Origin of the sequence: Halegenticoccus tardaugens, from assembly GCF_004116405.1 — an archaeon.
Lineage (GTDB): Archaea > Halobacteriota > Halobacteria > Halobacteriales > Haloferacaceae > Halegenticoccus > Halegenticoccus tardaugens.
In genome coordinates this window covers 493925-605749 of record NZ_SDIC01000004.1, presented here as the reverse complement: position 1 = coordinate 605749, position 111825 = coordinate 493925, and the positions used below count along the sequence as shown (strand labels likewise).

Here is a 111825-nt window from a genome sequence, read left to right as displayed (position 1 = left end):
GACGGTCTGCGCCGTCTCGATGACCGGGCCGAAGCCCGGAAGGAGCACGAGCGTGCCGATTGCGGCGACCATGATTCCGGTGTAGAGGCCGATCGGACGGCTCGTGAGTTCGAACGACCCGGTCGGCTCCTCGATCCACATCGCCTTGACGACGCGGGAGTAGTAGAACAGCGACAGGGCGCTGTTGACCGCGCCGATCGCGGCGAGCCACCAGAAGCCGGCCTCGATCGCGCTGAAGAACAGGAAGTACTTCGAGAAGAACCCGCCGAACGGCGGCAGCCCCGCGAGGCTGAACATGAACAGCGACATGGCGACGCAGGCCATCGGCGCCTGCCGCCCGAGGCCGTTGTAGTCCTCGAAGGTGCGGCCGACGCCCCAGTGTTCGACGAGCGCGATGAAGAGGAACGCGCCCGTGTTCATGAAGCCGTAGACGAGCAGGTGGGCCATGCTCGCGCCGAGCACGTTCCCGTTCTGCGCGCCGCCGGCCGAGAGCGCCGCGAGGCCGATGAGCGCGTAGCCCGCGTGGCCGATGCTGGAGTACGCGAGCATCCGCTTTACGTTCTCCTGCGTCGCGGCGGCGAAGTTGCCGAGCGTCATCGTCGCGACCGCGAGCACCTGGAAGGCGATCACCCAGTCGACCCCGATGTCGACGGCGGTCGCGATGGGGAACGCCTCCACGAACACGCGGAAGGCGACCGCGAATCCGGCGGCCTTCGAGGCCGACGAGAGGAACGCGGACACCGGCGCTGGCGCGCCCTCGTACGCCTCCGGGGCCCAGAAGTGGAAGGGGACGGAGGCGGTCTTGAAGGCGAAGCCGCCGGCGATCATCAGCACGCCGACGCCGGCGACGCCGAAGAGGCTCCCGTCGAGGTTCGAGAGGCCCTGCGCGACGTCGGAGAGCAGCAGCGACCCGGTCGCGGCGTAGACGAGGCTGATGCCGAAGACGAACACCGACGACGAGAGCGCGCCGATGAGGAAGTACTTCAGGCCCGCCTCGACGCTGCCGCGGTTCTTCTTCAGGTACGCGACGAGCGCGTACGACGGCAGCGAGGCGAGTTCGAGGCTGATGAAGGCCGTCGCGAGGCTGTTCGCGCTCGCCATGAGGCTCATCCCGGTCGCGGCGAGAAGCACCAGCGCGTAGAACTCCGCCTGGTCGGAGCGGCCGCGCAGGTAGTCGTAGCTCGCGACGAACACCATCGCCGCGACGCTCGTGAAGATGGCCGTGAAGAACAGGCTCATCCCGTCGACGACGAGCGCGTCGCCGTAGAGCGTTATCTCGCCGTTGACCTGCCCGGTGCCGGCGGCGAGGAACCACCCCGCCGCGCCGAGCGCGGCGAGCGTGCCGAGGACGGAGACGCCCGCGAGGAGGGCGCTGTCCGTCGAGTCCGGGTCGACGCTGTCGATGACGAACACGACGAGCGCCGTGAGCGCGAGCAGGATCGCGGGTCCGAGCGCCGCCCACTGCGGGAGCTGCGTCTGCAGCAACATCAGAGCCCACCCCCGTTAAGCATCGGGTCGACCGCGTCCGTGATCATCCCGAAGAACACCTCCGGGGCGACGCCGAGCGCGATGATGCAGAGGAGCAACACCGCGAGCGGCAGCGTGTCGTGCACCGGCGCGGCCGTGATCTCGTAGTCCGTCTCCAGCCGGAACGGGCCGAACAGCGTCCGCTGCATCGCGAAGAGGAAGTACCCCGCCACGATGACGATGCCGAACATCGCGGCCGCCGTGAAGACGGGCGCGGACGGGAGCACCGCCGACTCGAACGAGCCGACGAAGATGAAGAACTCCGCGGCGAAGCCGGCCATGAGCGGCAGGCCCATGTAGCCGAACGCGCCGGCGACGAGGATCCCCGACGTGATCGGCATCCGGTCGGCGAGACCGGACATGTCGCCGACCATCCGGGTGTGGGTGGCGTTGTAGATGACGCCGACCGTCATGAACAGCAGCCCCGAGATGAGGCCGTGGGCGACCATCTGGAACGTCGCGCCGCCGACGCCGTACTCGGTGTAGGCGACGAGGCCGAGGATGACGTACCCCATCGACGACACCGAGGAGTACGCCACGATGCGCTTGAGGTCCTGCTGGGCCAGCGCGAGGAACGCGCCGTAGATGACGCTGAGCACGGCGACGGCCGCGATGGGGACCGCGTACGCGCTCGCCACGTCCGGCAGCATCGTGAAGTTAAAGCGCAGCAGGGCGTACGTCCCCATCTTCAGGAGGACGCCCGCCAGCATCACGGACACCGGCGTCGGCGCTTCGACGTGGGCGTCCGGCAGCCACGTGTGGACCGGGACGACCGGCACCTTCACGCCGAAGCCGAAGAACATCGCGGCGAACGCGAGCGTCGCGAGCGCCGACGGGCCGAGCGCGCCGAAGCCGGCGAGCTGGCCGCCCCGGAGCGCCTGTGCGATCTCCGGCAGGCTGAACGACGTCACCGAGTTGCCGAGTCCGAAGACGAGCGCCACGAAGCCGATGAACATCACGAGCGACGCGACGTTCGTGTACACGAAGAACTTGATCGCGGCGTACTTCCGGCGCGGGCCGCCCCAGACGCCGATGAGGAAGTACATCGGGACGAGCACGGCCTCCCAGAAGACGAACCAGACGAAGAAGTCGAGCGCGGTGAACACGCCGAGGAGGTTCGCCTCCATGAACAGCATGAGGCCGTAGAACTGCGAGGCGCGCTCCGTGATCGGCGTCCACGCGCTGACGATCGAAAGCGACGTGAGCACCGTCGTCAGCACGATGAGCGGCATGCTGATCCCGTCGACGCCGACCTGCCACGACAGCGTGTAGCCGGCGACGCTGAGCCACTCCATCGTCGTCGCGAACGCGAGGTCGCCGCCCAGGAGGGCGTTACCGGTCGCGTCGAACTGTGACCACATGTAGAGGCTCCCGACGACCGGGAGCAGGCTGAGCGCGAAGGCGAACTGCCCGGCCCGCTCGTCCGGAGCGAGGAACGTCACCAGCGCGGCGACGAACGTGAACGCGATGAGTGCTTCGATGATCATAGGAACCAGCCTCCCATCAGGCCGATACCGAGGAGCAGCGCGACCAGTCCGAGCGTGAGCAGCGCCGCGTAGTTACTCACGACGCCGGTCTGGATCCGCCGGACGCGGTCGCCCGAGAAGAGGCTCACGCCCGACATCCCGTTGACCACGCCGTCGACGACGCCCTGATCGAACTTGTCCGCGCCGCGGGCGACGTTCTGCGCGGCCGTCTCCGCGAGCCACACCTGGTATTCGTCCTGATAGTAGTTGTTGAACAGCAGCGTCTTGGCGCTCCCGAGCCGGTCCGTGTGTTCGACCGGCGAGGGGACGTTGTACAGCTTGTACGCGAGCCCGGAGCCGGCGAGCGCCAGCCCGAGCGAGAGCGCGCCCGAGATGAGCACCGTCGTCGCCTCTGAGCCGACGTAGCCCGTCTCGTAGCCCGCGAACTGGCCGGTGAGCTCGACGTAGTGCTCGTTGGTGAGGCCGGAGACGCCGAGGTCGAGCCAGTCGTGCAGGAACTCGATGTGGAGCCCCGTCAGCTTCGCGACCGGCACCATGTTGACGAAGCCGGCCACCACGGCGAGGACGCCGAGGACCGCGAGCGGCCCCTTCACGTTCCAGTGGACGCCGTGCGGGTCGCGCGCGGTGTCCGTCCGCGGCTCGCCGTGGAACGTGAGGAACACCATCCGGAAGGTGTAGAAGCCGGTGAAGAAGACGGCGACGAGGCCCATCGCCCACGCGCCGAGGAGCAGCGGGTTCCCGCCGAGGCCGTGGGCGAGCGCCTCGTAGAGCACCTCGTCCTTCGACCAGAAGCCCGAGAAGGGGAAGATGCCCGCGAGCGCGAGCGAGCCCGCGAGGAACGTCCAGTAGGTCACGGGCATCCGATCCTTCAGGCCGCCCATGTCCCACATGTTCTCGTTGTGGTGCATCGCGATGATGACCGACCCGGCTCCGAGGAACAGGAGCGCCTTGAAGAACGCGTGGGTCATCAGGTGGAAGGTCGCGGCGATGTATCCGCCCGATCCCAGCGCGAGCATCATGTACCCGTACTGGGAGATGGTGGAGTACGCCAGCACCTGCTTGATCTCGCGCTTTACGACGCCCATCGTCGCCGCGAACAGCGCGGTGAAACCGCCGACGAACGCGATGATCGCGAGGGTCGTCGGCGTCAGCGCGTAGAAGCCGTACATCCGGGCGACGAGATAGACGCCGGCCGCGACCATCGTCGCCGCGTGGATGAGCGCCGAGACGGGCGTCGGACCCTCCATGGCGTCCGGCAGCCACGTGTGCAGCGGGAACTGCGCGGACTTGCCGACCACGCCGCCCAGCACGAGCAGCCCGACGATCGTGAACCACGTCGCCGCGTCGAAGCCGAACGTGTTCACGCTCGCGCCCTCGCCCGCGAGCACGGCCTCCGCGATCGCGGGGAACGATCCCTCGCCCGCGAACGCGGCGGTTCCGAAGGTGGCGAACACCGCCACCACGCCGACGAGGAAGAAGTAGTCACCGAAGCGGGTGACGAGGAACGCCTTCTTCGCCGCGCTCGGCGGGGCCTCCTCGCGGAACCAGAAGCCGATGAGCAGCCACGAGCAGAGGCCGACCAGCTCGAAGAACATGAACGCCATGAGCAGGTTGTCGGCGACGACGAACCCGAGCATGGAGGCGGTGAAGAGGCCGAGACCCGCGTAGTAGCGCGGGAGTCCCGTCTCGCCCTCGTCGTTCATGTACCCGAGGCTGAAGACGTGCACGAGGAACGAGATGAGCGTCACGATGACGAGCATCATCGCCGCGAGCGGGTCGATGAGCAGCCCGAACGTCAGTTCGAACGAGTCACCCGTGCCCGCCGCCCACGTGTAGATCGTTTGGTTGTACGTCCCGCCGCCCGCGACCGCCAGGGCGGCCCACAGCGAGAGCAGAAGCGATCCGCCGGTCGCCGCGATGCCCGCGAGCGCGCCGCCCTTGGGCATGTTCCGTCCCGCGCCGAGCGCGATCAGGAACGACAGGAACGGCAGGAGAACGATCGCCGGTGTGAAGTCGAATGCGCCTGCCATAGTTACCACCTCATCGTCGTCGCCTTGGCGACGTCCGTGTCCTTGAAGTTACGATACAGCACGAGGATGATGCCGATCCCGATCGCGACCTCGGCCGCAGCGAGCGCCATCGTAAAGAGCGCGAACGTCTGGCCGGTGACGTTGCCCCACTGCAGCGAGAAGGCGATGAAGTTGATGTTCGCCGCGTTCAGCATCAGCTCCACCGACATCAGAAACAGGAGCGCGTTGCGCCGCGTCAGGATGCCGAACAGGCCGATGCAGAACACCGCCGCCGCGAGCAGCAGGTACCACTGCGCCGGCACCATCACTCGTCACCTCCCGTCCAGTTCGACGGCGACTCCTCGTCGGAGCCCGAACGTCCGTCGCCCCGCTCCGCGCCCGATCCCTTCAACAGGTCGCGACCCCCGTCGGTCAGCGCGGTGACGACGCTTCCGTCCTCCTCGCGCTTCGCGAGGAAGACGGCGGCGTCGATCGCCGCGTCGAGGACGATGGCGATGATGATGAACGCCGCGAGGAAGCCCTCCGACCCGATGCTCCCGAAGTCGGTCAGGTCGAACATCGCGTAGCCGATGCTCGCGGTGACGTTGGCGTTCGGTCCGAAGCCCTCCGGCGACGGGAACGACGCGCCGGCGAACGCGAGCGCCATCACGAAAAAGAGCGCGACGGCCGCCAGACCGGGCACGAGATGCGAGCCGAGCTTCAGCCGCGGTTTGCTTGTCATGTGCTACTCACCTCCGGGTTCGTACGCGTGAGCATCACGGCGAACGTGATGAGGATGAGAACCCCGCCGACGTAGACGAGGATCTGCATCGCTGCGACGAACTCCGCCTGCAGCATCACGTAGTGCACCGCGACGCTCAACAGCGCGCCCCCGAGCAGGAGTGCGGAATGCCAGACGTCCCGCACGAGGACGACGCCGAGGCTGCAGCCCAACGTAACGAGGGCGAACAGCGCGAACGCGATGGTCTCATAAACCATTGTTTGTTTCTCCTTGAGGTATCCCTTTGAAGATTTCGAGATGGGGCCATCCGCCCCCTCTCGCGTCTCCTCCTTCCGCGTCTGCACGTTCCGTCTCACCGCCTTCCGCATCTCCGCCTTCCACGGCACCGCCGTCCGCGTCATCGCGTCCGCGCCGCCCGTCCCCGGGGGAGCCCCGAACGGTCGCGCGGTGGCGGCCGCGGCGAGGGCGACCCCGAGCGATCGTGCGGCGGCCGCCGCAACGTGAGTTTCGAGCGCTCATGCGCCCGACGCCTCCGCGACGAACAGGCCGGCGTCCTTCGTCACGTCCAACGCGCCGTCGGCCGAGATCGCACCCTCGGCCGCCGCCGCGACGTCGCAGAGCGCGCCGTCGTCGATCTCCGAACGCGACGACGCGTACTCGACGAGGGGGTCGACCCGCGTGACCCGGAGCGTCTCCCGGCGGCGGTGGGTCGACACCGAGTCGAACCGCCGTTCGAGGCGCGACGCGCCGTTCTCCAGCGTGAACCGCCCGGGTGCGTCGAGGGGGGCCTCGACGAACGGCGAGAGGAAGTCGTGAAGCTCCCGGGAGTCCGCCTCGCCGCGGGTCGAGGCGTAGAGCCTCCCGCCGGGGCGCAGCACGCGGTCGATCTCGGCCAGCGCGGCGTCGACGTCCGGGACGTGATAGAGCACGTGGTTCGCGACCACCGCGTCGAACGAGTCGTCGGCGAACGGCGGCCGCTCCGCGTCGGCGACGCCGAAGCCGAACCCGGCGGCGTCGCGGAGCGCCTCCCGCGCCGCGTCGAGCATCGGCGGCGAAAAGTCCGTCAGCACGCACTCCCAGCCGGCGGGGATCCGATCCCGGTTCGCCGCCCAGAGGTGGCCCGGGCCGCACCCGAGTTCAAGCACGCGGGCGCTCCGCGGGAGGTCGAACCGGTCGAACACCCACTCGTACCACCCCGTCTCCCGGGTTCCGAACGACTCTCGGAGCCGGAGTCTGGCGTTCAGCTTCGCCGGGTCGTCGTACTCGACGGTCCGGAGGAGCCAGCGACCGAACGTCGCGGCGGCTTCGGGGTCGACCGTCGGACCGGCGGCGTGTTCGTGCTCGGACATGAGTTGGTGGTCGTCGTCAGCGCCCGACCGCGGCCGATTCGAGCGGCGGTTCGCGCCGTCGGACGCGGGTCGCGGGCGTCGCTGTCACTGGTAGTCGACCTCTCCTTCCCCCTCGCCGATCCACGCGCCGCGGTCGGGGTTCCGGGAGTTGAGCGGGTCGATGTCCTTGTACCACGGGACGTTCTTCAGCTGCTCTTTGTTGTACACGAACTCGTTTTTCGTGTCGGCGGTGAACTCGAAGTTCTGCGTGAGCAAGATCGCGTCCACCGGGCAGACCTCCTCGCACAGCCGGCAGTAGATGCACTGGCCGATGTGGAGGTTGTACTGCTCGCCGTTGCGCTTGTCGTCCATCACGATCTGGATCGTGTCGTTCGGACAGACGTTCTCGCACTGGCGGCACCAGATGCAGCGCTCCTGGCTGAACTTGTGGACCCCGCGGAACCGCGGGCTCACCTCGGGCGCGACGTCCGGGTACTCCACCGTGAACGTCTGCCCGTCCAGCGCGTGCTTCATCGTCGTTGCCATCGATTTGAGTACTCCGATCATGCTGCGATCACTCCCACGATGATGGCCGTGAGAACCAGGTTGGCGAAGGAGAGCACGAGCATGCCCTTCCAGCCGATCTCGATGAGCTGGTCGATCCGGAACCGCGGAACGGCCGAGCGCGCCCACTGGGTGAACAGGAAGACCGCCCAGATCTTGATGACGAACCAGACGAAGCCCGGCAGCACCGGCCCCGCCGGGCCGCCGAGGAACAGCGTCGCGATGAGCGCCCCGCCGAGGAAGATGTGCAGGAACTCCCCGAGGTAGAACAGGACGAAGTAGACGCTGGAGTACTCGGTCTGGTATCCGGCGACGATCTCGGTCGGCGCCTCCGGGATGTCGAACGGGTTGCGGCCGATCTCGGCCAGGTTCGCGAGGACGAACAGCGCGAACGCGAACGGGTTGACGAACGCGAACCACGAGGGGATCGTCACGCCCGCGATCGAAAAGAGCGGTTCGGCCTGCGCGGCGACGATCTCGCTCATCTGCAGCGTGCCGGTGAAGATGACGACCGACGCCGCGGTCACGATGAGCGGGATTTCGTAGGCGATGTTCTGTGCGACCGCGCGCAGGCCGCCGAGGAGCGAGTACTTGTTGTTCGACGCGTAGCCGCCCATCACGAGGCTGAGCGACGCGATCGACGCGACCGCGAACGCGAAGACGAGCCCGGTCTCGGGATCGGCCAGCTGGATGCCGTTGCCCATCGGGATGACCGCGAAGCCGAGCAGCGCCGACGCCGGCAGGATGATCGGCGCGAGGTCCCACGCGGGCCGGTCGACGCCGTCGGGGACGATCAGCTCCTTCGAGAGCAGTCGGACGGCGTCGGCCACGATGATGAGCAGGCCGAACGGCCCCACGCGGTTGACCGCGATCCGGTCCGTGAACGCGGCGGTGATCTTCCGCTTGGCCCACGGGCCAGCGACCGCGGTCATCGTCAGCATGATGTTGCCGACGATGAACGCCGCGATGAGCGCGGCGACGATCTCGCCGAGGATGCCGAAGCCGCCCAGTCCGAGCAGGTCGACGAGCGTGTCGGGCAAGAGTTGCACCTGCGCCCCGTTCCCGGCCTGCAGCGGAACCATCACCGATCGACCTCCCCGAGGACGATGTCGAGGCTGCCGAGGCTCGCGATCATGTCCGGTACGTACTCGCCGTTGGACATCTCCGGCAGCGTCTGGAGGTTGGAGAAGCACGGGCTGCGGATCTTAAAGCGCGCGGGCTTGTCGGTGCCGTCGGCGCGGATGTAGATCCCGAGTTCGCCCTTCGCTCCCTCGACGGCGCGGTAGATCTCCGTGTCGTCCTCTGGCCGGAGCGTCCGGGGGACGTTCGACTGGATGGTCCGGTCCTCTTCGGGCCAGTCTTCGAGCAGGTCGACGCACTGCTCGATGATCTTCGCCGACTCCTCGACCTCGCGCATGCGCACGAGCAGGCGCGAGAAGTTGTCGCAGCCGTCCTCGACGCACACGTCCCAGTCGAGTTCGGGATAGTAGCCGTAGGGGTCGTCGCGCCGGAGGTCGTAGTCGATTCCGGACCCGCGCGCGACGGGGCCCGTCGCGCCGTAGCTCTTCGCGACGTCCGGCGGGAGCACGCCCGTGTCGATGGTGCGCGCCTGGAGGATCTCGTTGCCCGTGATGAGGTCGTGGTACTCCTCGAGCGCCTCGGGCAACTCCTCGACGAAGTCACGGATCTTCTCGAAGAACTCCTCGCGCGGTTCGGGCAGGTCCCAGACGACGCCGCCGAGCCGGAAGTAGTTGAACATCATCCGCTGGCCCGTGAGATCTTCGAGGAGGTTCTGGACCTTCTCGCGGTCGCGGATGGAGTACATGAAGATCGCGGTGAAGTCGCCGTACACGTCCAGCGCGAACGTCCCGACCGCCAGCATGTGCGAGGCGATCCGGCACAGCTCCGCGCTCATCGTCCGGATGATCTGCGCGTACTCGGGGACGTCGAGGTCAGCGAGGTCCTCGGTGGCGCGCGCGTACGCCCACTCGTTGAGAAGCCCCGCCGAGATGTAGTCCCAGCGGTCCGGGTAGGGCATGATCTGGTAGCGGTAGGTGCCCTGCTGGGCCATCTGCTCCTCGCAGCGGTGCAGGTAGCCGACGTCGGATTCGACGTCCGCCACCTGCTCGCCGTCGAGGGTGCACTTGAGGTGGAGCACGCCGTGGGTGGCGGGGTGGTGCGGCCCGATGTTGATGTACATCGTCTCCGCGTCGTTCTCGTCTGCGTGGTCCTCCTGCAGCGGGTTGGCGTGCTCGCGCAGGGGGACGATCTGGGGTCGATCCTGATCGTAGTCGAGCGCGAGGGGGTGGCCCTGCCAGGTTTCGGGCAGGAGGATGCGCCGGAGGTCGGGATGGCCCTCGTACTCGATGCCCACCAGGTCGTACGCTTCGCGTTCGTGCCAGTCAGCCGTCCGGTAGACCGGTTCGGCCGATTGGCTCACCGGATTTTCCTTGTCGGTGGGGACGACGACGCTCACTTCCTGGGTGGGGTCGTCGAACTTCTTGAGGTGGTAGATCGACTCGTAGCGATCCTCGTACTCCTGGGCGGTCAAACAGGAGAGGTGGTCGAAGCCGGCCTCGTCGCGCAGCGCGAACAGCGCGTCCTGCACGGAGTCGGGTCCGACGACGAAGCCCGGCGCGTTCACGTGCTCCTCGCGACCGATCGCGACGTCGCCGAGGAGGTCGGCGAGTTCGTCGCCGAGGGAGCGCTCTACCGCCTGGGCGTTCCCCTCCGGGTTCTCCAGGCTCATGGGGAATCAGCCCAGTTGTAGCGCATGACGAGGTCGTCCTCGTCGATCTCTTCCGCGAGCTGGTCGACGATCTCGTCCCGGGAGAGGTCGCCGAACTGCTCCAGCTCGTACGGTTTGACGACCACCGGGGCGCTCTCGCCGTTGGCGATCCGCTCCTGGAGCTTGGCGACGCCGTAGACGAGCGCCTCCGGACGCGGGGGGCAGCCGGGGATGTGGATGTCGACCGGGATGACCTCCTCGGCCCCCTTGATCACGTTGTATCCCTCCTGGAACGGGCCGCCGGAGATGGTGCACGAGCCCATACCGACGACGAACTTCGGCTCGGGCATCTGGTCGTAGACGCGCTTCATCCGCGGGGCGAACTTCGAGACGATCGTCCCCGGGACGATGATCACGTCCGCCTGCCGCGGCGAGGCGCGCGGCACGCCCGCACCGAAGCGGTCGAGGTCGTGTTTGACCGCGTAGGTGTGCATCATCTCGATGCTGCAGCAGGCGATCCCGAACTGCAGCATGAACATCGACGATCCCCGGACCCAGTTCATGAACTTGTCGAACTTGGTGAGGATGAAGGGCGACGACCCGAACGCCTCCCGGAGCTTCGAGTTGAAGCGGTCGTCGGTCACGCCCCCGCCCTCGCCGAGCATGCGGGCGTCGCGCGTCGCTGTCTGTACCTGTGAGTCGTCGGTGACGAATGGCTGGTCGCTACTCATGTTTCTCTCTCCGTCTTCCGGCGGGATGCGCGCGGGCTTTTGACCCACTCGACCGCGCCGTTGCGCCACGCCCAGACGAGACCGACGACGAGGACGCCGATGAAGACGAGCATCGGTGCCAACACCTGCGCGAGCGAGGCACCCTGCTCCAGCGCGGAGCGATAGATGACCGTCCACGGGAAGATGAGGACGGTTTCGATGTCGAAAACGACGAACAACAGCGCAACCATGTAGTACTGGATGTTAAACTGGATGCGCGCCGTTCCCGTCGGTATCTCGCCGCTCTCGTAGGTGGCGCTTTTTCCTTGTTCCGGCACGCTCGGCCGAAGAATCGCAGACGCCGCCATCATCCCGAGCGGGATGCCGACGCCGACGACGGCCAATGCGCCGATAGCTATCCATGGATTCATACCCTGGTCTCCGTAACGTGCGGCGCTTGGAAGCGCTCCCCTATAAGCGTTGATTCTTGCATTCACGGGCGAAAACGGCGCTCTCTCGCGATTTTCGGCTAATCTCCCGTGTCCCTTCGGTAACGTCTCGTTGCCGGGGGATCCCGGTCCGCGCCGTCCTCACTCCGATCCGCGTCGGAACCCGTCGAGGCCGAGGTCGTGGAGGTCCTTCGAAACCCGCCCGACGTCCGCCTTCAGGTCCTCGTGGTACGCGAGCAGCCGATCCGTCAGTTCGTCGTGTCGGCGGGCGAGGATCTGCGCAGCGGACAACGCCGCGTTGAACGACTTTCCGGCGTCGACCGCGACGATCGGCGCGCCCGTCGGCATGCCGATGACGGAGTCGACCGACTTCTCCTGAACCGGGACGCCGATGACGGGGAGCGGGTAGGCGATCGAGGCGGTCATGTTCGGCAGGTCCGCCGACTTCCCGCCCGCCCCGGCGACGATCACGTCCAGCCCCCGGTCGGCCGCCGTCTCGCCGTAGGCGTACAGCAGCTCCGGCGTCCGGTGGGCCGAGACGACGTAGCTCTCGTAGGTAAAACGCGCCGACGGCGGGTTCTCGAAGTCGGTCTGCTCGTCGAAGCCGAGCGCGTCGAGCGCCTCGTACGCCCCCGCCATCACGTCGAGGTCCGAGTCCGATCCCATGACGATGCCCACCTCGGGCGTCGTCTCGGGATCGCGCCGCTGCGCCGCTTCCGCCTCCAGCCGGTCGATGAGGTCGTCGATCTCCTCGGTCATGCGTCGTCCCCCGCTCCGCCGGCCGCGAACGTCAATCCGTCGCGCAGTCGGCGCACCCGCCGGAGGAGCGCGTCGCGGGCGTCGTCCGCGCTACCTTCGCCGTCCCCTCCGTCGGTCGCGACGCCCGTCACGTGGCCCATCTTCCGCAGCGGCCGCACCTCGCGCTTTCCGTACCAGTGCAGGCTCGCGCCGTCGGCTTCGAGCACGCGTTCCGCGCCCCGGAGGCTGGCCGCCGTCGGCTCGTCCACGTCGCCGAGCACGTTCGCGCTGACGGTCGGACTCCTGAGCGTCGTCGCCCCGAGCGGCCACCCGAGGACGGCCCGGACGTGCTGTTCGAACTGCGAGGTGAGCGCCCCCTCGATGCTCCAGTGGCCCGAGTTGTGCGGCCGCGGGGCGATCTCGTTGACGAGGATCTCCCCGTCCCCGGTTTCGAAGAGTTCGATCCCGTAGACGCCGCGCCCGTCGAGCAGGTCGAGCACGTCCCGCGCGACCGCCTCCGCGCGCTCCGCGACCGCCCGCGTCGTCCGCGCGGGAACGACCGTCTCCCGGAGGATCTCCGCCTCGTGGACGTTCTCGCCGACGGGGAACGTCCGGACCTCGTCGCGTCCCTTCACGCCGATGACGGAGAGCTCGCGCTCGAAGTCGACGAACGCCTCCGCCATCGCGTCGGCGTCGGTCGCGGTCCCGTCCGGGCTCACGTCGGTCAGGGCGTCCTCGACCTCGGACACGGACCGCACCGGCACGTTCCCGCGGCCGTCGTAGCCGCCGGTCCGGGCCTTCAGCATCACCGCGCCGAACTCGTCGAGGGCGTCGCGGAGGTCGGCCGCGTCGTCGACGCGGCGGAGCGGCGGGACGGGAACCCCGGCGTCGGCGAGCGCCCGCTTCTGGACGAGCTTGTCCTGTATCGTCCGGAGCGCGTCCGGCGACGGCTGCACCGGAACGCCCGCGTCGGCGCTCGCCGCCTCCAGCAGATCCGGGTCGGCCAGTTCGATCTCGAACGTCAGCACGTCGGCGCGGTCGGCCAGCTCGCGGACGGCCGCCGGGTCGTCGAAGCCGCCCTCGACCTGCGACCGGGCGACCGGCGACGCCGGGCAGTCCGGCGTCGGATCGAGCGCGACGACCTCGACGCCGAGCGGGGCGGCCGCTTCTGCGAGCATCCGACCGAGCTGGCCGCCGCCGACCACGCCGAGCGTGGGTCCTGGGACGCTGACTGTCACGGTCCGTCGGTACTGGACGTACCTGCATAAAAGTTGCCAACCTGATCGGAAAAGTGTACACGTGCGTGCGGTTTCGATCCGCCATCGGCCGTCACGAGAGGGTCGCCCTCGACGACCGTCGGAGATCACCCGCCCTCGAACCGCCGCCGGTCGTCCCCGCGATCGGTGCTCGGCGCCGATTCGTCGACGAACACCACGATCCGCTCGTCCCAGAGCTTGAAGTCGTGTTCGAAGGCCGCGTAGCCGTCGAGGTGCGGTTCGAGTTCGGACCGATCCCACTCGTAGGCGACGACGACGGGCGGGGCGTCGGCCGCGACCTCGGCCGGGTCGGATCCCGGCGGGGTGCTCGTCACCAACGCGTCGCACTTTTCGAGGTACCACGGGAGGGGGAGCCGGCTGTGCCAGTCCGGTCCGCCGGGCGGCGGCGAGTCGACGCTCGACTCGTTTTCGACGTAGAACAGGTCCTCCTCGGTGCCGGAAGGGTTCTCCGTGCCGTAGAAGAGTACGTCCGTCCCCCGGTTGTCGGCGGAGACGTCGCAGACGGCGCGCAGCGTGGGCTTCAGGTCGTTGCCGGGTTGGGCCCACTGGAGGACCTCCTCCTCCTCGACGGAGGCGCTGTCCACGTAGGCGGCGTTCGCGCCGACGACGCCCACGGCGGCGGCGAAGATGACGATCGCGGCCAACCCCGTTCCCATCGCGTCCTCGACGGTGAAGGCGGCCGTCGCCGTCCGGTAGACGTACGCCGCGCCGACGGCGGCCGGGATCGCGAGCGGGACGATCACGTGCACCGCGGCCCACGGGGCGGCGATGTCCGTCGCAACCGGGTAGCCGACGACGCTCGCGAATCCCCAGTAGCCGGCGAACGCCACGAGGTCGCGCGATCCGTCCGGCGTCGCGTAGCCGTCGACGACGAACCCGAGAGCCGCGAACACGACGAGGACGCCGGAGCCGTAGACGGCGGTCTCCGCGAGGTCGAAAAAGTACGGCAGGTAGTCGTGCGACTGGTGGCCGCCGGCCGCCCACAGGGCGTAGAACTCGTTCCACGCCCCGACGGTGGCCGCGTCGACGACGGCCGGCCACAGCCCGGGATCGGCGACCGCCTCCCAGAGGTCCGGGCGGGGAGCGTAGAAGAAGACGATCACGACGAAAAAGGCGGTCGTGGCGAGCGCGGCGTGGCCGACGGCGCGGAGGACGCCGGTGCGTAGATCGCCGCTCCAGCGGCAGAGCCCCCGCTTGCCGTCGCGGTAGTACCCGCGAAGCGTCTCGTCCGGCCGTCGCCCGTCCTGGGCCGCGCGAAACAGCCGGTGATCGAGGAGCAGCGCCGCCGCACCGAGGTAACAGAGCACGTAGAGGAGGGCGTTCTCTTTGGTAGTGAACCCGAGCGCGAGGGACGCGCCCGCGAACGGGAGGTACCACGGGTTGCGCGCGTCGACGGCGCGGACGAACAGCCCGAGCGCGACGAACGAGAAGGCGGCGACGAGCACGTCGTTTCGCATGAAGCGCGAGTAGTAGACGAGCAGCGGATCGGCGGCGAGAAAGAGCGCGAGCGCGACGACTTCTGCGTCCCGGAGTCGCTCGCGGAACAGCCACGCAGAAAGCGGGAGGAGTCCGCCGACGACCGCGACGACGAGCCGCGCCGAGAAGTCGCTCGGGGGCAAGACGGCGAAGACGTAGTCGTTGACGATCGGCAGAAACGGCCCGTGGATGATCGGGCGGTAGTAGAACTCGCCCGTCTCGTGGTAGCGGAGGATCCAGTACCCGACGCGCCCCTCGTCCCAGTGCATGATCCGCGAGCCGAGCCCGACGATTCGGGCGAGGAGGGCGACGCCGACCACCGCGAGGAGCGTCCGGTCGATGGACCGCGGGAGGGGACCGTTCCCGTCGTCCGTACTCATGGACACGTCTCGCGCGTCATGGGATACAACTCTTGTGTTCGCGCGCGGGACGACTCGCGGATCGTGCGTCGCGACTCCTGCGATTCCGGAAGAGATCCGCCGCCTACTCCTCGGGAAGTCGGCCGACGTCGTCGTCGACGAGGCTCGGGTGCGTCCGCTGGCGGTCTGGGTGCGGCTCCGAGAAGTACTCGCCCATCGCCGCCATCGATTCCCGCTCGCGGGCGCGCCGCTCGCGCTCGTCGATCTCCTCGCAGCCCGGCGGCACCTCGCGACCGCGATCGGTGAAGTACCCCTCCGGCGTCACCCAGTCGTTGTAAAACGGCGCGTCGGAGTCGTGGATCAGCGTGAGCGCGGTCTGCGCGCCGTGGCCTGCGGCGACGACGGCCTGGTGGTACCGCTCCGCGAGCCGACCTGCGACGTACAGCCCCTCGACGCTCGTCCGGCCGAGATCGTCCGAGCCGAGGTATCGCTTGCTCCCGGCGTCGCGGATCTCCACGTCGAGCCCGTCGAGGTAGTCGGCGTCGGACCACGAGGCCGCGACGACGCGGTCGGCGGCGACGGTCGTCGGTTCGCCGTCCGCCCCGTCCCCTTCGGTCCCGACGACGAACCCGTCGTCGGTCTTCCGGAGCGCGGTCACCCGCCTCGCGAGGAGGTCGCAGCCGTTTCGCGTCGCCTGCGCTTCGAGCATGTCGGCGAAGAGCCGGGCGTTGACGCCCGCGGGGAAGCCGGGGAAGTTCTCCAGGTGGGCGTTGCGTCGGAGGATCGACTCGCCGTCGTTGACGACGAGCGTGTCGAAGCCCGCCCGGGCGGTGAAGACGCCCGCGGTGAGCCCCGCGACCCCGCCCCCGACGATCACCACGTCGCGGCGGCCGTCGGCCGCGACCGCGGCGGCGCTCGTCTCTCGGGCGGTCGAGCCGGCGGCCGTCTCCGGACCGGCCGCCGAATCGGTCGGCGCGTCGGCCGTGTCGGTGTCCGGATCTGCGGGCGCGTCGGTCGCCTCCGCGCCGGCCGCCGAATCGGTCGCCTCAGCGTCGGTGTTCGCTGGCATGGGGTACCGTCGAGCGCGCGGGAAGTTCTACCTCGCGGTTCGCGGCCGCGATCGCGGTGGACGGCGTCGGCCCGGAACTCGCCCGCGATGGATCAGAACTCGCCCGTGACGATGTCCGCGACGCGCTCGCGGTCGAACAGCTCCTCGTCGCCGAACTCGTCCGGATACTGGTCCCGCGCCAGCAGTTCGGTCTGGAACAGGCTCGTGATCGGTCCCTGCTCCGCGTGTCCGCCCTTGAACACCCGGTCGTTTTTCACGGCGGTCAGTTCCGAGCCGAGGTCGTCGTTCTCCATCGGCCGGACGTATTCCTCCCGAAACTCCTCGTCCGAGTACGTCACGCCCCAGTGGATGAACAGCTGGTCGGGATCGTACTCGACGAGTAGTTCCCAGTCCGTCTCGCCGTTTTCGCCCGTGTTCGCGCCCTCGAACGCGTTTTTGATTCCGAGGTCGCGGTACTGCTTCATCTCGTAGCCCGCCTCGGTCGGGTCCATCACGTAGAACAGCCCCTTCGACGGGTCGGAACCGCCGTTCAGGAGCCCGATCGAGGGCCGCTCCTCCGCCGGCGGGAGCCGCGACTCAACCTCGGCCCGCATCTCGTCGTGGACCTCCTTCAGCGCCTCGTAGCGCTCCTCCTCCCGAAACACCTGCGCGACCTTCTCGAACGCCTCGTAGAGGGAGTAAAACTCGTACTTCTCGCCCCACGAGTCGTCGCGGGGGCGGCGGATGAAGTTGCCGAAGAAGGGGGCGACGTTCTCCGCGATCTCCTCTGCGTCCTTTTGTTCCCACTCGAAGTACACCCGCGGGAGGTTGGGGTCCATGAGGTGCAGGTCCGCGTCGATCTCGTAGAAGATCTCCTTGTCGACCTCCTCGCCGCCCCCGCGGATGTCCGTCACGCCTTCGTCGGCCGTCGGGAACGAGACGCCCGGTAGCTCGTCGTAGTACAGGTCGTTCAGCTCCTCCTGACTCCCGTACTCGATGTCCGTGCCGACGAGGCCGTCCGCCTTGCCGAGCGCGATCGCCATCTCCGCGTACGCCTCCTTGTACGTGACGTACCGCTCCGGCACCTCGTCGAACTCGACCTCGCCCATCGGCTCCATCGAGACGGTGTAGGGATCGCCCCCCGAGCCATCGTCGTTCGAGTCGTTCTCCGCCGAGGCACCGCCGTCGCCGAGGCAGCCGGAGAGTCCCGCGCCGAGAGCGAGGCCGGCACCGCCCGCGAGTACGCCGCGCCGCGTCGTCGTTCTGTCGTCGACCATGTTTTTAGGCTAGCCTAAAAGTATATAACAACTCCGGATCGTTGATTCGCCGAAATCGCCGCGAAATCGAGCGCTCGTCGCTCGACGGGTTCGGCTCGCGAAGCCGAATACGACGGGCGAGCGAGAGGGTCACCTCCCCCCGGAACTACTCGTCGATCGCGCGGTGCGGGGAGATGTGCGGTCCCGTCGGGCTCTGCGAGTCGACGGTCGCGTCCACCCGGAACACGTCGCGAAGGAGTTCCTCGGTGACGACCCGCCGGGGCGGTCCCCAGTCGTACAGTTCGCCGTCTTTCATCGCGATCAGGTTGTCGGCGAACCGCGCGGCCTGTCCGATGTCGTGCAGCACGACCGCGACCGTCACGTCGCGTTCGTCCTTCAGCGTCCGGATGACCTCCATCACGCGGAGCTGGTGGTGCAGGTCGAGGTACGTCGTCGGCTCGTCGAGGAGCAGCACGTCGGTCTCCTGCGCCAGCACCATCGCGATCCACGCGAGCTGCTTTTGGCCGCCGCTCAGGTTCCCGACGTCGCTGTCGCGGAGGTGCGTCACGCCCGCGAGGGACAGGGCCGTCTCGACCGCCGCTGCGTCGTCCTCGGTCACGGACTCGAAGAAGCCGCGGTGGGGGTACCTGCCGTGGTAGACGAGGTCCTCGACGGTGAGGCTGCCGGGGGCTTCGTTCTCCTGCGACAGCAGCCCGAGCTTCCGGGCGAGCTGTTTCGTCCCGAGCGCGTGGACGTCCTCGCCGTCGAGGACGACGCTCCCGCGGTCCGGCGTGAGCTGGTTCGACATCGCCCGCAGGAGCGTGCTCTTGCCGGAGCCGTTCGGTCCGACGAGCGCCGTGACCTCCCCCGCCGGGATGACGACGTTCTCGCACTCGACGACCGGTTCGTCCGTGCTCGGGTACCCGATGGCGAGGTTCTCGCCGTACAGCTCGCACGCGGCCGCTCGCTCGCCGTCGGACGGCGACGCGGCACCGTCGCCGGCGTCCGGCGTCCGAGCGGCGTCGTCGGCTCGCTCGTCGATCACTTCGGTTTCGGTCATCGGATCGCCTCCGTTCCGTAGCGCGCGTGCTCGGTCGTCATTTTAGATCTCCCCCAGTTGTTCTTTCTTTCGCATCAGATACAGGAAGTACGGCCCACCGATGAGCCCCGTCACGATGCCGACGGGGAGTTGCGCCGGGCTGAGCGCCAGCCGCGCGCCGACGTCGGCCGCGACCAACAGCGCCGGTCCGGCGAACACGCAGCCGATCGTGAGGCGCTTGTAATCTCCCCCCACGAGGTTACGCACCATGTGCGGGACGATGAGGCCGACGAAGCTCACGATGCCGGCGACCGCGATGGCGGCGCTGGCTGCGAGGATTGCGATGCCCGACAGCGCGAAGCGAACCCGCTCGACCGGCATGCCCAACGACTTGGCCGTCTTCTCGCCGAGCAGTAGCACGTTCAGCTGCCGGGAGGCGACGAGCGCGAGCAGCATGGACGCGACCGTCCACGGAAACGCGGTCCGCACCTGCTCCCAGTCGGTGCCGGTCAGCGATCCGGTCGTCCACGAGATCGCGTTCTGAACGACGCTGATGTCGCTCGCCAGCATGTACAGCGCCGTCTGGAGCGACCCGAAGACCGTCGAGACGATGACGCCCGCGAGGACGAGCCGAACGGGACTGGTGCCGTTTTTCCACGCGATGGCGTAGACGATGAGAAAGGCGATCGCGCCGCCGAGGGCGGCGAAGAGCGGGAGGAAGGTCGACATCCCGCTGAACACGACGAGCGTGAGCAGGATGGCGAGCCCCGCGCCCGAACTGACACCGAGGATGTACGGGCTGGCGAGTTCGTTGCGCGTGACGGCTTGAAAGATCGCCCCGGAGACGGCGAGGTTCATACCGACGAGGATGCCGACGACGACCCGCGGGAGCCGGATGTTCCAGACGACGAGCGTATCTCGCGGAAGGTCGACGTCGGGAACCGCGATTCCCGCGAGCGCGAGCGCGTCCTCGCCGAGGAAGAAGCTCAAGAGCAGCCGGGGATTCGTCCACACGATCGGGTCGAACACCGCGCTCCACGCCTGCCCGATACTCATCGAGTACGTCCCGAAGCTCACCTGCACCAGCGTCGCCCCGAGGACGACGAGGCTGCTGCCCAGCGCGAGCGAGACGAGAGAGCCGTCGAGCCAAGCGAACCGCCTCCCGGAACGCGTTTCGACCGCCGCGCTCGTCCCCGCGTCGTTCGACACGGCTATCGTCCCCCCCGACGACAGCCGCGCGACCTCCGTCGCCGCCGTTCTGCGCCCATGAATTTTAGGTTCACCTAATTCCGCAAAAGGGCTTCGGTTCGAGAAGATCCGAGGAGGAGAAGGCCGGGGATCGTATCCTCGGCGGCGGGCGACCCCAGCGTCTCCCGTCGATCGTCAGTCCTGACCGGTGATAACGTTCGCGACCTCGTTCCGATCGAACAGTTCACCCTCGAACGCGTCCGGGAAGAGGTCCTTCGCGGTCCGTTCGAGGACGAAGAGGTGCTGAATCGGTCCCTGGTAGATCGGGCCGCCGCGGAACACCATGTCGTTTTGCACCGCCGCGAGCTCGCTCGCGACGTCGTGGTCCTTCATGAACGCGACGACCGTGTTCTGGAACTCCTCCGCGGTCTTGGTCTCGTGGCCGCGCACGAGGATCACGTCCGGGTCCACTTCGAGCATCGCTTCGTAGTCGATGGTTCCGCGGTCGGTGGTCGACAGCCCGCTGATTCCCGTCCCCGTGAGCGCGTCCTCGATGCCGAGGTCGTGGAGGTGCTTGTTGTCGGTCCCTTTGTCGGTCACCCGGTACGGCGAGAACTCTTCGGGTTGGTCGCCGTCTCCGTAGGTGAGCAGCGCGGCCGGCCGCTCGTCCGGAAGCTTCGACTGCACCTCCTCGACGTAGTCGTCGTGGATCGATTTGAACGCCTCGTAGCGTTCCTGCTGCTGGAACACCTGCGCGACCTTCTCGAACGCCTCGTACATCGAGTAGTACTCGTAGTCGTGCCAGTCGTCCGTCCGGCGGAAGATGGTGTTGCCGATGAACGGAGCGACGCCCTCGGCGATTTCGTCCACGTCCTCCTGTTCGAGTCCGAAAGACGACCCGTCGACGATCCAGTTCGGATCGATGACGTGGACGTCGGCGTCGATCTCGTAGAACAGCTCCTTGTCGATCTGGAAGCTGTCGTTGATCAGCTCCGTCATCGAGCCGAGGTCGACGTCGACGCCGTCGAGTTCGTCGAAGTAGTGGGTGTAAAAGCGGTCCTTTTCGCCGACCGCGGCCAATCCGTCGACCTGACCGAGCGCGATGCCCATCTCGCCGTAGCCGGTCTCGTAGGCGACCCACCGCTCCGGGACGCCGTCGAACTCGACCTCGCCGACGGGGACCATACTCACCGTGTACGACTCGCCGTCGGACGAGCCGTCGCCGTCCGACTGGTTCCCGTCGCCGTTCGATCCGCCGTTTCCGGAGTCGCCGAACGCGTCGGTGCAGCCCGCGAGCGCCGTCGTCAGTGCACCCGCGCCGACGCCGAGTAGTTCACGTCGTCGCATTACCTGTTTAGGTTCGCCTAAAACCCATAAATGCGTCGATTGCTCGGCGAGCCGACCATCCGGGCGTCGTCGGCCGCCCACAAACCTTAGACGGTGGACCCCGAACGGCCCCCGTGGACGAAATCGCCGTTTCGACCGTCGTCTATCTACCCCCCGACGAGGTGTACGACTTTCTCGTCGACTTCCCGCGCTATGCGAACTACTCGAAACACCTCGAAGAGGTCAGGAGCGACGGCGACGGTTCGTCGGGGACGCGGTACGCGCTGCGTTTCGCGTGGTGGAAGCTGACCTACACCGCCCACTCCGAGGTGACCGACCTCGACCCGCCGGCGCGGATCGACTGGCGGCTCGTGAAGGACATCCACGCGCACGGGCGTTGGCGGGTCGAACCGCTCGACGAATTTCCCGCCGACGCGCCCCCCGACGCCGACGCCGCGTGCCGCGTTCACTTCGAGATCGAGTTCGACGCCGACACCGCCCGCGACGGCGCGCTGGATCTGCCCCCGCTCGTCTCCTTCGACTGGGTGATCGGGAAGATCAAGCCGCTCGTCCTGAAGGAGGCGGAGCGCGTCGTCGAGCGCATCGTCGCCGACATCGAGGGGAGGGAACGCGACGTCGAGTTGACGGTGCGCAATCGGCCGACGAGCGTCTGAGCGCGCATCCGCGTTCGGCGATAGCCGAGTCGTCACGCCGTTGGCGCGTTGGTGGCGAACAGACGGCGCGCGGATCACTCGCGAGGGGGGTGCGCCGTGCGACCGCGAAACCCCCCGCGTCGACGGGTTAACGCACGGCGGAAAGTGGGCTCGTCATCGCGTATAAACCTCCGTCCGGATCGCTCCGGCGGGCGCGCTGGCGGCCGGTTCCCGGGGACGTGTCCGCGGCCGTTCTCGCGGGTACGCTCGCGGCCGATTCGCGGCCGTCGTCGAAGGGAAATAGTGATACAGCCGCCGCTCCGAGGCGGGGGTATGCACGGAGGATCCGCCGTCCAATGCGCGTGATAATCATCGGCGCGGGGCAGGTCGGCGAGAGCATCGCGGACGATCTCGACGGCGGTCACGAGGTGGTCGTCGTCGAGCGCAACTCGGACCGCGTCGAGGAGCTGACGTATTCGCTCGACGTGCTCGCGGTGGAGGGTGACGGGACCTCGCTTTCGACGCTCGAGGACGCCGGCGTCGACCGAGCCGACATGGTCATCGCCAGCACGGACGACGACGAGACGAACATCGTCGCCTGCTCGACGGCGAAGGCGGTGAGCGACGCGTTCACGATCGCCCGGATCAAGAACACCGAGTACCTCCGGACGTGGGAACGGTCCGAGAAGGCGTTCGGCATCGACTTCATGGTGTGTACGAACCTGCTCACCGCGGAGGCGATCGTCCGGGTCGTCGGTCTTCCCGCCGCGCGCGACGTGGACCCGTTCGCCGGCGGGCAGGTCCAGATGGCGGAGTTCGAGATCGCGGCGGAGAGCCCGGTCGCGGATCAGACCGTCCGGGAGGCCGACCGCTTCGACTCGCTGACGTTCGCCGCCGTACTCCGCGACGGCGAGGTCGAGATCCCCCGCGGCGAGACGGTGATCCGCCCCGGCGACCGCGTCGTCGTCATCGGCAGCCCCAACAGCGTTCAGGAGTTCGCGCGAACCGTCGCCCCCGAGGAGTCGCCCGGAACGGCCGAGGAGGTCGTCGTCGTCGGCGGGAGCGAGATCGGCTACCACGTCGCTCGACTGCTCGAAGAGCGCGACTTCCACCCGCGGCTCATCGAGCAGGACCACGATCGCGCCCGCGAACTCGCGGAGGAGCTGCCCGGCACCGTCGTCATGGAGAGCGACGCCACCGACATCGCCTTCCTCGAACGCGAGCACGTCGGCGAGGCGGATCTGCTCGTCTCGGCGCTCGACTCCGACGAGAAGAACCTCCTCGTCTCCCTCCTGGCCAGTCGCCTCGGCGTCGAGCGGACCGTCGCCGTCATCGACACGACGGCCTACGTCGAACTGTTCGAGGCGGTCGGCGTCAACGTCGGGATCAGCCCGCGCGAGGTGGTCGCGGAGGAGATCACGCGCTTTACCCACGCGGGCGGCGCGGAGAACGTCGCCCTGATCGAAAACGACCGGGCCGAGGTGCTCGAGATCGAAGTCGACGACGAGAGCGCCCTCGTCGGGCACCCGATCCGCGAATCCGTCGCGTCGCTGCCACAGGGGGTCGTCATCGGCGCGATCACGCGCGACCGCGACCTCATCACCCCCCGCGGTGACACGGTCGTCGAAGTCGGCGACCACGTCGTCGTGTTCGCCGACACGGCGGTCGCAGACGAGGTCGCCTCGGCGCTGTAGGTTCGGAGACCGTGCGACCGACGCCCGGTCGTCGGTTCAGTACATTAATACCGCCGACGGAAGACTCCCGGATGTGACGTTCCAGGAGCGTGTCGCCCCGTGAAGCTGCGCGTCGATTACAGAGCCAGCCTCAGTCTCGTCGGAACGGTCCTGAAGTACCTCGCCGTCCCCCTCCTCCTCCCCGTCGGCGTCGCGCTCGCGTACGGCGAGACGGTCGTCCCCTTTCTCGCGACGATGCTCGTCACGGTCGCCGTCGGCGTCGGGTTCGAACGGCTCCGCCCCGACCCCGACCTCGGCCCGCGCGAGGGCTTTCTGATGGTCGGCCTCACGTGGCTCGCGGTGGCCGCCGTCGGCGCTCTCCCGTACCTCGTCGCCGCCCACGGCGTGCCGTTCGCGACGGAGCCGATCGCCCCGACCTCGACGCTCGGAAACCCCGTCAACGCCGTCTTCGAGAGCACGAGCGGTTTCACCACCACCGGGGCGACGGTCCTCGGCGAGATCAGCGTCGAGAAGCACGGCTACGCGATCATGATCTGGCGACAGCTCACCCAGTGGCTCGGGGGGATGGGCATCGTCGTCCTCGCGGTCGCTATCCTCCCGGAACTGTCGGTCGGGGGCGCACAGCTCATGGACGCCGAGGCGCCGGGCCCCGGCATCGAGAAGCTCACGCCGCGGATCGCGGAGACCGCGCGGGCGCTCTGGGTCGCCTACCTCGGGTTCACCGCGCTCGAGATCCTGCTCCTGTACGGGCTGTTCGTCGCCGGCGTCGACGCGAACATGACGCTCTACAACGCCGTGGCGCACGGGCTGACGACGATGCCGACCGGCGGGTTCTCGCCGGAGGCGCGCAGCATCGAGGCGTTCTCGGCGGCGGCCCAGTGGATCATCGTTCCCTTCATGATCGTCGCCGGGACGAACTTCGCGCTCATCTGGCGCGGGCTCACCGGCGACCCGAAGCGGCTGACGGACGACTCCGAGTTCCGGTTCTACCTCGGCGCGCTCGCCGCGCTCACCGCCGTCGTCGCCCTCTTGCTGTTTACGGGCGCCGGATTCGTGACCGCCGCGCCGGCGGGTCGGACGTTCGACGCGGCGTACCTCGCGGACGCCCGGAGCGCCATCGTCACGGAGGTCGAGCCGTCCCTCCGGCACGCGACCTTTCAGGTGGTCTCGATCATGACGACGACCGGATACGCCAGCCTCGATTTCGACGCGTGGAGCCCACCCGCGCAGTACGTCCTGCTCTTCGCCATGTTCATCGGCGGCTCCGCCGGATCGACCGGCGGGGCGATCAAGGTGGTCCGCTGGTACGTGATCCTGAAATCGATCCGCCGGGAGCTGTACACGACCGCACACCCCAAAGCCGTCCGGCCGGTCCGGCTCGGCGGCCGCGCGCTCGACGAGCGCGCGATCCGCGGGATCTACGTCTTCACGGTCCTGTACCTCGTGCTGTTTTTCGTCTCGACGGGGCTGCTGTTCTTCGATTCGGGGCGCATCGGCTACGAGATCTCCGTGCTGGAGTCGATGAGCGCCGTCGCGGCTACGCTCGGCAACGTCGGCCCCGGGTTCGGCGTCGTCGGCCCGATGGGTAGCTACATCGAATTTTCGAGCACCGGCAAGCTGTTCATGGTCGTCCTGATGTGGGTCGGACGGCTGGAGATCCTGCCGATACTGGTGCTTCTCACGCCCGAGTACTGGCGGCGGTGAGAGACCCCATCTCACGGTTCCAGCCCGTACAGCGCGGAGCGGAGGAACACGAGCACGGGGATGATCTCCAGTCGGCCAATCCACATGTTCAACACGAGCATCGCCTCGGCGAGCGGGTTCATCGTCGGCCCGGTGATCCCCGTGGAGAGGCCGACGTTCCCCTGCGCGCTCGCGACCTCGAAGAGGGCGTCCGCGTACCCGAACTCCGCGCCGGCGACGTTGACGAGGATCACGCTGGTGGCGACGAGCACGAGTACCCAGAGGAGGGTCACGATGGCCGCCTCGCTGAACTCGCGTTCCATCTCCCCGCGATCGAGCACCCGGCCGTCGATCTTCGCGGTCACGACCGCGCTCGCCGGGAGGAACACCCGGGAGAACTGCCACTTGATGCCGCGTCCGATGGTGTACCCGCGGATGATCTTGATGCCGCCGACGGTGCTCCCCGCCGCGCCGCCGAGCACCATCGCGCCCGAGACGATGAGCTTCCCGCCCGCGCTCCAGTCGCCGACGGGCGAGGACTGAAAGCCGGTGCAGGTGAGCGCGCTGACGAACTGGAAGACGGAGTCGCGGATCGCGTCCGCCTGCGCGACGGTGAAGAGCCCGAGCGACGGCAGCCCCAGCCAGTCCGCCGTGCCGGTGAACGCCGCCCGGGTGGACGAGAGCGCGGCGACGTTCTGGACCGACAGGAGGAGGACGCCGACGCCGAAGAGGACGAACAGCCAGCGCGTCTGGAGGTCGGTGACGAGCGGCCGGAGGTCCCGGTCGCGGAGGATCACGTAGTGGATCGGAAAGGCGATGGCGCCCAGCGTCATGATCGGCAGGAGCACCGTCTCGATGAGCGGCGAATCGTAGGTCTCGATCGAGTTGTCCGTGACGCTGAACCCGCCGGTCGAGAGCCCCGTCATCGCGTGGTTGAGCGCCTGCCAGCCCGCCTCCCAGAGGGGCAGCTGCGACCCGTAATCGCTCGTCCTGATCGCGGCGAAGAGCGCGAGCACCGAGGCGATCGTGTAGAGGACGAAGATCTTCCAGACGGTGCGGACGGTCGAGACGACGCTCGGGTGGATCTTCTCCTCGCGCGCCTCGCCCCGGTAGAGCGCGTAGCTCCCGCTTCCGGGGCGGGCGAGGATCGAGACGGTGAGGACGATCACCCCGACGCCGCCGACCCACTGGATGAGAGAGCGCCACCACTGGATCGTCCGCGGGAGCGACGGTTCGTGGATCGCCATCGTCAGCCCGCTTCCGGTCCACCCGCTCATGCTCTCGAAGAAGGCGTGCAGCGGGCTCCGAAAGTACGCGAGGCTCGACCGCGTCGTCCCGGCACCCACCGCGATCGGTTCGTACGCCGCGCCCGCGGGGACGTAGGTGTCCATCACGCCAACCGGCGTGAAGTACGCCGTCAGGACGAACGGGATCGCCCCGAAGACGGCGGTCGAGAACCATCCCGCCGCGGCGATGATCATCCCGTGTTTCGCCCCGGGATTCGGAGCCGCCTCGAAGGCGCGTCGCGCGCCGAAGCCGATCGCGGCCGTCGCGCCGCCGGAGAGCAGGAACGCGAGCGCCGCGTACCACTCGCCGAACGCGGCGGCGACCCCGACGGTGACTGTCATGAGCGTCGCCTGCATCACGAGCAGCGACCCGACGTCCCGCGCGATCGTGGCGAGGTCCGCGGGCACGCCCGCGACGGTCCGACGGCGCGATCTGCGTTGCGGCATGTCAGCCCGATTCCTGCGTCTGGCTGTGGTCCTCGAAGTGCCCGAAGACGTCCGTCACCGCCGGGGTCGCCCCCTCCTCGGAGTAGACGGTGAGGAGGTCGCCCGCGTGGATCTCGGTGTTGCCGCGCGGCATGATCGGGTCCGTCTCTCCCTCCCGCTCGACGGCGACGATCAGGATCCGATCGCCGAACAGATCCTCGTTCGCGGCCTCCTGGATCGTCATCCCGACGATCGGCGCGTCGTCGCCGACGCGGATCTCGAACACCTCGGCGTGCTCGCCGATCCGCATGTAGTCGACGATGGAGGGGCGCTTCACCGCGCGGTAGAGGTACTCCGCGATGAGCCGCTGGGGGTTCTCCATCGTGTTCACCCCGATGCGCTTGAACAGCCCCATGTGCTCGGGGTTGTGCACCACGGTGACGATGTCGGGGACGTCAAGTTCCCTTCCGAGGAGACAGACCATGATGTTCGTCGCGTCCTGATCGGTCGTCGAGATGAGCGCGTCGGCGCGCTCCGCGCCGGCGTCGACGAGCGTGTCCTTCACCGTCGCGTCGTCGTTGAGGACGAGGCAGTCGTAGTCCGCGGCCGCCCGTTCCGCCTTGCGCTCGTCGCGCTCGATGACGACGACCTCGTTTCCGCCGGCGGTCGCGATCTCGATCAGCGGACCGCCGATGTTGCCCGCGCCGACGATGACGATGTACATCTCCAGCCGATGTGCGACCGGTGGGATTCAAAACCTTTTCACTTCGTTCTCGCCCGCGCGGTCCCCGTCCGACTACTCGACCGCGCTCGCCGCCCTGACGATCTCGCGCTCGCCGAACGCCGGTCCGATGAGCTGGAGGCCGACCGGAAGGCCGTCGGCCTCGCCCGCCGGAACGGAGATCGCTGGGAGGTTCGCGAGGTTCACCGGGACGGTGTTCGCGTCGATGAGGTACAGCTGCAGGGGATCCGCGAGGCTCTCGCCGAGCTTCGGCGGGAGGACGGGCATCGTCGGCGACGCGAGCACGTCCGCCTCCGACAGCGCCCGGTCGAAGTCCCGCGCGATCCACGCCCGGGCGTCCTGCGCCTTCTTGTAGTACTTGTCGTGATACCCCGCCGAGAGCGCGTACGTGCCGAGCAGGATCCGCCGTTTCACCTCGGGGCCGAAGCCCTTCTCTCGCACCCGCGCGAACGCGTCGTTCCAGTTGCCCCCCCGGCCCGCGTCCGGCGAACCCTCGCCGCTCGCGTCGTTCGCGGAAACGCCGTACCGGACGCCGTCGTAGCGCGCGAGGTTCGAGGACGCCTCGGACATCGCGATGACGTAGTACGCCTGCACCGCGTGTTCGAGCGATTCGAGGCTCACCTCGGTGATCGTCGCGCCCTCCGATTCGAGGTCGGAGACGGCGTCGCGGAACGTCTCCACGACGCGCTCGTCCGCGCCCTCGATGAGGTCGGAGACGACGCCGACGGTCATCCCCTCCACGTCGCCGTCGGCGGCGCTCGCGCACTCCGCGTCCGCGCCGGGGTCGCGGGTCGTCGAGTCGCGCTCGTCCGGTCCCGCGATCACGTCGAGCAGCTCGGCGGCCTCGTGGACGGTCGGCGCGAGCGTGCCGACCTGTTCGAGACTGTTGGCGTAGGCGACCAGCCCGTACCGGGAGACGAGACCGTAGGTCGGCTTGATTCCGACGACGCCGCAGAAGGCGGCGGGGTTGCGGACCGATCCGCCCGTGTCGGTGCCGAGCGCGAGGTCGGCCTCGCCGGCCGCGACGGCTGCGGCGCTCCCGCCGGAGGAGCCGCCGGGGACGCGCGATTGGTCCGCCGGGTTCCGCGTCGGCCCGTACGCGGACGTCTCGGTCGTGCCGCCCATCCCGAACTCGTCCATGTTGGTCTTGCCGACGATCGTCGCGCCGGCGTCCTTGATCCGCGCGACGACCGTCGCGTCGTACGGGGGGACGTAGTCTTCGAGCATCGCGGAGCCGCACGTCGTCCGGAGCCCCTCGGTGCTTAGGTTGTCCTTGACGGCGACGCTCTTTCCCGAAAGCGGCCCCTCGGCGTCGCTCTCGACCGTCTCGCGGGTTACGAACGCGTTCAGGTCCGACATCTCAGGACACCCGCGGCCCCTTGAAGTACCCCTCCTCCGTCTCGGGCGCGTTCGCGAGCGCCTCCTCCTGCGACAGGCACTCTCGGGGATCGTCCGGCCGCATGACGTTCACGAGGTCGGACGAACCCTCGACCTCCGGTACCTCGTCCAGCGCGTCGAAGTACGCGAGGATGTCGGCGAACTGCGCGGCGAACGCTTCGACCTCCTCGGCGTCGAGATCCACCCGCGCCAGCTCCGCGACGTGGCGCACCTCCGCTGCGTCTACGGGCGAGTCGCTCATACTTCGAGCGTGCCCCGGATCGGGAGTAAGGGTTTCGGTGCGGTCTCGGACGACGCTCGTCCGCCGTCTACGCCGTTCGTTCACCGTTTTTCACCGTATTCTCGCCGTGGTCCGGACACCAGATTTAAGACGATTCGGGCTGTAGAAAGACCCGTACCGCCCACCAGAGAGTATTCTCGCCCACCATTCAAACACATGACAGAGAGCGTCCGAAGACGCACGACCGAGAGCGAGCGCGAGCGTCCGAACGCGGACGAAGACGAGCGTGAGCTCCGTTGTCCGGAGTGCGGCGGTCGGCTCGCGACGGACACGGAGCACGGCGAAACCGTCTGCACCGACTGCGGGCTCGTCGTCGAGGAGGACTCGGTCGACCGCGGCCCAGAGTGGCGCGCCTTCGACGCGGCGGAAAAGGATCAAAAGTCCCGCGTCGGCGCGCCGACGACGCAGATGATGCACGACAAGGGTCTGTCGACCAACATCGGCTGGCAGGACAAGGACGCCTACGGGCGGTCGCTGTCCTCGCGTCAGCGCGAGAAGATGCAGCGGCTTCGGACGTGGAACGAGCGGTTCCGCACGCGCGACTCGAAGGAGCGGAACTTGAAGCAGGCGCTGGGGGAGATCGACCGGATGGCGAGCGCGCTCGGGCTGCCCGAGAACGTCCGCGAGACCGCAAGCGTCATCTACCGCCGCGCGCTGAGCGAGGACCTCCTGCCGGGGCGCTCGATCGAGGGCGTCGCCACCAGCGCGCTGTACGCCGCCGCGCGACAGGCCGGCACGCCCCGCAGCCTCGACGAAATCGCCAGCGTCTCCCGCGTCGAAAAGGACGAGATCGCCCGCACCTACCGCTACGTGGTGCGCGAACTGAATCTGGAGATCCAGCCCGCGGACCCCGAGCAGTACGTCCCGCGGTTCGCGTCGGACCTCGACCTCTCCGACGAGGCCGAACGCCGCGCCCGACGGCTCCTCAAGGGCGCGAAGGAGGCTGGGATCCACAGCGGGAAGAGCCCGGTGGGGCTCGCGGCGGCCGCCGTCTACGCGGCGGCGCTGCTCACCAACGAGAAGGTGACCCAGAGCGAGGTGAGCGACGTCGCGAGCATCAGCGAAGTCACCATCCGAAACCGGTACCACGAACTCCTCGAAGCCGAAGAGCGGGCCGGATTGGCGTAAGTCGCGCTCGCTGATCGGTCTTCGGCACCGCTCTCTTCTCTCGTCGCTCCTCCGTCGACGGCGTTTCGTAACGTCGAAGCCCCCGCCCCGTCACCGTCGTCCACATGGAGACGACCCGTCACTTCACGGCGACCGTCTACGTCGTCAACGACGGCGCGACGGCCTTACACGAGCACGGTCGGCTCGGCATCCGCCTGCCGCCCGGCGGCCACGTCGACCGCGACGAGCTCCCCCACGAGGCCGCGTTGCGCGAGGCCAGGGAGGAGACGGGGTTAGAGCCGACCCTGCTCGTCGATCAGCCGGACGTCAGTTCGCCGACCGCGCGGACGATCCCGCGGCCGCGGCACCTCCTCCTCGAAGACATCAACGTCCACGACGGCGCGGTGGGACACCAGCACATCGACCACATCTACTACGCGACCGTCGAGAGTCGCGAGATCGACCCCGACGACGGTGAGGAGGACCCCGACGCGTGGGAGTGGTACACCGCCGCGGACCTCCGCGATCGCGGCCTCGACGCGGACGTGGCGGAACTGGGGAGGGAGGCGATCGACGTCGCCGCGGCGGAGCGGCGAACGCGGTGACGGAGGGCGCGCAGGCGGCTTCCAATCCGTTCAGTTATCCAGAGATATGTCTGGAGATCTATCTATATATCTTACATCCACTACGCAGGCCGTTTCCGCTCCTCGGGGACCGCGACGACACGACGAACGTTCATATCCGATGACGAGGCCAGCGCCGATATGATCTGAGAAATCGCCGCGAAACGGTCCGCGAGAGCGCGACGAGCCGTTTCGCGATTCGCCCGCGTCGCCTGTTAGCCACGTTGAGAGCCCGCACCGACCAGCGATCGGACGTACCGCCCGACGTGATCGTCCATCCGGCGCTTGAAGCCCGCCCGTCGGGCCAGCCGATCCAGTTCGCGCGAGACGAGGCTCCCGTACTGGACCGCCTTCTTGTCCGCCCTCGCGACGGGTTCGGGGAGTAGCCCCGCCGCCGCCCGCCGGAGCGCGACTTTTCGCACCCCGTCCGCGACGAGGAGCGACTCCGGTACACGGAGCGCGGTTTCGACGACCCGGTCGTGCAAGAGCGGCGCGACCGGTTCGACGCCCGCCGCGCGGAGCGCGAGCACGTCGCGCTCCAGTTGCTCGGGGAGCGTCGCGATCACCTCGCGCGTCGCGCCGCGAACCGTCCCCGCCTCGACGCGTGGGTCGTCGGGGGCGTTGGCGACCTTCGCGTACCCGCCGAATAGCTCGTCGGCCCCCTGGCCGACCGCGAGACGATCGAAGCCGTCGGCCGCGACGCGCTCGGCCACGAGATACAGCGGGAGCGCGATGCTCACGTCCATCGCGTTCGTCCGACCGGTCGCTCGAACGATCTCTGGGATCGCCCGTTCGAGATCCGCGTGGGTCAGCGTGACGACCCGGAGGTCGCGCCCCATCGCCTCGGCCGCCGAGCGCGCGGCGTCGACGTCGTGCGACTCGGGGAACCCGGCGACGTAGCACGGCGCGTCCGCCACGCCGGCCGCGACGAGCGCCGAGTCGACGCCGCCGGAGAAGGCGACCGCGAGGCCGTCGGCGTCGACCTTCCGTACGCTCGTCCGGACCGCCCAGTCGACGGCGGTTTGCGCGTCGTCCGGCGACGCCGCCGCCGGAGTCGGAAGGGTCCAGAGCTTTTCGTCCCCGCGAGGATCCCGGGCGTAACCGGCGGGGACGGCCGCCGGATCGTCCAGATCCGCGCGATCGAAGCTCCAGCGACTCGGATCGTCCGCTTCGGAGAACAGGGTTCGTCGCCCGAGCACGTCTCGAAGGAGGCGACCGTCGAGACGGCCGGCGAAGCCCGCGGTCCCGGGGAACGGCTCGCGTCGGGCGAGCGCGTCGCGGACGAGTTCGGCGGACGCCCCGCGGAGCGTCGGATCGGTCGTCACAGGTACTGCGCGAAGCCGCGCTTTAGGCGGCGCTTCGCCCCCCCGGCGGCCTGTCGAAAGCTGATGTGCCACGGGGTGCGGGAGCCGACGACGCTCGTCCGCCCCGCGGCGATAGCGTCGAGGATGTCGTCGACGGAACGTTCGTCGGCGGCGACCTCCGTGACGGCCTGACCGATCATCTCGCCGATGTGGGCGTCGCTGCCGGCGGTCATCGGCACGTCGTGAGCGACGGCGAATCGCTCGGCCCGGCGGTTCGCCCGCCCCGTCAGGAGCCGAGAGTTGTACACCTCGACGGCGTCCGCGCTCGCCAACTGGTCGCGGGAGACGTGCGGGGCGACGCCGTGTCTCGACTTTTGGAACGGGTGCGGGACGACGGCGATACCGCCCTGCTCTCTGATACGGTCGAGCGTCTCGTCGAACGAGAGTCCCGCGGAGACGAGTTCGTCGACGCCGAACGCGAGCACGTGTCCGGCGGCGCTCGTCACTTCGACGCCCGGGATACCGACCAGCCCGTACTCGGACGCGCGGTCGGCGGCTTCGAGGCTCGCGTCGATCTCGTCGTGGTCCGTGACGGCGAGGGCGTCGAGTCCGACGGCCGCCGCTTGCTCGAGCAGCAGTTCCACCGGGTCACGCCCGTCGTAGGACAGCGCCGAATGCGCATGCAACTCGACCGATAGCACGGCTGGCCGTTGTCTCGGTCCGTAAAAAAGCTACCCGATCCGATCGTCCCGCGGAGGGACGACCCGGTCGAACGTCACCTGCTCGACACCAGGCTCGGAAGGATGATGAACACGGTGAGCGCGACCGCGACCGCGACGCCGATTCCGTAGAGCACGATCGGCTCTGTGACGCCGCTGTGTTGCAACTCCGCGACGAACTCCGGTCCGATCACTACCAGCCCGCCGATCGCGAGCAGAATCCCGATGATCCCCCAGATGCGTGCTTCGTCCATTGGTCGGTGTGAGACGATCGGCGTCTAAAGAATTACCGGAATTACCGGGCGCGCTGCGATCGTTCATGCACGTGCGTGCATATGAAAAGAGATTAATCGGGTCGTTATGAACAAGTAAGTGGATGAGCCTCCCCGACGCGGACTACGACCTCATCGCCGCGGAACTCGGACGGGAGCCGACGCCCGCCGAAACCGCGCTGTTCGAGAACCTGTGGAGCGAACACTGCGCCTATCGGTCGTCCCGACCGCTGCTTTCGGCCTTCGAATCGGAGGGCGAACGGGTCGTCGTCGGTCCCGGCGACGACGCGGCCGTGGTCGCCCTTCCGTCGCACGGCGAGACCGCCGACGGCGAGATTTACGTCACACTCGGCATCGAGAGCCACAACCACCCCTCGTACGTCGACCCCTTCGACGGGGCCGCGACGGGCGTGGGCGGCATCGTCCGCGACACGCTGTCGATGGGCGCGTACCCGATCGCCCTCGCGGACTCGCTGTACTTCGGACCCTTCGACCGCGAGCACTCCCGGTACCTCTTCGAGGGCGTCGTCGAGGGGATCAGCCACTACGGAAACTGCATCGGCGTGCCGACGGTCGCCGGGAGCGTCGACTTCCACGAAGGCTACGTCGGCAACCCCCTCGTCAACGTCGCCTGCGTCGGCCTCGTCGCCGCGGATCGGCTCGTCACCGCGGAGGCGCAGGCGGCGGGCAACAAGCTCGTGCTCGTCGGCAACGCGACCGGACGGGACGGCCTCGGCGGCGCGAGCTTCGCCAGCGAGGACCTCGCGGAGGACGCGGAGACGGCGGACCGGCCGGCGGTCCAGGTCGGCGACCCGTACGCCGAGAAGCTGCTCATCGAGGCCAACGAGGCGCTGATCGACGAGGGGCTGATCCTGTCGGCTCGCGACCTCGGGGCGGCGGGTCTCGGCGGCGCGTCGAGCGAACTCGTCGCGAAGGGGGGCTTCGGGGCGCGGATCGACCTCGACCGCGTCCACCAGCGCGAGCCGAACATGAACGCCGTCGAGATCCTCCTCGCCGAGTCGCAAGAGCGGATGTGCTACGAGGTCCGCCCCGAGGACGCGGCGCGCGTCGCGGAGATCGCGGAGCGCTTCGACCTCGGCTGCTCGGTCATCGGCGAGGTGACGGAGGGCAACTACGTCTGCACGTTCGCGGGGAGCGAGGCGCGGAACGGTGAGGACGGCGACCCGCGAGATCGCGAGGTCGTCGTCGACGCGCCGCCGTCGTTCCTCGCCGACGGCGCGCCGATGAACGACCTCGACGCCGTCGAACCCGAGACGGCCGCGCGCGACCTCCCGGACGCCGATCCGACGGAGGCGTTCGAGGCGGTGGTCGGCAGTCCGAACGCCGCGAGCAAGCGGTGGGTCTACCGTCAGTACGACCACGAGGTCGGCCTTCGAACGGCCGTGCGGCCGGGCGACGACGCGGCGATACTGGCGATCGAGGAGGTCGGAACGGGGCTCGCGATCTCCTCGGGCGCGAATCCGAACTGGACGAGCGTCGCGCCGTACGACGGCGCGCGCGCCGTCGCGCTGGAGAACGCGACGAACCTCGCGGCGAAGGGCGCGACCCCGCTCGCCGCCGTGGACTGTCTCAACGGCGGCAACCCGGAGAAGCCGGACGTGTACGGCGGCTTCGAGGGGATCGTCGACGGCCTCGCCGACATGTGCGAGGCCCTGGAGACGCCCGTCGTCGGCGGCAACGTCTCCCTGTACAACGACTCCGTCTCCGGCCCCATCCCGCCGACGCCGACGCTCGCGATGGTCGGGACGAAAGCGGGCCACTCCGCGCCGCCCGCCGCGCTGTCGGGCGAGGGAACGCTGCTCCTCGTCGGGACCGCCGGCGGGACGCTCGGCGGATCCGAGTACCTCGCGCGGATGGGCGGGAGCGATCGGTTCCCCTCGCTCGCCGAGAACCCCGATGAGGTCGTCGCCGCGCTCGCGGACGTCGCCAACTTCGGTTCGACGCTCGCGGTTCACGACGTGAGCCACGGCGGTCTCGCGGTCGCGCTCGCGGAGATGGTGACCGAAACGACGGGCGCGTCCGTCGCCGTCGAGGACGCCGTCGCGCTGTTCGACGAGACGCCGGGTCGGGCGATCGTCGAGACGACCGCTTCCGACGCGGTTCGCGAGCGCTTCGCGGACGTGGCGTCCGTGATCGAACTCGGCGCGGCGACGGCCGACGGTGCGCTGTCGCTGCGCGTGGGCGAGGAGGATCTCGCGTACGACGCCGAAGGGATCGCCGAGCTTCGGGACGTCATCGCGCGGGAGTTGGACTGACGGGGTCGGCGGGGACGCTCGACTGCGAAAGCGAATCCGCTCTAGGCCAACGCGAGCGGGATCCCGAACGTGACGACGAGACCGACGAACAACACGGCGAACCCGATCGCGACCTGCTGCACCGCGAAGGCGCTCTGGGGGGCGGTCGACCGCTCGCCCGCCGTCGTGTCCTCGGCCTCCTGGTGTTCGAACCCCTCCTCTTCCGCGTCGCGACGTTCGCTCGGCGCGCTCTGGTGGTCGCTCATGCGAGCGGCTACGGAGGCATCGTACAAAAGTACGCGTGGATCGACGCGGGGGCGGACGGCCCCGCTGCCAAATCGATAAATGCGAGGGGCGAGAGCGTCGAAACGGATGACCAGTCACGCCGAGGACGAAATCGACCGGGCCTGGTGGAAGGAAGCGGTCGTCTACCAGATTTATCCGCGAAGCTTCAACGACAGCGACGGCGACGGCGTCGGCGACATTCCGGGAATAATCGAGAAGCTCGATTACCTCGCAGACCTCGGGGTCGACGTCGTGTGGCTCAACCCCGTCTACGAGTCGCCGAACGCGGACAACGGCTACGACATCGCCGACTACCGCGCCATCATGGACGAGTTCGGGACGATGGCCGACTGGGAGGAGCTGTTGGCCGGATTGCACGAGCGCGACATCAAACTCATCATGGACCTCGTCGTCAACCACACCTCCGACGAGCACGAGTGGTTCCGAAGGTCGCGCGAGTCGAAGGAAAACGAGTACCGCGACTACTACGTCTGGCGCCGAGGGCGGACGGACGTGGACGGCTGGACCGGCCACAAGGGCCCCGAAGGGGAGGCCCCGCCGAACGAGTGGGAGTCCTTCTTCGGCGGGCCGGCGTGGGAGTACGACGAGCGGACCGGCGAGTGGTACCTCCACCTCTTCGACGTGAAACAGCCGGACCTGAACTGGGAGAACCCGGACGTCCGGGACGACGTGTTCGAGATGATGGAGTGGTGGCTGGAGAAGGGCATCGACGGCTTCCGCATGGACGTCATCAACCTCGTCTCGAAGCCGCCGAGCGTCGCCGCGAACGACCCGCCGACGAACGAGTCGGACCTCGGCGCGACGATCGACGGCCCGCGCATCCACGAGTACGTGCGGGAGATGAACGACCGCGTCCTCGCGGGGCGCGACCTGCTCACGGTCGGGGAGATGATCGGCTCCGGCATGTCCATGGAGGAGGCGACGGCCTACGTCGGCGAGGACGGCGACGGCCTGAGCATGCTGTTTCACTTCGAGCACGTGCTGCTCGACCGCGGCGAGCGGTTCTGGGACGTCGCCGACTGGAACCTGACCGACCTGAAGGGCGTCTTCTCGAAGTGGCAGTACGGCCTGTCCGACGACGGCTGGAACAGCCTCTATCTGAACAACCACGACCAGCCGCGGATGGTCTCGCGGTTCGGCGACGACGGCGAGTACCGCCGCGAGTCCGCGAAGCTCCTCGGGACGCTCCTGCACACGCTGCGGGGGACGCCGTACGTCTACCAGGGCGAGGAGCTCGGGATGACGAACTGCCGCTTCGAGAGCCTCGACGAGTACCGCGACGTGGAGACGCTCAACCCCGTCCGAAGCGCCCTCGACGGCGGCGAGATAGAGAGCTTCGAGGAGGTGAAGGAGGGCCTGTGGGCCAACAGCCGCGACAACGCCCGAACGCCGATGCAGTGGACCGACGGCGAACGCGCCGGGTTCACCGACGGCGAACCGTGGATCAAGGCGAACCCGAACTGCCGGGAGATCAACGTCGAGGCCGCCCGCGCCGACGAGGACTCGGTGTGGCACTACTACCGCGACCTGATCGACCTCCGGAAGGAGCACGACGTGATCGTCTACGGCGACTACGACCTCCTCCTGCCGGAACACGAGGAGATCTGGGCGTACGTCCGGACCCTCGGCGACGAGCGACTGCTCGTGACGCTCAACTTCTCGGGCGAGGAGACGCCGTTCGAACTGCCTGACCGGATCGACGTCGACGGCGCGACCGTCGAACTCCTCGTCGGCAACTACGGCGACGCGGAGACGAACGTCGAGTCGTTCGTCCTCCGGCCGTGGGAGGCGCGGGTGTATCGGGTGACCTGACCTGACCTGAGGCGACCGGTCCCGACTCGGCCGGATCCGATCCCGCACGCCGTCCTGATCGCTCCTCCTTCCGCAATCGACGGTCGACCCTCCCGGAACGTCGGTCGTCCGAAATTGTCACTCGGTTCCGAGTTTCAGAATCGACGGAGTGAAGGCGCGTCTCGGAGCTATCACGGGTAATGACCGACCCGGGCACGAGACGGTCCTGGTGGAAGGAGGCGGTCGTCTATCAGATCTACCCGCGGAGCTTCAACGACAGCGACGGCGACGGCGTCGGCGACATTCCGGGAATAATCGAGAAGCTCGATTACCTCGCAGACCTCGGGGTCGATGTCGTGTGGCTCACCCCCGTCTACGAGTCGCCGGACAACGACAACGGCTACGACATCGCCGACTACCGCAGCATCGACGAGCGATACGGAACGATGGCCGACTGGGAGGAGCTGTTGGCGGGACTCCACGAGCGCGACATCAGGCTCGTCATGGACCTCGTCGTCAACCACACCTCCAGCGAGCACGAGTGGTTCCGCAGATCGCGGGAGTCGAAGGACAGCGAGTACCGCGATTTCTACATCTGGCGCGAGGGCAGGAGGGTCGACGGCGAGGGCGGCCCCCGCGGGCCGGAGGGGGAAGCCCCGCCGAACGACTGGGAGTCCTTCTTCGGGGGACCGGCGTGGTCCTACGACGAGCGGACCGGCGAGTGGTACCTCCACCTCTTCGACGTGAAACAGCCGGACCTGAACTGGGAGAACCCGGCGGTGCGCGAGGAGATATTCGAGATGATGGAGTGGTGGCTGGCGAAGGGCATCGACGGCTTCCGCATGGACGTCATCAACATCATCTCCAAACCCGAAGGACTGCCGGACGGCGAGGACCCGAACGCCGTCGTCCACGGGGCCGACCAGTACGTCAACGGCCCTCGCGTCCACGAGTTTCTGGGCGAGATGTACGACCGCGTGTTCGCGGGGCGGGACGCGATGACCGTCGGCGAGATGGTCGACCTCTCCGTCGAGGAGGCCCCTGACTACGTCGGGGAGGACGGCGACGGGATGAGCATGGCGTTCAGCTTCGACCACCTGCGGCTCGACTTCGGCGGAAACGGTCGCTGGTCGCGCGGCGAGTGGTCGCTCGTCGAGCTCCGGGAGGTGCTCAGCGACTGGCAGGACGGCCTCGCCGACGACGGCTGGAACAGTTTGCACCTCAACAACCACGATCAGCCCCGCGCCGTGTCGCGGTTCGGCGACGACGGCGAGTACCGCCGCGAGTCCGCGAAGCTCCTCGGGACGCTCACGCACACGTTGCGGGGAACCCCCTACGTCTACCAGGGCGAGGAACTCGGGATGACGAACTACCCGTTCGAGAGTCTGGACGAGGTTCGCGACGTGGACACGCTACAGAACGTCGCGACCGCGAAGCTCGACGGACGGATCGAAACCGAGGAGGAGGCGCTCGACCTCGTGCGGTACCGGAGCCGCGACAACGCTCGGACGCCGATGCAGTGGTCCGCGGCGGAGAACGCCGGGTTCACGGCTGGCGAGCCGTGGATCGGCGTCAACCCGAACTATCCCCGGATCAACGCCGAGCGCGCGCGGGTCGACGGGGACTCGGTGTGGCACTACTACTGCGACCTGATCGACCTCCGGAGCGAGCACGACGTGCTCGTGTACGGTGCGTACGATCTCGTGCTCGCCGACCACGAGGAGGTGTGGGCCTACACCCGGACGCTCGGCGACGAGCGGGCGCTCGTCGTGCTCAACTTCGCGGACGGGAGGTCGCGGTTCGAACCGCCCTCGTCCCTCGACGGCGCGCCGTCGAAACTGCTCCTCTGCAACTACGAGGCGACGGCGAGCGCTGTCGAACCGGTCGAACTCCGCCCCTACGAGGCCCGGGTGTACCGGCTGACGGCGTAGGGTTCCCTTCCGGTCCGCTATCGCACTCGTCCTCTCCGCCTCCGCGACCACCGCCGTACTCGCCCCCTCCGCCACCGCCGTCGTCGCCTCCCGCTCCGCTGCCGTAGTCGAAACCGTCAAACCCGGGTCCCTCGAAGGATCCGATACCGAATGCTGACGAAGCGCATCATCCCCTGTATCGACGTCGACCTCGACGAGGACGGCGACGCCGCGGTCTACACCGGCGTCCACTTCGAGGACCTGAAGTACACCGGCGACCCGGTCGAGATGGCGAAGCGGTACAACGAGGCCGGCGCCGACGAGTTCGTCTTCCTCGACATCACCGCCAGCTCCGACGGCCGCGAGACGATGCTCGACACCGTCTCCCGCGTCGCCGACGAGGTGTTCATCCCGCTGACCGTCGGCGGCGGCATCCGGACCCGCGAGGACATAAAGGAGACCCTCCGCGCGGGGGCCGACAAGGTCTCGATCAACACCGCGGCGCTCTCTCGACCCGAACTCGTCACGGAGGGCGCGGCGGCGTTCGGCAGCCAGTGCATCGTCATCAGCGTCGACGCCCGCCGCCGGTTCGACGAAGAGGGCGAACACTACGAGCGGGTCGACGGCGAGTCCTGCTGGTTCGAGTGCACCGTCAAGGGCGGCCGCGAGGGAACCGGCGTCGACGTGGTCTCGTGGGCGAAGGAGGCCGAAGAGCGCGGCGCGGGCGAGCTGTTCGTCAACTCCATCGACGCCGACGGCACGAAGGACGGCTACGACGTGCCGCTGACGAAGGCGGTCTGCGACGGCGTGTCGACGCCGGTCATCGCCTCGTCGGGCTGCGGCGGCCCCGAGGACGCGTACGAGGTGTTCGCGGACGCGGGTGCCGACGCCGCGCTCGCCGCGTCGATCTTCCACTTCGAGGAGTACACCATCCGCGAGGTCAAGGAGTACCTCGCCGACCGGGACGTCCCGGTCAGACTCTGAGGATCGGCCGTCGGGCCGGGTTCTCGACCCGATCCACCGGGCGATCCGCGGCTGGACCGATCGGGTTCGGCGACGAACGTTGATGCCCTTCGGCGACGTATCCCACCTCCGTCATGAGCGCGTCACCCGACTGGGCCGATTCCCTCGAACGGCATCGCCGCGAGAAGGACGAGTACTTCCGCGATCACCCGCACTCGCCGATCCCGCCGGACGGGCGCGAGTCGTTCGCTGGGTTGAACTACTACCCCCCGAACCCCGACTACCGGTTCGAGCTTCCGCTCTCCGAACACGACGAGAAGGAGAGCGTCACCCTCGCGACGACGACGGACGGCGAACGCGAGTACCTCGAATGGGGCGAGTTCGGGTTCGACGTCGGCGGCGAGGAGTGCTCGCTCCGGGCGTACAAGTCAGATCCGACGGAAGGCGGCTTCTGGCTCCCGTTCCGCGACCGAACGAGCGGCGAGGAGACGTACGGGGGCGGCCGCTACCTCGACCTGGATACGACCGACGACCGGACCGACGGCGGCCTCTGGATCGTGGATTTCAACCTCGCGTACAACCCCTTTTGCGTCTACTCCGAGCGATACGAGTGTCCGCTCGTCCCGATGGAAAACTGGCTGGACGTCCGGATCGAAGCCGGTGAAAAGGCCTACCGCACGTCGGAGAGCTACGAGCCGGACGAACCCTAGATCTCCGCTTCGAGCACGCGAACGCCGCGACCGGTTCGGGACGCTTCGAAGCCGACGAGCGCGACGAAGAGCGACGCGAACGCGCCGGCGAGGACCGCCGCGGTGAATCCCGCGCCGAAGACGACGAGTCCGAGCCCGCCGATCCCGGCGAGAAGCCGGGCCGCGAGGATCGCCCTCGGAATTCGTCCCGGCGCGGCCCAGTGAATCAGCGCGAGACCCAACAGGAACGCCGCGGCGGCACCGCTGACGACGACCCGCTCGTCGACCGGAAGCGCCGCTCCCGCCGCCGCTGCGCGCAGGAGACGCTCGATGCCGATTCCACCCGCGGCGAGGCTCGCGAAGACGATGAGGTGACCGTACCCGTAGACGAAAGAGAGGGCGAGTTCGCGCGCGTCGCTCCGCAGCGCCCGGTTGATGACCGACGCGTCGGCGTAACCGAAGTACAGCCACCACAGACAGACGGCGACGACGAAGCCGCAGACGGCGGTGAAGCCGGTAGCCGGTCCGAGCGGCACGTCGGCGCTCCCTCGCGCAACCCCGACGATGGTCTCGCCGAGGACGATGATCGTGAACAGCCCGAACCGTTCGTCCATGTGCGACTCCTGTGCCGGCACGTCGGGGAGCGTCACGTAGATGATCGGCGACGAGAGGATCTCGATCGTGAGACCGACCGCCCAGAGCGCGTACCGAGCCGGTTCCGGAACGAAGAACGAGCCCACCCAGAAAGCGAGTCCGACGGAGTAGCCGAGCGCGAATCGCCGCGCGAGCGTCTCCGTCCCGGACGCGACCCGACCGGCGAACGCGTACAGCGCCGTGTTGAGCGTTCGGATCGCGAGGTAGGCGGCCGCGAACGCCGCGCTCCCGCCGTGGAACGCCCCGTGGAACGTCGTCGCCCAGACGACGACCCCGAACATCACCAGAAGCGTCGCGAGCGGATAGACGGCGTCGCCGCTGTCGAAGATGTCGCCGTAGTAGCTGTGGGTGATCCACACCCACCAGACCGGCACGAACAGCGCGACGAACTCGACCGCGCCTCCGAGGGAGAGGTTCTCGCCGAGGAGGTGCCCGAGTTCCGCAACCGCGACCACGAACACGAGGTCGAAGAAGAGTTCTAGCCACGTCGCGTGGCGCTCGGGCACCGGTTCCGCGTCGTGCAACGCCGGGGACGAGAGGTACCGCCCCCACCTGCCCACCACGGGGACTAGACACGACGCCCACGAAGATAGCCGTTGTCACGGCGACGGAGAGTTGCGACCCCTCTCGAGTCAGCCGCCCTGCGAATCGCCCCCACCCCCGTCGAAGGCGGGCTCAGATCGCCGCGTTGTACGCGTCCCGGAGGTCGCCGGTCGTCCCCTGAATGCGCCGCGACGCCTCGGCGACGGCGTCGAGCGGGTCGACGCCGCCTTCGGTCTTCACGGAGAGGATGGGGTCGGTCTGCCCTCCCGACTGCTCGGGGTTCATGTCGTAGGTCGCGGCGGCGACGCCCTCGGTTTCGAGCAGCGCGCCCTTGAGCACGTTCATGAAGGTGTGATCCTCGCCGGCGATCTCGATGCGGAGTTCCTCGTCCGTCTTCTCGATGACCCGCAGTTCCATGTCAACACCTTCTGTCGTCGCCTGTTTCAACGTTTCGTATCGAGGGACGCCGACGAACGCGCGCGGTGTCCCGGTCGACGGGGTGCGCAGGTTTATACGCGATAGCGCGGCCATCGTCACCATGCGTTGACGAATCGACGCGGGACGGTCCGCGGCAGTACGGTACCCCGTCTCGCGGTGTCGCCCCGTACCGTCCGTTCGCCACACAGGAGGTCATCGGGCGTCTCACTCGAACCGCTCGGGCGCGGTCGCCGCGGAGGCGACCCGAACGGCGGCGACGTTCTCCGCGACGTCGTGAACGCGGACGACGTCAGCGCCCCGTTCGACCGCCACCGCGCTCCCCGCGACGGTCGCGGGGAGGTCGTCGCCCGCCGTTCCGCCGACGAGTTCGAACATCGACTTGTGCGAGTGGCCGACGAGCACCGGACAGCCGAGCGCCTCGAACTCGTCGAGGCGGCCGAGAATCTCGAAGTTCTCCGCCTTCGACTTCCCGAAGCCGAGGCCGGGGTCGACGATGACGCGCTCGCGAGGAATCCCCGCTTTCTCCGCCAGAAGGACGCGCTCCCCGAGTTCGTCGATGACGTCCTCGACCACGTCGTCGTACTCGACGCGCTTTTCCGGAACCACCGGCGCGTCGATGCTGTGCATCACGATCACGGGCACCTCGCGTTCGGCCGCGAGAAACCGCATCTCGGGGTCGGCGAGGCCGGTCACGTCGTTGAGGATGTCCGCCCCGGCGTCGAGCGCCGCTCTGCCGACCGCCGCCTTCCGCGTGTCGATCGAAATCCACGCGTCGAGGTCGGCGACGGCTTCGATGACGGGGACGACGCGGTCGATCTCCTCGTCGACCGGGACGACGTCCGCTCCCGGACGGGTGCTCTCGCCGCCGACGTCGATGATGTCCGCGCCCGCCGCGATCATCTCCTCCGCTCGCTCGACCGCGGCCGCGGCGTCGAAAAATTCACCGCCGTCGTGGAAGCTGTCCGGCGTGACGTTGAGGATGCCCATCACGGCGGGGCCGTCCGTCCACGGGTAGCCGTGCGCCGGCGATTCGACGCCGGTCTCGAGCCGATCGCGCATCCCGGTCGCGACGTCGTCGAGTCCGAACGGCCGTCCGTCGAGTTCGTCGACGAGTCGTTCGAACTGCGCGAGGCTACCGGTCAACACGACGTCGACGAGCTCGCCGTCGGTTCCCGCACCAGAGACGGCACACCCGCCGTCGACGGCGAGCATCGCCTCCCGCAGATGCCTCGCCTGTCGTCGCTCGACGCGCGTCTTCACCGTCCGATGGACGGCCTCGTCGCGCGTCGAATCTACGTCTTCGGGAGCGGCGTTCGCTCCGGAGAGCACCTCGCGGGCGTCGCCGATGTCGCGGACGCGCTTCGGAATCTCGACTCGCGTCCACGTCCGCCGCGCCTCCGCGACGCAAAACAGCGACCCGGTGACGAGCACGCAGTCGTCCGGCTCGGCGCGATCGACCGCGGCCGAGACCGCGTCGGCCACGGAGCGCGAGAAGTCCGCGTCGGCGACGCCGGCGTTCGCGAAGACCCGCGCGAGGACCTCGGGATCCTCCGCGCGGTCGAGGTTCGGCCGGCACGTCAGGACCGAGGTCGGATCGGGGAGGGCTTCGGCCATGCCGCGGTGGTCCTTGTCGTGCATCGCGCCGAAGACGAGGTGAAGATCGTCGTACTCGAACGCCGAGAGCGTCGCCGCCAACTCGGCGCACGCGCCGGGGTTGTGCGCGCCGTCGAGCACGATCATCGGATCGCGCTCCATCACCTCGAAGCGCCCCGGCCAGTGGGCGTTTCTGAGCCCGCGAGCGAGCGTCGACTCGGGGACGTCGGTCACTTGCCGCGCCAGTTCGCAGGCGATGCCGGCGTTTCGGGCCTGATACGCGCCGACGAGCGGCAGCCGGGCCTCGACGGACCAGTCGCGGCCCGCCACGGAGACCCTCGACTCGGCGTGGTCCGTTCGACCGCCGTACTCGACGGTGACGGCCGAATCCCCGGTTTCGTCCACCGCGATCACGTCGCCCGCGACGTCGCGAATCGTTTCGAGCGCTTCGCCGGTCGCGGCGGTGACGAGCGGCGCGTCCCCGGGGGCGATCTTCGCCTTCGTCGTCGCGATCTCTTCGATCGTGTCGCCGAGAACCGCCGTGTGTTCGAGGGAGACGTTCGTCACCGCCGCCGCGACGGGATCGACGACGCTCGTCGCGTCGAACTCGCCGCCCAGTCCGACTTCGAGAACGCCGACGTCGACGCCGGCGCGGCCGAACTGGCGGAGTCCCATGGCGGTGACAACCTCGAAGAACGTGAGCGGTTCGCCCGCGGCGGCCCGCCGGATCAAGAACGGCTTGACTTCCTCGACGAACTCCGCGACCGCCGAGCGGGGCATCTTTCGCCCGTCGACGCGGATCCGCTCGCGGAGATCGTCCAGGTGCGGCGAGGTGTAGAGGCCGACGCTGAGGCCGGCCTCGCGGAGGATCGATTCGACCATCTTGGCGGTGCTGCCCTTCCCGTTCGAACCCGCGATCTGGACGAACCGCACGCCCTCGTGCGGGTTTCCGAGGTGCGCGAGGAGGTCCCGGACGGACTCCGTTCCCGGTTTTACCCGGAACCGGCGGAGGTCGAAGAGGAAGTCCGCCGCCTCGTAGTACTCCATACTCGTGATCTCACGTCTCCCGCGCTTTAGCGTGTCGAACGATTCTCAGTCGCTGCATCGAGGGGTGCGACGCAGCGTTCGGGCTCGCGCTACATTCAGACGCTCCCTCGCTGACGCTCAGTCGTGTCGGAAACACCGAACGACTCCCAAACGCTCGTCTTTCGAGCTTCAGACACTCCCTCGCTGACGCTCAGTCGTGTCTGAAGCACCGCCGGCCGGTGAACGTCATCGCCATCCCGTGCTCGTCGGCCGCCTCGATGACGTCCTCGTCGTTGACGGACCCGCCCGGTTGGATCACCGCCGCGATCCCCGCGCTCGCCGCCTCCTCGATGCCGTCGGGGAACGGGAAGAACGCGTCGGAGGCCATCACCGCGCCCTCGGCGGACTTTCCCTCCGCGTGCTCGTCGGCCTTCATCGCGGCGAGACGAACGGCGTCGACGCGGCTGACCTGCCCCATGCCGATTCCGACCGTCTCCGTCCCCTCGGCGAAGAGGATGCCGTTGGATTTGACGTGCTTGAGCGTCTTCCACGCGAACAACATCGTCTCGATCTCCTCGTCCGTCGGCGCTCGTTCGGTGACCACCTCCAGATCGTCGCGGGTCGGGGTCCACCGATCCCGTTCCTGGACGAGTCGGCCGCCGACGATCGGCTTCTCGGCGAACGGCTCGTCGTACCCGTCGAGTTCGCCCACGTCGAGCACGCGGAGGTTCTTTTTCCCCCGGAGCACGTCGAGCGCGGCGTCCGTGTACCCGGGCGCGACGACGACCTCCTTGAAGGAGTCGACGATCAGCTCGGCCGTCTCCGCGTCGCACTCGCGGTTCAGCGCCACGATGCCGCCGAACGCGCTCATCGGATCCGTCGCGAGGGCGCGCCCGTACGCGTCGGCGAGCGCGTCGGCGGTCGCACAGCCGGCTGGGTTCGCGTGTTTTATCACCGCGGCCGCGGGCTCGTCGAACTCCTTTATGAGATCGAGCGCGCCGTCGGCGTCGTTGTAGTTGTTGTACGACAACGCCTTCGCGCCCTCGTTGCGCTGGGCCGCGTGGACGACGCTCGCCTCCTCGCAGGCGTCGTCGACGTACAGCGCGGCGGCCTGGTGGGGGTTCTCGCCGTACCGCAGCGTCGTTCCGCGCTCGTCGGAGACGAGCCGGCGCTCCGGGAAGTCGCCGCCGACGTCGCCCTCCACGGCGACGGCTCCGTCGTCGACCTCGACGCGATTCTCGGCGAACCAGCGGACCGCGCGGGGGTACGCCGTGAACTCGGCCTCGTGGAGGACGCGTTCTTTGAGCGCCTCGGCGTCGTCGCCCTCGTACACGGGAACCGCCTCCTGCGTGACGATCGGCCCGGCGTCGACCTCCTCGGTCACGACGTGTACCGTACAGCCGGTCATCCGCACGCCGGCGTCGAGCACCTGTTCGTGGGCGTCCGTCCCGGGGAACGCCGGGAGCAGGGACGGGTGGACGTTCAGCGTGGTCGGCGCGCCGTCGAGGAACTCGGCGGTGAGAACGCGCATGTAGCCGTCGAGACAGACGAGGTCGAAGTCGTACCCGTCGAGCCGGTCGAGAATGCGACGCTCGTGGGACTCGCGGCCCTCTCCCTCGTCTCTCGTCACGACTTCGGTCGGAACGCCGCGCTCGGACGCGTCGGCGAGGACGGGCGCACCCTCCTCGTTCGAGAGGACGACGGCGAGTTCCGCCCCACCCGGTGCGCGGTCGGCGACGTGCAGCAGGTTCCGTCCGCGATTGCTCGCGAGGCCGGCGATCTTGAGCATGGTCGATACACCCCCCGCCGGAGGAAAAACAGTTGCGGTTGGACGGGCGAATGTGCACAGCTTCGTGTATAGGATCCGGACATTTCGTCCACGTTCTCGGCGCAGATATACACGGAGATGGCATCATCCACCGACACGCTTTTGCGGGTCCCGCGGGCAGAGCACACCATGACCGCGATTCCCCGGGACGATCCGCTCGCGGCGGTGTCGCCGCTCGACGGCCGGTACGCGCGTCGAACCGCCCCGCTTTCGCCGTACGCGAGCGAGTCCGCGCTCATGCGCGCCCGCGTCCGCGTGGAGGTCGAGTACCTGCTCGCCCTCGCGGGGCTGGAGGCGACGCCGCTTTCGTTCGACGACGACGAGGCCGCAGCCCTGCGCGCGCTGTACGAGGAGTTCGATGCGGCGGACGCGCGCCTGATAAAGCGGCTGGAGACGGAGGGTGCTGCGGGTTACGCCGCGACGAACCACGACGTGAAGGCCGTGGAGTACTTCCTCCGGACCGAGACGCCCGCGTCGGTGCACCCGTGGATCCACTTCGGGCTGACGAGCGAGGACGTGAACAACCTCGCACAGCGGCTGCTCGCCAAACCCGCGGTCGAGGAGGTGCTGTTGCCCGCGCTGGCGGAGGTTCGCGACGACCTCGCGGCGCTCGCGCGGGAGCACCGCGACGCGCCGATGCTCGCGCGGACGCACGGACAGCCGGCGACGCCGACGACGTTCGGCAAGGAGATGGCCGTGTACGCCGCCCGGCTCGGCCGGACGATGGGACGCGTTCGGGAGGCCGCGGCGGGGCTTTCGGGCAAACTCGCCGGCGCGTCCGGCACGTACGCCGCCCACGCCGCCGCCTACCCCGACGTGGAATGGCGAGCGTTCTCGCGGGAGTTCGTCGCGGGGCTCGACCTCGAACACGCGCCGCTCGCGACGCAGGTGAACCCCTGCGACGACCTCGCGGCGCTGTTCGACGCGCTCCGCGGCGTCAACAACGTCCTGATCGACCTCGACCGCGACGCGTGGCTCTACGTCTCCGACCGCTACCTCGGCCAGCGCGCCGTCGAGGGCGAGACCGGTTCGTCGACGATGCCGCACAAGGTGAACCCGATCGACTTCGAAAACAGCGAGGGAAACCTCTCGAAGGCGAACGCGGACCTCTCGTTTCTCGCCGACTACGTCACGACGTCGCGCCTCCAGCGCGACCTCTCCGATTCGACCGTAAAGCGGAACGTCGGCGCGGCGTTCGCGCACTGTCTCATCGGCTACGGGAAGACGGCCGCCGGGCTCGGGAAGGTGGTGCCCAACGAGACGGCGATGCGAGAGGAGCTGGAGGCGAACCCCGAGGTCGTCGGCGAGGCCGTCCAGACGATCCTCCGCCGGGAGGGCGACGCGGAGGCGTACGAGCGCGTGAAAGACCTCACCCGCGGGCAGCGGACGACGATCGAGGAGCTCCGCGCGCTGTTCGACGACCTCGACGTGGACGAGGACGTGCGGGCGGAGCTGCGGGCGCTGACGCCGGCGGGGTACACGGGGCTGGCTGCCGACCTCGTCGACGAACTGGACGGCGACGCCGTAGATAGCGACGGCGCGACCGACGACGGCGCGGACGACGCCGGCGATCCCACGACCGACTGAGTCACCTCGCCGCAGTCGAGCGATTCCCGCGCGCCGGGAATCGGCCCCCGTTTATTCGTGATTTCGTCTCGAACCCGAGAGGATAGACCGTTCAGTTCCCGCCGCCGAGGAATCACGTTCCGGTTATATCGGATTTCCGTCCCGACCCGTAGATATGACCGACGACACGATCGGCGCACCCGGCACCGAGATCTCGCGGCGCGAATTCCTCGCGGCGACCGGAACGACGGGAGCCGTCGCGGCCGCGGGTTGCATGCAGGCACCGATGGCGCAGTCGGACGGTTCGGCGGAGAAGCCGCAGGCCGAACCCGGGAGCGATCTGCCGCTGACGGCTCCGCCGGAGGTCGTAGACCTCGACGAGCGCGGCCACGAGGTGACGATCAGTTCGCTGCCGGCCCGCCACGAGGCCCACCCGGGCGAGGAGATGGGCGGTCCGGTGAATCTCCCGCAGGTGTGGGCTTTCCAGGCCGACGACGGGAAGCCGAGCGTCCCGGGGCCGATCCTGCGGACGACCGAGGGCAACGACCTGAAGATCACGCTGAACAACGAAAAGAGCGACCACCCCCACACGCTGCACTTCCACGGCGTGCGCAAGACGTGGGAGAACGACGGCGTGCCGACGACGACGGGCGTGCAGGCCGACCCCGGCGAGACGCACACATACACCATCCCGGCGAACGTCCCCGGGACCCACCTCTACCACTGCCACTACCAGACGCCGATGCACATGGACATGGGGATGTACGGCATCCTCCGGGTCGACCCCGAGGGGTACGAACCCGCCGACAAGGAGTACTTCATGACGATCAAGGAGTGGGACACCCGCCTCTCGCGGCAGTACGGCGGCGAGGACGCGACCTACGACCTCACGAACCGCCGCCCCGACGCGTTCACCATCAACGGCAAGTGCGCGCCGCGGACCCTCCACCCGGAGGACGGCTCGCCGATGATCGTCGACCGCGGCGACACCGTCCGGATCCACTTCGTCAACGCCGGGTTCATGGCCCACCCGATGCACACCCACAACCACCGCTTCCGGGTCGTCGAGAAGGACGGCAGCGAGATGCCCGAGGCGCTCCGATACGAGCAGGACGTCGTCTACGTCGCCCCGGCCGAGCGGTACACCGTCGAGTTCGAGGCGGACGCGGACCCCGGGATCTACCTCCTGCACTGCCACAAGGTGGATCACGTGCGGAACGGCAGCTCCTACCCCGGCGGCATGGTGGGCGGGATCGTCTACCGGGACGCGATGGATTCGGACATCTTCCGCGAGCTGATGGACTACGCGGGGTACGAAGGATGAGCGACGGGAACGCCCTCTCGCGTCGGACGGCGCTGCGGGCCTCGGTCGGCGCGGCGACGGCGGCGGCCGCCGGGCCGGCGATCGCGCTCGGGGGCGGTTCGGCGGCGGCGCGGGCCGAACCGGACTACGGCGACTGGTTCGACGACGTGGACAACTTCGACGGAACGGTCGACGAGCGCGGGTCCGACGCGGTCACCGTCGAGGTCGGCGCGGACGCGAACGGCGACGCGTTCGGCTTCGAACCCGCCGCCGTTCGGGTCGACCCCGGAACCACGATCGTCTGGGAGTGGACCGGCGAGGGCGGCAGCCACAACGTCGTCGCCGAGGACGGGTCGTTCGAGAGCGACCTCTCGGGCGAGGCGGGGTTCACCTTCGAACGCGCCGCCGAGTCGGAGGGGGTGGTGAAGTACGTCTGCGCGCCCCACGAGGCGGTGGGAATGAAGGGCGCGATCGTCGTCGGCGACGCAGCGGGGGCCGGAAGCGGCGGCGGCGCGCCGGACGTCTCCGGGGCGGAACTCGTCGCGGGCGGATTGGTCGCCGGGGTGCTCTCGCCGCTCGCCTTCGGCCTCGTGCTCCTGTTCCGCGGGATCGGGGACGAACCGCGCGGGCGACGCCCGCCGGGAGGCGGACGCCGTCGGGGCGACGGTGACGCCGCGCGCGCCGGGCGGTGACCGACCGCACCGTCGACTCTCCCCTCCTCGGTACCTTTTTGTGCCCCTCCGCTAACACGTACGCCGTATGAACCCTCCAGACGAACGAGACGACACCGCCGGCGGACCTTCCCACGAACCGGTCGGCGGCGATCGCGGCTGTCCGAAGTGCGGTCACGACGAGACGGAGACCGACTCCATCTCGACGACCGGGTCCGGCCTCTCGAAGATGTTCGACATCCAGAACCGCAGCTTTACCGTCATCTCCTGTACGAACTGCGGCTACTCCGAGCTGTACCGCGGTCAGTCGAGCGGCAACCTCGTCGACCTGTTTTTCGGGTAGGCGCGGGCGCGCCGCTCGAAGCTACTCGTCGTTTTTGAGCCAGCGGCCGAGCCACCCGTCGCCGGTTCGCCGGCGGGCGATGACGACCGGCGCATCGGCGTCTCGGCGGACCGCGTCGGTCGTCGAGCCGAAGACGAACTGCCGGAGGCGGCTCTTCGTCGGCGCGCCGAGCACCGTGACGTCGTAGTAGTCGGCCTGCTCGATGATCGCCCCCGCGACGTCCTCGGCTTCGAGGAGCCACGGATCGACGCGTTCGAACCCGTCCGTCCGCTCTCTCGCGGCGGCGAGGCGCTCCTCCCCCCGGTGTCGTTCCTCGTCCGAGGCGTCCGGGTCGACGACGTGGACGAGGTCGACCCACGCGCCGGTCCGCCTCGCGAGCGCCGTCGCGGCGTCGACGGCGAACCCGGAGTGGGGGCCGCCCGCGACCGGGACGAGGATCGACGAGACGGTGTCGAGCGTGCCGCGGCCGTTCGCGACGACGACGTCGGCGTCGACGTGGGTCGCGATCCGTTCGACGACGCTCTGGCGGACGCCGTTCCAGAAGTCCCCGGACGGCGACTCCTGAAGGACGACCGTCGCGCCGTCGCGGCCGTCGACGACCTCCGAGACGGTGCGGACGGGGTCGCGGCCGACCAGCACCTCGCCGGAGACGTCCGTCGCCCCCGCGAGATCCTTCGTCGTCCGCCAGACGTGCTTTGCGACGAGGTGGTGCTCCGCCCGCGTCTCCCCGTCGAACTCGACCGGCATCGACCCCGGCGAATACACGGGGCGGAGAAACAGGATCTCCGCGCCGCGCTCGGCCGCGAGCGCGCTGGCGAGGACCCGACTCTCGGACGTTTCGTCGGCTTCGAGGATCGGGACCAAGATCGCCTCCCCGGCGGGGGCGGTCGGGCCGTCGGACGGGAGCGATTGGAGCGCGACCGTCGAACCCACTCGCATGGCTCTCCTGTGATTCCTCATCCCTATAAACGGTGCGGATAGTTCGAATCGCGTGAAATACCGTAAATCGGGTGATTCACCGCTCGGCGGCGGACGAATCGGGAAACCGCGGCCCCGTCCGACGACGCGTCAATCTGAGGTGACGAACGTCCGGAGCGTCTCCTCGACCGCGGCCGCGGCGGTCCGGACCTCGGCGGTCCGGACGTACTCCCGCTCGGCGTGGGCGACGGCACCCTCGCCGTCCGCGAGGACGCCCGGACCGAACACGACGGTCGGCGCGGGCGCGAAGTACGACGCCTCGGTCGCGGCGGCGAAGGGACGCACCTCGCCGCCCGCGCCGTTCGACGCTCGCGCCGCGACCGCAGCGAGGGTGCGCACGAGCGGCTCGTCCTCGGGCGTGGCGAACGCCTCCAGGAACGGCGTCTCGCGCGGCGTCAGGGCGAACTCGACGTCGACGTCGGCTGGGACGGCCTCGCGGAGGTGTCGCTCCAGCGACTCGCGAAAGCCCGCGGCGGTTTCCGGCGGAACGCTCCGGCGGTCGACGACGATGCGGCACTCGGCGGGAACCTGATTCGTCGCCTCGCCGCCCGAGACGGTCGTCGGGGTGAGCGTCGCCGAACCGAGGGACGGGTGGGGGTCGCGGTTCTCGTCGAACGTTCGGAGCGCCCCCAGCGCCGACTCGGCGGCCGCGACGGCGTTGACGCCGGAGTCTGGTTCGGCGGCGTGGGCGGCGCTCCCCGCGAGGCGAATCGTCCCCTGGAAGCGTCCCTTCGCGGCGTTGCACACGTCGAGGCCCGTCGGCTCGCCGACGACGTACGCGTCGCCGTCGAGGTCGAGCGCCGCCGCTCCCGTCGAGAGCCGCTCCTCGTCGGGCGTGACGGCGAGCGTGACGCGCCCGCCGCCGTCGCCGGGATCGACCGCGAGAAACGCCGACAGCAGCGCGGCGAGCGGTCCCTTCGCGTCGCAGGAGCCGCGGCCGCGGATCACCCCCCGCTCGCGCCCGTAGGGGACGTGCGGCGGAACGGTGTCGATGTGCGTGTTCAACACGACGTGCGGCGATCCGGAGCCCTTGCTCGCGACGGTGTTGCCCGCGTCGTCCACGTCCGCGCCGACGCCGTGCGCCGCGAGCGCGTCGACGAGGAAGGCCCGCATCTCTCCGACGCCCTCGTGGGAGGCGATCGGGACGGCCGACTCCAGAAACTCGATCGGATCGAAGGACACGGGAGGAGAGGAGAGAGCTACGCCCCGTCGGCGGGTCGACGGCGGAGTTCGCCGGCGTACTCGCGGACGACCGGGCCCCGGAGCGTCGCGGTTCCTCGATCGGGAACGGTTATCTCCAGTTCGCCGCCCGGCGGACTGACGGCGACGGGGCCGTCCCCGTCGCGGAGGCCCAGGCGCTTCGCGGCGGCGACGACGGCGACCGCGCCGGTGCCGCACGACCGGGTCTCGCCCTCGACGCCCCGCTCGAACGTCCGCTGGACGAATTCGCCGTCTTCGGTGCGGGAGGCGAAGGTCACGTTCGCGCCGCGGGGGAACGCCCCCGCGTGCCGGACGGCCGGCGCGACCGCCTCGACGTCCACCCCGGCCACGTCGTCGACGAACGCGACCGCGTGGGGGACGCCCGTGTTCACGGCCGTCACCTCGACGCCCTCGACCTCCTCCGCGACGAGGGGCTCGTCGCGCGCGAGGGGTACGTCTCGCGGCGAGAAGGAGGGGACGCCCATCTCGATGGTGACGTCGCCGTCGGCGTGGATTCGGGCGCGGCGGGTCCCCGCCTGCGTGTCGACCATCACCTCGCGGCGGTTGGTCCGCCCGGCGGCCCACGCGGCGGCGCAGCGCGCGCCGTTGCCGCACATCGCGGCGGTCGACCCGTCCGGTTGAACGAGCGTCATGATCACCCGCGGCGGCGAGTACTGGTCCTCCAGCGCGAGAAAGAGGACGCCGTCCGCCCCGACGCGTCCGCCCTCGTCGGGGGTGACGTCGTCGAGATCGTCGGCCCCGGCACCGGTGTCGCGGTCGCAGTAGGTTGTCGCGAACGCGCCCCGGTTGGGGATGAACGCGTCCGCGTCGACGATGACGAAGTCGTTGCTCGTTCCGTGGTACTTTTCGAACGGTACGCGGTCGTCGTGTCGAAGGCTCATAGGTCGATTCCGCGGTCGGAAGTCGGTTCAGTTCGGTGGTGCATCGGTTTCCAACTCGGTCAGATCCGCCAGCCGTTCGCGCCTGCGGGCGAGCCCGGCGCGGCCGCCCGAGAGGGCGACCTCCGCCGGCCGGGGACGGGAGTTGTAGGTGCTCGACATCTCGTACCCGTACGCGCCCGCGTTCCCGACGGCGAGGACGTCGCCGCGCGAGGGACGCGACAGTGGCCTGTCTTCGCATAACACATCCGCGCTTTCACAAATAGGCCCCGCGACCGTGACAGGAATTGCCGGTCCGTTAGGATCCGTGACGTTCCGGATCGCGTGGTAGGCGTCGTACATCGCGGGCCGGAGCAGCGTCGTCATCCCCGCGTCGACGCCGACGACGGTCGTATCGGGGAACTCCTTTACGGTGTTGACCCGCGCGAGGAGGACGCCCGCGTCCGCGACGACGTATCGCCCCGGTTCGACCGCGAGCGTCGCGTCCGCGTCGCCGAGCGCGTCGCGCGTGGCGTCCGCGACCGCGTCGAGGTCGAGTGGGGGTTCGTCCTCGCGGTAGGGGACGCCGAAGCCGCCCCCGACGTCGACGAACTCGAGGCCGCCGACCTCGCGCGCGAGGTCGCCCATGCGCCGGACGAGTTCGCGGTGGTTCGCCAGGTCGTCGCCGGAGATGCCGCTGCCGGCGTGGGCGTGGATTCCGACGACGTCGAAGTCGGCGCGGGCCGCGTCGACGACCGCGGCGGCGCGGTCGTACGGGACGCCGAACTTCGCGTTCGCGCCGGTTCGGACCTTCTCGTGGTGGCCCGCGCCGACGCCCGGGTTCACCCGGACGCACAGGCGGCCGTCGAAGCCGCGCTCGCGCAGGCGGTCGATCGTGTCCGTCGCGCCCGCCGTCACCGTCAGGTCCGGGTGCTCGCCCCACCGCTCCACGACGTAGTCGAGGTCGCGAGCGGGCGGGTTGACGGCGGTGTACTGGATCCCGTCCCCCGAAAAGCCCGCGTCGAGGGCGCGCTTCACCTCGCCGGCGGCGGCGCACTCCGCGGCCATCCCGGCGTCGCGGACGGTTTCGAGCACCGCCCGGCCGGTGTGCGCCTTCGCGGCGTAGCGGACCTCGGCGTCGGGGAACGCCGCGCGCAGGCGCTCGCAGTTCTCGCGCACCCGGTCGAGGTCGATCGCGTACAGGGGGGTGTCGTACTCGTCGGCGAGCGCGAGCAGCGCCTCGGCGTCCCAGTCTTCGAGGCGGCGGATCGGCGGGTTGTCGGCGTTTTCTCGTCCATCGGGGTCGCGCGCGGCGATCGCGCCGGAGTCGTCGGGGCCGGTCATGGGGATCACTCGCGCAGCGCTTCCTCGCGGCGGGTCGCGTCGAGGGTGTCCTCCTCCACGTCGAGCGCGACGACCGCGGGCTTGTACGCGCCGCCCGCGAAGAGTTCGTGGTCGCCGATCGAGGACTCGACGAATCGCGTGAACGCCCGGCGCTCGGCGGGGAGGTGGCCGTAGATCACTTCGTCCTCGACGAGGTCGTACACCGGGATGCGCGGCGTCAGCAGGGTGTTTTCCCCGACGACGGAGTTCTCGCCGACGACGAACCCGGAGGTGACGCGGCAGCCCGCCCCGAGGGAGACGCCGTCCTCGACGACGACCGGGTTGCTCTCGACGGGTTCGAGCACGCCGCCGATCAGCGTGTTCGCTCCGAGCTTGACGTTCCGGCCGATCTGCGCGCAGGAGCCGACGGTGTCGCAGGAGTCGACGAGTGTCCCGTCGCCGACGTGCGCGCCGACGTTGACGAACGACGGGCTCATCATGATGCAGTTCTCGCCGAGGTACGCGCCCCGCCGGACGGTCGTCCCGTCGGGCGTGTTTCGCGTGCTCCGCGCGGCGAAGTCCGCGGTGTCCCGGAGCGCGAGCACGTCGTGGTAGGTGACGCCGCCGTAGGCGCGCGGCTGGATCTCCCGCAGGCCGAAGTTGAGCAGGATGCCGCGTTTCACCCACTCGTTGACCGTCCACGCGCCGGGGCCGGTCCCGCCGACGTTCTCGGCGGCCCTGATCTCGCCGGTCTCGAGCGCGCTCAGGAACTCTTCGAGCGTCGAGAGCGCGCCGGAGCCGGCGATCTCTGCGTCGATCTCGTCGTTCTCGCGTCGCTGCCACAGGTCGTCGATGTCGGTTCGAAGGCTCATGGTGAATCACCGATCACGTCGAAGAAGTCGTACTCGCCGGCCTCGCGGCCGACGACCCACGCCGCCGCGTCGAGCGCCCCCTCGGCGAAGACGCCGCGGGACTCCGCGCGGTGCGTGAGCGAAAGCAGTTCGTGGTCCCCGGCGACGAGCACCTCGTGCTCGCCCGTAATATCGCCCGCCCGGCGGGCGTGGACGCCGATCTCGCCGCGCCGGCGCGGCCGGTCGCCCTCCCGCCCGTGAACGAGGTCCGCGTCGCGGCCACCCGTCTCGGAGCCGGCCAGCGCGTCCTCGACGTCGTCGAGGAGCGACTTCGCGGTCCCGCTGGGCGCGTCGCGCTTGCCGTTGTGGTGGGTTTCGGTCAGTTCGACGTCGTACCCCGGCAGCGCCGTCACGGCCTCGCGGACCGCCCGGCGGAGCGCCGCCACCCCCCGGGCGAAGTTCGCCGCCTTCAACACCGGGATCTCCGCCGCCGCCTCGCGCAGCGCCGCCGTGCCGCCGTGGTCGAAGCCGGTGGTGCCGACGACGGCCGGGACGCCCGCCTCGGCGCAGGCGGCGACGTACTCGACGCTGGAGTCGGGGCCGGTGAAGTCCACGAGTGCGTCGGGTTCGCGCGCCGCGAGGAGGTCGGGCAGGTCGGCCGCGCGCTCGACCGCGACGCCCTCGATCTCCCCGACCTCGCTCCGGTTGACCGCGAGGCCGACGGCCGCGTCGTCGCGGGCGGTCGCCGCGCGGATCACCTCGCGGCCCATGCGCCCGCCGGCCCCGGTGACGGCGACGCTGACCGGCTTCGATCCGGCCGAGGACGACCCCGAACTCACCGGTCGGCCCCCGCCTCGGTCGCCGTCGGTTCGGCCTCCCGCTCCCCGCCGCGTTCGGCCTCGCTCTCGCCGTCGAGGTCGGCCAGAAGCTCCCGGAGGCGGTCGACGTGCTCGTCGGACAGCCGGGAGAGCGGCGGGCGGAGTCGGGCCGGGCCGTAGCCGCGGAGCTCCATCGCCTCCTTCACCGGGATGGGGTTCGTCTCGACGAACAGGTGCCGGACGAGCGGCCCGAGTTCGTGGTGGATGCGCCGGGCGCGCTCGTAGTCGTCCTCGAGGGCCGCCCCCACGAGCGCGCAGGCGCGCTCGGGTTCGACGTTGGCGACGACGCTGATCGTGCCGACGCCGCCCACCGAGAGGACGGGGAGGGTCAGGCCGTCGTCGCCGGAGAGCACGTCGAAGTCGCGGTCGCGCGTGCGCTCTACGATCTCGGAGATCTGGTTCAGGTCGCCGCTCGCCGCCTTGTAGCCGGCGACGTTCTCGTGGTCCGCGAGCGCGACGACGGTGTCGACCGCCATGTTCCGCCCCGTGCGCGAGGGGACGTTGTACACGATCTGGGGCAGGTCGATCGCGTCCGCGATGGTCCGGTAGTGGTCGAGCATGCCCGCCGGCTCGGGCTTGTTGTAGTACGGCGAGATGAGGAGGAGGCCGTCCGCGCCCGCGTCGGCGGAGCGCCGCGAGAGTTCGAGCGCCTCGGCCGTGTTGTTCGAGCCGGAGCCGGCGATCACGGGGACGTCCGTCACCGCGCCCGCGACGGCCTCGATCACCTCGACGTGTTCGTCGTGGGTGAGGGTCGCGCTCTCGCCGGTCGATCCGACCGGAACGAGCCCGTCGACGCCCGCCGCTTCGAGCCGCCGCGCGTCGTCTCGTAGCTGTTCGAAGTCGATCTCGCCCTCCGGAGTGAACGGCGTGGTCATCGCCGGGTACACCCCTTCGAACGTCGTGCCAGTGGTTGTCATCGTCTGTATCGTGTGTGGATCGGTCGGTCGCCCGTCGGTGCGCCGCCTGCGGTCACCCGGGACGAGGTCGCCACCCCCGCCGCGAGCGGTCGTCACGGGCGTTTTTTGAGAAAAGGCGCGGCCGTCGCTGTCGCCGAGGGCGTCCCCGCGACCGCGATGGCGAGGTTCACACGTTGGAAAGCGCGTCTCTCTCCCTTATACCTTGCGCCGCTCGCCAGAACTGCCTGACGTGTTCTCGTGTGGCACAGTTCGAGCGCGACGCGGCGGTTACCGGTCGACGCGCCCGTAGCGTCGCTACCGCTCGCTGGCGAGCGGGCTCGCCCGTCAGCGCGAGCGTCGTCCTCCGGGACGACTCTGCGCCCTGGTTATACCGACGAGAGTAATACCTATCAGGTATTACCTCGTAGTTGTACGCGCTATGCCGCGCGTTACCACCAAGGGTCAGGTCACGATCCCGAAAGGGATCCGCGACACGCTCGGAATCGAGCCCGGCGACGAGGTCGTCTTCGAGCAAACCGACTCCGGGTACGAGCTGCGAAAGGAAGAGCTGATCACGGCCGAGGGAGAGGACCCCTTCGAGAAGTACCGCGGGAGCGCCGGGGGCGACGAGACGATGACCGAGCGGATGCGCCGACTTCGTGGCGAGTACCCCCGCGGCGTCGGCGAGGGCTCGAACGACGTCGATTCCGACTCCGAGGCGGAGACGTGACCACCGCGGTCGACACGAACGCTCTCCTCGCGCTGCTGTACGACGACGCCCACGCCGACGCGAGCGAAGCGGAACTTCGGCGCGCCTACCGGCGGGGGCGACTCGTCGTCACGTCGATCGCGTACGCCGAACTCGCGGCGGACGGTCACTTCGACGCGACGTCCCAGCTGGACCGATTTCTCGAAGATCTCAGCATCCGGGTGGTAGCGCCGTCGCGAGAGGCGTCGTTTCGGGCTGGGCAGGCGTTCCGGCGGTACACCGATCGGCGACCGGACGGGCTCCAGTGTCCGTCCTGCGGTGCGGAACGGACCGTCGGCTGTGAGGAGTGCGGCGAAGATCTCGCGCCGCGTCAACACGTCGCCGCGGACTTCGTCATCGGCGGCCACGCGACCGCCGACGCCGACGCGCTGATCAGTTTCGACGCCGGCTTCTACGGGACCTATTTTCCGGCGCTGACCGTGCGTCCCGAGCGGTAGCCCTCGCCCGTCCGCCGCGCGGCCGCGGCTCGTCGGTCGCAATTGCGGCTGAGCGACACTACGGTCGAGCGACACCGCGGTCGAGCGGCACAACGGTTAAGCGATGCGCGCGGGGTGCGCGAGGCGCGAGTTTTTAACCGATGCCGCGCCCACCTCGAACCAATGCTCGAAGGTGTGAACGTCGCGCTCGGCGTCTCGGGGAGCATCGCCGCGGTGAAGGTCGTCGAGCTGGCTCACGAGCTCCGACGGCGCGGCGCGGCGGTTCGCGGCGTGATGACCGACGGCGCGCGCGGCATCGTCCACCCGTGGGCCGTCGAGTTCGCGACCGGAACCCCCGTCGTCACGGAGCTCACCGGGCGGGTGGAGCACGTCGAACTCTGCGGCCGCGACGGCTGGGCCGACGTGCTGCTCGTGGCTCCGGCGACCGCGAACACGGTGGGGAAGATCGCCGCCGCCGTCGACGACACGCCCGTGACGACCTGCGCGACGACCGCCCTCGGGGCCGACGTCCCCGTGGTCGTCGCGCCGGCGATGCACGAACCGATGTACGACCACCCGGGCGTGCTCGACGCGATCGAGCGCGTCGAATCGTGGGGCGTCGCGTTCGTCCCGCCGCGGATCGAGGAGGGGAAGGCCAAGATCGCGACGGAGGAGGCCATCGTGACGGCCGTCGCCCGGGCGACGGCCGAGCGGACGCTCGCGGGAAAACGGGTCGTTGTCACCGCCGGCGCGACGAGCGAACGGATCGACCCCGTGCGGGTGTTGACGAACCGCGCCTCGGGAATGACCGGTCGCGCTGTCGCGCGCGCGTGTCACGTACGAGGGGCGGACGTGACGCTCGTCCACGACGGCCCCGACGTCCACTACGCCGAGACGATGCGCGTGGAGAGCGCCGCGGGGATGCTCGCGGCCTGCGAGGAGGCGTGCGAGGGTGCCGACGCGCTCGTCTCCGCCGCGGCCGTCTCCGATTTCACCGTCGACCCCGCCGCGGAGAAGATCCGCTCCGGCGAGCCGCTGACGCTCGATCTCGAACCGACGCCGAAGCTCATAGACGAGATGCGCGGGGCGTACCCCGACCTCGTCGTCGTCGGCTTCAAGGCCGAAACGTCGGGGGACGACGACGCGATGGTCTCGGAGGCGCGCCGGATCATGGACCGCGCCGGCCTCGCGTTCGTCGTCGCCAACGACGCGTCGGTGATGGGCAAAGCGGAGACGCGGGCGCTCGTCGTCCGCGCGGACGCCGTCGACGAGTTCGGCGGGGACAAGGACGCGCTGGGCGACCGAGTCGCCGCGGAGCTGTCCCGCGAACTGGGGTGAGCCGGGAGGCGACGGCCGGTACGCCTACCACCGTGACGGTCGTACCCGGACGCATGACGGAGAGTGCCGTCGCCGCACAGCACAGAGACCGCCTCGCCGCCGAATTCGACGCGTCCGTCTGATGTTCGTCTCTCCCGGTCAGCTACTGGACGGCACGGTAGGGCGGTTCGACTACGGCGCGTTCCTGCTCCAGCTCGGCGTCTTCGCCGTGACGTTCGCGGTGACCTACGGGATCGGTCGGCTCGTCGCGGTCCCGATCGGCGACCGCGTGCTGCAGAGCGAGCGTATCACGCCCACGGTCAGGCGACCGTCGATGAAGGCCGTCCGCGCGGCCGTCGTCGTCGTCGCCTTCTTCGCCGGCCTCTTTTTCGCCCGGCTGGAGACGCTGTTGTCCGTGACGGGAGGCCTCGCGGCCGCGCTGACGCTCGCCGTCGGGTTCGCGTCGCGGAACGTCATCGGCAACCTCGTCGGCGGCGTCTTCATCGTCACTGACCCGAAGTTCAACCTCGGCGACTGGATCGAGTGGGAGGACAACGAGGGCATCATCGAGGACATCAGTTTCCGGGCGACCCGCGTGCGGACGTTCAGGAACGAACTCATCACGGTCCCGAACTCGGTGCTCGCGAACGCCGTCGTCACGAACCACGCCATCAAGGACCGCCTCCGGATCGACTACGCGTTCAGCGTCGAGTACGGCGGCGACATCGACGGGATGCGACGCGTGCTGATCGAGGAGGCGAAGTGGAACCCCCGGATCCTCGCCGATCCGGAGCCGGAGGTGATGGTCGACGACGTCACCGCGGCCGGCATCGGACTCACGTCGCGCTTTTGGATCGAAAACCCCACGCGGCGGAAGTACCTGTCCGTCCGCTCCGCGTACTTCCAGGCGGTCAAAGAGCGCTTCGAGCGCGAAGGCTTCGAGATGTCTCCCGACTATCTGGAGCTGACCGGCGATCTCGACGTGAGCGGGTCGACGGTCGTCGACGACTGAGGGGACGCCGCCCTCGCGCGCGGCCGGTCCTCCCGGAACGGTGGACGGCCGGGGCGACGCGGATCGGTGCGTCGAATATAAAAATAGTTTTGCGTGGACGGCTACTCGTCTCATACGATCAGCCATCATGACGCAGAGATCTCGAATTATCGATAGATCGGAGATCACGACGGTGCGCTGGGCGGGGAGGGACCTCCGTGGCGGCTGAGGATCACACCAGAATCCTGGTCCCGGTCGGCGAGTCTCCGACGCTCCGCAACGCCGTCGCCTACGCCGTCAGGGTGGCGCATGACGACGCGGCGGAGCGCGACGGTCGCGCCACGGTTCACTTCGTGTACCCCGCGGTGTGGCGCGCGTTCGAATCCACCCGCGCGGCGAAGTTCGAACGGGCCGAGGAACTCCTCGAACGGGTCGAAGTCTGGGCGGCTGACGACCTCGAAGCGGACGAAACGGCGGTCGAGATCGAAACCGCCGTCGTCGGCGCGGACGAGTACCTCTTCAGCCCCGGCGACTTCGCGCGCGTGCTCGTCAACTACGCGCGCGTCCACGACCTCGACCGCATCGTCATCGACCCCGAGTACCAGCCCGGCGGTAACGCGCCGATGCTCCGGCCGCTCGAGTTCGAACTGTCGCAGTCGGGGCTCGCCGTCGAGGAGGCCCCCGTCGAGCGGCCGGCCAGGCGGACGAGACTCGTCGGCCGCGAGAGCCTCTCGCAGCTCCTCATCGTGTTCGGGGCCTCGTATCTGTTCTATCTGGCCCTCGGCGGGTTCAACACCGAGCCCTTCGAACTCGTCACGGGCGCGATAACCGCCGGAATCGTCGCGATCGTCCTCTCGAAGATCGCGCTGAAGGGGCCGCCGAACCTGCGAGAGATTCCGCGGCAGGCAGCGCGGTTCGCGCTGTACGTTCCGTACCTCCTGTGGGAGATCGCGAAGGCCAACGTCGCCATCGCGTACGTCGTGCTCCACCCGCGGCTGCCGATCGATCCGTCGATCGAGCGGTTCGAGGCGGCCGTCTGGGGCGACATGCCCGCGACGACGCTCGCGAACAGCATCACGCTCACGCCCGGGACGCTGACGGTCGACGTGAGCCAGCGCGAGTTCTACATCCACGCGCTCACGCAGTCCTCGAGGGAAGACCTGTTCGAGGGGGCGCTCGAACGCGCCGTGCGCTTCGTTTTTTACGGGCGGCGGGCGGCGCGGATCCCGAGCCCCCGCGAGCGGGCGGCGAATCGGGAGGTCGACGAGTCGTGAGCGTCGCGTCGCCGCTCGTCACGGGCGTGTTCCTCGGCGCGGCGGGCGCGTTCGCGCTCCTCGCGGTCGTCGTCCTCTACCGCGTCTTCGCCGGCCCGACGATGCAGGACCGCGTCATCGCGGTGAACGTCATCGGGTCGAACACCGTCGTCGTCCTCGCGTTCGTCGCCGCCGCCTTCGGCGAGCCGGGCTACCTCGACATCGCGCTCGTCTACGCGCTGTTGAACTTCCTCATGAGCATCGCCATCTCGAAGTTCACCGTCGAGCGGGGTGGCGTCATATGACGCCCGCCGAGATCGCCGTCGTGGCCCTCGTGGCCGGCGGGACGTTCTTCGCGATCGTCGCGGCCGTGGGCGTGCTTCGGCTCCCGGATCTGTACACCCGGACGCACGCCGCCTCGAAGAGCGACACGCTCGGCGCGGTGCTGTCGCTCGGCGCGGTCGCCGTCGCCTTCGGGGGGGACGTATCGACGCTCAAGACCGTGTTCCTGCTCCTCTTCATGTTCGTGACGAACCCCACCGCGGCGCACGCGATCGCCCGCGCCGCGTACGATCAGGGGATCGAGCCCTGGACGGCCGACGACGCGGGAGGTGAGTCGGAGTCGTGACGCTCACGCTCCTCGAAGCCGGCATCCTGACGTTCGTGATCGGTTGCGCGCTCACGGCCGCGGTGCTCCGCGACGTGCTCGGCGTCGTCATCGCCTCGGCGGCGTACAGCCTCGGGATCGCCGTCCTCTGGGTGCTCCTCAGAGCGCCCGACGTGGCGCTGACCGAGGCCGCCGTCGGCGCGGGCGTGACGACGGTGCTGTTCCTGCTCACGATCGCGAAGACGGTCCGGCCGTCCGACGAGCGGCGGCTCGAACTGCCGAGCCCCCGGTCGGCCGTCGTCGTCCTCACCTTCGTCGGCGTGCTCGCGATGACGATCCCGGCGCTTCCGGCCGTCGGAAGCCCCGACGGTGCGGTCGTCGACTCGCCCGTGACCCAGTACTACCTCGAAAACGCCTACGAGCAGACCGAGGTGAAGAACGTCGTGACCGCGGTGCTCGCCGCGTACCGCGGGTTCGACACCCTCGGCGAGGCCGTCGTCGTGTTCTCGGCGGGCATCGCCGCGCTGCTCGTGCTGAAACGGGAGGCGTTCGTATGAGCGACGAGCCGCGGAACGGCGGACGCGAGCCCGCATCGGAGTCGAACCGGGAACCGGAGGCGGAAGGAGACGAGGAACCCGAGCCGTGGGACCGCGGACGCGGCCCGTACGTCGAGAGCACGATCATCATGACGACGGTCCGCGTCGTCACGCCCTTCATCCTGACGCTCGGGCTGTTCGTGATGTTCCACGGCGCGGACTCCGCGGGCGGCGGCTTTCAGGGCGGCGCGATCGCGGCGACCGTCCTCCTGATGCTCGCGTTCGCGTTCGGGATCGAGCCGGTCCGCGACTGGCTCGACCCCGAGATCGTGCTCGGACTCGTGGCGGTCGGCGTCGCCACCTTCGTCCTGATCGGCCTCGGATCGCTCGCGCTGGGCGGGAGTTTCCTCCAGTACGACGTCTACCCGATCTACCACGCGAGCAAGTACGGCATCGAACTCGTGGAACTCGGCATCGGTGCCATCGTCGCGGGCGTCATCACGGGGCTGTTCTTCGTCATCGCGGCCGGGTTCGAGACGGGCGAACAGCTGGAGGACACCGCGGAGGAGGAGTCATGATCGATCTGCTGTTCACGCACTACAACTACGTCGCGGTCGTGTTGCTGTTGGGGATCGGGCTGTACATGATCACGGAGAGCACGAACCTCGTGAAGAAGGTCGTCGGCCTGAACGTCTTCCAGAGCGGGATCTTCCTCTTTTTCATCACCTCCGCGTACCTGGAGGGCGGCGCGTCGCCGATCGCCACGGGCGAGGGGCCGTACGTCAGCCCGCTGCCGCACGTGCTCATCCTCACCGCGATCGTCGTCGGGGTGAGCCTCACCGCGGTCGCGCTCGCGCTGATCGTCCGGATCCACAGCGAGTACGGGACGCTCGACGAGGACGTGCTCCGGGAGGTGCGGGCGAATGAGTGAACTGCTCGCGCTGCTCGTCGCCGTCCCGATCCTGGCCGCGGTGCTCGTGCTTGCGCTCGGCTACCGGTTCGACCGCCTCGGCTGGCCGCTCGCGGTGCTCGCCTCGCTGGTGCAGGTCGGCATGGCGGGTTCCGTCGCGGCGCAGGTGTACGGCGGGGGGCGCGCGGTCACGTACGCGCTCGGCGGGTTCCGGCCGCCCTTCGGGATCGAACTCGTCGCCGACGGCCTGTCGGCGGCGGTCGCGCTCCTGATCGCGGTCGTCTCGCTCGGCGTGCTCGCGTACGCCCGGCGCGCCGGCCCGCGCTCGCCGACCTTCTGCGCCCAGTACCTCCTGCTCGTCGCCGGGCTCTCCGGGATGAGCGTCACCGGCGACGTGTTCAACCTGTACGTCTTCCTCGAGATCACCGGGCTCGCGGCGTACGCGCTCGTGGCCACCGGCCGATCCGGTCGCGCCGCGGTCGGCGCGCTGAAGTACCTCATCATCGGGACCGTCGGCGCGTCGCTGTACCTCCTCGGGATCGGCTACGCGTTCGTGGCGACGGGCACGCTCAACATGGCCGACCTCTCGACGCGCCTCGCCGAGGTCGGCTACGACGCGACGCTCGTGCAGGCGTCCTTCGCGCTCATCGCCGTGGGGCTGGCGGTGAAGACCGCGCTCTACCCGCTGCACACGTGGCAGCCGGAGGCGTACGCGAGCGCCCCCGACAGCGTCAGCGCCTTCATCTCGGCGCTCGTCTCCACCGTCTCCGCGTACGCGCTCGCGCGGCTGACGTTCAGCGTCTTCACGGTCGACTTCCTCGCGGCGGTTCCCGCCGCGCAGGCCGGCCTCCTGACGATCGCGGGCGTGAGCATCGTCGCCGGGAGCGTCCTCGCGGTGATGCAGTCGGAGGTGAAACGGATGCTCGCGTACTCGTCGGTCTCGCAGTTCGGCCTCGTCGTCGCGGGCTTCGCGGTCGCGAACGAGGTCGCCTTCGTCGGCGCGACGATCCACCTCGTCGGCCACGGGCTGATGAAGGGCGGGCTGTTCCTCGCCGCGGGCGCGATCGCCGTCGCGACCGGGGCGAGGACGGTCGAGGAGTACGACGGCCTCGCGGCGCGGCGGCCGGTGCTCGCCGGCGCGTTCGCCGTGCTCGCGCTCTCGCTGGTGGGCGTCCCCCCGGCCGTGGGCTTCGTCGGCAAGTGGTACATCGCCCTCGGCGCAGTCGAGGCCGAGGCGTGGCCCATCGCCGTCGTCATCCTGCTCAGCACGCTGCTCACGCTCGCGTACTTCGTCCGCCTCGTCGAACGGATGTACTTCCGCCACGCGGGCGCGGAGACCGAGGTCGGAGCGGCGGCGGGCCCCGCCGTCACCGACGGCGGAGACGGCGAGCCGCGCGACCGCGGTCCCGACGAACCGTCGGCGGGGATGATCGCCGTCGTGGTCGTCGTCGCGGTCCTCGCCGTCGCGCTCGGCGGGGCCGCCTCCCTGTTCGGATCGCTCATGCAACCGACGCTCGACACCCTCCTCCAGCTATGACAGACATCACCTCTCTCCGACCGCTCGCGGCGGTGCTGGTGCCGGCGCTCGCCGTCGTCGGCATCGTCGCGTCGCACAGACGGCCGAACGTCCGCGAGGGCTGGACGATCCTCGCCGCGGTGGCCACGTTCGCGCTCGTCGCGAGCATGATCCCGGCGGCGCTCGCCGGGGACGCGTACGTCTCCGACCTCGGGCAGTTCGTTCCGGGCGTCGAGTTTGCGCTCCGAGCGGACGCGCTCGGCATGCTGTTCGGCCTGCTCGCGAGCTTCCTGTGGGTCATCACCAGCTTCTACAGCATCGGCTACATGCGCGGGCTTCACGAACACGCGCAGACGCGCTACTTCGCCTCCTTCGCGGCGAGCGTCGCCACCGCGATCGGCGTCGCGTTCGCGTCGAACCTGCTCGTCCTGTTCGTGTTCTACGAACTCCTGACCGTGGCCACGTACCCGCTCGTCACCCACGACGAGACCGCCGAGGCGCGCGCGGCCGGCCGGAAGTACCTCGCGTACACCTTCTCCGGCGGCGTCGCGGTGCTCGCCGGGACGGTGCTCGTCTACTGGCTGACCGGGACGGTGACGTTCACCCCCGGCGGCATCGAGGGGCTCGCGTCCGACCCGACCGCCGCCCGGGCCGGCTTCGCCCTGCTGGCCGGCGGCTTCGGCGTGAAGGCCGCGCTCATGCCGGTCCACTCGTGGCTCCCGGACGCGATGGTCGCCCCGACGCCCGTCTCCGGGCTGTTGCACGCGGTGGCGGTCGTCAAGTCCGGCGTGTTCGGCATCGCCCGCGTCGTGCTCGACGTGTACGGCCCGGTCACCGTGGCGGACCTCGGCGTCGGCCTCCCGCTGGCCGCCGTCGCCGCGTTCACCCTCGTGACCGCGAGCGTCATCGCGCTGAGACAGGACAACCTCAAGCGCCGGCTGGCCTACTCGACGGTGAGCCAGCTCTCGTACATCGTCCTCGGGTTGGCCGTGCTCGCGCCGGACGCGCTCGTCGGCGGACTGCTGCACATCCCCGCACACGCCTTCATGAAGCTCACCCTGTTCTTCTGCGCGGGGATCATCCACGTCGAGACCCACACCGACGACATCAGCGACATGGCCGGCATCGGAAAGCGGATGCCGCTGACGATGGCCGCCTTCGCGGTCGCGGCGGCCGGGATGGCCGGCATCCCCCTCGTCGCGGGGTTCGTCAGCAAGTTCTACCTCCTCATCGGCACCGTCGAGGCCGGTCAACTCGTCTTCACGGCCGCGCTGTTGCTCTCCGGCGTCCTCAACATCGCGTACTTCTGGCCGATCGTCTACCAGGCGTTCTTCGAGGGCGAGACGGCGGACAAACACGACCGCAAGCCGCTCATCGAGAACCCGATCGGGGGCCGGTTCGCGTTCGCCGCCGACGGCGGCCGACGCGGCGCGGCGAACGACGAACGCGCCGACGCGACCGACTTCGATTCGGTCGACGCCCGAGGACCGGAGTCGACGGCGGGAGCCGCCGAACCGGAGGGCGAGTACGCGGTCGACCGCAACCCGAGCGACCACGCCCGGCCGGACGAGGGGGCTGCCGCCGGTCGCCCGGAGGCGGCCGACGGTGACGCCCTCGACGGTCACGCTCGCAACGACGAGCACGCGGACCGCGACGAGCACGCGCACCACGGCGGCCCGCCGGTCGGCGGCTGGGAGCGCCGCGGCTGGCTCGGCGAGGAGAGCACCTGGTTCATGCTCGCGCCGATCCTGACGGCCGTCACCGGATCGGTCGTGCTGGGGCTCGTCCCCCACGCCGCCGTGTTCCTGCGGCTGATAGAGCGGATCGTCGCGGGTGCGACGGCGACGGGGGTGGTCGGCTGATGGCGGTCGACGCGCTGAGCGCCGTGCCGCCCTTTGCCTACGTCCTCGTCGCGGCGCTCGTCCTGCCGGTCGCGTCGCGGCGGGTCGGCCACGCACTCGGCGTCCTCGCGACGCTCGTCGTGGTCCCGGTGTCGGTTCTCGCGCCGTCGGGCGCGCACCTCGCGGTGCGGCTGTTCGGCTTCGACGCCGTGCTGTTCAACGTCGATCAGTTCTCGCGGCTGATGGGGATCATCTTCGGCTTCATCGGCGCGGCCGCGGTGCTGTACTCCTACGCGAGCCGGGCCGACAACGTCCAGACGGCCTACGCCCTGTCGTACGTCGGCACCAGCGTCGGCGCGGCGTTCGCCGGCGACTGGCTCACGCTGGTGTTCTTCTGGGAGCTGATGGCCGTCACGAGCACGGCGCTCGTCTGGCACTACGGCGGCGAGGCCGTCCGCGCGGGGTTCCGCTACGCGCTCCTCCACGGCGTCGGCGGCAGCCTCGTCCTCGGGGCGATCGTGTGGCACTACGCCGCGGTCGGGTCGTTCCTGTTCAGCGCCGCGCCGGCGGGGCTCGCCGCCGGCGGTGCCGTCCCCGCGGTGCTCGCGGCGATCGGCATCGGCGTCAACGTCGGCTTCATCGGCCTGCACGCGTGGCTGCCGGACACCTACCCGCGGCCGCACGTCGCCGCCAGCGTCTTCCTCTGCGTCTACACGACGAAGACCGGCGTGTACGCGATGTACCGCGCGTTCCCGGAGGGCCACCTCTGGATCGCCTACATGGGCGGCGCGATGGCCGTCTTCGGGGCGACGATGGCGCTGCTGCAAAACGACATGCGGCGGCTCCTGTCGTACCACATCCAGTCGCAGGTCGGCTACATGATCGCGGGCGTCGGCATCGGCTCGGCGCTCGCGACGGCGGGCGCGTTCGGCCACGTCTTCAACCACATCCTCTACAAGAGCCTGCTCTTCATGACGGTCGGCGTGGTCATCTACCGGACCGGCGAGGAGAGCCTGAAGTACGTCGGCGGCCTCGCCCGCGAGATGCCGGTGACGACGATCGCGTTCGTCGTCGCCGCCCTCTCGATCGCCGGCTTCCCCGGCTTCAACGGCTTCGTGAGCAAGGGGATGGTCATCGCCGCGGCCCACAAAGAGCACATCGACGTGCTCTGGTGGCTGCTGCTCATCGGGGGCGTGGGCACCTTCCTCTCCTTTATCAAGCTCGGGTACTACGCCTTCTTCCACGGCGAGTACGACGGCGCGGTCGCGGACGCGAACCGCGGCCAGCAGGTCGCGATGGTCACCGTCGCCGTCCTCTGCGTCGCGTACGGGGTGTTCCCGGACGCGCTCTTCGCGATCCTGCCCGACGCGGCCGACATCGACTACGTCACGTTCACCGTCGGCCACGTCGCGGAGGGGCTGGCGCTCGCCGCCGCCGGCGTCGTCGGCTTCGTCCTCCTGAAGAAGCCGCTCTCGAAGGTCGGGCGCGTCCCCGACGTCGACGCGCTGTACAACCCGGCGGCCTTCTACGGGACGCGCGGGCTGGTCCGCGGCGTCACCGACGCCTACGCTGCCGTCGACCGCGGCGTGGTCGCGGCGAGCGCGGGCGCGGTGTGGGCCGCGCGGAACCCCGAGGCGGCGCTGCGGCGCGCGACCGGCGGCGCGCGGGCGGGGACGGGCGAGAACCCGACGAGCCTCCGGATCGGCATCGGGACCAGCGTGCTCGTGCTCGCGGTCGTCGTGACGCTCGGCGTGGCGCTGCTGCTGTTCGCCTGAGCGTCGGACGGTCCGATCCGCGTCGACAGCGACCGGTGACGGCCGGCGCGGCGGACGGCCATCGGCGGGTGGCCGCCCGTGCCACGCGTCCGCGCGGGTGGGTCGAACCGCCATCTTTTATGCGGAACCCCCGGTAGGGGCGACATGGACCAGTTGCAGCGTTCGCTGCTCGAGGCCCCGATCATCGAGAAAGGAGAGTACGAGTATTTCGTCCACCCGATCAGCGACGGGGTCCCGATGCTGGAGCCCGGGCTGCTCCGCGAGATCGTGATCAAGATCATCCGCAAGGCGGAGCTGGAGAACGTCGACAAGATCGTCACGCCCGCCGCGATGGGGATCCACATCTCGACCGCGGTGTCGCTCATGACCGACATCCCGCTCGTCGTCATCCGAAAGCGGCAGTACGGCCTCGACGGGGAGGTCGCCCTCTCGCAGCAGACCGGCTACTCCGAGAGCGAGATGTACCTCAACGACGTCGGCGAGGGGGATCGCGTGCTCGTGCTCGACGACGTGCTCAGCACCGGCGGCACGATGAAGGCGGTGCTCGACGCCCTCTCGAAGATCGGCGCGGACATCGTCGACGTGGTCGCGGTGATCAAGAAGGCCGGGCCGAACGAACTCGACGACACCGACTACGACGTGAAGACGCTCATCAACGTCACCGTCGAGGACGGCGAGGTGATCATCGTCGACGAACACGGCGACGGGTAGCGACTCTCCGTCCCGCGGCGGTTCCGAACCCGGTCCGGCTCGACGCCGCCGCGCTCGATCCACGAACGACACCCATCGACGAGCCTTCCATTCTGTCCAAGCGTTCTCCGTCACATTGGTGAAAACAACACTTCACCGATCGAAGATTATATGTTTTGGTAGTCGTTCACAGAGATCATGCCACTCGGCGACAATACTTGGACGACTAACAGGCGCGGCGCGATGAAGCTCGTCGCGGCCGGCGGCGTCGGCGGCGTCGCGGGCCTCGCGGGGTGCGCGGGCGGCGGGGGCGGTTCCGAGGGTGACGACCTCGGAAACACGCTCGTCGGCCCGGACGACGAGCCGGTGCGGCTGAAGCTCGTGTATCGCACCGGCACCGAAACCGGCGAGACGACCGCCCAGTTCATGAAGCAGGAACTCGGCGAGATCGGGATCGGCGTCGAGTTCGACTCCGCGCCGTTCAACACGCTCCTCGACCGCTACGCGTCGAACAAGCCCGAGGGAGCGGACGACGCGACGTACAACGGCGGGAACCGCGATGAGTCCGTCAGCCCGGAGCGGTGGGACATGATCTGGGGGATCGGCTTCAACACCTACCCGATGACGCCGACCTCCGTCGCGTCCTTCTTCATCGACGAGCGGGACACGGACCGCGCGACGATCAACTTCTACGGCTACCGCCCCACCGGCGACCGCGACATCGCGTCGGAGATCGACGAACTGGGTCAGGAAACCGACTCGCAGAAGCGACAGGAGGGGTTCGCGGACCTGTTCGGGTTCATAAGCGAGGACCAGCCGTTCGGGATGATCGGCTTCAGCGACGACATCAACGGCTTCCGCGCGAACGTGCGGCACACCGAACCCGGCTTCAACTTCGGGTGGGACTCCCAGAAGTGGCACTTCGAGGGGAACGGTTCCTCGCCGGAGGGCGAGTACATCTCCGGCGAGACGACAGACGCCTCCACGGTCAACTTCATTCGGATCAGCGACACGTCGTCCGACCTCCGCGTCGGACTGACGATGGACGGCGCGTACACGGTGAACTCCGACATGGAGATCGAACCGCGGTGGGTCGAATCTGTCGACACCGAGGACAACCAGACGTACGCGTTCAAACTCCGCGAGAACCTCCGGTGGAGCGACCCGTACGGGCGGATGACCGCCGAGGACTGGGTGTACTTCATTCGGGAGGTCCGACAGGCCGACGAGAACTGGGCCGGCGACACGAACCGCGGCGACTGGTTCGTCGGCGAGGAGCCGATCGAGGTCGAACAGACGGGAGAGTTAACCTTCGAGGCGCGCCTGCCCGAGGTGGACCCGGACTTCCCCCGGAAACCCATCATGTGGGGCGCGTACTGCATGCCGAAAGAGTTGATCGAACCCTACGTCGAAGAACGGGACGGCGAGGGGTTGAACGAGGACAGGGAGGTGCAGACGCTCGCGTACACCGGCAACCTCGGGCCGTACACCTACGAGTCGTGGGAGCGCGAGTCGCGCTTCCGCGCCGTCCGCAACGACGACTACTACCTCCGCGAGATCGAGGGGTACGAGAACGCGCCGCTCTTCGATCGCTACGCGTACCAGGTGTTCAACGAGGAGAGCACGCAGCTTTCCGCGCTCGAAACCGGCGAGATCACCTACGCGGAGCTGCCGTCTGAGAAGGCGGACAACTTCAAAGACATGGACGGCGTGAACGTCACGTTGTCGCCCACCCCGTACATCTCCATCCTCGCGTACAACCAGCGCGCGAACGGCTGGGAACCCCTCCGAAAGCGCGAGGTCCGGCAGGCGTTCGCGTACGCCATCAACAAGAAGGCCATCGCCGAGCAGATCAACCGCGGGTACCTGCGGCCCGCGCACACCTACCAGCCCGAGTGGTCCGACTGGTTCGACGACTCGAAGGTCACGCGAACCGGCGTCGGCGACAGCCACAGCTACGCGAAGGCGAAGCGGTTGATCGACGGGGCGCTGGACGACCATGAGTACGTCGACCGGTGATCGAACGTCGGGGATGAGACGATGAGCATGGGGTGGTACGTCGCACAGCGGGTCGCGTGGGCCCTGGTCGCGACGTTCGTCATGCTGTCTCTGACCTTCGGGCTCCTCGCCGTCACGCCGGACGCGCAGCAGTCGCAGTTCGCCTTCCAGCAGGCGCAGGAGGGCGCGAGCGGCGACGAGGCCCGGGAGACGTACGAGCGGGTCAGCGGAACGGACGGCCCGCTGTTCGAACGCTACGCGGACTACATGGTCGGGATGGCCACCGGCGACTGGGGCTGGTCGCACACGCGCTCGCAGCCCGCGCTCCAGGCGGTCGCCGACGCGTATCCGTACTCGCTGATGTACGGGATCCCCGCCACCGTCCTCTCCGTCGTCGCGGGGATCGGCATCGGGCTGTACTCGGCGACCCACCAGTACACGAAGGCGGACTACGCCGGGACGTTCCTCGCGTTCTTCGGCGTGAGCGTTCCGAACTTCTGGTTCGGCATCATGCTCATCCTGCTTTTCGCCGTCCATCTCGGGTGGCTCCCGTCGTACTACGACACGAGCCACGGCGTCTGGACGTTGGCGAACGCGAAGCAGCTGGTGTTGCCGGTGATCGTGCTCAGCACCTCCGCGATCGCGAGCCAGATGCGCTACGCGCGGGCGGAGTCGCTGGAGTACGTCCACGCGGACTTCGTCAAGACGGCGCGCGCGAAGGGCGCGAGCGAGTGGCGGGTCATCCGCCACATCTTCCGCGCGGCGTCGGTGCCCATCTCGACGATCCTCGTCGCGGACATCCTCGGGCTGCTGTTCGTCGCGTCGTACCTGACGGAGGTGGTGTTCCAGATCCCCGGGCTCGGGCTGTTGAGCTACCGCGCCATCACGCAGAACGACACCGCGCTCGTGCTCGCCACGACGCTGATCCCGGTGTTCGTCGCCATCCTCGGCAACCTCGTCCAGGACATCGTCTACACGGTGCTCGACCCGCGGATAGACTACGGTGATCGCTGATGGCGGCCGACCCGGAACCCACCGAAAACGCCTCGTTCGAGAACGTCGACTGGGACGCGCTCGAAACGGATCTCGGGGGGTTCTCCCGCCGGCAGACGGCGTTCGCGGCGGCGACGCTCGCGTTCGCCCTCGGGGTCGTCTACGACACCGCGGTGGGCGGGCCGCTCCCCCTCCTCGGCGATCCCACGCCGCTGGACTGGCTGTTCTGGTTGACGCTGCTCCTCTCCGCGTTCTACGTCGTCCTGCCGCTGTACGACGATCCGCGGCTGACGAGACGCTACTGGCGGCAGTTCAGGAAGAACACCGCGGCGGTGATCAGCCTCGGCTACCTGCTCGTCGTGTTCGCGGTCGGGACGCTCGGCCCGATGGTGCTGCCGCAACCGGAACTGGATCTCCTCGCGCGACGACAGCCGCCGGTGTACACGAGCGTCGCCGCGGACGTACCCACCTCGTGCGTCGGCGAGGTCGCGGGCGGGATGTGTCGCGGCACGTGGCAGTACCCCTTCGGCACCAACGCGCAGGGCCACGACATGCTCCACCTGCTCGTCTTCGGGATGGAGGTGAGCATGCAGGTCGGGCTCATCGCGACGGCGATCATCGTCGTCGTCGGGACCGCGGTCGGCACGAGCGCCGCGCTGTTCGGCGGGATGGTGGATGAGGTGTCGATGCGCTTCGTCGACCTGCTGCTCACGGTGCCGACGTTCTTCCTCTTCATCCTGATCGTCTACCTCTACGGCGGGAGCCTCTTTCTCATGGTCCTCATCTTCGGCCTCCTGAGCTGGGGCGGCGTCGCGCGGCTCGTCAGGAGCGAGGCGCTCCAGCGAAGCGAGGAGGCGTACATCAAGGCGGCGGAGAACGCCGGCGCGAGCAAGGCGTGGATCCTCCGCCGGCACGTCGTCCCGAACGTGTCGAACACGGTGATCACGGCCGCGACGCTCACCATTCCGTTCCTCATCCTCGCGGAGGCGGGGCTCTCGTTCCTCGGCCTCGGCGACCCCACGGCGTTCTCGTGGGGGCAGACCATCGCCGACGGTCGGGGCGAACTCGCCGGTGCGTGGTGGATTTCGACGGTGCCGGGGATCTTCCTGTTCTTTACCGTGCTGGCGTTCAACTTCCTCGGCGACGCGCTCCGCGACGCGCTCGATCCGCGGTCGGAGGTGTGACGATGGGGGACGAACCGATCCTCTCGGTCAGGAACCTCCGAACGCACTTCCGCACCGACGCCGGGACGGTCCGCGCCGTCGACGGCGTGAGTTTCGACGTCCGCCGCGGCGAGACCGTCTGCGTCGTCGGCGAATCGGGGTCGGGAAAGACCGTCGCCAGCGAATCGATCACGCGCCTGATCCCGATCCCGCCGGGGGAGATCGTCGAAGGCGAGGTCGTCTTCGACGGCGTCGACCTCGCGTCGCTCTCGGACCGCGAGATTCGCGAGTACCGCGGCGGTCGGATCGGGCACGTCTTCCAGAACCCGCAGGGCGCGCTGCACCCGATGCACACGGTGGGGAGACAGATCGTCGAGGCGATCAGGCTGCACCGCGACGCGGGAAAACGCGAGGCCCGCGAGCGGGCGATCGACCTGCTCGACCGGGTCGGCATCCCCGACGCCGCCGCGCGGTTCGACAACTACCCCCACGAGTTCTCCGGCGGGATGAAACAGCGGGTCGTCATCGCCGTGGCGCTCGCCTGCGATCCCGACCTGCTGATCGCCGACGAGCCGACGACGGCGCTCGACGTGACGATCCAGGCGCAGATCCTCCGGCTCTTGCGGGACCTGCAGGAGGAGTTCGGGATGAGCGTGCTCCTCATCACCCACGACCTCGGCGTCGTCGCGGAGATCGCCGACAGGGTCGTCGTCATGTACGCCGGAAAGGTGATGGAGCGGGGAACGGTGTACGAGGTCCTCGAAAATCCCTCCCATCCGTACACGCTGGCGCTTCTCGACTGCCTCCCCGGCAGCGGCGGCGCGATGCGACCGCTCGGCGGGTCGCTCCCGGACCCGCGGGACCCGCCGTCGGGCTGCCGGTTCCACCCGCGGTGTCCCCACGCGGTCGAGGAGTGCGAAACCGGCGATCAGCCGGCGATGGGGGCCGCCGAATCGCCGGATCACGAGATCTCGTGCGTCTACTACCACGAGGGCTACGACGAGACGGCGATCCGCGAGCGACGGGCCGCGAAGGTGGACGGGGACGTCGGACGGGCGGACGGGAACGTCGGGCGGGCGGACGGGGGCGACGGACGATGACGGACCGGGACGACGACCCGTCGGTGGCGGATCGGGCCGACGAACCGCCGGCGACGGCCCGATCCGACGGGCGGTCGACGGCGGATCGACCCGACGACCCCCTGTTGTGCGTCCGCGGCTTGAAAAAGCACTACCCGATCACGGAGGGGGTGTTGCGCCGCGAGGTCGGCCGCGTTCGGGCGGTCGACGGGATCAGCTTCGACGTGTACCCCGGCGAGACGTTCGGGATCGTCGGCGAGTCCGGCTGCGGAAAGTCCACCGCCGCGACGACGCTGCTCGGGCTCGAAGCGCCGACCGACGGGGAGGTCCTGTTCGACGGCGTCGACGTGAGCGCCGCGTCGAAAACGGAGCGCAAGCGGTTCCGCCGGCGCGCGCAGATGATCTTCCAGGATCCGACCACCAGTTTCGACCCCCGGATGAGCGTCGGCGAGTCCGTCGCGGAACCGCTCCGGATCCACGGCATGCGCGATCGGGATCGGCGGCGGCGGATCGCGCAGAATCTCCTGGAGCGGGTCGGCCTCTCGGCGGACGACGTCGACCGGTACCCCCACGAGTTCTCCGGCGGGCAGAAACAGCGGATCGGGCTGGCGCGGGCGCTCGTGCTCAACCCGGATCTCATCGTCGCCGACGAGCCGGTGTCGGCGCTCGACGTGTCGATACAGGCGGAGATCCTGGCGCTGATGCGCCGGCTCCAGGAGGAGTTCGACCTCGCGGTCGTGTTCATCAGCCACAACCTCGGGGTCGTCCGCGAGGTGTGCGACCGCGTCGCCGTCATGTACCTCGGCGAGATCGTCGAGGTGGGCCCGACGGAACGACTGTTCGCCGACCCGCAGCACCCCTACACGCGGGCGCTACTGTCGTCGATCCCGACCCCCGACCCGCGGAAGCGCGGCCGGGGGATCGAGCTGACCGGCGACGTGCCGAGCCCCTCGGATCCGCCGTCGGGCTGTCGGTTCCACACCCGCTGCCCGGAGATCGTCCAGCCGGACGGCTACGAGTTCGAGCAGACCGGCTGGCGGCGCGTGATGGACCTGCGGGCGAAGCTCAACCGCGGCGAGGTCGACCGCGAGTCCGCCCTCGAACTCGCGGCCGCGCACTCGGCTGCGACGGGCGGGGCGGCCGCGACGGGCGGGACGGGCGGGACGGACGCGGGGGCGGCCTCGGACGGAACGCGCGCGACCGAGGCGTCGACCCGCGAAGCGCGTGCGGCGATCCGGCGGGCGTTCGACCTCCCGGCGGCGCTGACGGACGAGCGCGCGGATGCCGTCCTCTCCGAGGCGCTCGGGCTGATCGTCGACGGCGATTCGGGCGGAGCCGCGGCGCTCCTGGCCGACGAGTTTTCGACGCCCTGCGAGCGCCGCGAGCCGCGGCCGACGGGCGTCGCCGACGGCTGGTCCGCGGCTTGCCACCTCCTGGACGGCTCGCGGCGAGCCGAGGGCGCGGAACCGGTGACCGGCCGCGAGGACTGAGCGGCTCGCGCGGAGCGTCGCGGTGTCGGTCGTTCCGCGCGGATCGATCTTCGCCCGCGCGACCGGCGATCCGCGGCGGATCCGCTGCCGGCGGCCGACGACTCGGCGGCCGCCGGCGCACCCGCGCCACCTTCCGCGGGCGTGAGGCTTTTCGGCTGCGGACCCGAAGCGACGGGTATGCCGTCAGCACTGTTCGTCGTCAGCGAGGAGGGGTACTGGGGAGAAGAGTGCGTCGAGCCGCTCACGACGCTCGACGAGGCCGGGGTCGACGTCACCGTCGCGACGCCGAGCGGATCGCCGCCGGTGATCGACGAGCGCTCCGTCGATCCCGACACCGTGGGCGAGGAGACCGCGGCGCGCGTCCGGGAGGTACACGAGAGCGACGCGCGGCTGAACGACCCGGTTCCGATCGCGACCGTCGACGCGGACGACTACGACGCGGTCGTCCTCCCCGGCGGACACGGAACCGAGTGGGACGTCAACCAGGACCGCCACGCCCGGAAGCTGGTCGCGGACGCGGTCGAGGGCGACGGGGGGAAGGTCCTGATCCTCTGCCACGCGGTCGGCATCCTCGGGTTCACCCACACCGAGGAGGGCAAGTACGTCGTCTCCGAGCGCGACGTCACCGGCTTCCCGAACGAGTGGGAGGCCGACATCGTCGACGAGAACGATCGGATGCCCGACGGGCGGAAGCTTCCCTACTGGGTCGAAGACGAGGTGAAGGCCGCGGGCGGCAACTGGGACGCGGAACTCGATTCGGACACGAGCGTCACCGTCGACGGCGATCTCATCACCGGGCGGGGTCCGGAGTCGTCGCGCGCGGCCGCGGTGACGTTGCTCGAGGAGCTGTAGTCAGCAGGGACGGCGGGACGCGTTCTGTCTTTCTAACGGGCCGAGTTCCTCCTCTCGTCACGTTCCAACCTCGCTCGACGAGCGGACGCGGAAGGACTGAACTGTCGATGAATGCCGAAGTGGTAGCGGGGTTCGCTGGGATCAGTCGCCGCGGCGGACCGCGAGGAGTGCGGTGGCGATCAAGGCGACGAGCGCGATCACAACACCGAAGCCGGGACCATCACTGCTCGTCGTGTTCTCGGTCGCGGATCGTTCCGACGCCTCGTCCTCGGGCGTTTCGGTGACATCGGTCGTCGACTCACCGTCAGAGTCGTTCTCGCCATCCGTTTCGTCGTCTATTTCCTCTCGGTCTTCGACTTCCTCCCCGTCACCGATCTCCTCTACCTTCGTCTCGTTGGCGGGAGCCGACTCATCGTTTTCGTCGCCGGCGGCGTCACACTCGGTGGAACACTCGCCGTCGTCGGTTTCGTCGGTTTCGTTCCGATCGTCGCCGTCTGTCCCGTCGTTCGCATTTTCGTCGCCGTCGGTCGCATCGTCGGTATCGCTCACGTCCTCGTCGGCTTCGTCGCTGTCCGTCGATTCCTCGTTTTGACTGGTTTCGTCGTCGGTCGAGCCGATGTCGGCCGTCAGGTCGTAGAGGACCGCGTCGCTTCCGACGACCCATGGCCCCTCGACGTCGCCGTCGATACCGAGGGTGACGGTGTACTTACCGCTCTGATTCACCGTGAACGTAAGGTGCCCGCCGTCGGCGGTTCGGGTCCAGTTCGACTCGACGACACCGGGGCCGCCCGTGTACAGGGTCCGTCCGTAATAGTCCCAACTGTACTCGTTGAGGACCGTCGTCTCGGTGTACGTGACCGTGACCGTATCGCCCGCTTCGAGGTCGACGGCGTACGTGTCGTGGTCGAAGCCAATAGCACTCGCAGAGACGGTCTGACCGTCCGAGAGCACGGTCGCGTTTTCGGCGGTGACGTCTCCGTTCGGTTCGTAGGGATCCTGCGGGATCGCCTGGACCGTCAACTCGTACGGTTGCGATCCGTTCGCCTCGCGGACGTTGTCTTTTTCCTCGTCAGTGACGCTGCCGTACAAGGCACTGACATTGATATAGTACGTCCCCGCCTCGTCGACGGGCATCACGCTCGCAACGCGTTGGTCGTACGTCCCGATGAACGTCTCGCGCTCTCCGACGAGTTCACCGGCCGAGTTGGACACTTCGAATCGGAGGTCCTTCCACTCGAGGTTCTTCGAGGAGTTCGGCGCTGCCGGCTCCTCCCCGCCGTCGATCCATTCGAGCGTCACCAAAAACGTTTGATTCCCCTCGACGTCGACTCGATACCAGTCTTCGTCCTCCGGCGACTCGATGGTACCGTCTACCGTCGAGTTGGTGGTGACCGGGGTGGCGGTCGACTTCGTGTCGTCTCCGTCGGTCGATTCGTCTCCAACAGCACCATCCTGAGCGACCACACCAGCCGTGGATGCACCCGCGACGATGGATAGAACCAGCAGAGCGGTGGTTATCGTCGTACGTAGCGTTCGTTTTCGCATCATCGGTTACCACACGTAGGATAGCTCCGCCAGCGAACGTGGCTACAGAAGTTCATTTCAGTTCGCATCAACAATCCGTTTCAAGTGACTATATTAGAAAATTTCTAAGGATTTGAATCATAAAGTGAACCGGAATTCACTTCGTGTCAGCTTCGTTTTCGAACGCGGCGACGTCGAACTCGGCGACGTGTGAACGTCGAAAGGAGTGAAGGGACGTTTGTGCGGGCGGCGACAACAGAACTCACCGTCGCAAAACGGGTCGTCGATCTCGTCGTCCGGTCACTCGATTTTGAACGCGGCTTCCTCGACGTTCTCGCTCCGACACGCCGGACACCGTGACGGATAGTTGATCGGATCGTCGTAGCCGCTGAATCCGCAGTCGCCGCACTCGGGCGGGGCGACGAGAAACCGCTCGTCGGTCCCCTCGATCGATCGGGCGACGTGCCGAAGGTGATCGTAGGCGACGGACCGCGGGACGCCGACGGTCCGCGAGAGCGCGCTCGCCGTCGCGGGTCCCCGGCGAAGCGCGTTCGCGATACGCTGTCGAGCCGTCGCCTCGGCTTCCGAATCGGTCATACGCCACGGTTCGTCGTCTGAGGAAAAACGGTTTCGGCATATCTAACTGAACGAACAGAATCGAGGGAAAAAACCTTACCACCGGGGTGGGAGAGTGAAGATATGAAAGCAGTCGTCCTCGCAGGAGGATACGCGACCCGAATGTGGCCGATCACGAAGAACCGCCCGAAGATGCTCCTGCCCGTGGGCGAAGACACGGTGATCGACATCATCTTCGAGGAGTTCGAGGCGGACGATCGGGTCTCCGAGGTGTTCGTCAGCACGAACGAGGCGTTCGCCGACGACTTCGAGGAGTACCTCGAGGGGAGCGGCTTCGAAAAGCCGACGCTCTCGGTCGAGGAGACGATGGAGGAAGACGAGAAGTTCGGCGTCGTCGGCGCGCTCGCGCAGCTGGTCGAGCGCGAGGGCGTCGATGAGGACCTGCTCGTCGTCGCCGGCGACAACCTCCTCAGCTTTCGGATGTCCGAGTTCATCGACTACTTCCAGGAGAGGGGAACGTCGACGCTCGCGGCCTACGACGTGGGATCGCTCCAGCGGGCGAAGTCGTACGGGCTGGTCGAACTCGACGGCGAGCGCGTCGTCGACTTCCAGGAAAAGCCCGAGGACCCGAAGAGCACGCTCGTCTCCATCGCCTGCTACGCCTTTACGGCCGACACCCTCCCGCTCCTCGACGAGTACCTGGCCGCCGACAACAACCCCGACGAGCCCGGGTGGTTCATCCAGTGGCTCCAAGAGCGCGAGGCGGTCCACGCGTTCACCTTCGACGGGGCCTGGTTCGACATCGGAACGCCCGAGAGCTACCTCGAAGCCGTCGCCTGGAAGCTCGACGGCGAGAACTTCGTCCACCGGTCGGCGACCGTCGAGGGCTCCGAACTCGGCGAGAACGTCCACGTGATGGACGGGGCCGAGGTCCTCGACTCGACCCTCGAACAGACGATCGTCTTCCCGGACTCGTACATCAGCGACTCCGACATCCGGCGGTCGATCATCGACCGCGAGACGCGGATCGAGGGACTCGACTTCGCCGGCGCGCTCATCGGCGCGCACACGCGGATCACCAACGGCGACCACTGAGCCGTCGGAGCCACCCCCTCAGCCCAACCGCGCGTCGGTGATCCGAAGCCGCCCGCGGGTTCCGTCCCACTCCGTCTCGTACGAGAGTTCGATCGGCCTCGACATGTGCGGGGCGTCGGTGACGATCGTCTCGAACTCCCCGCCCTCGCCGAGGACGTGGACGCCGTGCGCCTCGTTGAGCGCTTCGAGGTCGGCGAGCGCGTCGGCGTCGAGCGTCCGGCCGAGCCACGACTCGCCGAGGCCGCCCGCGGCGACCTGCACGATCGTGATCTCGAAGCCCGCCGCCAGCATCGCGTCGGCGAGCGCGCGCGGCTCTTTCCCCCACAGCGGGGCGAACAGATCGATCCCGAGTCGGTCGCACATCCCCCGGATCCGGCTCGTCTGAAACTCGCTCTCGACCGCGCCCGCGGTGACGCCCGCGAGGTCGATCTCCTCGCCGAGGGCCGAAAGCGCAGCCTCCATCGGTTCGAGTTCGGCGTCCCCCTGCGCGCCGGCGTCCGTCGCGTCGGCCGCCTCGAAGTCGTCGGGTTCGACCTCGACGAGTTCGATGCCGATGCTCTCGGCGGCGAGGCGCGCGAGGCGGGTCGCCGGAACGTGGTACATGTACGAGTCTCCCCGCGGGTGGACCGTGAGTAGTCGCGTGACGTTCAACCCCGATTCGAGCGCCCGGTGGAGCGCCCACGAGGAGTCCTTGCCGCCGGAGAAGAGGCTCACCCAGTCGTCGGTCATTGACGGACGTAGCGGGGACGGCGATTTACGGGCTGCGATTCGCCGGCGACCGATCTCGATCGCCGGCGGTCGGTCGACGTTCCTTCTGCACTCGCCTTACATGTATCCGAGGTCGCGCAGCCGTTCCATGATGTTCTCCTTGTCCTGCGCGCGACCCTCGCGCTCGGTCGTCGTCTCCATGTCCTGCATCCACGCCGGCTCGTCCGCCGACTTCGCGGATCCGGACGCCGTGCCGAGCGAGCGGAACCCCTCGAAGTACTTCGGCGAGACGGGCAGGTCGTCGGGCGAGAGATCGTCCGGGAGGTCCGCGGAGGACTCCGGGACGAATCCGGCGGGATACCTCTCGACGGCGTCGGGCACGACGAACTGCCAGAACGCCTCCCACACGTCCGCCTCCTCGAACTGGAGGATCGGCTGGACGCGGTCGTGCGGCGGGTACTTCTCGGAGTCGTGTCGGGGGCTGAAGAACGTCTCGTCGGCGCGCGCGTCCTGCTCGTCCCAGCGGATGCCGGAGAAGATACCGTCGAAGCCGTGCGCTTCCAGCAGTTCGTTGAGCGCGACGGTCTTCAGGAGGTGGTTGCCGACGAACGTGTCCGCGTCGACGACGAGCGACCCCTCGCCGTACTCCAGGCGCTCCAGTTCGCGCCGGTTCGTCTCGCTCAGCTCCGCGACGGGGATCTCGTCGCCCGGCCCCGCGCCGCGTTCGGCGAGGTCCGTGTTCCGCGCGTAGACGAGGTCGAGATCCCACCGATCGGCCCAGCGCTCGACGAACGCGATCGTCTCGTCGAAGTGCTCGAAGTGGTCGATGAAGACGACCGGCGGCACGTCGAAGCCGCTCTCGCGGGCGACCTCCCGAACCACGTAGAGGACGAGCGTCGAGTCCTTCCCGCCGGTCCACATCACCGCTGGCTTCCGGTACTGCCCCAGCGCCGTCCGCGTCACCTCGGCGGCCTTCTCCACCTTTCGCGCGAGCGTGGGGTAGTCAGCCGCGGTCCGCTCCGCGCCGTCCTCGTAATCCAGGTCGAGATAGTCGGGGAAATCGGTCACGAACGGGAGTACGCGGGGGACGGTAATGCCTATTGCCGTTTTTGCAGGGCGTGAGACGCGGCTCACGCGGAAGAGACGCCCACGGTGGAAGAAGAGACGTCCACGGTGGACGACGAGCGCTCGTACCGCGAGCGATACGAGCGAGCGGCGGTTTTCAGTGCTGCTTTTACGGGAGGGTCGGGAAGCGGAACGTCGCTACATGTACCCGAGGTCGCGCAGGCGCTCCATCAGGTCCTCTTTGTCCTGGGCGCGCCCCGCGCGCTCGGTCGTGTTGTCGAGGTCCTGCAGCCACGCGGGCTCGGATTCGGCCTTCTCGGTCGAGACCTCGCTGCCGAGCGAGCGGAACCCCTCGAAGTACTTCGGCGAGACGGGCACGTCCTCGTGGGTGAGGCCGTTCGGCAGGTCGTCGTAGTCCTGCGGGACGTAGCCCTCGTCGGGGTACTCCTCGACCGTCTCGGGCACGACGAAGTGCCAGAACGCCTCCCACACGTCCGCCTCCTCGAACTGGAGGATCGGCTGGACGCGGTCGTGCGGCGGGTAGATCTCCGGGTCGTGTCGGGGGCTGAAGAACGTCTCGTCGGCGCGCGCGTCCTGCTCGTCCCAGCGGATGCCGGAGATGATGCCGTCGATGTCGTACTCCTCGAGCGTGTCGTTGAGCGCGACGGTCTTCAGGAGGTGGTTGCCGACGTACGTGTCGAGCAGGAACGGGAACGAGTCCTCCTCGTACTCCAGGATGTTGCGGACGTGGTGCTGGTTGTGCTCGGAGAGCTCCGAGATCGGGATGTCGTCGCCGGGGGTGAGCCCGTTCGCCTCGACGTACTCGCCGACGTCGGTGTTGCGCGCGTAGACGACTTCGAGGTCCCACTCGTCGGCCCAGTGCTCGACGAAGTCCATCAGCTCGTCGAAGTGCTGGTAGTGGTCGATGAACACCGTCGGCGGCAGTTCGAGGTCGTACCGCTCTGCGACCTCCTTTACGAAGTAGAGCGTGAGCGTCGAGTCCTTCCCGCCGGTCCACATCACCGCGGGGGTCTCGTACTCTTCGAGCCCCTGCTTCGTGACCTCGATGGCCTTTTCGATCTTGTGCTGGATGCTCGGGTAGTCCTCGGGGCTCTCTCCTTCGCCGTCCGTGTAGTCGACGTTCAGGTAGTCTGGGAAGCCTTCCGGCATGGTGTAATAACATATAATTAGCTGCCTCAAATGCTTTTTGCCCGAAACGTCGCGGCGTGCTACCACATGGCGACCGCGCCGGAACCGAGGTCGAAAAAGGGCTCTCTTTCAACGAGTACCGAAGATTCGTCGGGCGAGTCGTTCTCGGCGTCGGTCCCACCGTTCCGAGTCCGATCGATCCTCGATCCGGACGGATGCCCGCCGTCCCGGAGCGGCGCTCAGGAGATGAACTTGTTGTCGCGCCAGTTGATGCCGCTGTTTTTCGACTGCTTCTGGCTCGGGTTCTCGACGACCTCGACCTTGGCCGGGCGCTCGTCGCCCTCGACGATTCGCGTCGCCTCCAGTTCGCCGTCGAGTTCCGAGATCGCCGTCAGCGTTCCCTTCTCCGCGAGGCGGGCGATATCGCGGAGGACGAGGAACATCGGGTACTGGAGCGCGGTGTTCTGGAGCACCGTCTCCCGGTCGCCCTTGAAACAGGCGAACTCGACGAGTTCGGAGGGGATCTCCTCCTCCTCGTCGCGCGCCCACTGCGGGCCGCCCGCGCGCGGCGGCTCCTCCTCGTAGACGCGCGTCTCCGTGACGCTCGCTTTCAGCTGCGCGGTCGGGGTGTACTTGCTCAGGCTCTCGTCGGCGGCGACGGCTTTGATAATGAGCGTGTTGTTCCGTCTCGTGATATCGACGTCGGCGATTTCGGGCGGGAGATCCGGGTCTTCGTCGAAGTACGTTTTAACGTCCTCAAGCGGCAGTTCTAACGTCGAATGGAGTCGATATACTCGGCCTGTCATGGGTGTCTGAAGTGGTGCGTGTGGGTCAAGCGGTCGCGACGCCCGCAGCGCGAATCCGACTGGTTCTGTGTAATGTACGCGGCCCGAGCTTATATGACCTACTCTTTGAATCCCGCTGCCAGCGCTGAAAAGGAACTACTCCCCCGTAAGTGTTTGCTCCAGCTCGCCGCGCTCGTCCAACTCCGCGAGGATGTCGCTGCCGCCGACGAACTCGCCGTTCACGTACGTCTGCGGGATCGTCTCCCACCCGCTGTGCGATTCGAGCGCGGCCCGGTACTGGTCGAGGGCGGGCAGCACGTCGACCGTCTCGAACTCCTCGACGTGCTGGCCGATGAGTTCGAGCGCGCGCATGGAGTATCCGCACTGGGGCATCAGGCGGTTGCCCTTCATGAAGAGGACGACGTCGTTGTCCTCTATCGCCTCGTCCACGCGCGCTCGTACGTCCTCTCGGCTGTGGTCGCTTCCCGGCTGGAAGGTCATAGCCGTCCCTAAGCGGGACGGGCTCAAAGGGATTGCGCCGTGCGGATCGCGTTGCCCCGCACCGGAAGCGCTTCGACGGCCTACCCTCACCGCTTTTCGTCGGTTCCGACGCGGACGACGTTGATGAGCGAGTAGACGGGGACGCCGTCGACCTCTTCGATCCCCTGTTTGTCGACGACGACGACGCAGGCGACCGGGTTGCCGCCCTCCTCGCGGACGGCGTCTATGGTCTCGCCCATCGTCGTGCCGCTCGTGATCGTGTCGTCGACGATGTAACAGTCGCGGCCGCGGATCTGCGCGAAGTTGCGCGAGAAGCTCCCGCCGAGATCTTCGATGTCTCCCTCTTCCCACTGGTGTTTGCGCGGAGCGTACGCGCCGAGGTCCGTGTCGAGCTCGCGCGCGACCGCCGTCGCGAGCGGCGCGCCGGCCTTCTCGATGCCGATGGTCAGGTCGACCTCCTCGCCCTCCTTCGAGAGGAGGTCGGCCATGGCCCGCGAGACGTGCGTGAGCCGCGCGCTGTCTCGCCCGATCGCGCTCCAGTCGACGTGGATGTCGTGCGGGCCGTCGTCGTCCGAACCGGCGACGCGCGAGGCGGGCTCGCTCGTCGCGCCGCTGCGCTCCACCAGCCAGCTCGCCGTCTCGCGGGAGACGTTCAGCTCGTCCGCGATCTCGCCCTTCGACAGCCCGCGCTCCGCCAGCTCGGCGGCGCTCGAGATGAGGTCGTCAACGTTCTTCATAGTCGGCGAATTGGACGGCCGTTTTTATAATGGTGTCCCCCTCGGCGAACGCCCGCTCGAACTCGTCCAGCCCGTACACGCCCGTGATCAGGTCGTCGAGGAACCACGACGGAAGGGTCGCGAGCGTCTCGGTCGCCGCTTCGAAGTGCCGGAAACCGGAGTTGACGCTGCCGATCATCGCCTTGTTGTGCAGCACGAACTCCTCGTGGAACGCGCCGCCGTCCACCTCGAACTCCCACGAGCCGGGGACGCCGAGGAGGGCGGCCACGCCGTTCGGCGCGAGCGCGTGGACGGACTGGAACGCGTGCTTCGGGTACCCGGTCGCCTCGTAGACGAAGTCGACGGCCTCGTGGACCTCGGGGACCGCGTCCACGGGCGTCTTCCGCGAATCGACGTACGTCGCCCCCAGCGCCTCGATGAGGTCGATCGTCGGGTCGGGGCGATCGCGCCGACCCAGGCAGTACAGCCGGTCGTAGCCCTCGCCCTCGCGGAGCATCGCGAGGGTCAGGAGGCCGAGGCTGCCGTTGCCGAGCACGAGCGCCGACTCGGGGGTCCACCGGAACGAGGAGCGGGAGGCCCGCGCGAGTTCGAACGCCTTCTCGGAGATGGAGATCGGTTCGACGAGGAAGCCGAGTTCGGCGAGCGCGTCCGGGATCGGGACGAGACACTCCGCCGGGCTGGTGAAGTACTCGGCCATGAACCCGTGCGCCCCGACGATGCCGCGTTCGTGATACTGCCCTTCGGGGGCCATGTCGGGCTCGCCGCGCTCGAAGTACTCGTTCGGCCCGTTCGGCGGTCGGCGAACGGTCGGGACGACGACCGCGCCCCGTTCGAGGGACGTGCCGTTCGGATCCTCGACGACGCCGACGGCCTCGTGGCCGAGCACGAGGTGGTCTTCGCCCTCGGGAAACCCCCCGTGACCGCCCCCGATGACCTCGTGGTCGGTGCCGTCGACGCCGACGCGGAGCGTCCGGACGAGCGCCTCCCCCGCCTCCGGCTCCGGCTCCGGCCGCTCCGTCTCGATCACCGTCGGCGTCCTGTCGCCCTCCCGAACTGCGATCGCCTTCATGCTCGACAGGAGTACCCACTACACCAAAAGATTTATTCTACGTCGAGTAAACACTCTACGTGTCGGTGGGTGCCCGGGCGCGGCGACTCCAGCCCTCGTCGCGTCCGTTCCGCGCCAGCGGACGTCTGTCCAGCCTACACCAGCCACGTCGGCGCTCACCGCACCCGTGCCACTTTCCGGACGCGTCTCTTTCCTCCCAGTCCCTTCGCTCGTCGACGAGAGCGATCGTCGCCTTCCACGACGAGCGAACCGTAACCCCAAAGCCGCGCCCGTGCGTCCTTGTCGATCATGTACGAGGCGGTCCACGCGTACCCCGACGGCGACAGCACCGCGGCGCGGTTCGCGCTCACCGCCTCGCGTCGGGGATTCGAGGGAGTCGTGGTCCGCGGGCGTTCGGCCGGCGGCGCCGGTCCGACGGACTACGGGCGGATCGGCGACGCGTACGGCGTCAACGTCGTCGACGGGATCGAGGTCGTCGCCGAGGGCCGACAGGAGGCGAGCGGCGGGATCGGCAACTACCGGCCGAAGTGCACGCTCCTTCTCGTCCGCGGGGGGACGAACGCGCTCAACCGCTTCGCGGTCGAACAGGAGCGCGTGGACGTGCTCACCCGACCTGCGGCCGGTGAGGGGTCCGTGAACCACGTGCTCGTCCGCGCCGCCCGCGAGAACGGCGTCCGCGTCGAGTTCGACTTCGGCCCCGTCCTCCGGCGCGACGGCGGTCCCCGGGTTCGGGCGCTGCAGGAACTGCGGACGCTCCGCGAACTCGTCGAGAAGTACGACGCGCCGTACGTCGTCAGCGCGAACCCCGGATCGCACCTCCAACTTCGCGCGCCGCGGGAGCTCCGCGCCGTCGGCGAGGCCGTCGGATTCTCGGCCGAGCAGATCGCGGCGGGGCTGGCCGAGTGGGGTCGCCTCGCGGCGCGCAACCGGGAGCGATCGTCCGAGTCGTTCATAGCGCCGGGGGTCAAACGGGGCAGGTATGAAGAGGACGATTGAAGAGCACGCCGCCCGGTTCTCCGAGATGGCGGCGACGTACGACGATTCGCAGAACAGCGACGAGTACAACGCCTGCGCGAGCCTCGTCGTCGAACACGCCGCGCCCGGCCCCGACGACGTGGTTCTCGACCTCGGCGCCGGCACCGGCGCGATCGCGCTCGCGCTGGCTCCGGACGCAAAGCGCGTCGTCGGACGCGACATCAGCGAGGGGATGCTGGCGGAGGCGCGGAGGAAAGCCGCCGACGCGGGGATCGAAAACGTGGAGTTCGGCGTCGGCTCGTTCCGCGAACCGGCGGTCGGCGGTGGGGGAGACGAGGACGACGGGACGGCGGACGGGTCCGAACCCGTCCGCGTCGACGTCGTCGTCTCGAACTTCGCGATGCACCACCTCTCCGACGAGGAAAAGCGCGAAGCGATCGGCGTGATCGCCGCGCTCGGCCCGCGGAAGTTCGTCCTCGGCGACGTGATGTTCTTCGGCGACCCCGACCCCGACGAACCGTTCTACAGCCCCGAGGTCGACGACCCGGCCACGGTCGGCGTGCTCGTCGACGCGCTGACGGACGCCGGGTTCGCGCTCACGGCGGTCGAGCGGGTCCACGACCAGGTCGGCGTGCTCGTGGCCGAACGCGCGGGGAACTGGAACGCGAGCGCCCCGACCGACGAGGAATGAAACACCTCCCGAAGCACCTCCAGCCGCGCTGGCGCTACCTCGGCGTCGAGATCGAGGCGTGGCCCGACGCCGACGTCGCGCGGGGGTCGTTCCAGCGCGAACTGTGGTTCGCGGCGCAGAACCTGCTCGGCGACGCCGAGAGCGCCGACGCGGACCTGACGGTGCTCGGGTTCCGCTTCGACGACGGCGTCGGCGAGACGGTCGTCCGCGCCCGCCGCGGCCACGCCGGCGCGGCGCGCGCCGCGCTCGCCTGTATCGACGAGATCGGCGGCGACCCGGTCGGGGTGTCCGTCCACGGAGTCTCGGGGACCGTGCGTGCGTGTGAAGAAAGGTATTTACGAGGGCGGGCCGGACGTTCCGGGAAGAGAAACGTCGCGTTCGAGGACGCCGACCGGATCGCCTATTCGCGGGACGGGGCGCTCGACGTGCGCCTCCCGGCGGGGTTCGCGGGTGCGACGAAACTCGATTTCGAGTGATACTATGCAGGGACAAGCGCAACAGCAGGCGTACGACCGCGGGATCACGATCTTCTCGCCTGACGGCCGGCTCTATCAGGTCGAATACGCGCGCGAGGCGGTCAAACGGGGAACCGCGAGCATCGGCATCCGGACGGCGGACGGGGTCGTCCTCGCGGCGGACAAGCGGAGCAGGTCGCCGCTCATGGAGCCCTCCAGCGTCGAAAAGATCCACAAGGCCGACGACCACGTCGGCATCGCCAGCGCGGGCCACGTCGCCGACGCCCGTCAGCTCATCGACTTCGCCCGCAGGGGGGCGCAGGTGAACCGCCTCCGGTACGGCGAGCCGATCGGCATCGAGACGTTGACGAAGGAGATCACGGATCACATCCAGCAGTACACGCAGGTCGGCGGCGCTCGCCCGTTCGGCGTCGCGCTGCTCATCGGCGGCGTCGAGAACGGCGAACCGCGCCTCTACGAGACCGACCCGTCGGGCACGCCCTACGAGTGGAAGGCCGTCTCCATCGGCTCCGACCGCGGCGAGATTCGGGACTTCCTCGAGGAGAACTACCGCGAGGACATGGACCTCGACGCCGGCGTCGGTCTCGCGCTCCGCTCGCTCGCGGCGGTCAACGACGAAGGTCTCTCGCCGGAGGGCATCGGCGTCGCCACGATCGACGCCGAGACCGAGCAGTTCGACGAGTTGACCGCCGACGACCTGGAAGGATATCTCACCGAACACGATCTGCTCGAACCGGCTGACGACGAGCCCGGCGAGTAGAACGCGCGATCAGCTTCGTTCTTCGTTCTCCGATCGAGCGGGTATCGGAATCGGTCGCAAATCGGTTCGAATCCGGCCGCGGGCCGGCGTCGGTCAGTACTCTTCGTACGCGAGGTTCATCAGCCACTGCGAGAACGCGTTGCTCTGCGGGTTGATCTCCTCCTCGCCGATGAACGGCGAGAGCATGTCGCCCGCCATGAGCAGCGAGAACTGGAGGTCCCGCGTCGCCGGCTGGAGGAAGTAGGTGTTGTGGCCGTTGTACACGGTGTCCTCGCGCTGGATCAGATCGAGTTCTTCGAGCGATTCGGCGATCCGGCTGCCCTTGCGGGAGGAGACGTCGAGTTCCTTCCAGAAGTCGCTCTGGTGGATGCCGCCGGTCCCGCGGATGAGTTCGAGGCCGGCGCGCTCGTCCTCGGAGAGGTCGGCTTCCGCGTCCGCCGCGCTCACTCGAACCACCCCGCAAGCGGGTTCGCGATCATACTACGTACACGTCCGTCGTGCCGCTTAAAGGTGGCTTTCGATCCGTCGGTACGGCGTCTCGCACGGCGGGCCGTCGGCGAAGCGGTGCACCTCCCCCTCCTCGCGGAGCGCGATGAGCGACGACGACCGCGTGCCGTACCCGTCCCCGTGGACGCAGACGCCGTACTCGTGGTCGCCGAGGACCGCCCCGGCCCTGTCGAGCCACCCCTCGGACGACTCGCCGGGCTCGGGGGAGAGCGCCTCCCGAACCTTCCGCGCGTTCTCCGCCTGTCGCTTGCCGATCTCGGGCCGGCCGTCGGGGACGAAGAAGGAGTCGTCCGTCCCGACGTTGACGACGACGTGGACGCCCGGTTCGTACTGCCGAACGCGGAGGTAACCGTCCCACTCGAAGAGGACGGCGGCCTCCGCGTCCGCGAGCACGAGGTTGAACCCCTCGTACTCGTCGTCCGAGACCGCGCGTTCGACGTACCGCGCGGCGTCCTCCGCGGTTTCGTGCCGGAGGGCGTCGCGGACGAGCAACCCGCGGGAGCGCTCGGATTCGAGGCCGGACACCCACCGGTTCGTGATCCCGACGAGCAGTCCGTGCTCGTTGTAACCGAGCCACGTCCCCCCGGCTTCGAGATCCCTCGGGGCGACGACGATCGGATCGTCCTCGATACGCGACGGCGGCGCGGACGGACGACCGAGCGCCTCGTCGCGGTTGGCCGCGACGACGACCGGCGCGTCGGGGAACACCCGCCACGCGAGCGTGAGCGTGCACACGAAGCACCACTAGGCCCGCAGCGGATTTAAATGGTGCTCGGTCGAGCGCCGGGCGACCCATCCCCTCCGCGGCGTTCCGGCGCGGAAGCCCGGAAACGCGCACGTCACCGATCGGTTCGTGGGAACAACGCGTCCACGTCGGGATCCGGCTCGACGAGTTCGTACTCGACGGCGCCGTCCCGCTCGACGCGGTCGACGACGCCGCGCGCGCGGAGGTGGTCGAGGTGGGCGTACGCCTCGCCGGGCCCGTGGAGGACGTGGATGCCGCGGAGTTCCCCGAACAGGTGGGCGCTCACTGTCCACGCGTCGCACGGGCCGCGTTCTGACAGCACCGCCGCGACGTTTCGCGTCCGGTCGCGGTGGTGCTCGAGGATGGTCGCCGCCCGCCCCGCGGGGTCGTCGATCGCGTCGCGGTGGCCGGGCCACGCGCGGTCGAACCCCCGGTCCGCGAGTCGGACGAGGCTGTCGGCGTACGTTTCGAGCGGGGAGTCGACGCGCACGTCCGCGCCGCCGACGTTCGGCGTGTACTTCGGGAGGATCGCGTCCCCCACGAACGCCTCCTCGTCGTCGGACGCGAACGCGCACAGGCCGGCGGCGTGCCCCGGCAGGTGGACCGCCTCGTACGTCCGCCCGTTCAGTTCGAACGCGTCGCCGTCGGTGAACGGCGTCACGTCCGCCGGTCGACCCGCGAGGTCGGCGTGGCGCTCCAGAAACGAGAGCAGCCCGTCGCGCGTTTCGTCGGGGAGATTCCACTCGATCAGCCGCTCGCGGAGCAGTTCGCGCTCGGCGTCGACGGCGGACGGTTCGCCGCCGACGAGCGGCGCGTCGGCTTCGTGGACGCGGACGATCGCGCCGCTTTCGTCCTGAATCTCCCCCGCGAGGCCGGCGTGATCGTGGTGCCAGTGCGTGACGAAGACCTCGTCGACGTCCGCGAAGGAGAGACCGTGGTCGGCGAGTCCCGCCCGAAGCTCCTCTCGGACCGCCGGTACGGCGACGCCGGCGTCGACGAGGGCGGTCGTCTCGCCGTCCAGCACGTAGACGTTGTTCCGGCCCTCGAAAACGGTGTTTCCGAGCTGGATTCGTTTCACGGGGCGGTCCTCGTCGGGCGGGACAAAGAGCGTTCCCACTCGCGCCGCTCGCGTCTGGTCGTCCGAAAAACGTCCGAAAACGAAGCCGAGGCGGACGACGCGCCGGCGCGACGAGAGCGCGTCAGTACTCGTCGGGGACCGTGTCGGCCCGGCGGTAGCGATCGAGCCGCCGGTAGCCGCGGATCTCTCCGCCCCCGTCGAGTTCGATCTCGTACCGGCCGAGGATGTCCTGCGTGTCCGGAACGGATCGACGCTCTATCACCTCGACGACCGCGCGCCAGCCGTCGTCGTCCCTCGTCACCTCGGTGATCCCGTCGAGGTCTCGTCCGATCACGTCCGCGGCGAGGTCGAGAACGGTGTCTCGAACGCCCATGAGATCGGCCCCGCCGTCGCTCGATTCGTCTCCGTCGTCGGTTTCTTCGTCCATGGATTCGGTCTCCTGGTCGTCGCTCCCCTCGGCCTCTCCCTCTTTCCCGTCATCGTCTTTGCGCTCGGACTCCGTCGACCCGCCGTCCGATCCGTCCCCTTCGTCGTCGTCCGCGTCGTCTCCCTCCGAAGCCTCCGTCTCGTCCACCTCGCTGGCGTCCGTCTCGCCGTCCCGTTCGTCGATCGTCCGATCGCTCTCGTCGTGTTGGTAGCAGAATTCGCCGTCTCGCGCCGGGCGGGAGCAGCGGGTTCCGTCCGCTGTGAGCGCTCTGCAGCGGTCGTCCCCGTCGGCGGCGGCGTCGGCTTCGGACACGTCTGATTTCTCCGAGAGGTTGGCGGTCGAGCGGCGCGGTCGGTCGGATGGAGAGCCGCGGGTACCGGAACGGCTACTGCGCGTCGGCTCTCATCGCCGGGCTCCGCTTGATTTCGAGGTCCTGGAGGTCCTCGAGTTCGCCCGACTCGGTCGCCTGTTCTATCTTCGATATCTCCGCCGCGTAGTGGAGGAACGTGTCGACCGAAGCCACGACGACCCGCGCCTCCACCGTGAGGATCTCGATCCCGACGACCGAAACCCGCGCCCAGATGTCGATGACGATACCCTTGTCGAGGATCCGGTCGAGAACCTCGGCCAGACTAGATGAACCCGGACGTTCGGATGGCATCGGTGACGAAAACGGCGGAGAAACACTTAATCGCACTGGCCGGTGCGGCGGCGACCGGCCGTCATTGTTTACCCCGTTGGACACTTCCATCCGGTAGGTAGACGCTGACCGCGGTACCGCGCGTCTCCTCGGCGCGAGGAGTCACGGACGCGAGAGGGTACGCATGAGTTCGAACCTGTACACTTACGGCGTGATAGAAAAGGAGTCGATCGAACTGGACGAACGCGGCGTCGAGGGCGGAACGCCGATCAGGACGGTCGACTATCGGTCGCTTTCGGCCGTCGTGAGCGACATCGACACGATGGAACCGGAGCGGACGGACGAGAACACCCGCGCCCACGACGAGGTCCTCCGCGAGGTGTTGCTCTACGACGGCGGGCGGACGATCGTCCCGATGCGGTTCGGAATGGTGTTCAAGAGCGGCCGCACGCTCAAGAGCGTACTTCGCGGCGGACGGCGCGCCTTCAGGCGCGCGCTCAACGACCTCGACGGGACGTTCGAACTCGGCGTGAAACTCGTCGCCGACGAGGACGGCTCGCTCGACCGCGAGGCGGTCCGCGAGGACGTCGGCGAACGGCTCGCCGGCGTGAGTCTCCGGGAGACCGAGGACGACCTGTACAGCGACCGGCTCGTTCTGAACCGGGCGTACCTCGTCGACCGGGACGAGGAGTCCGCGTTCGGCGACGTCGTCTCGTCGATCCGCGACGACTACGGCGACGCGCTCCGCGTCCGGTACAGCGGACCGTGGGCACCGTACAACTTCGTGGACATCGAAATCGGGGCACAACGGAGATAAAGAATGTTCGTACTCGACGACCTGCTCATCAAACCGTTCGTGTCGATCCTCGACGTCATCCACGCGATGGCGATCGACGAAATGTACGACCGGGAGGCGATCATGGACGACATAAAGGAGAACCAGTTGCTGTTCGAACTCGGCGATCGATCGAAAGCGGAGTACGAGCGCCGCAAAAGCGAGCTGGAGGCGCAGCTCGAAGCTGCGGAGCGCGCTCACGAGAACGTCCGGAGCAAGGTGGAGGTGATGGGATGACGTCCGACGACCGCGACCGCGAGCGATCCGGCGGCCTCGCCGCCGCGATCCGCCGCCTCGTCGAAACCGCGCGCGAGCTGGAAGCGGAAGGAAAGCGGTTCGAACACCGGTCCCGAGACGCGAGATCTCGCGGGTCGCACGTCGAGTACGGGTACTCGGTCCGCGTCGGCCTCGGCGGGGAGCGCGACGACGGACGCCGCCCGAACGACGGACGCCGTCCCCGAAGCGATCGCCGCCCGGAAGACGGACGGGACCGCGACGAGCGGTCACCGCGAACCGACCGACCGGTCAGCGTTCGTCCCACCGCCGACGGGGCCGTCGTCTCGGTGGACCTGCCGGACGTCGACCCCGAGACGCTCGCCGCGGGCGTCACCGGCCGGCGGCTGACGGTCGCGAGCGACGGCGAACCGGTCGCCCGGGTCGACCTGCCGTCGGAGGGGCGGGTCGTCGGCGGGGCGACGTACAACAACGGGGTCCTCGAGATCGAGATCGACGCCGAAGGCGACTCGGACGGCGGGGTGACGACGCGATGAGCGGAGACGATTCCGGCGCGGAGGGAACGATGGAAGAAATCACGGATGCGGTGGAAGGGGTGGTCGACGCCGTCGGCGGGACCGGGGACGGAACGGGGGACGAGAGCGAGGGCGTCGCCGGCGACGAATCCGGGACGGAACTCGAAGAGCTCCGAGAGGTGCTCGAAGAGCTCGAAGAGCTCCTCGAAACCGTCGATCTGGACTCCCTCCCGGACGCGATAAACCTCGGCGAACTCCCGTCCGTGATCGACGCGGACGGCGTCTCGAAGGCGATCGAGGAAGCGGATCCCGACGAGGCCGTATCGCTCGAGAACGTTCCGGCGCTCGTCGAACTCTCCGAACTCCTCGACAGCGTCGACGTCAGGGAGTTCTGGCGGAACAAGCGGGAGCTGGACGACGCGGTCGGCGACGTGACGGGGGACGACGGCGACGACGGTGACCTGCTCCCCGGCGTGGACGGGGACGACGTCGACGCGGGCGAGATGGTCGATATCGACGCGGAGGAGATGGTCGACGTCGACCTCAGCGGGGCGGACGACGGCTCGACCGACGGCGACGGGTTGGGGTCGCCGGAGAACCTGGAGGCGTATCAGGCGACCGTGCAGATGGGGATCAACGAGGCGGTCGAGGAGTTCCGGGAGGGGCTGATCGTGGCGCACCGCAAGCTGGACGCGCTCCGAGAGGAGAACGAAAAGCGGACGTCGTCGGTCGGTCAGCCGAACTCGCGGAACCCGACCGCGTTCTCGACGCTCCCGTCGCGTCGGACCGCCGTTCGCGGGGCGGCGCAGTTTTCGACCGTCCCGAAGGAGACGCGCTACTCCAGCGCGCCGAACCACGAGCGGATCTACGGCGATCGATTCCTGAAGGAACGGGGTGATGACGATGAGTAGCCGACCGCAGCGACGGGACAGCCTCGCCGACGTCGTCGAGATGCTGCTCGACAAGGGCGTCGTGATCAACGCGGACATCGTCGTCACCGTCGGGGAGACCGAGCTGCTCGGGATCAAGCTCCGGGCGGCGATCGCATCCTTCGAAACGGCCGCGCAGTACGGGCTCGAATTCCCGGACGGGACCGACATGGAACGGGTCGAGGAGATCACCGGCCGCTCGCGGCCCCTCGAAACCGTCGACGCGTCGTCCGTCGAGGACGAGGAGGCGGAGCGAGAGAAGCTGATCGTGACTGCCCCGGTCGACGACTCGGCCGAAACCGAGAGCGAGGACGAGAGCCGAGGACGGGGTTCAGACGACGGAGCGGACGGCGACGGAGAGGCCGACGACGAAGCGGCCGGCGACGACGGGAGCGATGGTGGCACGGACGGGGGCGATGCGGACGGCGGCGCGGGGAGCGACGGCGGTGAGACCGACGGCGACGAGGACGGCGGGGAGGGATCGGATGACGACGCTTGATCTCGACGGCGACGAGGCGAGCGACGGGCTGATGACGCTCGTCGTGACCGTCGTCGAACTCCTCCTCGACGCGCTGGAGCGGGAGGCGGTCCGCCGGATGGAGTCCGGGTCGCTCACGGACGACGAGATAGAGCGACTGGGTAGCCAGCTCGCCGCGATGGAGGACGAACTCGATCGGCTCAAGGAGGAACAGGACATCGGGGAGGGCGTCGACCAGTTGCGCGGCGACCTCTCGTCGCTCGTCGAGGACGCGGTCAGGCGGATCGACGGACGGGAGTCGCTCGGCTACGCGGTGATCGACGAGCCGAGCGACGCCGAACGGCGTCGAGGTCGGTCCGAATCGACCGGCGCGGAGGCGCACGGAGCCGAGCGATGACGGCGTTCGACGAGGGGCGGTACCTCTACTGCGTCGTCCGGGCGGACGACCCCGATCCGACGTTCTCGGCGACCGGTCTCGACGACGGATCGGTGTCCGTCGTCGCCGAGGGCGGCCTTGGCGCGGTCGTCCAGCCCTGCGAGGCGCTCTTCGACTCGGATTCGCCGGCCGAGATCCGGCGCTGGCTGCTCCGCCACCAGGAGGTCGTCGACGAGGCCGGCGAGGCGTTCGGCACCCCGCTGCCGTTCCAGTTCGACACGATCCTGAAGGGCGACGACGCGCGGGTCCGCGAGTGGCTCCGAGAGGAGTCGGCGACGCTCGGCCGCCACCTGGAGGAGCTTTCGGGGCGCTGGGAGTACCGCATCGAGGTCGCTCGCGACGACGACGAGGCGGCGGCGGCCATCGCCGAGGAGGACGAGGAGCTTCGGGAGCTGGGCGAGCGGCTCTCGGAGGCGTCTGAGGGGAAGGGGTTCCTGCTCGAAAAGCAGTACGACCGGCGGCTCAGAGGGCTGCTCCGCGAGCGCCGGGAGGAGCAGACGGCGGCGCTCGCGGGGCGGCTGCGACCGCACGTCGAGGAACTTCGCGACCTCGGAGAGCGTCGATCCGTCGGGCTCGAACTCGGCGACGACGAGGAGCGTGCGGAGCCGTTCGCCCGGTTCGCCGCGCTGGCGACGGACGAGGGGGCGGACGCCCTCGGCGACGAACTCGAATCGATCGCGGCCGATCCGGGCGTGGAGGTTCGGTTCACCGGTCCGTGGCCGCCGTACACGTTCGCGCCGGAACTCGGAGGCGAGGGGGATGAGGGGGATGGAACCGGCGCGTGATACGGACGACGTGCTGGTCGACCTGCTCGACGTGCTCCTCGAACGGGGCGCGGTCGTCGAGGCGGACGTGGTGATCACGGTCGCGGACGTGCCGCTCGTCGGCCTCAAACTCCGGGCCGCGCTGGCGGGCATGACGACGATGACCGAGTACGGCATCTTCGAGGAGTGGGACGTGGACCAGCGGCGGCGGCGGCGAGAACGATCGTCACGGATCGGCGCGGGGAGCCGACCGAACCCGAAGACGGACGAACCGGGTCGGGCGAGCCGGCGAGTGACGACGAGCCCCGGCGACGAGGCACCGACCCGGCGGCCGGACGCCGACGTCCCCGACACTCCCGACGTGGCCGAAGCCGTCGACGAGTCTGGCCTGGCGGAGACGCTCGACGAGTCGGACGTGACCGAAGCCCTCGGCGAGTCGGACCGCGACCAGCCGGACCGCGACGAACCGGGTCCCGGCGAGTGACCGGGTGGTCGGCCGTCTCGTTTTTTGTCAGTGGCGCGTGAATGTACGGTATGCCTGTTCCGCCGAACCGCGTCTTCCGCCTCGAACTCGGCAGCGTCAACGCGTACCTCGTCGACGACGACGAGGGCGTGACGCTCATCGACGCCGGGAAGCCGTGGGACGTCGAGAAGATCCGGACGCGAATCGCGGACGCCGGGTTCGACGTCGAGGGGATCGACCGGGTGCTCGTCACCCACTTCGACGTTGACCACGTCGGAACGCTCGCGGCGTTGGACCTCGACGCGCCCGTCTACATGGGCGATCCGGACGCCCGGTTCCTCGCCGGATCGGAGCGCCCCCCGCTCTCGAACCACAAGGGGCTCATCCAGCGTCTCTTCGGTCTTCTTCTCACTCGACCGGATTTCCCGATCGAAACCGTCGAGGACGGCGACCGGATCGGCGGTTTCGTCGCACACCGGCTCCCGGGCCACACGCCGGGGCACACGGCCTACGTCCACGAGGAGTACGGCGTCGCCTTCGTCGGCGACGTCGTCCGCGCGGTGAACGGCGAACTCGCCGCCTCGCCGTGGATCATCACGTACGACACCGCGACGAACGCGGAGAGCATCCGGACGCTGGCGGACCGGACGCCGGACGTCGAGGTGGTCGCCGTCGGTCACGGAAACCCCATCCGGGAGGAGGGCGGCGACGCGCTCCGGCGGCTGGCCGACTCGCTGTAGGTCGGGACCGACGCTTCATCACTGCATCGCCGAACGCGACTGCCGCCGGTTCGATCCGCCGACACCGGGAGTACTTCTATTACGGGTACGAGTGACACGATAGATGATGGCAGATCACAACCTCACCTCCTACGAGGAGTACCGCGAGACGTTCGCGTGGGACGACATCTACGCCGAGGCCGACGGGGACGCGCCGGAGCGACTCAACATCGCGCACGAGGTGTGCGACCGCCACGCGGACGACCCGGAGGCGGTCGCGCTCCGCTACGTCGGGACGGACGGCGAGCGCGAGACGCTGACGTTCGCGGCGCTGCGGGAGCGGTCGAACGCGTTCGCGAACGCGCTCGAATCGGCGGGCTTAGAGCGCGGCGACCGGGTGTTCTCCTACATGCCGCGGGTGCCGGAGCACTACGTGGCGCTCGTCGGGACGCTGAAGCGCGGGGCGGTCTGGGGGAGCGTCAACGAACGGTTCGGCCCCGACGGCATCGCCTACCGCCTCGCCGACTGCGACGCCAGCGCCGTCGTGACGACCGCGGCGAACCGCCGGACTATCGCGGGGGCGCTCTCGGACGCGCCGTCGGTCGAGACGGTGATCGTCCTCGATCGGGCGGGCGACGGCGACGGGGTCCGCGAGGGCGATCTGGACTTCCGCGCCGCCGTCGCCGGCGCGAGCGCGACCTACGAGGCGGCGGAGACGGGCGGCGAGGACGACGCGCTCCTGTACTACACGAGCGGGACGACGGGGCTCGCGAAGGGCGTCCTCCACGAGCACCGCTGGATCGCCGGCGTCGCGGCGACGCAGCGGTTCGCGGTCGACCTTCGACCGGGCGACCTCTACTGGAGCACCGCCGACCTCGGGTGGTTGACCGGGCCGATCAACACGCTCGGCGCGTGGTTCTGGGGCGCGGAGCTTTTCACCTACGAGGGCGAGTTCGACCCGGCGACGTGGGCCGCCCTCCTCGACGAGTACCCGGTCACCGTCCTGTTCAGCGTGCCGACCGCCTACCGGATGCTGCGGGCGAACGAGGACGTGCTCGACGGCGTCGACCTCGACCTCCGGCACGCGCTGTCGATCGGCGAACCCCTCAGCGCCGGCGTCGTCGACTGGGGCAGAGAGCGCCTCGGCGTGACCGTCCACGACACCTACGGCCAGACCGAGACGGGGAACATGGTGATCAACAACTACCCGACGATGGAGGTGCGGCCGGGGAGCATGGGAAAACCCCTCCCCGGCGTCGAGTCGGCGATCGTCGACCCCGAGACGGCCGAGCCGCTTCCGCCGGGCGAGACCGGCGAGATCGCCCACCGCGGCGACTTCCCGTGTTTCTTCGCCGAGTACTGGGAGAAACCCGGGAAGACCGCGGCGTGCTTCGAGAACGGCTGGTACCTCTCGGGCGACCTCGCGCGCACGGACGAGGACGGCTACTTCTGGTTCGAGGGGCGCGCGGACGACGTGATCATCTCCTCGGGCTACCGGATCGGTCCGTTCGAGGTCGAGTCGTCGCTCGGCGAGCACCCGGCCGTCGCGGAGGCTGCGGTGGTGCCGAAGCCGCACCCGGAGCGGGGCAACATCGTGAAAGCCTACGTCGTCCTCGACCGGGCGACGGAGCCGACGGCGTCGCTGAAGGACGAGATCCGAGACCACGTGCGCACGGAGCTTTCGGCCCACGAGTACCCGCGCGAGATCGAGTTCGTCGACGACCTCCCCAAGACGGTGACCGGGAAGATCCGGCGGACCGAACTCCGCGATCGGACGGAGGACGCCGCGACGTAGCACGTCTCGAGGCTGGATCGAATCCGATCGTGCGGCGGGGTCGCCGCTCGGAGAAGGGATGATCGGGCCCGCGAAAGCCCCGCGGGCCCGTGACTGACCAAGCCACTGCGGGGAGCACCAGTCCCGCAGATGCCCGGCGCGCTGACGGTCTGCCTGCGACCGACGTACCACGCGCGCCGGTTTCTTCTTTGACGGATACTGTAAAAAGCCCTTTGTTAGCGCCAATACCAACCACCCTCCCGCGCATTTTTACCTAATTTCGAATCAATTCCGTCGATATTCGACAAATAACGTCAAATCATACAATCGTTAACGGTTGTTACTGGACGGTTGCACAGGGATCGGCGGTGAAACGATGATCTCCGGGTAGTTTCACCGAACGTAGTAGGGGTCGTCGCCCGCGATGAACCGGCCGAGGTCGACCTCGCGGCGGAAGTCCGTCGACTGGAGCGTCCGCAGGCCCGCGACGAGTCGGTCGTCGTCGTCGCCGGACCACTCGGCGGGATCGAGGATCGGAACGACGAGCCACCCGCTGCCGAGGTGCTCTGTCGCGTGCAGGTCGGCCATGTCGAGGTCCGCCGTCCACGTCAGCGCGGTGTAGTTCTCGAAGACGTGCTTCGTCGCCCGAGCGCCGACCGGGAGGAGGACGTGCGCGGCGATGGCCCGGAGTTCGGCGTCGAAAAAGCGCTCCATGTCGCCGTACTCGTCCGCGGTCGGCTCGCCGTCGACGACGCACATGTGGAGGTACGAGAGGAACGTTCGGTTCACCGCCGGCGACGCGCCGGCGGCGTCGAGGAGCCCGGCCTCCCGGAGCGCCTCCTGCAGGCGCTCTCCGGCCGCGTTCGTGAACGGGACGCCGGTGTCCGCGCCGCCGTGGACGCCGGGGTGATCGCCGACGACGTGAAAGTCGGCGTTCGCGTCGCCGTATCCCGGAACGAACCGGTCACACGGCGGCCGCATCCCGAACGGGTTGCTCGTGCGGTCGGTGACGTTCTTCACGCCCTCCCGTAGGGCGCGCGGGCGTTAAAGCTGGTGTGATTCGTCGCGGGCGGCGAACGGCAAAAGACGGACGCGAGGCCGGAAGAGAGCGGAGGAGGACGCGGCGACTACAGTTCGACCCCGGAGGGGATGAGGCTCTTGCTCCGAAGCAGGCTCCCCCCGGCGTCGTAGACGAGGAACGTGCTCTTCTCGTAGCTCACGAGCGGTTCGCCTTCGATGCTGATCTCGACGCGGTAGCGGCCGTCTCGCTCCCCGGAGGCCCGTCCGTGCTCGCGCGCCGCGCGGATGAATCGCAGCACGTCCTCGGCGTCCTCGTTCAGTTCAAGCACGAAGTCGCCGGTGATGCGGTTCGTCACCGCGACGACGCCCGTCGCGTCCGACCGATCGATCGACCCCTGAAGACGGAACGCGACGTCCGTCTCCGCGGCGTCGAGGAGTTCGTCGTCGTCCTTCGAGAGACGGTCGCGGAGCAGTTCGGGGGGGCCGTGGAAATCGATCCGAACCAGCGGTTTCCGGGGATCGCCGCCGTCGTCGATCCAGTCGATGTTTTCGACGTCCAGTGCGAAGTAGTCGCGCCTCATTACGTGTGCCCTCGTTGGGTGCGACCGCGTATGAACGTAACGCCCTGAGAGGCCCTCAGTCTGTTCGTTTTTCGAGCGGTCGCGGCGACGGACGGTTCGCGAAAGACGTGAATGGTATCGGATGATTTTATCCGGGTGCGTTCGGCGTCCCGTCGACTCCCCGCTTCCGACCGCTCACCTGCGTTGTCAGGTGTGGATCGGTTTTAAGACGCCAGAGGAGAAACAGGTTCGAAATCCGAACGTTGAGAAACATGGTAGGGAACGTAGGGGGAAAAAAGCGGAGGTCGGTCGCGGGCGCGCGGCGGCGGCTCGCGCGCGCGGTCGAGATGCTCCGGGGATCGACGGTGGAGGCCCGACCGTATCGGCCGGGTGCGGACGGACCGCTCTCGACGTTCCGGCCGCCGGACGGACACGAGGAGACGGATCGCTACTGGGTGAACGCGCCCTACGCGTACGTCGTCATCACGTACGATCCGGCGGCGAGCGAACACGCCTACCGCGTCGTCGAACCCGACCTCGACCCGTTCGAGGCCGATCTGCTGGCGCGGGTCCGGTCGGACATCCGCGAGCCGCTTCTCCACCGAACCGACGACGGCGATCGAATCGGGGAGACGGCGCTCGCCGAAGAGCTCGAAGCGCTCCTCGAACAGTACGGCGTGCGGATCGGGGCGACGACCGTCCTCTCTCTTCTGTACTACCTCGACCGCGACTTCCGCGGGTACGGAAAGGCCGACGCGCTCTTTTACGACCCGCACGTCGAGGACATCTCCTGCGACGGGTACGGCCTCCCGCTCTTCGTCTACCACGACGAGTACGCCGACGTGGAGACGAACGTGGCGTTCGATCGGGGGGAACTCGACGGCTACGTCGTCCGCCTCGCCCAGCGTTCCGGCCGGCACATCAGCGTGGGCGATCCCATCGTCGAGACGACGCTGCCGGACGGGTCGCGGGCGGAACTCGTGCTCGGCGAGGAGGTCACGCCGCGGGGATCGGCGTTTACGATCCGGCGGTACGCGGACGAACCGCTCACGCCGGTCGACCTCGTCGAGCACGGCACGTTCAGCGCGGAGATGATGGCGTACTTTTGGCTCTGCATCGAGCACAACAAGTCGCTCATCTTCGCCGGAGGGACGGCCTCCGGAAAGACGACGTCGATGAACGCGGTGTCGATGTTCGTCCCGCCTCGGGCGAAGGTGCTCACCATCGAGGACACCCGCGAGCTGTCGCTCTATCACGACAACTGGCTCTCGAACGTCACGCGCGAACGGCTCTCGGCGGACGAGGACATCGACATGTACGACCTCCTGCGGTCGGCGCTCCGGCACCGCCCCGAGTACATCATCGTCGGCGAGGTCCGCGGGAAGGAGGCGGTGACGCTGTTTCAGGCGATGAACACCGGCCACACGACGTTCTCGACGATGCACGCCGACAGCGTCGAGACGGTGGTCAACCGGCTCGAAAACGAGCCGATCGCCGTCCCCCGGGCGATGGTCCGGTCGCTCGATCTGCTGGCCGTCCAGACGCTCGTCCGGATCGGGGGCGAGCGCGTCAGGCGGACGAACGTCGTCGGCGAGATCGGCGACGTCGACGGGCGGACGGGCGAACTCGACTACACCTCGTCGTTCGCGTGGGATCCCGAAGCCGACGCGTTCGACCGCGGGGACAGCGGCGTGCTCGACGAGATCGCGACCGAGCGCGGGTGGAGCCGCTCGGAACTGCTCCGCGAACTACGAACCCGAGAGCGATTCATCGAACTCCTGTGCGACCGCGACGCCGTCGACTACCGCCGGTTCACGGCGCTCGTCGGCGAGTACTACGCCCGTCCCGAGCGGGCGATGGCGCGGCTCGAACGCGGCTCGAACGCGGACGGGGGCGCGTGGGACGTCGACGTGACCGAACCGGACGCGGCCGGAGCGAGCCCGGCCGAGGACCGCTGATGCTCCGGTGGCTCCCGCTCGCGTTCGCGGTCGGCCTCGTCATGCTCGCGATCTGCGACCGGTACGTTCCGAGGGTTCGCCTCGCCGCGTCGCGGGTCGCGCTCGCGGCCTTCGGCGAGTACGTCGCCGCGGGCGGATCGCGGACGAACCGCCAGCGAGGACGCCTGCGCGCCGCGCACGTGGGGACCACCCACCGGCTGTACGCCGCCCGGGCGCTCCTCTTCAGCGGCCTGTTCGGGCTCGCGGGAAGCCTCTTCGGGGCGTATCTCGCGGCGTGGGGCCTCCGAACGCTGGCGGTGAGCGAGGAGTCGATCCGCCGGGCGCTGCCGGAGGCGCTCGGGTTCGTCGCCGGCGTCGCCCGGATTCCCGATCTCGCGGCCGGCGAGCTGTTCGTCCTGCTCCTGTGTTCGAGCGCGACGGTCGGGGGCGGGCTCGCCGTCGGGTGCTACTGGGCGCACTGGGCGCTCCTCGACCAGCGGACGGCCGCGCGCGCCGGTCGGATCGAGTCGACGCTGCCCCGGACGGTCGCGTTCGTCTACGCGCTGTCGCGAAGCGGGACGACGCTCCCGCGGGTGCTTTCGACGCTCGCGGCGAACCGTCGGGCGTACGGCGAGGCCGCAGAGGAGTTCGCCGTCGCCGTCCGCGAGATGAACGCGCTCGGAACGGACGCGCCGACCGCGCTGAGCCGGATGGCCCGGCGGACGCCGAGCGACGAGCTGGCGGAGTTCGCGGAGAACCTCGCCAGCGTCCTCGGCAGCGGTCGAAGCCTCTCGTCGTTTCTCCGCGCGCGGTACGACCGGTACGCGGAGGAGGCGGAGGCGCGACAGGAGCAGTACCTCGAACTCCTCTCCGTGCTCGCCGAGGTGTACGTGACCGCTCTCGTCGCCGGTCCGCTGTTTCTCGTCACCGTCCTCGCGGTCATCGGGCTCGTGCTCTCCGATACGCTCTCGTTCCTCCGATTCGTCGTCTACGCCGCCCTTCCGCTCGCCACCGCGGGTTTCGTCGTCTACGTCGACAGCGTGACCGGCCCGCTCGGCGGATCCGAGGGGGCGGGCGGCGAAGCCGAGGACGTCGGTGGCGACGTCGGCGACGGCGACTGGAACGGCTCGGTGCGATCCGTGGCGGTCGCCGACGGCGGACGCAGCTTCGAAGTCGGCGACCGGACCGTCGGGACCGACGGAGACGGAGCCGACGAATCGGACCGCGATCGGGCGAACCGACGCCGGCTGGCGGCGTACGATCGAACGCGACCGATCCGACGGTGGCTTTCGGATCCCCTCGGATCGGTCCGCCGTCGCCCCGTCGCGACGTTCGCCGGCACCGTCCCGCTGGGTGTCCTCTGGACGATCCTTCGCGTCGATCCCCCCGAGTCGGCCTCTTTGGGCGCCGCGATCGCCGCGTTCGACGGGCCCGCGGTGGGGGCCGCGGCGTTCGCCCTCGGCGCGTTCGCGCTCGTCTACGAACTCGAGAAGCGTCGGGTCCGCGCGATCGAGGCGGCGGTGCCGGACTTTCTCGGCCGCCTGGCCGGCGTCAACGAGGCGGGACTCTCCGTCGTCGAAAGCGTCGAACGGGTGTCGCGGAGCGAACTGGGGGCGTTGACGCCGGAGGTCGTGCGGGCGCGACGGGACGTCGCCTGGGGCGCGGACGTCGAAACCGCGCTGCGTCGGATGGACCGCCGGATCGGTTCGCGGGCGGTGTCGCGGGCGGTGACGCTCGTCGCGAACGCGATGCGGGCGAGCGGCGACATCGCGCCGGTCCTTCGGATCGCGGCCGACGAGGCGCAGACGAACCGACGCCTGCGGACCGCGCGGCGGGGGGAGATGGTCACCTACCTTGTCGTCATCTACCTCGCCTTTCTGGTCTTTCTCGCCGTCGTCGCGGCGCTCACGGTCGCGTTCGTCCCCGCGGTGGAGGCGGCGCAGGCGTCGGCCGGGGAGGGCGCGGGGGCGGCGGTCGGGTCGCCGGTCGGCGGCGTGGCCGACGCCGACACCGGGGCGTACTCGCTCGTGTTCTTCCACGTCACCGTCGTGCAGGCCGTCTGCTCCGGATTCGTCGCGGGACAGCTCGGCGAGGGACGCGTCGCCGACGGCGCGAAGCACGCGACGGCGCTCCTGTGTGTCGCGACGGTCGCGTTCGCGCTCCTCTGAGTCGGGAGGGATTTATCGCCCCCGACCCATCGGATCGCATGGACCGCGACGCCGACTCGGATCGGGACGCCGGCGTCGACCGCGCCCCCGACCCGCGGTCGGCCTACGACCGGATCGCCGCGCACTTCTCCGCGACGCGGGAGTACGCCTGGCCCGAGATCGAGGAGTTCCTCTCGGGGCGGCGCGGGGCGCGCGCGCTCGACGTCGGCTGCGGCAACGGCCGCCACGCCGAGGCGCTCTCGGGGCACGCGGACCGGGTCGTGGGGCTCGACGCGAGTCGGGGACTCCTGCGAGAGGCGCGCGACCGCGCCGAAGCGCGGGGGTTCCCGCTCGACCTCGTCCACGGCGACGCCGCTCGCCTCCCCTTCGCGACGGACGCGTTCGACCTCGCGGTGTACGTCGCGACGCTGCACCACCTGCGGCCGCGGGCCGCGCGGGTGGCGAGCCTCGACGAACTCGGCCGCGTCCTGTCGCCGGCCGGTCGCGGGCTGGTCAGCGCCTGGAGCACCGCGCACGACCGGTTCGACCGGGAGAGGGGGTTCGACACGACGGTCGATTGGACGCTCCCCGGCGGCGAAACGGTTCCGCGATACTACCACATCTACGACCCCGAGGAGTTCCGGGCCGACCTCGACGCGAGCGACCTCGCCGTGGTCGACGCGTTCGTCTCCAGCGGCAACTGCTACGCGGTCGTCGGCGGCGGGTGAGCCGCTTTCGGGGGCGACGACGACGGAAGGCGGCGGTCAGAAGGGAGTCCAGTCGATCGCCGTGGAGCGCCGATCGCGCAGCCGTAGCTCGCGTTCCCCGTCGACCTCGCGCGTGTCGACGATCGCGTCGAACGGATCGTAGAGCGTGTGCAGCGTCCGCTCGTCGTGCATCGCCGAGTTGACGACGCCGACGCCCGTCCACCCGGGACGGCTGATCTGGCCGACGAGCACCCGGACGAACTTGTACACGCGGGCGACGTCCCAGTACATGAGAAGCGGGGAGAGCGAGTGGAAGCCGACGCCGGTCGGAATCGACGGGTCGGTCAGAAACCGCTCCGCGAGTTCGGTGAACTTGACGCCGATCCCCGTGAGGTTCTCTGGGGAGGAGACGCGTTTCACCGCGTCCGCGTCGTCCGCGTCGTCCGCCCGCCGGGACGCCGTGCAGTCGACGATGGCGAGGTTCGACGCCGGACCGTCGCCGGCCGCCGCCGCGTAGTCGCGTCGGATCGCCTCGGCCGGGTCGTCGGTCGAGATCACGATGGCCCGCTCGGAGCGCCGCGCCAGCAGTCGGAGCATCAGCCCGTACTTGCCGGTCATCGGCGGGCCGGAGACGAGCACGCTCGACCCGCGGGGGAGGGCGTCGAGCGGGATCGGCGCGGCGTCGTCGACCATGCGCGGCCTACTCTCCCCGGCGTACTAAACCCTGCTGCGTCCGGCGGGCGGTCGGCGGGGGTCGACGCGACCGCGCACGCGGGCGGTCGGGAACGACGCGGCGGTCCGCCTCCGCCGACCCGATCAGTCCCGCGTCAGCACGTCCGGGAGCCGAGTCGCCTCGATGCCGCCGCCGCGTCGATCGAGCAGATCGAACCGCGACAGCGCGCGCGGGAGGTCGCGTCGGCTCCCGCGGTCGGCTTCCCCGTTCGATCCCTCCGCGGTCCCCGCCGGTTCGACGAGTTCGGCCCACACCTCGTCGGGAGCCGCCGATCGACGGCGGAGGCCCGCGGCCTTCCCCCGACCCTCCCGAAAGGCGAGTTCGACCATGCTTCGCTCGTAGGCCGTGGAGACGGCCGCCAGCACGCGCTCGTACTCGTCGGGATCGGGCTCGCCGCAGGCCGCCGAGACGCCGAGCGCGAACGCGCGTTCGATCGCCTCCGTGCGATCGAGCGCCGTCCACTCGGTGCCGAACGCCGCGTCGTACATGCTATCGACCGGCCGCCCCGTCGACCGTCCCGTCGGTCGTCCCGCCGACCGGCTCGTCGGGGAGCACCCGAAGGCCCCGCTCGGAGAACTCGATTCCCCGGATGTCGGCGTCGATGCTCGTCCCGCGCATCTTGACGACTTGGATCCCCCGCGTCATGCCGCCGTCGTCGAGGTAGTTGTGAAAGAACACGACCCCGTGGGCGAGGTAGTGCTCGTCCGCGTACGCGCTCGGGTCGGTCATCTCCGCGATGAGCAACGTCGTGGCGTCCGTCCGCTTGAGCGCGCTGAGAAATCGGATGAGCGCGTCGTCGTCGTCCGAGACGAAAAAGCGGAGGAGCATCGTCGAGTCGATGACGACCCGGCCGATCCCGCGGGAGTTGACGAAGCTCACGATGCGATTGTCCAGCCCGGCGTGGTCCCGTCGCTCCCCGGGCATCCCGAAGAATCGCTTGCCGTCGGACGACAGCGCGTCGAGGTAGGTGACGCCCTCGGTGTTGAGCGCGCGGTCGAAGCCGAAGTCGAACCCGGACATGTCTTCGAGGATGTCGGCCCTCGTCTCGTGCATGCTGACGTAGAGGCAGTTCTCGCCGCGCACCGCCCCCTCGGTGAGAAACTGCGCGGAGAACGTCGTCTTCCCGCTCCCCGGCGGCCCGCTCAACACGTACAGCCGCCCTTCGGGGAGCCCCCCCGCGACGAGTTCGTCGAACCCGTCGACGCCGCTGGAGACGCGCATGGGTCAGGCGTCGTCGCCGGCGACCGGGTCGACCCAGACGACGAACCGGTCGTCGCGCTTTACGACGCCCCTGACGGACTCGTCGTCCGAGATCGACGCCTCGTCGACGTCGTCCGTCGCCACGCGGACGACCTGGTACACCTCGTCGACGACCCAGCCGACCGCCCCCCCGTCGCCCATCTCCTCCGGGTCGAAGACGATGATCCGATTCCGCGACCCCTCCGATCCGATGCCGAAGACGCGCTTCGGGTCGACGATCGAGGTCGTCCGGCCCCGGAGGTCCATCACGCCCTCGACGTGGGGCGGCGAGTTGGGGATTCGAGTCAGCTCGCCCGCGTCGACGATCTCGTCGATGTAGGCGATGTCGAGGCAGTACGACTCCTCGCCCAGTCCGAACTCCAGCACCTGCGTCGAAGCCGTCGCCACCGCTCACCGACCTCCGTCCGCGACGCGGTCTGATTCGTCTCGGTTCGTCGTCATACGTCGCGATGCGGGAACGGACGGGTTAACTCTACCCTCCGAATTATCACGGCTGATTTTTTGGACGGTGTCTTTATTCGTCCACTTTTTCAACGCGAGATACGGAACCACGATGTCACGCAACGTATCTCTCTCGTGTGATCTCTTCGGGGCGTCGGACGTCGAGCGAGCCGCCGAGTCCGAGGCGAGCGGTGGCCGCGCGTAACGTCCGGGCGGTCGTCGCCGACGACTCCCGGTTCATGCGCGGCTTGATCTCGGACGTCCTCCGCGACGGCGGCGTCGAGGTCGTCGCGGAGGCGGGCGACGGCGACGAGGCGGTCCGCGCCGTCGAGGACCGGCGGCCGGACGTCGTGACGATGGACGTCGAGATGCCCGGCACCGACGGGATCGAGGCGGTCGAACGCATCATGGCGACCCGACCGACGCCGATCCTGATGCTGAGCGCCCACACCGAGGCCGGCGCCGACGTCACGTTCGAGGCGCTCGACAAGGGCGCGGTCGACTTCTTCGCGAAACCCGGCGGCGAGGTGTCGACGGGGGTGGCCCAACTCAAGGACGAACTGGTCGAGAAGGTCGTCACCGTCTCCGCAGCGTCCGTCGACCGCACGACCGCGACGCCGACGGCGGTCGCGTCGGCAGAGCCGACGGATGCGACGCTCGTCGTCGGGTCGTCGACGGGGGGACCGAACGCGATCGAACGGGTGTTGGCCGCGCTTCCGCGGGAGGCGTCGCTTCGGATCCTCGTCGTCCAGCACATGCCCGAGGCGTTCACGGCGCGCTTCGCGTCGCGGTTGGACGAACGCTGCGCGTACGACGTCCGCGAGGCGGGCGACGGCGATCGGATCGGCGGCGGCGAGGCGCTCGTCGCCCACGGCGGATCGCACATGGAGGTGAGCCACGCGGCGGACGGACGCCTCCGCGTTCGGCTGGTGGCGGAGACGCTCGGGCTGACCGTCCAGCCGGCGGTCGACGTCACCATGCGGTCGGCCGCCGAGGCGATCGACGGTCCGCTCGTCGGCGTCGTCCTCACGGGGATGGGCAGCGACGGCGCGGCGGGGGCGGAGGCGATCCACCGCGCGGGCGGACGGGTCGTCGCGCAGGACGAGGCGTCGTCGGTCGTGTACGGCATGCCGAAGCGAGCCGTCGAAACCGGCTGCGTCGACGAGGTGTGTCGCCTCGACGAGGTCGCGGCGCGCGCGCTCGCGGCGGCGAGGGCGCTCAGCCGGGACGAGGGGCGGGGCCGGACGGCGAGTCCGAACCGCGGAGGGGAGTGACCCGAGATGGAAGACGAGTACAGGCGGTCGTTCGTGCGGGAGGGCGAAGAGCAGATCACCGAACTGAACAACTCGCTCCTGGCGATGGAGTCGAACCCCGACGACCGGGAGGCGACGGACGCGATCTTCCGGACCGCCCACACCCTGAAGGGGAACGCGGCCGCGATGGGGTTCGACCGGGCGAGCGGGCTGGCGCACGCGCTCGAAGACCTGCTCGACGAGGTCCGCGAGGGGCGACTCGCGGCGTCGCCGGCGCTCGTGGACCTCCTGTTCGAAGCCGTCGACGGGCTGGAGCTGATCCTCGCGGGGATCGACGCGGACGGGGAGGAACCGGACGTCGGCGCGGACGAGACGGAGGCGCGGATCCGGAGGCTGATCGACGGCGGCGCGGAGGACTCGGCTTCGAACCGCCCTCGCTCCTCGCCGTCGCTCCGGCCGGCGGCCCGCGCGTCGCTCGCGGATCGGGCGACGTCGGGCGGCGAACGGGTGTTCCGCGCCCGCGTCGAGATCGAGGGCGGCGGGATGAAGGGCGTCGACGGGCTGGTCGTGCTGCGCGCCGCCGAGGAGGCGTTCG

At 69.0% G+C, this 111825-nt stretch carries 114 protein-coding genes (2 of these 114 only partly in view); 55 read left to right on the top strand and 59 right to left on the bottom strand.

What is annotated here, in order from left to right:
- The 6 genes in view from C3L37_RS14040 to C3L37_RS14015 are tightly spaced (at most 2 nt apart) and all read right to left on the bottom strand, a layout consistent with a single transcriptional unit that may run on beyond the window.
- Positions 1-1488, bottom strand: the 5' portion of a protein-coding gene (locus C3L37_RS14040; protein WP_129115232.1) for an NADH-quinone oxidoreductase subunit N. Its footprint begins 21 nt before the window's first position; the window shows 1488 of its 1509 coding nt (coding positions 1-1488); the start codon lies at positions 1486-1488; its stop codon lies off the left edge, out of view.
- A complete protein-coding gene (locus tag C3L37_RS14035; RefSeq protein ID WP_129115231.1) occupies positions 1488-3014 on the bottom strand; it encodes a complex I subunit 4 family protein in 1527 nt (508 codons plus the stop codon). The genes C3L37_RS14040 and C3L37_RS14035 overlap by 1 nt, the downstream gene beginning before the upstream one ends.
- Positions 3011-5044 (bottom strand): NADH-quinone oxidoreductase subunit L, encoded by a 2034-nt coding sequence (gene nuoL, locus C3L37_RS14030; RefSeq protein ID WP_129115230.1) that lies wholly within the window; start codon positions 5042-5044, stop codon positions 3011-3013. The genes C3L37_RS14035 and nuoL overlap by 4 nt, the downstream gene beginning before the upstream one ends.
- Before the next feature lie 2 nt (positions 5045-5046).
- Entirely contained in the window at positions 5047-5349 is a 303-nt protein-coding gene (nuoK, locus tag C3L37_RS14025) for an NADH-quinone oxidoreductase subunit NuoK (protein WP_129115229.1), read from the bottom strand.
- Positions 5349-5765 carry a proton-conducting membrane transporter gene (locus C3L37_RS14020; protein ID WP_129115228.1) on the bottom strand — a complete coding sequence of 139 codons (417 nt, stop codon included), beginning with the start codon at positions 5763-5765 and terminating at the stop codon, positions 5349-5351. The genes nuoK and C3L37_RS14020 overlap by 1 nt, the downstream gene beginning before the upstream one ends.
- The gene (locus C3L37_RS14015; protein ID WP_129115227.1) at positions 5762-6022 is read right to left on the bottom strand and encodes an NADH-quinone oxidoreductase subunit J; all 261 of its coding nucleotides are present in this window, start codon (positions 6020-6022) and stop codon (positions 5762-5764) included. Before C3L37_RS14015 ends, C3L37_RS14020 begins: the two co-directional genes overlap by 4 nt.
- A gap of 40 nt (positions 6023-6062) precedes the next feature.
- Here C3L37_RS14015 and C3L37_RS14010 point away from each other — a divergent pair, with 40 nt between their 5' ends.
- Entirely contained in the window at positions 6063-6269 is a 207-nt protein-coding gene (locus C3L37_RS14010) for a hypothetical protein (protein WP_129115226.1), read from the top strand.
- Between the two features lie 11 nt (positions 6270-6280).
- On the opposite strand, the gene C3L37_RS14005 is transcribed toward C3L37_RS14010, so the two are convergent.
- From C3L37_RS14005 to C3L37_RS13940, 14 genes are all read right to left on the bottom strand, one after another.
- Positions 6281-7114, bottom strand: a complete 834-nt coding sequence (locus tag C3L37_RS14005) for a class I SAM-dependent methyltransferase (RefSeq protein WP_129115225.1) — start codon at positions 7112-7114, stop codon at positions 6281-6283.
- Between the two features lie 84 nt (positions 7115-7198).
- Entirely contained in the window at positions 7199-7660 is a 462-nt protein-coding gene (locus C3L37_RS14000; RefSeq protein WP_129115224.1) for a NuoI/complex I 23 kDa subunit family protein, read from the bottom strand.
- On the bottom strand, positions 7657-8739 hold the full coding sequence (locus C3L37_RS13995; protein ID WP_129115223.1) for a complex I subunit 1/NuoH family protein: 1083 nt from the start codon (positions 8737-8739) through the stop codon (positions 7657-7659). Before C3L37_RS13995 ends, C3L37_RS14000 begins: the two co-directional genes overlap by 4 nt.
- Positions 8739-10406 carry an NADH-quinone oxidoreductase subunit D-related protein gene (locus C3L37_RS13990; RefSeq protein WP_129115222.1) on the bottom strand — a complete coding sequence of 556 codons (1668 nt, stop codon included), beginning with the start codon at positions 10404-10406 and terminating at the stop codon, positions 8739-8741. The genes C3L37_RS13995 and C3L37_RS13990 overlap by 1 nt, the downstream gene beginning before the upstream one ends.
- Positions 10403-11116 (bottom strand): NADH-quinone oxidoreductase subunit B, encoded by a 714-nt coding sequence (locus C3L37_RS13985; protein ID WP_129115221.1) that lies wholly within the window; start codon positions 11114-11116, stop codon positions 10403-10405. The genes C3L37_RS13990 and C3L37_RS13985 overlap by 4 nt, the downstream gene beginning before the upstream one ends.
- Positions 11113-11526, bottom strand: a complete 414-nt coding sequence (locus C3L37_RS13980; protein WP_129115220.1) for an NADH-quinone oxidoreductase subunit A — start codon at positions 11524-11526, stop codon at positions 11113-11115. The genes C3L37_RS13985 and C3L37_RS13980 overlap by 4 nt, the downstream gene beginning before the upstream one ends.
- Positions 11527-11685: 159 nt before the next feature.
- Positions 11686-12303 (bottom strand): 5-(carboxyamino)imidazole ribonucleotide mutase, encoded by a 618-nt coding sequence (purE, locus tag C3L37_RS13975; protein ID WP_129115219.1) that lies wholly within the window; start codon positions 12301-12303, stop codon positions 11686-11688.
- Positions 12300-13520 carry a 5-(carboxyamino)imidazole ribonucleotide synthase gene (locus C3L37_RS13970; RefSeq protein ID WP_129115218.1) on the bottom strand — a complete coding sequence of 407 codons (1221 nt, stop codon included), beginning with the start codon at positions 13518-13520 and terminating at the stop codon, positions 12300-12302. The genes purE and C3L37_RS13970 overlap by 4 nt, the downstream gene beginning before the upstream one ends.
- Before the next feature lie 125 nt (positions 13521-13645).
- Complete coding sequence (locus C3L37_RS13965; protein WP_129115217.1) at positions 13646-15415, bottom strand: flippase activity-associated protein Agl23; 1770 nt, start codon at positions 15413-15415, stop codon at positions 13646-13648.
- A gap of 103 nt (positions 15416-15518) precedes the next feature.
- Complete coding sequence (locus C3L37_RS13960) at positions 15519-16463, bottom strand: FAD-binding protein (protein ID WP_228546230.1); 945 nt, start codon at positions 16461-16463, stop codon at positions 15519-15521.
- 92 nt (positions 16464-16555) lie between these two features.
- Entirely contained in the window at positions 16556-17719 is a 1164-nt protein-coding gene (locus tag C3L37_RS13955; protein ID WP_129115216.1) for an ABC transporter substrate-binding protein, read from the bottom strand.
- A gap of 145 nt (positions 17720-17864) precedes the next feature.
- Positions 17865-18758: an ABC transporter ATP-binding protein gene (locus C3L37_RS13950; protein WP_129115215.1), complete on the bottom strand. Its 894-nt coding sequence runs from the start codon at positions 18756-18758 to the stop codon at positions 17865-17867.
- A 42-nt stretch (positions 18759-18800) separates the two neighbouring features.
- On the bottom strand, positions 18801-19946 hold the full coding sequence (locus tag C3L37_RS13945) for a FecCD family ABC transporter permease (RefSeq protein ID WP_129115214.1): 1146 nt from the start codon (positions 19944-19946) through the stop codon (positions 18801-18803).
- Between the two features lie 174 nt (positions 19947-20120).
- On the bottom strand, positions 20121-21272 hold the full coding sequence (locus C3L37_RS13940) for an ABC transporter substrate-binding protein (protein ID WP_129115213.1): 1152 nt from the start codon (positions 21270-21272) through the stop codon (positions 20121-20123).
- 113 nt (positions 21273-21385) lie between these two features.
- Between C3L37_RS13940 and C3L37_RS13935 the strand changes: the two genes are divergently transcribed.
- The 3 genes from C3L37_RS13935 (at position 21386) to C3L37_RS13925 (ending at position 25302) form a co-directional block, all read left to right on the top strand.
- Positions 21386-21925, top strand: a complete 540-nt coding sequence (locus tag C3L37_RS13935) for a type II toxin-antitoxin system RatA family toxin (RefSeq protein ID WP_129115212.1) — start codon at positions 21386-21388, stop codon at positions 21923-21925.
- A 335-nt stretch (positions 21926-22260) separates the two neighbouring features.
- The gene (trkA, locus tag C3L37_RS13930) at positions 22261-23598 is read left to right on the top strand and encodes a Trk system potassium transporter TrkA (RefSeq protein WP_129115211.1); all 1338 of its coding nucleotides are present in this window, start codon (positions 22261-22263) and stop codon (positions 23596-23598) included.
- Positions 23599-23697: 99 nt separating this feature from the next.
- Positions 23698-25302 carry a TrkH family potassium uptake protein gene (locus C3L37_RS13925; RefSeq protein WP_129115210.1) on the top strand — a complete coding sequence of 535 codons (1605 nt, stop codon included), beginning with the start codon at positions 23698-23700 and terminating at the stop codon, positions 25300-25302.
- An 11-nt stretch (positions 25303-25313) separates the two neighbouring features.
- Here C3L37_RS13925 and C3L37_RS13920 read toward each other — a convergent pair whose 3' ends face one another.
- The 4 genes from C3L37_RS13920 to gatC form a co-directional block, all read right to left on the bottom strand.
- Positions 25314-27014: a potassium transporter TrkG gene (locus C3L37_RS13920; protein WP_129115209.1), complete on the bottom strand. Its 1701-nt coding sequence runs from the start codon at positions 27012-27014 to the stop codon at positions 25314-25316.
- Between the two features lies 1 nt (position 27015).
- Positions 27016-27717: a potassium channel family protein gene (locus C3L37_RS13915; RefSeq protein WP_129115208.1), complete on the bottom strand. Its 702-nt coding sequence runs from the start codon at positions 27715-27717 to the stop codon at positions 27016-27018.
- A 72-nt stretch (positions 27718-27789) separates the two neighbouring features.
- On the bottom strand, positions 27790-29094 hold the full coding sequence (gatA, locus tag C3L37_RS13910) for an Asp-tRNA(Asn)/Glu-tRNA(Gln) amidotransferase subunit GatA (protein WP_129115207.1): 1305 nt from the start codon (positions 29092-29094) through the stop codon (positions 27790-27792).
- A 1-nt stretch (position 29095) separates the two neighbouring features.
- Positions 29096-29374 (bottom strand): Asp-tRNA(Asn)/Glu-tRNA(Gln) amidotransferase subunit GatC, encoded by a 279-nt coding sequence (gene gatC / locus C3L37_RS13905; protein WP_129115206.1) that lies wholly within the window; start codon positions 29372-29374, stop codon positions 29096-29098.
- A gap of 195 nt (positions 29375-29569) precedes the next feature.
- Between gatC and C3L37_RS13900 the strand changes: the two genes are divergently transcribed.
- Both C3L37_RS13900 and C3L37_RS13895 read left to right on the top strand, forming a co-directional pair.
- Positions 29570-30541 carry a transcription initiation factor IIB gene (locus C3L37_RS13900; RefSeq protein ID WP_129115205.1) on the top strand — a complete coding sequence of 324 codons (972 nt, stop codon included), beginning with the start codon at positions 29570-29572 and terminating at the stop codon, positions 30539-30541.
- A 104-nt stretch (positions 30542-30645) separates the two neighbouring features.
- Positions 30646-31125: an NUDIX hydrolase gene (locus tag C3L37_RS13895; protein ID WP_129115204.1), complete on the top strand. Its 480-nt coding sequence runs from the start codon at positions 30646-30648 to the stop codon at positions 31123-31125.
- A gap of 233 nt (positions 31126-31358) precedes the next feature.
- Here C3L37_RS13895 and C3L37_RS13890 read toward each other — a convergent pair whose 3' ends face one another.
- The 3 genes from C3L37_RS13890 to C3L37_RS13880 all read right to left on the bottom strand — a co-directional run bounded on the left by C3L37_RS13890 (position 31359) and on the right by C3L37_RS13880 (position 33420).
- Positions 31359-32468, bottom strand: coding sequence for an asparagine synthase-related protein (locus tag C3L37_RS13890; protein ID WP_129115203.1), 1110 nt, complete (start codon positions 32466-32468; stop codon positions 31359-31361).
- Complete coding sequence (locus C3L37_RS13885; protein WP_129115202.1) at positions 32465-33148, bottom strand: CehA/McbA family metallohydrolase; 684 nt, start codon at positions 33146-33148, stop codon at positions 32465-32467. Before C3L37_RS13885 ends, C3L37_RS13890 begins: the two co-directional genes overlap by 4 nt.
- A 74-nt stretch (positions 33149-33222) precedes the next feature.
- Complete coding sequence (locus C3L37_RS13880) at positions 33223-33420, bottom strand: hypothetical protein (RefSeq protein WP_129115201.1); 198 nt, start codon at positions 33418-33420, stop codon at positions 33223-33225.
- A gap of 122 nt (positions 33421-33542) precedes the next feature.
- Here C3L37_RS13880 and purL point away from each other — a divergent pair, with 122 nt between their 5' ends.
- Positions 33543-35714, top strand: a complete 2172-nt coding sequence (gene purL / locus C3L37_RS13875; protein ID WP_129115200.1) for a phosphoribosylformylglycinamidine synthase subunit PurL — start codon at positions 33543-33545, stop codon at positions 35712-35714.
- Positions 35715-35755: 41 nt separating this feature from the next.
- On the opposite strand, the gene C3L37_RS13870 is transcribed toward purL, so the two are convergent.
- Positions 35756-35959: a DUF7550 family protein gene (locus C3L37_RS13870; protein WP_129115199.1), complete on the bottom strand. Its 204-nt coding sequence runs from the start codon at positions 35957-35959 to the stop codon at positions 35756-35758.
- 106 nt (positions 35960-36065) lie between these two features.
- Between C3L37_RS13870 and C3L37_RS13865 the strand changes: the two genes are divergently transcribed.
- From C3L37_RS13865 to C3L37_RS13850, 4 genes are all read left to right on the top strand, one after another.
- A complete protein-coding gene (locus C3L37_RS13865) occupies positions 36066-37811 on the top strand; it encodes a glycoside hydrolase family 13 protein (protein ID WP_129115198.1) in 1746 nt (581 codons plus the stop codon).
- Between the two features lie 179 nt (positions 37812-37990).
- Positions 37991-39721 (top strand): glycoside hydrolase family 13 protein, encoded by a 1731-nt coding sequence (locus C3L37_RS13860; RefSeq protein WP_129115197.1) that lies wholly within the window; start codon positions 37991-37993, stop codon positions 39719-39721.
- Positions 39722-39871: 150 nt separating this feature from the next.
- A complete protein-coding gene (hisF, locus tag C3L37_RS13855) occupies positions 39872-40684 on the top strand; it encodes an imidazole glycerol phosphate synthase subunit HisF (RefSeq protein ID WP_129115196.1) in 813 nt (270 codons plus the stop codon).
- Between the two features lie 113 nt (positions 40685-40797).
- Positions 40798-41373 (top strand): DUF1684 domain-containing protein, encoded by a 576-nt coding sequence (locus C3L37_RS13850; protein WP_129115195.1) that lies wholly within the window; start codon positions 40798-40800, stop codon positions 41371-41373.
- Here C3L37_RS13850 and C3L37_RS13845 read toward each other — a convergent pair.
- The 4 genes from C3L37_RS13845 to purH form a co-directional block, all read right to left on the bottom strand.
- A complete protein-coding gene (locus C3L37_RS13845; protein WP_129115194.1) occupies positions 41370-42569 on the bottom strand; it encodes a low temperature requirement protein A in 1200 nt (399 codons plus the stop codon). The two genes, C3L37_RS13850 and C3L37_RS13845, sit on opposite strands and share 4 nt — an antisense overlap.
- Before the next feature lie 112 nt (positions 42570-42681).
- The gene (locus tag C3L37_RS13840) at positions 42682-42966 is read right to left on the bottom strand and encodes a DNA-directed RNA polymerase subunit L (protein WP_129115193.1); all 285 of its coding nucleotides are present in this window, start codon (positions 42964-42966) and stop codon (positions 42682-42684) included.
- Positions 42967-43191: 225 nt separating this feature from the next.
- Entirely contained in the window at positions 43192-45627 is a 2436-nt protein-coding gene (folP, locus tag C3L37_RS13835) for a dihydropteroate synthase (protein WP_129115192.1), read from the bottom strand.
- Positions 45628-45817: 190 nt separating this feature from the next.
- Positions 45818-47395: a bifunctional phosphoribosylaminoimidazolecarboxamide formyltransferase/IMP cyclohydrolase gene (gene purH, locus C3L37_RS13830; protein WP_129115191.1), complete on the bottom strand. Its 1578-nt coding sequence runs from the start codon at positions 47393-47395 to the stop codon at positions 45818-45820.
- Positions 47396-47563: 168 nt separating this feature from the next.
- Between purH and purB the strand changes: the two genes are divergently transcribed.
- The 4 genes from purB (at position 47564) to C3L37_RS13810 (ending at position 51317) form a co-directional block, all read left to right on the top strand.
- Entirely contained in the window at positions 47564-49021 is a 1458-nt protein-coding gene (gene purB / locus C3L37_RS13825; RefSeq protein ID WP_129115190.1) for an adenylosuccinate lyase, read from the top strand.
- 154 nt (positions 49022-49175) lie between these two features.
- Positions 49176-50324 (top strand): multicopper oxidase domain-containing protein, encoded by a 1149-nt coding sequence (locus C3L37_RS13820; RefSeq protein ID WP_129115189.1) that lies wholly within the window; start codon positions 49176-49178, stop codon positions 50322-50324.
- The gene (locus C3L37_RS13815) at positions 50321-50995 is read left to right on the top strand and encodes a halocyanin domain-containing protein (protein ID WP_129115188.1); all 675 of its coding nucleotides are present in this window, start codon (positions 50321-50323) and stop codon (positions 50993-50995) included. The genes C3L37_RS13820 and C3L37_RS13815 overlap by 4 nt, the downstream gene beginning before the upstream one ends.
- Before the next feature lie 67 nt (positions 50996-51062).
- Entirely contained in the window at positions 51063-51317 is a 255-nt protein-coding gene (locus tag C3L37_RS13810; protein ID WP_129115187.1) for a zinc ribbon domain-containing protein, read from the top strand.
- A 21-nt stretch (positions 51318-51338) separates the two neighbouring features.
- Here C3L37_RS13810 and C3L37_RS13805 read toward each other — a convergent pair whose 3' ends face one another.
- The 7 genes from C3L37_RS13805 to dapA all read right to left on the bottom strand — a co-directional run bounded on the left by C3L37_RS13805 (position 51339) and on the right by dapA (position 58342).
- Positions 51339-52256 carry a universal stress protein gene (locus C3L37_RS13805; RefSeq protein WP_164974753.1) on the bottom strand — a complete coding sequence of 306 codons (918 nt, stop codon included), beginning with the start codon at positions 52254-52256 and terminating at the stop codon, positions 51339-51341.
- A 129-nt stretch (positions 52257-52385) separates the two neighbouring features.
- Complete coding sequence (locus C3L37_RS13800; RefSeq protein WP_129115185.1) at positions 52386-53477, bottom strand: M20 family metallopeptidase; 1092 nt, start codon at positions 53475-53477, stop codon at positions 52386-52388.
- Positions 53478-53494: 17 nt separating this feature from the next.
- Complete coding sequence (gene dapF, locus C3L37_RS13795) at positions 53495-54397, bottom strand: diaminopimelate epimerase (protein ID WP_129115184.1); 903 nt, start codon at positions 54395-54397, stop codon at positions 53495-53497.
- 27 nt (positions 54398-54424) lie between these two features.
- Positions 54425-55717: a diaminopimelate decarboxylase gene (gene lysA / locus C3L37_RS13790; RefSeq protein ID WP_129115183.1), complete on the bottom strand. Its 1293-nt coding sequence runs from the start codon at positions 55715-55717 to the stop codon at positions 54425-54427.
- Positions 55718-55722: 5 nt separating this feature from the next.
- Complete coding sequence (locus C3L37_RS13785) at positions 55723-56568, bottom strand: 2,3,4,5-tetrahydropyridine-2,6-dicarboxylate N-succinyltransferase (RefSeq protein WP_129115182.1); 846 nt, start codon at positions 56566-56568, stop codon at positions 55723-55725.
- Complete coding sequence (gene dapB, locus C3L37_RS13780) at positions 56565-57317, bottom strand: 4-hydroxy-tetrahydrodipicolinate reductase (RefSeq protein ID WP_129115277.1); 753 nt, start codon at positions 57315-57317, stop codon at positions 56565-56567. The genes C3L37_RS13785 and dapB overlap by 4 nt, the downstream gene beginning before the upstream one ends.
- A gap of 65 nt (positions 57318-57382) precedes the next feature.
- The gene (dapA, locus tag C3L37_RS13775; protein WP_129115181.1) at positions 57383-58342 is read right to left on the bottom strand and encodes a 4-hydroxy-tetrahydrodipicolinate synthase; all 960 of its coding nucleotides are present in this window, start codon (positions 58340-58342) and stop codon (positions 57383-57385) included.
- Positions 58343-58760: 418 nt separating this feature from the next.
- Here dapA and C3L37_RS13770 point away from each other — a divergent pair, with 418 nt between their 5' ends.
- The 20 genes from C3L37_RS13770 (at position 58761) to C3L37_RS13675 (ending at position 78517) form a co-directional block, all read left to right on the top strand.
- Positions 58761-59051 carry an AbrB/MazE/SpoVT family DNA-binding domain-containing protein gene (locus C3L37_RS13770; RefSeq protein ID WP_129115180.1) on the top strand — a complete coding sequence of 97 codons (291 nt, stop codon included), beginning with the start codon at positions 58761-58763 and terminating at the stop codon, positions 59049-59051.
- Positions 59048-59527, top strand: coding sequence for a type II toxin-antitoxin system VapC family toxin (locus C3L37_RS13765; RefSeq protein WP_129115179.1), 480 nt, complete (start codon positions 59048-59050; stop codon positions 59525-59527). Before C3L37_RS13770 ends, C3L37_RS13765 begins: the two co-directional genes overlap by 4 nt.
- Before the next feature lie 162 nt (positions 59528-59689).
- Positions 59690-60844: a bifunctional phosphopantothenoylcysteine decarboxylase/phosphopantothenate--cysteine ligase CoaBC gene (gene coaBC / locus C3L37_RS13760; protein ID WP_129115178.1), complete on the top strand. Its 1155-nt coding sequence runs from the start codon at positions 59690-59692 to the stop codon at positions 60842-60844.
- A gap of 121 nt (positions 60845-60965) precedes the next feature.
- Complete coding sequence (locus C3L37_RS13755) at positions 60966-61835, top strand: mechanosensitive ion channel family protein (protein WP_129115177.1); 870 nt, start codon at positions 60966-60968, stop codon at positions 61833-61835.
- Positions 61836-62032: 197 nt separating this feature from the next.
- A complete protein-coding gene (locus C3L37_RS13750) occupies positions 62033-63088 on the top strand; it encodes a monovalent cation/H+ antiporter subunit E (protein WP_129115176.1) in 1056 nt (351 codons plus the stop codon).
- The gene (locus tag C3L37_RS13745) at positions 63085-63372 is read left to right on the top strand and encodes a cation:proton antiporter (RefSeq protein ID WP_129115175.1); all 288 of its coding nucleotides are present in this window, start codon (positions 63085-63087) and stop codon (positions 63370-63372) included. Before C3L37_RS13750 ends, C3L37_RS13745 begins: the two co-directional genes overlap by 4 nt.
- On the top strand, positions 63369-63695 hold the full coding sequence (gene mnhG / locus C3L37_RS13740; RefSeq protein ID WP_129115174.1) for a monovalent cation/H(+) antiporter subunit G: 327 nt from the start codon (positions 63369-63371) through the stop codon (positions 63693-63695). The genes C3L37_RS13745 and mnhG overlap by 4 nt, the downstream gene beginning before the upstream one ends.
- Positions 63692-64231 carry a DUF4040 domain-containing protein gene (locus C3L37_RS13735; RefSeq protein WP_129115173.1) on the top strand — a complete coding sequence of 180 codons (540 nt, stop codon included), beginning with the start codon at positions 63692-63694 and terminating at the stop codon, positions 64229-64231. The genes mnhG and C3L37_RS13735 overlap by 4 nt, the downstream gene beginning before the upstream one ends.
- Positions 64228-64788: a Na(+)/H(+) antiporter subunit B gene (locus C3L37_RS13730; protein WP_129115172.1), complete on the top strand. Its 561-nt coding sequence runs from the start codon at positions 64228-64230 to the stop codon at positions 64786-64788. The genes C3L37_RS13735 and C3L37_RS13730 overlap by 4 nt, the downstream gene beginning before the upstream one ends.
- Positions 64785-65141, top strand: coding sequence for a cation:proton antiporter subunit C (locus C3L37_RS13725; protein WP_129115171.1), 357 nt, complete (start codon positions 64785-64787; stop codon positions 65139-65141). The genes C3L37_RS13730 and C3L37_RS13725 overlap by 4 nt, the downstream gene beginning before the upstream one ends.
- Positions 65134-66657, top strand: a complete 1524-nt coding sequence (locus tag C3L37_RS13720) for a monovalent cation/H+ antiporter subunit D family protein (RefSeq protein WP_129115170.1) — start codon at positions 65134-65136, stop codon at positions 66655-66657. Before C3L37_RS13725 ends, C3L37_RS13720 begins: the two co-directional genes overlap by 8 nt.
- Complete coding sequence (locus C3L37_RS13715) at positions 66654-68498, top strand: cation:proton antiporter (RefSeq protein WP_129115169.1); 1845 nt, start codon at positions 66654-66656, stop codon at positions 68496-68498. Before C3L37_RS13720 ends, C3L37_RS13715 begins: the two co-directional genes overlap by 4 nt.
- Positions 68498-70252: a Na(+)/H(+) antiporter subunit D gene (locus C3L37_RS13710; RefSeq protein WP_129115168.1), complete on the top strand. Its 1755-nt coding sequence runs from the start codon at positions 68498-68500 to the stop codon at positions 70250-70252. Before C3L37_RS13715 ends, C3L37_RS13710 begins: the two co-directional genes overlap by 1 nt.
- Before the next feature lie 144 nt (positions 70253-70396).
- Positions 70397-70963 carry a hypoxanthine/guanine phosphoribosyltransferase gene (hpt, locus tag C3L37_RS13705; RefSeq protein WP_129115167.1) on the top strand — a complete coding sequence of 189 codons (567 nt, stop codon included), beginning with the start codon at positions 70397-70399 and terminating at the stop codon, positions 70961-70963.
- Between the two features lie 177 nt (positions 70964-71140).
- Complete coding sequence (locus C3L37_RS13700) at positions 71141-72961, top strand: ABC transporter substrate-binding protein (protein ID WP_228546228.1); 1821 nt, start codon at positions 71141-71143, stop codon at positions 72959-72961.
- Between the two features lie 21 nt (positions 72962-72982).
- The gene (locus C3L37_RS13695; RefSeq protein ID WP_129115166.1) at positions 72983-73954 is read left to right on the top strand and encodes an ABC transporter permease; all 972 of its coding nucleotides are present in this window, start codon (positions 72983-72985) and stop codon (positions 73952-73954) included.
- The gene (locus C3L37_RS13690) at positions 73954-75117 is read left to right on the top strand and encodes an ABC transporter permease (protein WP_129115165.1); all 1164 of its coding nucleotides are present in this window, start codon (positions 73954-73956) and stop codon (positions 75115-75117) included. Before C3L37_RS13695 ends, C3L37_RS13690 begins: the two co-directional genes overlap by 1 nt.
- 2 nt (positions 75118-75119) lie before the next feature.
- Entirely contained in the window at positions 75120-76196 is a 1077-nt protein-coding gene (locus C3L37_RS13685; protein WP_129115164.1) for an ABC transporter ATP-binding protein, read from the top strand.
- On the top strand, positions 76193-77665 hold the full coding sequence (locus tag C3L37_RS13680) for an ABC transporter ATP-binding protein (protein WP_129115163.1): 1473 nt from the start codon (positions 76193-76195) through the stop codon (positions 77663-77665). The genes C3L37_RS13685 and C3L37_RS13680 overlap by 4 nt, the downstream gene beginning before the upstream one ends.
- Before the next feature lie 177 nt (positions 77666-77842).
- Positions 77843-78517 carry a type 1 glutamine amidotransferase domain-containing protein gene (locus tag C3L37_RS13675; RefSeq protein ID WP_129115162.1) on the top strand — a complete coding sequence of 225 codons (675 nt, stop codon included), beginning with the start codon at positions 77843-77845 and terminating at the stop codon, positions 78515-78517.
- 141 nt (positions 78518-78658) lie between these two features.
- Here C3L37_RS13675 and C3L37_RS25565 read toward each other — a convergent pair whose 3' ends face one another.
- Both C3L37_RS25565 and C3L37_RS13665 read right to left on the bottom strand, forming a co-directional pair.
- A complete protein-coding gene (locus C3L37_RS25565) occupies positions 78659-79981 on the bottom strand; it encodes a PGF-CTERM sorting domain-containing protein (protein ID WP_164974752.1) in 1323 nt (440 codons plus the stop codon).
- A gap of 360 nt (positions 79982-80341) precedes the next feature.
- Complete coding sequence (locus tag C3L37_RS13665) at positions 80342-80638, bottom strand: transcriptional regulator (RefSeq protein WP_129115160.1); 297 nt, start codon at positions 80636-80638, stop codon at positions 80342-80344.
- A 102-nt stretch (positions 80639-80740) separates the two neighbouring features.
- Between C3L37_RS13665 and C3L37_RS13660 the strand changes: the two genes are divergently transcribed.
- Positions 80741-81712: a sugar phosphate nucleotidyltransferase gene (locus C3L37_RS13660; protein ID WP_129115159.1), complete on the top strand. Its 972-nt coding sequence runs from the start codon at positions 80741-80743 to the stop codon at positions 81710-81712.
- 18 nt (positions 81713-81730) lie between these two features.
- Here the strand turns inward: C3L37_RS13660 and C3L37_RS13655 are convergent, their stop codons facing one another.
- The 7 genes from C3L37_RS13655 to C3L37_RS13625 form a co-directional block, all read right to left on the bottom strand.
- Entirely contained in the window at positions 81731-82441 is a 711-nt protein-coding gene (locus C3L37_RS13655; RefSeq protein ID WP_129115158.1) for a diphthine--ammonia ligase, read from the bottom strand.
- A 96-nt stretch (positions 82442-82537) separates the two neighbouring features.
- Positions 82538-83488 carry a phosphoadenosine phosphosulfate reductase family protein gene (locus C3L37_RS13650; RefSeq protein WP_129115157.1) on the bottom strand — a complete coding sequence of 317 codons (951 nt, stop codon included), beginning with the start codon at positions 83486-83488 and terminating at the stop codon, positions 82538-82540.
- 195 nt (positions 83489-83683) lie between these two features.
- Positions 83684-84655, bottom strand: coding sequence for a phosphoadenosine phosphosulfate reductase family protein (locus C3L37_RS13645; protein ID WP_129115156.1), 972 nt, complete (start codon positions 84653-84655; stop codon positions 83684-83686).
- A 218-nt stretch (positions 84656-84873) separates the two neighbouring features.
- Positions 84874-85440 carry a DUF7110 family protein gene (locus C3L37_RS13640; RefSeq protein WP_129115155.1) on the bottom strand — a complete coding sequence of 189 codons (567 nt, stop codon included), beginning with the start codon at positions 85438-85440 and terminating at the stop codon, positions 84874-84876.
- 135 nt (positions 85441-85575) lie between these two features.
- Positions 85576-85920, bottom strand: coding sequence for a glutaredoxin family protein (locus tag C3L37_RS13635; protein WP_129115154.1), 345 nt, complete (start codon positions 85918-85920; stop codon positions 85576-85578).
- Between the two features lie 86 nt (positions 85921-86006).
- Positions 86007-86657, bottom strand: a complete 651-nt coding sequence (gfcR, locus tag C3L37_RS13630; protein ID WP_129115153.1) for a transcriptional regulator GfcR — start codon at positions 86655-86657, stop codon at positions 86007-86009.
- Positions 86644-87726, bottom strand: a complete 1083-nt coding sequence (locus tag C3L37_RS13625) for a glucose 1-dehydrogenase (protein ID WP_129115152.1) — start codon at positions 87724-87726, stop codon at positions 86644-86646. The genes gfcR and C3L37_RS13625 overlap by 14 nt, the downstream gene beginning before the upstream one ends.
- Before the next feature lie 288 nt (positions 87727-88014).
- On the opposite strand from C3L37_RS13625, the gene C3L37_RS13620 reads away from it, so the two are divergent.
- From C3L37_RS13620 to psmA, 4 genes are read left to right on the top strand one after another with little or no spacing between them, the layout of a single operon-like run.
- Entirely contained in the window at positions 88015-88722 is a 708-nt protein-coding gene (locus C3L37_RS13620; protein ID WP_129115151.1) for an RNase P subunit p30 family protein, read from the top strand.
- On the top strand, positions 88706-89392 hold the full coding sequence (locus C3L37_RS13615; RefSeq protein ID WP_129115150.1) for a class I SAM-dependent methyltransferase: 687 nt from the start codon (positions 88706-88708) through the stop codon (positions 89390-89392). The genes C3L37_RS13620 and C3L37_RS13615 overlap by 17 nt, the downstream gene beginning before the upstream one ends.
- On the top strand, positions 89389-89868 hold the full coding sequence (locus tag C3L37_RS13610) for an Rpp14/Pop5 family protein (RefSeq protein WP_129115149.1): 480 nt from the start codon (positions 89389-89391) through the stop codon (positions 89866-89868). Before C3L37_RS13615 ends, C3L37_RS13610 begins: the two co-directional genes overlap by 4 nt.
- A 4-nt stretch (positions 89869-89872) precedes the next feature.
- Positions 89873-90628 (top strand): archaeal proteasome endopeptidase complex subunit alpha, encoded by a 756-nt coding sequence (psmA, locus tag C3L37_RS13605; RefSeq protein ID WP_129115148.1) that lies wholly within the window; start codon positions 89873-89875, stop codon positions 90626-90628.
- Positions 90629-90721: 93 nt separating this feature from the next.
- On the opposite strand, the gene C3L37_RS13600 is transcribed toward psmA, so the two are convergent.
- The 5 genes from C3L37_RS13600 to gvpA all read right to left on the bottom strand — a co-directional run bounded on the left by C3L37_RS13600 (position 90722) and on the right by gvpA (position 94046).
- Positions 90722-91075, bottom strand: a complete 354-nt coding sequence (locus C3L37_RS13600) for a helix-turn-helix transcriptional regulator (RefSeq protein ID WP_129115147.1) — start codon at positions 91073-91075, stop codon at positions 90722-90724.
- 57 nt (positions 91076-91132) lie between these two features.
- Positions 91133-91870 (bottom strand): NRDE family protein, encoded by a 738-nt coding sequence (locus tag C3L37_RS13595; protein WP_129115146.1) that lies wholly within the window; start codon positions 91868-91870, stop codon positions 91133-91135.
- Positions 91871-91974: 104 nt separating this feature from the next.
- Entirely contained in the window at positions 91975-92958 is a 984-nt protein-coding gene (locus C3L37_RS13590) for an MBL fold metallo-hydrolase (RefSeq protein WP_129115275.1), read from the bottom strand.
- Between the two features lie 121 nt (positions 92959-93079).
- Positions 93080-93697 (bottom strand): gas vesicle protein GvpO, halophile-type, encoded by a 618-nt coding sequence (gene gvpO / locus C3L37_RS25560; protein ID WP_129115145.1) that lies wholly within the window; start codon positions 93695-93697, stop codon positions 93080-93082.
- Between the two features lie 73 nt (positions 93698-93770).
- A complete protein-coding gene (gvpA, locus tag C3L37_RS13580; RefSeq protein ID WP_129115144.1) occupies positions 93771-94046 on the bottom strand; it encodes a gas vesicle protein GvpA in 276 nt (91 codons plus the stop codon).
- Positions 94047-94209: 163 nt separating this feature from the next.
- Between gvpA and C3L37_RS13575 the strand changes: the two genes are divergently transcribed.
- The 10 genes from C3L37_RS13575 (at position 94210) to C3L37_RS13530 (ending at position 101193) form a co-directional block, all read left to right on the top strand.
- Positions 94210-94842, top strand: coding sequence for a GvpL/GvpF family gas vesicle protein (locus C3L37_RS13575; protein WP_129115143.1), 633 nt, complete (start codon positions 94210-94212; stop codon positions 94840-94842).
- Between the two features lie 3 nt (positions 94843-94845).
- Positions 94846-95097, top strand: a complete 252-nt coding sequence (gene gvpG, locus C3L37_RS13570) for a gas vesicle protein GvpG (protein ID WP_129115142.1) — start codon at positions 94846-94848, stop codon at positions 95095-95097.
- Complete coding sequence (gene gvpH, locus C3L37_RS13565; RefSeq protein ID WP_129115141.1) at positions 95094-95630, top strand: gas vesicle protein GvpH; 537 nt, start codon at positions 95094-95096, stop codon at positions 95628-95630. The genes gvpG and gvpH overlap by 4 nt, the downstream gene beginning before the upstream one ends.
- Entirely contained in the window at positions 95627-96520 is an 894-nt protein-coding gene (locus C3L37_RS13560; RefSeq protein ID WP_129115140.1) for a hypothetical protein, read from the top strand. Before gvpH ends, C3L37_RS13560 begins: the two co-directional genes overlap by 4 nt.
- Positions 96507-97037 carry a gas vesicle protein GvpJ gene (gene gvpJ, locus C3L37_RS25760; protein WP_129115139.1) on the top strand — a complete coding sequence of 177 codons (531 nt, stop codon included), beginning with the start codon at positions 96507-96509 and terminating at the stop codon, positions 97035-97037. The genes C3L37_RS13560 and gvpJ overlap by 14 nt, the downstream gene beginning before the upstream one ends.
- Positions 97024-97413 (top strand): gas vesicle protein GvpK, encoded by a 390-nt coding sequence (gene gvpK / locus C3L37_RS13550; RefSeq protein ID WP_129115138.1) that lies wholly within the window; start codon positions 97024-97026, stop codon positions 97411-97413. Before gvpJ ends, gvpK begins: the two co-directional genes overlap by 14 nt.
- The gene (gene gvpL, locus C3L37_RS13545) at positions 97410-98237 is read left to right on the top strand and encodes a gas vesicle protein GvpL (protein ID WP_129115137.1); all 828 of its coding nucleotides are present in this window, start codon (positions 97410-97412) and stop codon (positions 98235-98237) included. The genes gvpK and gvpL overlap by 4 nt, the downstream gene beginning before the upstream one ends.
- A complete protein-coding gene (gene gvpM, locus C3L37_RS25755; RefSeq protein ID WP_394345792.1) occupies positions 98212-98700 on the top strand; it encodes a gas vesicle protein GvpM in 489 nt (162 codons plus the stop codon). Before gvpL ends, gvpM begins: the two co-directional genes overlap by 26 nt.
- A gap of 50 nt (positions 98701-98750) precedes the next feature.
- Positions 98751-99419 carry an MBL fold metallo-hydrolase gene (locus tag C3L37_RS13535; protein ID WP_129115136.1) on the top strand — a complete coding sequence of 223 codons (669 nt, stop codon included), beginning with the start codon at positions 98751-98753 and terminating at the stop codon, positions 99417-99419.
- 106 nt (positions 99420-99525) lie between these two features.
- A complete protein-coding gene (locus tag C3L37_RS13530; RefSeq protein ID WP_129115135.1) occupies positions 99526-101193 on the top strand; it encodes an acyl-CoA synthetase in 1668 nt (555 codons plus the stop codon).
- A 372-nt stretch (positions 101194-101565) separates the two neighbouring features.
- Here C3L37_RS13530 and C3L37_RS13525 read toward each other — a convergent pair whose 3' ends face one another.
- Together C3L37_RS13525 and C3L37_RS13520 are read right to left on the bottom strand one after the other, a co-directional pair.
- Positions 101566-102192, bottom strand: coding sequence for a uracil-DNA glycosylase family protein (locus C3L37_RS13525; RefSeq protein WP_129115134.1), 627 nt, complete (start codon positions 102190-102192; stop codon positions 101566-101568).
- 107 nt (positions 102193-102299) lie between these two features.
- The gene (locus tag C3L37_RS13520) at positions 102300-102773 is read right to left on the bottom strand and encodes a DUF5793 family protein (protein ID WP_129115133.1); all 474 of its coding nucleotides are present in this window, start codon (positions 102771-102773) and stop codon (positions 102300-102302) included.
- Between the two features lie 251 nt (positions 102774-103024).
- Here C3L37_RS13520 and C3L37_RS13515 point away from each other — a divergent pair, with 251 nt between their 5' ends.
- From C3L37_RS13515 to C3L37_RS13505, 3 genes are read left to right on the top strand one after another with little or no spacing between them, the layout of a single operon-like run.
- Positions 103025-104710 carry a type II/IV secretion system ATPase subunit gene (locus tag C3L37_RS13515; protein ID WP_129115132.1) on the top strand — a complete coding sequence of 562 codons (1686 nt, stop codon included), beginning with the start codon at positions 103025-103027 and terminating at the stop codon, positions 104708-104710.
- On the top strand, positions 104710-106857 hold the full coding sequence (locus C3L37_RS13510) for a type II secretion system F family protein (protein ID WP_129115131.1): 2148 nt from the start codon (positions 104710-104712) through the stop codon (positions 106855-106857). Before C3L37_RS13515 ends, C3L37_RS13510 begins: the two co-directional genes overlap by 1 nt.
- Positions 106858-106895: 38 nt before the next feature.
- Complete coding sequence (locus C3L37_RS13505) at positions 106896-107564, top strand: class I SAM-dependent methyltransferase (protein WP_129115130.1); 669 nt, start codon at positions 106896-106898, stop codon at positions 107562-107564.
- 36 nt (positions 107565-107600) lie between these two features.
- On the opposite strand, the gene C3L37_RS13500 is transcribed toward C3L37_RS13505, so the two are convergent.
- The 4 genes from C3L37_RS13500 to C3L37_RS13485 all read right to left on the bottom strand — a co-directional run bounded on the left by C3L37_RS13500 (position 107601) and on the right by C3L37_RS13485 (position 109923).
- On the bottom strand, positions 107601-108236 hold the full coding sequence (locus C3L37_RS13500; protein WP_129115129.1) for an RAD55 family ATPase: 636 nt from the start codon (positions 108234-108236) through the stop codon (positions 107601-107603).
- Between the two features lie 123 nt (positions 108237-108359).
- A complete protein-coding gene (locus tag C3L37_RS13495; protein WP_129115128.1) occupies positions 108360-108764 on the bottom strand; it encodes a hypothetical protein in 405 nt (134 codons plus the stop codon).
- A gap of 1 nt (position 108765) precedes the next feature.
- Positions 108766-109497 (bottom strand): RAD55 family ATPase, encoded by a 732-nt coding sequence (locus C3L37_RS13490; protein WP_129115127.1) that lies wholly within the window; start codon positions 109495-109497, stop codon positions 108766-108768.
- 3 nt (positions 109498-109500) lie between these two features.
- Positions 109501-109923, bottom strand: coding sequence for a chemotaxis protein CheW (locus C3L37_RS13485; protein ID WP_129115126.1), 423 nt, complete (start codon positions 109921-109923; stop codon positions 109501-109503).
- Positions 109924-110216: 293 nt separating this feature from the next.
- Here C3L37_RS13485 and cheB point away from each other — a divergent pair, with 293 nt between their 5' ends.
- Together cheB and C3L37_RS13475 are read left to right on the top strand one after the other, a co-directional pair.
- The gene (gene cheB / locus C3L37_RS13480; RefSeq protein ID WP_394345795.1) at positions 110217-111251 is read left to right on the top strand and encodes a chemotaxis-specific protein-glutamate methyltransferase CheB; all 1035 of its coding nucleotides are present in this window, start codon (positions 110217-110219) and stop codon (positions 111249-111251) included.
- A gap of 6 nt (positions 111252-111257) precedes the next feature.
- Positions 111258-111825, top strand: the 5' portion of a protein-coding gene (locus C3L37_RS13475) for a chemotaxis protein CheA (protein WP_129115124.1). The gene runs 1373 nt beyond the window's last position; the window shows 568 of its 1941 coding nt (coding positions 1-568); it begins with the start codon at positions 111258-111260; its stop codon lies beyond the right edge, outside the window.

Bases quoted from the DNA above. Each gene is read 5' to 3' on its own strand.
- C3L37_RS14035 (WP_129115231.1), bottom strand. From the start codon at position 3,014: ATGATCATCGAAGCACTCATCGCGTTCACGTTCGTCGCCGCGCTGGTG.
- nuoL (WP_129115230.1), bottom strand. From the start codon at position 5,044: ATGGCAGGCGCATTCGACTTCACACCGGCGATCGTTCTCCTGCCGTTC.
- nuoK (WP_129115229.1), bottom strand. From the start codon at position 5,349: ATGGTGCCGGCGCAGTGGTACCTGCTGCTCGCGGCGGCGGTGTTCTGC.
- C3L37_RS14020 (WP_129115228.1), bottom strand. From the start codon at position 5,765: ATGACAAGCAAACCGCGGCTGAAGCTCGGCTCGCATCTCGTGCCCGGT.
- C3L37_RS14015 (WP_129115227.1), bottom strand. From the start codon at position 6,022: ATGGTTTATGAGACCATCGCGTTCGCGCTGTTCGCCCTCGTTACGTTG.
- C3L37_RS14010 (WP_129115226.1), top strand. From the start codon at position 6,063: ATGGGGCCATCCGCCCCCTCTCGCGTCTCCTCCTTCCGCGTCTGCACG.
- C3L37_RS14005 (WP_129115225.1), bottom strand. From the start codon at position 7,114: ATGTCCGAGCACGAACACGCCGCCGGTCCGACGGTCGACCCCGAAGCC.
- C3L37_RS14000 (WP_129115224.1), bottom strand. From the start codon at position 7,660: ATGATCGGAGTACTCAAATCGATGGCAACGACGATGAAGCACGCGCTG.
- C3L37_RS13995 (WP_129115223.1), bottom strand. From the start codon at position 8,739: ATGGTTCCGCTGCAGGCCGGGAACGGGGCGCAGGTGCAACTCTTGCCC.
- C3L37_RS13990 (WP_129115222.1), bottom strand. From the start codon at position 10,406: ATGAGCCTGGAGAACCCGGAGGGGAACGCCCAGGCGGTAGAGCGCTCC.
- C3L37_RS13985 (WP_129115221.1), bottom strand. From the start codon at position 11,116: ATGAGTAGCGACCAGCCATTCGTCACCGACGACTCACAGGTACAGACA.
- C3L37_RS13980 (WP_129115220.1), bottom strand. From the start codon at position 11,526: ATGAATCCATGGATAGCTATCGGCGCATTGGCCGTCGTCGGCGTCGGC.
- purE (WP_129115219.1), bottom strand. From the start codon at position 12,303: ATGACCGAGGAGATCGACGACCTCATCGACCGGCTGGAGGCGGAAGCG.
- C3L37_RS13965 (WP_129115217.1), bottom strand. From the start codon at position 15,415: ATGAGTACGGACGACGGGAACGGTCCCCTCCCGCGGTCCATCGACCGG.
- C3L37_RS13960 (WP_228546230.1), bottom strand. From the start codon at position 16,463: ATGCCAGCGAACACCGACGCTGAGGCGACCGATTCGGCGGCCGGCGCG.
- C3L37_RS13955 (WP_129115216.1), bottom strand. From the start codon at position 17,719: ATGGTCGACGACAGAACGACGACGCGGCGCGGCGTACTCGCGGGCGGT.
- C3L37_RS13950 (WP_129115215.1), bottom strand. From the start codon at position 18,758: ATGACCGAAACCGAAGTGATCGACGAGCGAGCCGACGACGCCGCTCGG.
- C3L37_RS13940 (WP_129115213.1), bottom strand. From the start codon at position 21,272: ATGCGACGACGTGAACTACTCGGCGTCGGCGCGGGTGCACTGACGACG.
- trkA (WP_129115211.1), top strand. From the start codon at position 22,261: ATGCGCGTGATAATCATCGGCGCGGGGCAGGTCGGCGAGAGCATCGCG.
- C3L37_RS13920 (WP_129115209.1), bottom strand. From the start codon at position 27,014: ATGCCGCAACGCAGATCGCGCCGTCGGACCGTCGCGGGCGTGCCCGCG.
- C3L37_RS13915 (WP_129115208.1), bottom strand. From the start codon at position 27,717: ATGTACATCGTCATCGTCGGCGCGGGCAACATCGGCGGTCCGCTGATC.
- gatA (WP_129115207.1), bottom strand. From the start codon at position 29,094: ATGTCGGACCTGAACGCGTTCGTAACCCGCGAGACGGTCGAGAGCGAC.
- gatC (WP_129115206.1), bottom strand. From the start codon at position 29,374: ATGAGCGACTCGCCCGTAGACGCAGCGGAGGTGCGCCACGTCGCGGAG.
- C3L37_RS13900 (WP_129115205.1), top strand. From the start codon at position 29,570: ATGACAGAGAGCGTCCGAAGACGCACGACCGAGAGCGAGCGCGAGCGT.
- C3L37_RS13895 (WP_129115204.1), top strand. From the start codon at position 30,646: ATGGAGACGACCCGTCACTTCACGGCGACCGTCTACGTCGTCAACGAC.
- C3L37_RS13880 (WP_129115201.1), bottom strand. From the start codon at position 33,420: ATGGACGAAGCACGCATCTGGGGGATCATCGGGATTCTGCTCGCGATC.
- purL (WP_129115200.1), top strand. From the start codon at position 33,543: ATGAGCCTCCCCGACGCGGACTACGACCTCATCGCCGCGGAACTCGGA.
- C3L37_RS13870 (WP_129115199.1), bottom strand. From the start codon at position 35,959: ATGAGCGACCACCAGAGCGCGCCGAGCGAACGTCGCGACGCGGAAGAG.
- C3L37_RS13865 (WP_129115198.1), top strand. From the start codon at position 36,066: ATGACCAGTCACGCCGAGGACGAAATCGACCGGGCCTGGTGGAAGGAA.
- C3L37_RS13860 (WP_129115197.1), top strand. From the start codon at position 37,991: ATGACCGACCCGGGCACGAGACGGTCCTGGTGGAAGGAGGCGGTCGTC.
- hisF (WP_129115196.1), top strand. From the start codon at position 39,872: ATGCTGACGAAGCGCATCATCCCCTGTATCGACGTCGACCTCGACGAG.
- C3L37_RS13850 (WP_129115195.1), top strand. From the start codon at position 40,798: ATGAGCGCGTCACCCGACTGGGCCGATTCCCTCGAACGGCATCGCCGC.
- C3L37_RS13840 (WP_129115193.1), bottom strand. From the start codon at position 42,966: ATGGAACTGCGGGTCATCGAGAAGACGGACGAGGAACTCCGCATCGAG.
- folP (WP_129115192.1), bottom strand. From the start codon at position 45,627: ATGGAGTACTACGAGGCGGCGGACTTCCTCTTCGACCTCCGCCGGTTC.
- purH (WP_129115191.1), bottom strand. From the start codon at position 47,395: ATGCTCAAGATCGCCGGCCTCGCGAGCAATCGCGGACGGAACCTGCTG.
- purB (WP_129115190.1), top strand. From the start codon at position 47,564: ATGACCGCGATTCCCCGGGACGATCCGCTCGCGGCGGTGTCGCCGCTC.
- C3L37_RS13820 (WP_129115189.1), top strand. From the start codon at position 49,176: ATGACCGACGACACGATCGGCGCACCCGGCACCGAGATCTCGCGGCGC.
- C3L37_RS13815 (WP_129115188.1), top strand. From the start codon at position 50,321: ATGAGCGACGGGAACGCCCTCTCGCGTCGGACGGCGCTGCGGGCCTCG.
- C3L37_RS13810 (WP_129115187.1), top strand. From the start codon at position 51,063: ATGAACCCTCCAGACGAACGAGACGACACCGCCGGCGGACCTTCCCAC.
- C3L37_RS13805 (WP_164974753.1), bottom strand. From the start codon at position 52,256: ATGCGAGTGGGTTCGACGGTCGCGCTCCAATCGCTCCCGTCCGACGGC.
- dapF (WP_129115184.1), bottom strand. From the start codon at position 54,397: ATGAGCCTTCGACACGACGACCGCGTACCGTTCGAAAAGTACCACGGA.
- lysA (WP_129115183.1), bottom strand. From the start codon at position 55,717: ATGACCGGCCCCGACGACTCCGGCGCGATCGCCGCGCGCGACCCCGAT.
- C3L37_RS13785 (WP_129115182.1), bottom strand. From the start codon at position 56,568: ATGAGCCTTCGAACCGACATCGACGACCTGTGGCAGCGACGCGAGAAC.
- dapB (WP_129115277.1), bottom strand. From the start codon at position 57,317: ATGGGCCGCGAGGTGATCCGCGCGGCGACCGCCCGCGACGACGCGGCC.
- dapA (WP_129115181.1), bottom strand. From the start codon at position 58,342: ATGACAACCACTGGCACGACGTTCGAAGGGGTGTACCCGGCGATGACC.
- C3L37_RS13770 (WP_129115180.1), top strand. From the start codon at position 58,761: ATGCCGCGCGTTACCACCAAGGGTCAGGTCACGATCCCGAAAGGGATC.
- coaBC (WP_129115178.1), top strand. From the start codon at position 59,690: ATGCTCGAAGGTGTGAACGTCGCGCTCGGCGTCTCGGGGAGCATCGCC.
- C3L37_RS13755 (WP_129115177.1), top strand. From the start codon at position 60,966: ATGTTCGTCTCTCCCGGTCAGCTACTGGACGGCACGGTAGGGCGGTTC.
- mnhG (WP_129115174.1), top strand. From the start codon at position 63,369: ATGACGCCCGCCGAGATCGCCGTCGTGGCCCTCGTGGCCGGCGGGACG.
- C3L37_RS13730 (WP_129115172.1), top strand. From the start codon at position 64,228: ATGAGCGACGAGCCGCGGAACGGCGGACGCGAGCCCGCATCGGAGTCG.
- C3L37_RS13725 (WP_129115171.1), top strand. From the start codon at position 64,785: ATGATCGATCTGCTGTTCACGCACTACAACTACGTCGCGGTCGTGTTG.
- C3L37_RS13720 (WP_129115170.1), top strand. From the start codon at position 65,134: ATGAGTGAACTGCTCGCGCTGCTCGTCGCCGTCCCGATCCTGGCCGCG.
- C3L37_RS13715 (WP_129115169.1), top strand. From the start codon at position 66,654: ATGACAGACATCACCTCTCTCCGACCGCTCGCGGCGGTGCTGGTGCCG.
- C3L37_RS13710 (WP_129115168.1), top strand. From the start codon at position 68,498: ATGGCGGTCGACGCGCTGAGCGCCGTGCCGCCCTTTGCCTACGTCCTC.
- hpt (WP_129115167.1), top strand. From the start codon at position 70,397: ATGGACCAGTTGCAGCGTTCGCTGCTCGAGGCCCCGATCATCGAGAAA.
- C3L37_RS13700 (WP_228546228.1), top strand. From the start codon at position 71,141: ATGCCACTCGGCGACAATACTTGGACGACTAACAGGCGCGGCGCGATG.
- C3L37_RS13695 (WP_129115166.1), top strand. From the start codon at position 72,983: ATGAGCATGGGGTGGTACGTCGCACAGCGGGTCGCGTGGGCCCTGGTC.
- C3L37_RS13690 (WP_129115165.1), top strand. From the start codon at position 73,954: ATGGCGGCCGACCCGGAACCCACCGAAAACGCCTCGTTCGAGAACGTC.
- C3L37_RS13685 (WP_129115164.1), top strand. From the start codon at position 75,120: ATGGGGGACGAACCGATCCTCTCGGTCAGGAACCTCCGAACGCACTTC.
- C3L37_RS13680 (WP_129115163.1), top strand. From the start codon at position 76,193: ATGACGGACCGGGACGACGACCCGTCGGTGGCGGATCGGGCCGACGAA.
- C3L37_RS13675 (WP_129115162.1), top strand. From the start codon at position 77,843: ATGCCGTCAGCACTGTTCGTCGTCAGCGAGGAGGGGTACTGGGGAGAA.
- C3L37_RS13665 (WP_129115160.1), bottom strand. From the start codon at position 80,638: ATGACCGATTCGGAAGCCGAGGCGACGGCTCGACAGCGTATCGCGAAC.
- C3L37_RS13660 (WP_129115159.1), top strand. From the start codon at position 80,741: ATGAAAGCAGTCGTCCTCGCAGGAGGATACGCGACCCGAATGTGGCCG.
- C3L37_RS13655 (WP_129115158.1), bottom strand. From the start codon at position 82,441: ATGACCGACGACTGGGTGAGCCTCTTCTCCGGCGGCAAGGACTCCTCG.
- C3L37_RS13645 (WP_129115156.1), bottom strand. From the start codon at position 84,655: ATGCCGGAAGGCTTCCCAGACTACCTGAACGTCGACTACACGGACGGC.
- C3L37_RS13640 (WP_129115155.1), bottom strand. From the start codon at position 85,440: ATGACAGGCCGAGTATATCGACTCCATTCGACGTTAGAACTGCCGCTT.
- C3L37_RS13635 (WP_129115154.1), bottom strand. From the start codon at position 85,920: ATGACCTTCCAGCCGGGAAGCGACCACAGCCGAGAGGACGTACGAGCG.
- gfcR (WP_129115153.1), bottom strand. From the start codon at position 86,657: ATGAAGAACGTTGACGACCTCATCTCGAGCGCCGCCGAGCTGGCGGAG.
- C3L37_RS13625 (WP_129115152.1), bottom strand. From the start codon at position 87,726: ATGAAGGCGATCGCAGTTCGGGAGGGCGACAGGACGCCGACGGTGATC.
- C3L37_RS13620 (WP_129115151.1), top strand. From the start codon at position 88,015: ATGTACGAGGCGGTCCACGCGTACCCCGACGGCGACAGCACCGCGGCG.
- C3L37_RS13615 (WP_129115150.1), top strand. From the start codon at position 88,706: ATGAAGAGGACGATTGAAGAGCACGCCGCCCGGTTCTCCGAGATGGCG.
- C3L37_RS13610 (WP_129115149.1), top strand. From the start codon at position 89,389: ATGAAACACCTCCCGAAGCACCTCCAGCCGCGCTGGCGCTACCTCGGC.
- psmA (WP_129115148.1), top strand. From the start codon at position 89,873: ATGCAGGGACAAGCGCAACAGCAGGCGTACGACCGCGGGATCACGATC.
- gvpA (WP_129115144.1), bottom strand. From the start codon at position 94,046: ATGCCATCCGAACGTCCGGGTTCATCTAGTCTGGCCGAGGTTCTCGAC.
- C3L37_RS13575 (WP_129115143.1), top strand. From the start codon at position 94,210: ATGAGTTCGAACCTGTACACTTACGGCGTGATAGAAAAGGAGTCGATC.
- gvpG (WP_129115142.1), top strand. From the start codon at position 94,846: ATGTTCGTACTCGACGACCTGCTCATCAAACCGTTCGTGTCGATCCTC.
- gvpH (WP_129115141.1), top strand. From the start codon at position 95,094: ATGACGTCCGACGACCGCGACCGCGAGCGATCCGGCGGCCTCGCCGCC.
- C3L37_RS13560 (WP_129115140.1), top strand. From the start codon at position 95,627: ATGAGCGGAGACGATTCCGGCGCGGAGGGAACGATGGAAGAAATCACG.
- gvpJ (WP_129115139.1), top strand. From the start codon at position 96,507: ATGACGATGAGTAGCCGACCGCAGCGACGGGACAGCCTCGCCGACGTC.
- gvpK (WP_129115138.1), top strand. From the start codon at position 97,024: ATGACGACGCTTGATCTCGACGGCGACGAGGCGAGCGACGGGCTGATG.
- gvpL (WP_129115137.1), top strand. From the start codon at position 97,410: ATGACGGCGTTCGACGAGGGGCGGTACCTCTACTGCGTCGTCCGGGCG.
- gvpM (WP_394345792.1), top strand. From the start codon at position 98,212: ATGAGGGGGATGGAACCGGCGCGTGATACGGACGACGTGCTGGTCGAC.
- C3L37_RS13535 (WP_129115136.1), top strand. From the start codon at position 98,751: ATGCCTGTTCCGCCGAACCGCGTCTTCCGCCTCGAACTCGGCAGCGTC.
- C3L37_RS13530 (WP_129115135.1), top strand. From the start codon at position 99,526: ATGGCAGATCACAACCTCACCTCCTACGAGGAGTACCGCGAGACGTTC.
- C3L37_RS13520 (WP_129115133.1), bottom strand. From the start codon at position 102,773: ATGAGGCGCGACTACTTCGCACTGGACGTCGAAAACATCGACTGGATC.
- C3L37_RS13515 (WP_129115132.1), top strand. From the start codon at position 103,025: ATGGTAGGGAACGTAGGGGGAAAAAAGCGGAGGTCGGTCGCGGGCGCG.
- C3L37_RS13510 (WP_129115131.1), top strand. From the start codon at position 104,710: ATGCTCCGGTGGCTCCCGCTCGCGTTCGCGGTCGGCCTCGTCATGCTC.
- C3L37_RS13505 (WP_129115130.1), top strand. From the start codon at position 106,896: ATGGACCGCGACGCCGACTCGGATCGGGACGCCGGCGTCGACCGCGCC.
- C3L37_RS13500 (WP_129115129.1), bottom strand. From the start codon at position 108,236: ATGGTCGACGACGCCGCGCCGATCCCGCTCGACGCCCTCCCCCGCGGG.
- C3L37_RS13495 (WP_129115128.1), bottom strand. From the start codon at position 108,764: ATGTACGACGCGGCGTTCGGCACCGAGTGGACGGCGCTCGATCGCACG.
- C3L37_RS13490 (WP_129115127.1), bottom strand. From the start codon at position 109,497: ATGCGCGTCTCCAGCGGCGTCGACGGGTTCGACGAACTCGTCGCGGGG.
- cheB (WP_394345795.1), top strand. From the start codon at position 110,217: ATGCGCGGCTTGATCTCGGACGTCCTCCGCGACGGCGGCGTCGAGGTC.